This window comes from Micromonospora sp. CA-263727 (assembly GCF_050942455.1).
In the GTDB taxonomy this organism is placed as follows: Bacteria; Actinomycetota; Actinomycetes; order Mycobacteriales; family Micromonosporaceae; genus Micromonospora.
In genome coordinates, this window is sequence record NZ_CP192031.1 from 3669157 (window position 1) to 3784499 (window position 115343).

Consider the following 115343-nt stretch of genomic DNA (forward strand, 5'->3'; position numbering starts at 1 on the left):
AAGCGGGCCAGCGCGGCCGGGTCGGGCGTGTCCAGGTTGACCGTGGTCAGCCTCAGCCCGGTCGGTACGGTCATCGCGTCCTCCTGGTGGCGCCCGGCCCCGACGTGCCGTCCGCCGCGAACGTCGGTGGGTTGTGTCAGGCTGTCGGGCGTGGCACAGCAGACCCCGATCATGCTCGTCGACGCGCCCAGTCTCTACTTCCGGGCATATTTCGGCATCCCCGAGTCCGCCGCGAAGACCGCCGACGGTCAGCCGGTCAACGCGGTGCGTGGCTTCCTCGACATGCTCGCCCACCTGGTCCGGACCCGCCGGCCGGGGCGGATGGTGTGCGCGATGGACCACGATTGGCGGCCGGAGTGGCGGGTGGCGCTGCTGCCGTCGTACAAGGCGCACCGGGTGGCGCCCGAGGGCGGCGAGGTGGTGCCGGACACCCTCACCCCGCAGGTGCCGATGATCCTCGACATGCTCGACGCGCTCGGCATCACCGTCGTCGGCGCGGCCGGCTACGAGGCCGATGACGTGCTCGGCACCCTCTCGGTCAGCCAACCCGGGCCGGTCGAGGTGGTCTCCGGCGACCGCGACCTGTTCCAACTGGTCGATGACGCGCGTGGGGTGCGGCTGCTCTACATCGGGCGGGGCGTGGCCAAACTGGACGACTGCGACGACGCCGCGATCCGGGCCCGCTACGGCGTGCCCGCCGACCGGTACGCCGAGTTCGCGGCCCTGCGCGGCGACCCCAGTGACGGGCTGCCCGGGGTGCCCGGCGTCGGCGAGAAGACCGCCGCCCGGCTGATCGACCGGTACGGCGACATCGCCGGCATCCTCGCCGCCCTGGACGACCCGGCCGCCGGCTTCGCGCCCGGGCTGCGGGCCAAGCTCGTCGCCGCGCGGGACTACCTCGCGGTGGCGCCGAAGGTGGTCCGGGTCGCCCTCGACGTGCCGCTGCCGCCGCTGCCCACCGAGCTGCCGGTCGCGCCGGCCGACCCGGACCGGCTCATCGAGCTGGCCGAACGCTGGAACCTCGCCGGCTCCACCCGCCGCCTGGTCGAAGCCCTGACCACCCCCACCCCGTCTGGTCAATCAAGAAGTTCGCGTCACGGATCGACTGTTCGATGACGCAGGCCGCTTGATCAACAGGGGTAGGGTGGGTGGTCAGGCCACTTCGTGGAGGTAGCCGCGGATGGCGGCGGCGAGGGTCTGTTCGCCGGGGCGGGCCCACACGTCGGCGTTGAAGACCTCCACCTCGATCGGGCCGGTGTAGCCGGCCGCGTCGACCGCCTCGCGCAGGCGGCGCAGCTCGATGCAGCCGTCGCCGGGCAGCGCCCGGCCGAGCAGCACCCCCTCCGGTAGCGGGGTGACCCAGTCGCAGACCTGGAAGGCGGCGATCCACTCCCCCGCCCGGGCGATCTGGGTGTAGACCGTGTCGTCCCACCACACGTGGTACGCGTCCACCACCACCCCGACCACGCCCGGGTCGAACCGCTCGGCGATGTCCAGCGCCTGACCGAGGGTGGCGATGACGCACCGGTCGGCGCTGAACATCGGGTGCAGCGGCTCGATGGCGAGGGTCACCCCGGCGGCGTCGGCGTGCGGGGCCAGCTCGGCGATGGCGTCGGCCACCCGGGCCCGGGCGCCGTCGATGTCCTTGCTGCCGGCCGGCAGGCCGCCGGAGACCAGCACCAGCACCGGGGCGTTGAGGGCGGCCGCCTCGTCGATGGCGCGCAGGTTCTGTTCCCACCAGTCGTCGGCGGTGAAGAAGCCGCCCCGGCACAGCGTGGTCACCGCCAGCCCGGCGTCACGGACCAGTTTGGCGGCGCGGGCCAGGCCGTACTCGGCGACCGGTTCCCGCCACAGGCCGATGCCGGGCACCCCGGCGGCGGCGCAGCCGGCCACCACGTCGGGCAGGGGCCAGTGCTGGGCGGTGGCCTGGTTGAACGAGAAGCGGCGCAACGCCTCGCGGTTCGCCGGCCCGGCCGGCTGCCCCGGGGCGGTCACTGGGTCACCCCCGCGACGGTGAAGTAGGCGCGGGCGCGGGCGGCGGCCAGCTCGGCGTCGGGCAGCAGCCCGGCGGCGTCGGCGAGGGTGAGCAGGGTGGCCAGGTTGGCTGGGGAGCGGCCGGACTGAAGGCCGCCGACCATGGTGAAGTGTTCCTGGTGGCCGGCCAGCCAGGCGAGGAAGACGATGCCGGTCTTGTAGTACCAGGTGGGGGCCGCGAAGAGGTGCCGGGCCAGCGGCACGGTCGGCGCGAAGATCTCGTCGTACGCGACGAGGTCGCCCCGGTCGAGAGCGGCCAGGGCGGCCGAGGCGGCCGGCGCGATGGCCGCGAAGACACCCAGCAGAGCGTCGGAGTGGCCCGCCTCGTCGCCCCGGATCAGCTCCGGGTAGTGGAAGTCGTCGCCGGTGTAGAGGCGTACCCCGGCCGGCAGCCGGCGGCGCAACGCCACCTCGCGGCCCGCGTCGAGCAGCGACACCTTGATCCCGTCCACCCGGGACGCGTGGGTCTTGAGCAGCTCGACCACGGCGTCGGCGGCCAGGTCCAGCTCGGACGAGCCCCAGTAGCCGGTCAGCGCCGGGTCGAACATCGGACCGAGCCAGTGCAGCACCACCGGCCGGTCGGCGGCGGCCAGCAGCTCGTCGTACACCCGCAGGTAGTCCTCGGGGCCGTGGGCGGCGGCGGCCAGGTGGCGGCTGCACATCAGCACCGGCACCGCGCCCGCGGCCTGCACGTCGTCGAGCTGTTCGCGGTAGGCGGCGGTGACCTCGGTGAGGGTGGCCGGGCCGGCCGGCAGCTGGTCGGTGGCGACACCGGCGACGATCCGGCCGCCGGCCGCCCGCGCCTCGGCCGCGCTGCGCCGGATCAGGTCCCGGGTGGCCGGGTAGTCCAGGCCCATGCCGCGCTGCGCGGTGTCCATCGCCTCGGCCACCCCCAGGCCGTACGACCAGAGGTGCCGGCGGAAGGCGAGGGTGCGGTCCCAGTCGAGCACCGCCGGGGCGCCCGGGGTGTTGTCGGCGGCCGGATCGGCGACCACGTGCGCGGCGGCGTACGCGATGCGGCTGCGCGGCGGCCCGTCCGGGCGGGGATGGCCGGCGTCGCCGGCCAGGCGCAGTCGCCGGCCACCGGGCAGGGTCACCTCGACGCCGGTCACAGCGCCAGCTCCGGCACCTCGACCCGGCGGCCCTCGCGGGCCGAGAGCAGGCCCAGCTCGGCCAGCTGCACGCCCCGCGCCCCGGCCAGGAAGTCCCAGGGGAAGGCCTCGCCGGTGGCGACGTGCCGCAGGAAGGCCTCCCACTGCACCTTGAAGCCGTTGTCGAAGTCCTCGTTGTCCGGCACCTCCGTCCACTGCGACCGGAAGTCCTCGGTGGCCGGCAGATCCGGGTTCCACACCGGCTTCGGGGTGACCGCGCGGTGCTGCACCCGGCAGCGGCGCAGCCCCGCGACCGCGCTGCCCTCGGTGCCGTCGACCTGGAACTCGACCAGCTCGTCGCGGTGCACCCGGACGCACCAGGAGGAGTTGAGCTGGGCGATCACGCCGCCGGCCAGCTCGAAGACGGCGTACGCGGCGTCGTCGGCGGTGGCCGGGTACGGCCGACCGGCCTCGTCGACCCGGCGCGGGATGTGCGTGGCGATGGTCGCGGAGACCGCGCGTACCTCGCCGAAGAGCTCCGCCAGCACGTAGTGCCAGTGCGGGAACATGTCCACCACGATGCCGCCGCCGTCCGCGGCCCGGTAGTTCCACGACGGGCGCTGCGCGGGCTGCCAGTCCCCCTCGAAGACCCAGTAGCCGAACTCGCCGCGCACCGACAGCACCTGGCCGAAGAAGCCGCCGTCGAGCAGCCGCTTGAGCTTGCGCAGCCCGGGCAGGAAGAGCTTGTCCTGCACCACGCCGGTGCGTACCCCGGCGGCGCGGGCCGCGCGGGCCAGGTCGAGGGCGGCGGCGGTCTCCTCCGCCAGGGGCTTCTCCGTGTAGATGTGCTTGCCGGCCTCGATGGCCTGCCGGATGGCCTTCTCCCGCTGCTGGGTGACCTGCGCGTCGAAGTAGATCTCGACGTCGTCGCGGGCCAGGGCGGAGGTCAGGTCGGTGGTCCAGTCGTCCAGGCCGTGCCGTTCGGCGATCTCGCGCAGCTTGGTCTCGCTGCGGCCGACCAGGACGAGATGCGGCCATACGGTGGTGCCGTCGGCCAGCGGCACACCGCCGGACTCTCGGATGGCCAGCAGGGAACGCACCAGATGCTGCCGGTAGCCCATCCGGCCGGTGACGCCGTTCACGATGATGCCGATCGACCTGCGGGTCATGGATGTCCTTCCGTCACGCACATCAGGTAAGCGCTTTCCTGCCAGCCTAGGCCCCGCACCCGAACCGGGGCAAGGGCTTGCCCCGCAGCGGTCGTTCCGGCCGTCGACGGCGGTGTGCCGGCACCGGCGCACCGCCCCGGGCCTGGTCGCGGCGGCGCCGGCGACAAGGCGTGAGCTGCGCGAACCACGGAACAGGAAAGGGCCTTCACTGCGGTACGGTGACGCTGGCCGGGTGGCGCGTGGCCGGCGCAGGCGTGAGGGGGCGGTACGTGGCGACTCTGTCCGATGTGGCCCGGCGGGCCGGTGTCTCACCGGCCACGGCATCCCGCGTGATCAACGGCAGCAGCAAGCCGGTGACCGACGAGTTGCGCGAACGGGTGCTCCGGGCGGTCGCCGAGTTGCAGTACGTGCCCAACGCCCACGCCCAACTGCTCGCCCGCTCGCATCGCGGCGCCGTCGGCGTGATCGTGCACGACGTCTCCGACCCGTACTTCTCGGAGATCACCCGGGGGCTGCAACGGGTCGCCACCGACCAGGGCCGGCTGCTGATGATCTGCAACAGCTACCGCGACCCGGAGCGGGAGCTGGAGTACGTCGAGCTGCTGCGCGGCCACCAGGTCGCCGCCATCATTTTGGCCGGCTCCGGCTACCACGACGCCGACTTCACCCGGCTGCTCAACGGCAAGCTGGCCGCGTACGAGGCCACCGGCGGGCGGGTCGCGGTGATCGGCCGCCACGAGCACTCCGGCGACGCGGTCATGCCGGACAACCGCGACGGCGCCCGGCTGCTCGGGCAGGAGCTGTGCCGGCTCGGGCACGAGCGGATCGGGGTGGTGGCCGGGCCACGGGTGCTGACCACCACGACCGACCGGCTCACCGGGCTCCGCGAGGCGCTCACCGGGCACGGCCGGGAGCTACCCGAACACCGCATCCGGTACGCCGAGTTCGACCGCGACAGCGGGGCGGACGCCACCGCCGCCCTGCTCGACGCGGAGCCCGGGCTGACCGCGATCGCGGCGCTCAACGACTCGATGGCCATCGGCGCGCTGTCGCTGCTGCGCTCCCGGTCGGTGGCGGTGCCCGGCCGGGTCAGCGTGTTCGGCTTCGACGACATGCCGATGGCCCGCGACGTCACCCCGGCGCTGACCACCGTCCGACTCCCCCTGGTGGAGATGGGCGCGCGGGCGATGACGTTGGCCCTGGACGCCGGAGCCACCCGCCCGCGCGTGGAGTCGCTCGCCGCCGAACTTGTCCGCCGCGACAGCACCGGCCCCGCTAGCTGAGCCGGCGCGCCAGCCACAGCCCGGTGGTCAGCTTCTGCTCGACCACGCCGCCGCGTCCGTCGACGAGGTCGGCCAGGGCCCGGTGCAGGCGGGAGCGCTGCCGCTCGGGCAGCATCCGGTGCGGCGAGAACGTGGAGAGCAGGGTCAGATAACGGGCCGTGTCGTAGCGCACCACCGTCTCCACCTGCCGCTCCTGCACGTCGGTGAACCATGGCGAACCGCGCAGCTCCTCGGGGCGGAACGCGCCCGGATGGCGGGCGTGCACCGGCTGTCCGGGCTGATCGGCGATCTCCGGCGCGTACTCCAGGTAGACCGCGTCCATCTGCGCGCGCAGGCCGGCGTCGGCGAAGTCGTAGTCGTGCCCGAAGATCGCGAGCACCCCACCCGGCGTCAGCGCCGTGGCGGCCAGTCGGGTGCGCCGGTCGCGCTCGACCCAGTGCCAGGCCTGCGCGCTGGCCAGCAGGTCGACGCCGCCGGAGGGTGGGACCCAGTCCTCGAACCGGCTGACCACCACCGACACCAGGGCGTCGCCGTCGACGTGGCGGGCCAGCAGCGCCGCCATCGCCGGATCGGGTTCGACGCAGGTCAGCGGTACGCCGAGACCGCGCAACAGCGCCGTGCCCTTGCCCGTCCCCGCGCCCGATTCCACCACGCTCCTCGGGGCCCGCCCGGCATAGTCGAGGATCAGCTCCAGGATCTCGGCCGGATAACCCTCCCGTGCCTCGTCGTACGCCTCGGCGACCTCGCCGAACACCCGCCGCTGTTCCCGTGCCGCCGCCATGGCTGGAGCCTACTGAACCTGCCTACCTGATCAGGTGAGGTCGACCGGACCGACAACGCGGCCTCTCCCCCGACGACGCTATCTACGGTGGATCGACTGCTGTACATGGTCTCCCCCAGCCCACGCGACGCCGCAATCCGTTCCAACATTCCGCCGACAATCCGTGGCCCAGAGTTGCCATCAAGCGGATGACAAATGCGAATGTCGGCAAATTGTTGGCAGTCCGCGACAGCACTTGCCGACACGTGGAGCGACAGCGTCTGATATCCGTGTCGCTGTCCACATCGGCTCAGGTAGGCCAATCGCGAGACGACCTGTTGTCAGCGGCGAGACCAGGATGGCCTGGCGTAACCTTGGCCGCACGCTGGCCGAGTTGAGGCTGGCCGCAGGCTACACACAGCACGTATTCGCCGGGCTCGTGCAGTACGGGCGCAGTTCCGTAGCCAACACCGAGACTGGCCGCCAGCAGTCCGGCCGCTCGTTCTGGGTACGTTGTGACGCTGTCCTCCATGGCACCCGCGCCGAAGGGGAGACGTTAAGAGAACTGCGCCGGGTCGAGGCACGCTGGGCCGAGTTTGCGAGTTGGACGGCCGACAATCTCGGCGATGCCCGGGATGCCAGCTACTGGCTCCGGCACGCGCTTTCGCTCTCCCACCAAGCGGACGACGACCAGATGATCTCTTATGTGCTCATGCGTCAGGCTCAACACGCCGTCGAACGCCGCGACCCAGACAGCGCTCTAACGTACCGCCAGGACGAGGGAATGACGAGGACCTGGCTGGCGACGGCGTACGTGCTGCGTGGTCGCATCGAGGAGACAGCCGAGCAGGCCGACAAGGTCCTCACGCTCGCGGCCGAAACGGGATCGGTCCGCCTTACGCAGGCGCTGCGCCGCGTGGACGCCGAACTCGCCGCTTACCGATCCCAGCCGCCAGTACAGCGCTTCCGCGCCCGATATGCCCTCGCCGCTCAGATCAGCGGCAGAATTGGCACGTGAATCTTTGGACAACCGCTAATGCGACCGACGAGTCCCGCCGCCACGCGAGGGTCGCAGTCCTGCCCATCGGCAGCTTCGAGCAACATGGCTCGCATCTACCGCTCGCCACGGACACCATCGTCGCCAGCGCTGTCGCCTCCGCGCTGGCGGAACGCTACAGCCTGTTCCTGCTACCGCCGGTCACGATCTCATGCTCTCACGAACACGCCGCGTGGCGAGGAACGGTCAGTATCAGCGCGACGACCCTCATTGCCATCGTTGAGGATGTCGCGGCCTCCCTCCACCGCCAAGGCATCGACCATCTCGTGCTGGTCAACGGGCACGGCGGCAACTACGTGCTTTCCAACCTGGTCCAGGAGGCCAACACCGACGGGCCGCGACTCGCGCTGTTCCCCAGCCGCAGAGACTGGGAGCAGGCGCGCCACGATGCCGGATTGGAGAGCACGAGCCACGACGACATGCACGCCGGAGAGATTGAGACATCGATCCTGCTACACGTCGCGCCGGACACCGTCACGGCGGAGTTCGAGAAAGCCGACCACCTTACGGAGCGGCCACACCTCCTGATGGTCGGCATGGGTGCGTACACCGACACCGGCGTGATCGGGCAACCATCGTTGGCGACCGATACCAAGGGGAGCGACGTGCTTGCCAGTCTCGTGCGCAGCTTCGAGCACACTCTTGGTTTGCTGACCAAGGAGCAGAAGCACGCCACCTCTGGCGACTAGTAGTGCTTTGTCACATTTCGGTATAGTTCGAGGACTGTTGGTGTGGTGAGTCGTTGGCTCCGATGTGGATGTTCGGGAAGTGGAGCGTCTGGCTGGCGATCTGGCCGATTTCACCGCTGATGTGTTCGGGTCGTTGACTCGGGTCGGGTGGCAGGATCGGGCTGGGCAGTATGTGCGTGGGTTGATGGTGGATGGGCGGCGTAAGTCGATCCAGCCGATGGCGGGCCGTCTGCCGGGTGTGCATGATCAGGCGTTGAACCATTTCGTGACGAACAGTCCGTGGAATGTGGTGCCGGTGCGGCGGCGGCTGGCGGTGCGGATGGATGAGGCGATCGCACCGGCGGCGTGGGCTCTGGATGACACGGGCTGGCTCAAGTGCGGCAGGGCGTCGCCGGGTGTGGCTCGGCAGTACACCGGGACGGCGGGCAAGGTCACCAACTGCCAGATCGGGGTGAGTCTGAACCTGGTCACCGACATCGCGTCGTGTCCGGTGGACTGGCGGTTGTTTATGCCCGAGTCGTGGGATCCCGCCTCGGCCGAGGCTGCCCTCGATGTCGATGTGCGGCGGGCGCGGTCGCAGATCCCCGATGAGGTCGGGCATCGGGAGAAGTGGCGTCTCGGGTTGGACATGATCGACGAGGTGATCGGGTGGGGGCTGACACCGCCGGTGATCGTGGCGGACGCCGGATACGGAGACAGCGGCGAGTTCCGCCACGGCCTGGCCGAACGCGGCTTGTCCTTTGTGGTGCAGGTGGCCACCACGATCGGCGTTCAACGGCAGGAAGCAGCGCGGACCGCGCCACCGGCGGCGTGGACAGGCCGGCGACCGACACTCCGATACCGGGACCCCGCGACCTCGGTCAAGGATCTGGTCCTGTCCCACGGTGCCGCCGCGGCCCGCTCGGTGTCCTGGCGTGACGGCTCGCGCACCCGCGCAGGCCAGCCGGTGAAGATGCGCTCCCGGTTCGTGTTCCTGCGGATCCGGCCAGCCGGACGTGTCCTGCTCGCCGCCCACCGCGACCAGGACCTGCCCGAGGCGTGGCTGATCGCCGAATGGCCACCCGACCGCGACGAACCCACCAAGTACTGGCTGTCGAACCTGCCCGCCACCACCCCGAAACGCACCCTCATCCGATGGGCGAAACTCCGCTGGCGCATCGAACACGACTACCGCGAACTGAAAACCGGACTCGGCCTCGACCACTACGAAGGCCGCACCTGGCAAGGCTGGCACCACCACGTCACCCTCGTATCCGCCGCCCACGCCTACTGCACCCTGCAACGCCTCGACCCAAAAGCCCCCGCGCCGGCCTGACCCTCTACGCCCTACTCCGCGAACTCCAAGCCCTCCTGGCCCGGCTGGCCGGCGCATGCCCCACCTGCAAAACCCGCTTCCCCACAAGAAGAAAACCCCGAGACCGTCTCCGATCATGACAAAGCACTACTAGGCCGCATGAGCAGGTGGGTTCAGTCCCGACCACGGCTGGATGGCGCTGCCGAGTCCCACCCAGCGGCAGCTCTCCCCCGACGACGGGGTCCGCCGCCGGCTGGCGCTGTACCGGATGCACCTGCACCTGCTGATGACCGTGGAGATGCCCAGCCGTGGCATCACCCCGGCCAACGACCCCGGCCGGCACGCCCTGCTCGCCGAGCTGCTGGACCGCGACCTCGCCGGCCTGTCGGGTGGCTGACCGGTTCGGGCGGCCCGGAGGCGTGCCGGCGGTGCCGGCTAGCCGGCCGCGGGAGCGAAGCGGGCGAGCGGGTTGGCCAGCGCGCCGACGAGTTGCAGCGCCGCCGACGGGTCGGCGAGGTCGACCATCTGCTGGTTGTCGCGCAGTTGCAGCCGGTTCAGGCAGGAGAGCGCGAACTCGCGGGCGAACAGGTCGTAGCGGGCCAGCCGCTCGGTCAGGTGCGGCACCTGGTCGGCGTACTCGGTGGCGCAGTCGGCGACCGCCCGCCAGAAGGTCTCCTCGTCGACGACGCCCTGGGTGGCGAGGGTGGCGGCGAGGAAGCGGAAGAAGCAGTCGAAGACATCGGTGAATATCGACAGGAGCTTCATGTCCTCCGGGACGTCGGCCCGGATCCGCTCGACCGCGGGGGGCAGCTCCGCGTCGGCGTTCATCACCACGATCTCCTCGGCGATGTCCTTGAAGATCACCCGCTCGACCACGCCGTCCCGCAGCACCAGGATGACGTTCTCGCCGTGCGGCATGAAGGCCAGGTCGTACGCGTAGAAGGCGTGCAGCAGCGGCGTGAGGTAGGCGTTCAGGTAGCGGCGCAGCCACTGCACCGGCGCCAGCCCGGAGGCGGCGATCAGCTCGGCGACGAAGGAACGCCCGTCGACGTCGAGGTGCAGCAGCGACGCCATGGTGGCCAGCCGCCGGCCGGGCGCAAGGCCGGGCACCGGGCTCTCCCGCCAGAGCGCGGCCAACATCTTCCGGTACGGCGAGTAGCGATCGGTGGCGGCCTCGTACTGCCGGTGCCGGTAGCCGACCGCGGCCCGCTCCCGGATGATCGTCAGGCCGGTGGACCGGAACACCTCGTCGCCGGCGATCAGCTCGGCGAGCCAGTCGTTGATGGCCGGGGTGGCCGACATGTAGGCCGCCGACAGCCCCCGCATGAAGCCCATGTTCAGCACGGAGAGCGCGGTCTTGACGTAGTGCCGATCCGGCACGCTGACGTTGAAGAAGGTCCGGATGGACTGCTGGGCGAGGTAGTCGTCCGGCCCCTCGCCGAGGTGGACGAGCCGACGCAGGGCCACCTCTCCGGCGAAGGTGACCGACAGCTTGTTCCACCACTGCCAGGGGTGCACCGGGATGAGGTGGTAGTCGGCCAGGTCCAGGCCGAGCCCGGCCATGGTCTCGGCGAACCCGGCGAGGGTGGCCTCGTCCAACTCCGCGCGGACCAGCGTGTCGTAGTCGAGGTCGGCGGCGCTGGTGAACGTCGCGTGGTCGCGATGCGCGGCCAGCCAGATCAGCCGTACCGGCCGGGCGGTCTCCGGGGCGTAGCAGTGGTACTCGTCGACGCCGAAGCCGAGCCGGCCGTTGTTGGCCACGAAGCAGGGGTGACCCTCGGTCATCGACGTCTCGATGACCTGGAAGTCGGCCTCGACCAGCTTCGCCGCCGTCGGCAGCGGACGGTCCAGCTTGTACGCGATGCCGGCCAGCGTGGAGCTGATCTCCTCCAGGTAGACCGGCAGGATCCGGTCGCTGAGGCCGAGCGCGCCCCGCAGGTCGAGGCAGAGGTCGACCGCGTCCAGCGGCAGGGACTCCTCGCCCCGGCACCGGGTGATGCTCTCCGGGTCGATGTCCCAGTGCTCCAGGGTGAGCACCCGCGCGGCGAACCGGTACTCGACCGCGCCGGAGTCGCCGGAGACCGCGTACCACCGCCGGCCGTCGGCGTCGGCGGGAACGGCCGTCGGGTCGACCGGCTCGGGGGTGAGGAGCCGCTCGTGGGTGAACTCGGCCAGCGCCTTGCGCACCAGCAGCCGGTTGGCCCGCGCCCAGTTGTCGGGGCGCAGGTGGTCGACCGCCGAGCGCGAGGGATGGGGCGCAGGCAGCTCAGGCGTGGTCAAAACGGTGCTCCTTGGCTATGGTGGCGGCCACGAACCGCTGCCGGGTGCAGATGCTCAGCAACGCCGTCTTCTCCGGCTTGTCGATCGGGCCGATCACCTCGAAGCCGACCGCCGCGTTGAGCGCGTGCACGGCGGTGTTGCGCACATCCGGTTCGACCACGACCCGCGCCACCGCCGGGTCGGCGAAGAGCCAGGCCATCACGGTGGTGATCACGGCGGTGGTGAAGCCGCGCACGGGGGTGTCGGCCGGGGCGCAGAGAAAGTGCATGCCCACGTCGCCGGGTCGGGCGTCGTAGAGCCCGACCAGCTCGACCCGCGCCGGATCGTACCGCTCGGCGAGGAAGGCGGGCTCGCCGCGCCACAGCCCGAGGTAGGCGTCGTGATGCGGGTGCGCGGCGATCCGGCCGTACTCGGCGGCGACCCGCGCGACGTCGGCGTCCTGCATCATCCAGAACGCCGCCTTGGGGTGGGTGACCCACCGGTGCAGCAGCGGGGCGTCGGCGGCCACGTCGAGCGTACGCAGGGCGAACTCGCCGAGCTGCCGGTCGTGTCGGGTGTAGACGACCTCGGTCACGCGGTCACCCCGACCGGTGCACCGAATTCCTGGAACGTGATTGACTTCTCCACCGGGTACGGCTCCCGGCCGAGCATCTCGCGGATGATCCACGCGTTGCGGTAGGGGCCCATGCCGAGGTCGGGCGAGGTGATGCTGTGCGTGTGGGTGCCGCCGTTCTGCAGGAAGATGCCGCGCCCGGTGTGGTCGACGCTGTAGTTGCGGGCGACGTCGAGCCGTCCGTGGCCGTCGAAGCGCAGCCGCTCCCGGACCGGGTCCAGGAACGCCGGCACCTGGTACCGGTAACCGGTGGCGAGCACCAGCCCCTCGGTGTCCAGGGTGTAGTCCCGTTCCTGCTCGACGTGGCGCAGCCGGAGGCTGTGCAGGCCGGTGGTCTCGTCGTACGCCACGCCGGTCAGCTCGGTGTTGGTCATCAACCGGGTGTTCACCGGACCGTCCACGCTACGCGCGTAGAGCAGGTCGAAGATGTCGTTGACCAGGTCGGCGGAGATCCCCTTGAACAGCCCCTTCTGCTCGGCTTCCAGGCGGTAGCGGGTCGGCTCGGGCAGGGCGTGGAAGTAGTCCACGTAGTCCGGTGAGGTCATCTCCAGGGTGAGCTTGGTGTACTCCAGCGGGAAGAAGCGCGGTGAGCGGGTCACCCAGTTCAGCTGGTAGCCGTACGTGTCGATGTCGCCGAGCAGGTCATGGTAGATCTCGGCGGCGCTCTGCCCGCTGCCGACGATGGTGATGCTGCGTTTGGCCCGAAGCGCGTCGCGGTGCTCCAGGTAACGCGAGTTGTGCAGCGCGTCGGAGGTCAGGCCCGCGCAGGTCTCCGGCAGGTGCGGCGGGGTGCCGGTGCCGAGCACCAGGTGCCGGGCCCGGTGGGTGACGGTGTCGCCGCCGACGGTCGCGGTCACCACGTACCGGTCGTCGGTCGGGTCGTACTCCACGGCGGTCACCTGGTGGCCGAAGCGCAGGTTGGGCAGCTTCGCGGCGGCCCAGCGGCAGTAGGCGTCGAACTCGACCCGCAGCGGGAAGAAGCTCTCCCGGATGTAGAAGGGGTAGAGCCGGCCGATCTCCTTGAGATAGCTGAGGAAGGAGTACGGCGAGGTGGGGTCGGCGAGGGTGACCAGGTCGGCCAGGAACGGGGTCTGCAACCGGGACGACTCCAGCAGCATGCCGGGGTGCCAGGCGACATCGGAGCGGGCCTCCAGGAAGAGCCCGTCGAGATCCTCGATCGGCGCGGTCAGGCAGGCGAGGCCGAGGTTGTACGGGCCGAGGCCGATCCCGATGAAGTCGTGACTGGGCATCCGGGCCTCCAGGGTGGGGTTCGGGCGGGGCATGGTCAGCCGACCGGGCAGGTGAGGTCGGCGGCGGGTGCGGCGTGGGTGTGCACGTACCGGCCGGCGTGCTCGGCGATCAGGTCGAGCACGTACGCGACGTCGTCGGCGGTGGTGGCCGGGTTGAGCACGGTGAACTTGAGGTACTGCCGGCCGTCGACCTTGGTGCCGGCGACCACGCCGAGGCCGGAGGCGGCCAGCGCCTGGCGGGCGTGCAGGTTCGCCGGGTCGGCGAGCTCCCGGCCCGGCCCGGTGGGCCGCCACCGGAACACCACCGTGCTCAGCGGCGACCGGGTGAGCACCTCGAACCGGGGGTCGGCGGCGACCAGCTCCCACGCCTGGTCGGCCCGGTCGCAGACCTCGTCGAACAGCTCACCGACCGCGTCCGGGCCCATCACCCGCAGGGTCAGCCAGAGTTTGAGCGCGTCGAAGCGGCGGGTGGTCTGGAGGCTCTTGTCGACCTGGTTGGGGATGCGCTGGGCGACCATCCGGGCCGGGTTGAGGTAGTCGGCGTGCCAGGTGGCGTGCCGCAGCGTCCGCCGGTCGCGGACCACCAGCGCGCTGGAGCTGACCGGCTGGAAGAAGGACTTGTGGTAGTCGACGGTCACCGAGTCGGCCCGTTCGATGCCGTCGAGCAGGTGCCGGCGGGTCGGCGAGACCAGCAGCCCGCAGCCGTACGCGGCGTCCACATGCAGCCACACCCCGGCCGGGCCGCACACCTCGGCGATCCCGTCGAGCGGGTCGATGGTGCCGAAGTCGGTGGTGCCGGCGGTGGCGACCACGGCCATCACGGTCAGCCCGTCACGCCGGCAGCGGGCGATCTCGTGCCGGACCGCGCCGGGGCGCATCCGCCGGTCCGGTCCGGTCCCCACCAGCACGACCGCGTCCGGTGCCAGGCCGAGCAGCTTGGCCGCCTTCTGCACGCTGAAGTGGCCGGCCGCCGAGGCGATGATCCGCAGCCGGGGCAGCAGGATGCGCCGGTCGGTCGGGCTCGCGCCGGCCAGCGCCTCCTCCCGGGCCAGCAGCAGGGCGTGCAGGTTGGACTGGGTGCCGCCGCTGGTGAACACGCCGTCGGCGGCCGGACCGAGGCCGATCCGGGCGGCCGTCCAGTCGATCAGCCGCCGCTCGATGAGGGTGCCGCCGGCGCTCTGGTCCCAGGTGTCCATCGAGGAGTTGACCGCGCTGAGCACCGCCTCGCCGAGCAGCGCCGGGATGAGCACCGGGCAGTTGAGGTGCGCCAGGTAACGCGGATGGTGGAACCAGACCGCGTCGCGCAGGTAGACCTCGTCCAGTTCGTCCAGTGCCGCGGTGGTGTCGCCGAGCGGCCGGTCCAGGTCGATCGCGTCCACCAGCGGGGCCAGCTCGTCGGGGCGTACGCCGGTGAAGGGTCCGGTCACCTCGGCCACCCGCCGGGCCACCCGCTCGGTGCCGGCCGTCACCGCCTGCCGGTAGTCGTCGACTGTGCCGTCGTTGAACAGGTGGGCCCGGGCTCTGGTGGGCCCGGTCGTCGGCCGGGTCGGCGTTGCCTCGGCGGTGTGTACCGGCAGGGTCATGGACTGTCCTCCACGCTCGGCATATCGATTTTCGGGCAGCCGGAAGCCGCCGCACAACTGTTGGGCGGCGGTTGCTGTGGTTTCGGCAGGTGGAGGGGCGGCCGGTCGGGGTCGCCGTTACCGGCCGCCCAGCGGCGTCAGGTGAGCTTCTTCGCGCCCTGGATCGCCGTGGCGAGGTTCTCCAGCAACGGCGCGGAACCCGCGTACGAGAAGCGGGGCACCGCGTCCCAGCCGGTGACCTGCCCGGCCTGCACGGCGGGCAGTTGCTTCCAGGTGGGCTTGGCGGCCAGGTCGGCCGGTTGCAGGGCGGTGCTGCGGTTGTCGAGCAGGATCAGGTCGGCCGGGAACTTGCTGGCGTTCTCCCAGCTGAGCGCCTCGAAGTAGTCGCCGGCTTCGAGCTTGGTGGGCACCACGATGTCGACGCCGAGTTCGGCGAAGTACATCAGGTCGGTGCTGACCTTCGGGTTGGAGACGTAGAAGAGGTCCGGGCTGCCGGAGGCGGCCATCACCTTGATTCCCGGGTTGGCCTTGACCGCCTGGCGCACCGCCTCGGCGGCGGCCTCGAAGCGGGCCTTGGCGTCGGTGACCTTCGTCGCCGACAGGTCCGCCCCGAGGGCCTCGGCGAGCTGGGCGTACCGCTCGATGGGCTTGGTCATCGGCACCCGGGCGGTGGTGATGGTGACCACCGGGGCCAGCGGGAGGATCTTGTCCTTGCTCTCGTCCGGCACGTACCAGTAGGCGCCCGGGTCGTACATGTGGGTGACCAGCAACTCCGGGCGCAGCCCGGCGTACTTCTCGACGCTGAACTCGCCCCAAACGTTGCCCAGGATCTCCACGCTCTCCACGTCCAGCTCGCCGGCCTGCGGATCCGCGCTGCCGTCGGCCTTCTTGGTCTCGCCGAAAACGCCGACGACCTCGCGGGACAGTCCGAAATCGACCAGCGCGGCGGCGGAGCCGGTGAAGGCCACCACCCGGGCGGGGCGGGCTTCGGCGGTGACCGTCTCGGGGCGGTCGTCGGTGAACGACCACGGGCCGGAACTCTTGTCAGCGCTGGGCTCTGCGGCATCGTCCCGGCCACAGCCGGCGAGCACGGCGGCCACGGCGGCAGCGCCGCCAGCGGCGAGCAGGCCCCGGCGGGAGAGGCGGCGGGCAGAGACGGGATCAGGCATGATGTCGTCTTTCGATCAAGGTCGGGGGGACCGTGGACAGCCGGGGTTAGGCTAACCTAACCTAACTTCCTGTCAAGTCCCGCACGGCGTTTCGCTCACTGGAGTTCACACTGTCCGTCATCGAGTCGCCACCCGACGAAACGCCAACCCGGTCCACCGCACCGCCCCGGCACCGTCGCGCCGCGCTGCGGGCCAGCGGCCTCATCGCCGCCACGTTGGCCCTGCTCGCCGTCGCAGTGCTCAGCATCACCGTCGGCGCCAAGCCGATCCCACTCTCCGATGTGTGGCATGCCCTACTGGACCCCGACGCCGCCGAGTACGCCGTGGTCCGGCAGATGCGTCTGCCGCGTACGCTGCTCGGACTGCTCGCCGGCACCGCCCTCGGCGTCGCCGGCGCGGCGATGCAGGCCCTGACCCGCAACCCGCTCGCCGACCCCGGCCTGCTCGGCATCAACGCCGGCGCCGCCGCCGCGATCGCCACCGCCGCGCTGCTCCTCGGCGTCGGTGGCGGCGGCCAGGTGTGGTTCGCGCTGCTCGGCGCGGCCGTGGTCACCGTCGGCGTGTACGCGGTCGGTGGCGGGCGCGCGGCCACCCCCGCCCGGCTGGCGCTGGCCGGCGCGGCGCTCAACGCGGCCCTCTACTCCTACGTCAGCGCGGTGATGCTGCTCGACTCCGCCGGCCTGGAGCGGCTGCGCTTCTGGACGGTCGGATCGCTGGCCAGCGCCGACACCGACACCGTGCGGCAGGTGCTGCCCTTCATCGCGGTCGGGCTGCTGGCCGCCCTGGCCGCCGCCCGGCCACTCAACGCGCTGGCCCTCGGCGAGGACACCGCGCAGGCGCTGGGCGCCCGCCCGGCACTGATCCGGGCCGGTGTGATCATGGCCATCACCCTGCTCTGCGGCGCCGCCACCGCCGCCTGCGGCCCGATCGTCTTCGTCGGGCTGCTCGTACCGCACCTGGTACGTGCCCTCACCGGGCCGGACCTGCGCTGGCTGCTGCCGTACTGCGCGCTGCTCGCCCCGGTGCTGCTGCTCGGCGCGGACGTGCTCGGTCGGGTCCTCGGCCGCCCCGGCGAGCTCCAGGTCGGCATCGTCACCGCGGTGCTCGGCGGCCCACTCTTCCTCTGGCTGGTGACCCGGACGAGGACGGCCCACCCATGATCGTGATCCGCACCCCGGGCCGGCTCTCCCTCCGGCTGCACCCCCGCGCCCTCGCGGTGGGCGCCACCTGCCTGCTGTTGTCGCTCGCCGTGGGCGTGCTCGCCGTCGGCCACGGCGACTACCCGATGTCCCCGGCCGACGTGCTGCGCACGCTGGCCGGCGGCGGCAGCCCCGCCGAGGAGTTCATCGTCACCGAGCTGCGGCTGCCCCGGCTGGTCACCGGGCTGGCCGTCGGCGCCGCGCTGGCCCTGGCCGGCGCGGTCTTCCAGTCGCTGGTCCGCAACCCGCTGGGCAGCCCCGACATTCTCGGCTTCACCCAGGGCGCGGCGGCCGGCGCGCTCGTCGTGGTGGTGCTCGGCGGCAGCAGCGCCGCCCTCGCCGGGGCCGCCGCGGCCGGCGGCATCGCCACCGGCCTGCTGATCTACCTGGTCGCCTGGCGGCGCGGCGTGCACGGCTACCGGCTGGTGCTGGTCGGCATCGGCATGTCGGCCATCCTCACCGGCGTCAACGGCTACCTGCTGACCCGTGCGCCGCTGATGGAGGCGGCCCGGGCCATGCTCTGGCTCACCGGCAGCCTCGACGGCCGGGGCTGGTCCGACGCCGCCCCGCTGCTGGCCGCCCTCGCGGTGGCGGTGCCGGTGCTGCTCGCCTGCGGCCCGGCGCTGCGGATGACCGAGCTGGGCGACGACGCCGCCAGCGGACTCGGGGTGAGCGTGCACCGGCTGCGGATGCTGCTGCTCGCCGCCGCGGTGCTGCTGGTCTCCCTCTCGGCGGCCGCCGCCGGCCCGGTGGCCTTCGTCGCGCTCACCGCGCCGCACCTGGCCCGACGGCTGACCCGGGCGCCCGGCGCCAACCTGCTGCCGGCGGCGGCGGTGGGCGCGCTGCTGACGGTCACCGCCGACCAGGTGGCGCTGCGCGCCCTCCCCGGTCAGCTCCCGGTCGGCGTGGTGACCGGCGTGATCGGCGGCGGCTACCTGGTCTGGCTGCTGGCCACCGAACGCCGGGCGGGCCGGCTGTGACGACCACCAACGAGAACGGAGCAACCAGCATGCCGACCTCCCGGCTGGGCGGAAGCGGGCTGCGGCTCGCCTACGACCGGCGCGTCGTCGCCGAAGACCTGACCGTCGCCGTCCCCGACCGGTCCTTCACGGTCATCATCGGCCCGAACGCGTGCGGCAAGTCGACCCTGCTGCGGGCGCTGTCCCGGCTGCTGAAGCCGGCCGCCGGGTCGGTGCTGCTGGACGGGGAGGACATCCACCGCCGGCCGGCCCGCGCGGTGGCCCGCACGCTCGGCCTGCTGCCGCAGTCGCCGATCGCGCCGGACGGCATCGGGGTGGCCGAACTGGTCTCCCGGGGCCGCTACCCGCACCAGGGCCTGCTGCGGCAGTGGTCCCGCGACGACGAGCGGATCGTGGCCGAGTCGATGGCCGCCACCGGGGTCGCCGACCTCGCCGACCGGCTGGTCGACGAACTCTCCGGCGGCCAGCGGCAGCGGGTCTGGCTGGCCATGGCGCTGGCCCAGCAGACCCCGCTGCTGCTGCTCGACGAGCCGACCACCTACCTCGACATCGCCCACCAGATCGAGGTGCTCGACCTCTGCGCCCGGCTGCACGAGGAGCAGGGCCGCACCCTCGTCGCGGTGCTGCACGACCTCAACCACGCGGCCCGCTACGCCAGCCACCTGATCGCGATGCGCGGCGGGCGGGTGGTCGCCGCCGGCGAACCCCGCGAGATCGTCACCGCCGGCCTGGTCGAGGAGGTCTTCGGGCTGCCCTGCCGGGTCATCGACGACCCGGAGACCGGCACCCCGCTGGTGGTCCCGGCGGCCCGCATCCGCACCGGTACGGTGACGCCGTGAACAAGCACAGTGACGGTGCGGACGCACGACGCTACCGCGACGCGTGGGGCATCCCGCACCTGCGCGCCGCCGACCACGGGTCGCTGGCGTACGCGCAGGGCCGGGTCACCGCCCTCGACCGGGCCTGGCAGATCGAGGTGGAGCGGCACCGCTCGCAGGGCACCAGCGCGGCCTTCCTCGGACCGGACGCGGTGGCCTGGGACAGCTTCGCCCGCCGGGTCCGGCTGGACGACACCGCACGGCGCTGCCACGCCGCCCTCGACCCGGCCACCGCCGGATGGGTGGGCCGCTACGTCGACGGGGTCAACGCCGGGCTCGCCGCGGGCGCGGCACGGGCACCCGAGTTCGCCGCCACCGGCCTGACACCCGGCTGCTGGCAGCCGTGGACGCCGCTGGCGCTCTGGCTCACCCACCACGTGCTCTTCGCCGGCTTCCCCACCAAGCTCTGGCGCGAACACGTGGCGCGCACCCTCGGCCCGTCGGCCGCCGGGCTCTTCGCCGTCGACGGTCACGTCACCTCCGGCAGCAACGGGTGGCTGCTCGCCGGGGAGCGCACCGCCGGCGGCGCGGCGCTGATCGCCGGCGACCCGCACCGGTTCATCGAGGCCCCCGGCATCTACCAGCAGATCCGGCTGGCCTGCCCGGAGTACGACGTGCTCGGGCTCGCGGTGCCCGGGATACCCGGCATCGGGCACTTCGGCCATGCCGGCGAGGTCGCCTGGGCCATCACCAACGCCATGGCGGACTACCAGGACCTGTACGCCGAGCGGCTGCGCCGCCGGGACACGCTGGTCGAGGCGTACGGGCCGGACGGGTGGCGGCCCGCGTACCGGCGGGTCGAGACGATCGAGGTGGCCGGCGCCGAACCGGTCGAGGTCGAGGTGATCGAGACCGAGCGCGGGCCGGTGATCTCCGGCGGCCCCGACGACGACCCGGCCGTCACGGTCAGCCTGCGTCACCCGCCCCGGGTCACCGGTGAGCTCGGTTTCGCGGTGCTGCCGGCGCTGCTGCGCGCCCGTACCGTCGCCGACGTGGACGCGGCGCTGGACGGCTGGGTGGAGCCGGTCAACGTGGTGCTCGCCGCCGACACCGCCGGTGGGCTGCTGCACCGGGTCGCCGGCCGGGTCCCGGACCGCCACCCCGACAACCGCCTGCGGGTGGTCCCCGCCTGGGAGCCGGAGCACGCCTGGCGTGGCTGGCACCCCATGCCCAGCTCCCCGATCGACGGGGTGGCGGTGATGGCCAACGACCGCGGCATCGCCGCCGGGCTGGGCGTCGAGTTCGCCCCGCCGTACCGCGCCGACCGGATCCACGCGCTGCTCACCGCCGGCACCGGTTGGCTTCCCCAGCAGATGGCCACCGTGCACACCGACACCCAGCTGGCCGCGGCCGGGCCGCTGCTGGAGCTGCTCGCCGGGCTGACCGGGCTCAGCACGGAGGCCACCGACCTACGCGAGCGCCTGCTGCGCTGGGACCGCCGGATGGCCGCCGACAGCGTCGACGCGGCCACCTTCGCCGACCTGCGCGCGGCCGTGGTACGCCGGCTCGCCGCCCACCCGGCGCTGGCCGCCCTGGCCGAGCCGCCGGCCTACCCGGAGGTGTTCCGGCCCTGGCTGGCCCTGCTCCCCCGGGTCGGCTACGCCGTGCTGCCGCTGCTCGACGCCGACCTGCCCGGCCTGGACCGGGACGCGCTGGTGCGGGCCGCCGCCGAGGAGGTCGCCGCCACCGCCGACACCGGCACCTGGGGCCAGCGGCACCGGCTCACACCGTGGCGGGCGCTACCCGACCCGGCCGCACCGCCGGGACCGGAACTGGCCGGCGACCACGACTGCGTGCTGGCCACCTCCAGCGTTCCCGGGCTCACCGACCTCTGCCTGCGCGGGCCGGCCGCCCGCTACGTCTGGGACCTGGCCCGGCGTGAGGAGAGCCGGTGGGTGGTGCCGCTCGGCGCCACCGGCTCCGGGCCGCACCGCGACGACCAACTGCCCCTTTGGGTACGCGGCGAGCTGATCGCGGTGACCTGCGACTGGGACCGGCTGACCGAGGAGCACCACGATGACTGACCCGCATCACTACGAACGTCACGTGCCCGGGTTCGGAGTGGTCACCTTCCGGCCGGTGGACCCGGACGCCGACGCCGACGTGATCCACGACTGGGTCAGCCGGGAGCGGGCCCGGTTCTGGGGCATGCGCGACGCCGACCGCGACCGGGTCGCCGAGATCTACCGGTACGTGGACTCGCTGCCCACCCACCACGCGTACCTCACGCTGCGCGACGGCGACCCGGTGGCGCTGTTCCAGACCTACCAGCCGGAACACGACCCGGTCGGCGAGTGCTACCCGGTACGCCCCGGCGACCACGGCGGCCACCTGCTGATCGGTACGCCGGTGCGGCCCGAGCCGGGCTTCACCGGCACCCTGCTCGCCGAGTTCATCGCCTTCGTCTTCACCGACCCGGGTCGGCTGCGGCTGGTGATGGAGCCGGACGCGCGCAACGACAAGGCGATCGCCCGGCTGCGACGGGCCGGCTTCGTCGAGGGCCCGCTGATCGACCTGCCGCACAAGCGGGCCCGACTGATGTTCCTCGACCGCGCCGCCGGCCCGGCGGCCCGGCAGGACGCCTGATCCAGAGGATCGTCACTCGAATTCCTCGTGCCCGGCCCGCCCTGTCGGTGGGCAGTGGCCCGCGGCGCACCACGCCCCGCTCGGTGTGCCGGCGCCGCCTCTGCGCGGGCGTTAACAGGGGGCCCTTCCTCTACCCCAGGCGTTAATAGGGGGCCCTTCCTTTCATGCGGTTGCGGGTGCATACATGGGGGTCTATTTTTAAATCTGCCAATCGACAAGTCCTGTCGACTGACGTCGAAATGCCGTCGAAGCGCTTCGAATAGTTTCGACACGGTCAACGAAGGGAGTCGACAATGCTCAGAACGGCGCGCCTCGGGATACCGGCGCTCATCCTGGCCGCGATCATCGGGGTGACATCAGCCCCCGCGCATGCCGCGGTGTGGAGTTCCTCCGATCGTTGGGGCACGTGGACCAACGGCGGCTACACGCTCTACAACAACATCTGGGGCAGCGGGTACGGGCCGCAGACGATCTGGGCCAACTCGTACAGCAACTGGGGTGTCTGGGCCAACCACCCGAACACCGGTGGGGTCAAGTCCTACCCCAACTCGACCCGCGCGGTGAATCGCCGGCTCAGCTCGCTCCAGAGCGCGACCAGCAGTTTCAACGTGAGCGTGCCCAACGCCGGGGCGTACACCAGCGCTTACGACATCTGGGCCGACGGGCACACCTACGAAATCATGCTGTGGATGAACAAGTACGGCCCGGTCGGCCCGCTCGGCTCATTCCAGACCAACGCCTCCGTGGGCGGGCACAGCTGGGCCGTCTACCGCGGCTCGAACGGCTCCAACCAGGTCTTCTCGTTCATCCGCACGTCGAACACCAACTCCGGCAGCGTCGACATCCGGGCCATCATGAACTGGATCCGTGCCCGCGGGTGGTTCGGCGACGTCACCCTGAGCGAGGTGCAGTTCGGGTACGAGATCACCAGTTCGTCCGGCGGCATGAATTTCAACACGAACAGTTTCTCCGTCTCCTTCTCCTGACCGTCGTCATGGCCGGGCCGGGCGTCGGCCCGGCCATGCGTCGGCCGCGCGGCGAACTCCCACCACCGGAACGTCCAGGATGTTCCCGCCGGCGGGCGGCGAACAGGACGGAGTCGGACGCCGGTCGCGGATGACGTACGGGATGTGTCATGGTGGTCGCCGTGTCGGGGGCGATCGGGATCTGGCTGTCCGACGTCATCAGCGCCCACGACCTGGCCCGGCACGCGGCGAGCAGGCTGCTCGGCGTTGATGTCGACCGGGTCGCGCTCGGCCGGGAGCCGGGCGGCCGGCCGTACGTCGTCGGGACACCGGGGTTACATCTGACCGTCAGCCATTGCCGGGACGTGGTGGCGGTGGCTGTCACCGAGCAGGGACCGGTGGGCATCGACGTCGAGCAGGTGCGGCCGTTGCCCGCCGCCGACCTGGCCCGGCGCTGGTTCTCCGGCCCGGAGGCGGAGTGGGTCGCCGCACGCCCCGACGACTTCCTGCCGCTGTGGACCCAGAAGGAGGCGGTCGGCAAGGCGCTCGGCATCGGGCTACGCCACGGCGGGCTGCGCCGGCCCATGCCGCTGCCACCGGCCGCCGCGCTGACCGCCGCCCTCGCGGACCGACCCACCATGGCGGTGGGCGCGTGGCGTCGGGGCAGTGTCGTGATCGGTCTCGCCTGCGACTCGGTGGGGGCGCTGGGAGCCCCCACCGAGGTCAGGGTTGTTTCAGATTCGGCCAGGTGAGCGCGGCGGCTCCCCAGGTTGCCCCGGCCCCGAACGCGGGCAGGACCACCCGGTGACCGGGACGCAGCAGGCCGGTGCGCTGGCCGTGGTGCAGTGCCAGCGGGATCGAGGCCCCGGCGGTGTTGCCCACCTCCCTCAGATGCGTGATCGCTGCTTCGGCGGGCAGGCCCAGGTGTTTGGCGAGCGAGTGCAGAATGCGGGCGTTGGCCTGGTGACCGGCGATGCGGTCCACCTCGTTCACCGTCCAGCCGACCTCGGTGAGGGTGTGCCGGGTGACCTCCTCCATCCGCGTCACGGCGGTGACGAAGGTCGACCGACCCTGCATCCGGATGTACGCGGGAGTGGGGTCCCCGCCCAGCCTGGCCCGCGCGCCGCCGCCCTCGACCGTGATCAGGTCAGCCTCCGTCCCGTCGCTGTGCAGGGTGACCGCGAGGATCGCCCCCGGTTCGTCGGCCGCGCCGGCCCGCAGCACCACCGCGCCCGCGCCATCGCCGAAGATCGGCCGGGTGCCGCGGTCGGCCGGGTCGACCAGCGAGGTGAAGCTCTCCGCCCCGATCAGCAGCACCGTCTCGGCGAGGCCGGCCCCGATCAGCGCCCGGCCGCTTTGCAGCCCGTAGAGGAAGCCGGAGCAGACGGCCGAGATGTCGAACGCGGGCACCGTGCCCAGCCCGAGCCGGGCCGCCACGGTCGGGCCGGTCGCCGGGCAGAGCCGGTCCGGCGTGGTGGTGGCGACCACCACGTAGTCGACGATGTCCAGCCCGGCGCTGTCCAGCGCCTCCCGGCCGGCCGCCACGGCCAGGCCGCTCGTGCACTGCTCCGGGTCGACAACGTGACGCTGGCGGATCCCGGTCCGGGTGGTGATCCACTCGTCGGTGGTGTCCAGCTCGGCCGCGATGTCGGCGTTGGTGACGACCCGCGTGGGCAGGTAGGAACCGAGCCCGCAGAGTACGGCTGACCGGGCCATCAGAAGTCGAACTCGCTCTTGGCCTTGACCACCAGCTCGACCAGTCGTTCGCACTCCTCGGTGCTGTGCCCCGCGGTCAGCCCGACCCGGAGTCGACCCGCGTTCAGCGGCACGTGCGGGTAGACGAAGGCAGCGGTGAAGATGCCCTGCTCCATCAGCCAGTTCGCCACGTCGACGGTCTTCCGCTCGTCCCGCACCATGATCGGCACGATCTGGCTGCGGGTCGCCCCGATCTCCACCCCTGCCGCGCGTAGGCGGGTGAGCACCAGCTCCACGTTGGCTGCCAGATCGGCGCGCAGTCGAGCGCCATGCCTTTCCAGGTGGGTCAGCGACGCCAGGGTGGCGCCGGCGACGGCCGGAGCGGAGCCGCGCGAACTGGTGTACGACGGGGCCATGTAACGCAGCTCCCGTTCCAGCTCACGGCGGGTGAGCACGAACCCGCCGACACTGCCCAGCGCCTTGCTGAAGGTGGCCACCACCGCGTCGACCTGGTCCAGCACCCCGAAGTGCTCAGCGACGCCGAGGCCGTTGGGGCCGACCACGCCGAACGAGTGCGCCTCGTCCACCACGATGCGGGCGTCGTGTTTCTGCGCGAGCGCCGCGATCTCGTCCAGCGGGGCGTAGTCGCCGTCGGCGCTGTACAGGCCGTCCACGATGATGATCCGACGGCGCTTCTCCGTCGAACGCCGCAGCAGGCTCTCCAGCTTCGCCATGTTGCTGTGGGGGAAGGTACGCACCTCGGCGCCGGACAGCTGGCTGCCCATGAAGATCGAGACGTGGTCGGTGCGGTCGTTGATGATGACGTCGTCCTTGCCCGCCATCCGGGTGATGACTGCGAGGTTGGCCGCCATCCCGGACGGGAACAGGATCGCCGACGACAGTGGAGACAAAGCGCTCAACTTGGCCTCGATGTCGTGGTGGAGCCGAGTGTGCCCGCACAACAACTGCGCGCCGTAGGTGTTCGTGCCGAAGCGCTCGATCGCGTTGACCGCCGCCGCCTTCAGTGCCGGATGCTGGGACAGACCGAGGTAGTCACACGAACCGAACATCGTGAGATCCCGATGTCGATCCGTGGTGACCAGGTTGCCGTCGTTCGCCTCGATCACCGGAAAGAACGGGGAAATGCCGTCCCGTTCCCACTGCTCGTAGAATTCCTGGGACATCGCGATCTCCTAGAGCCGGTCCATGATGGCGGTGAGCAGCTTCGCGACGTCGGCCTCTCGGTCCAGCTCGAAGGTCTCGACCAGGTCCAGTTCCACGCCCAGCTTGCGTTCGAGGTTCATGAGCACCTCGGAGAAGGTCAGCGAGTCCATGTCCAGGTCGACCAGCTTGACTCCCAGAGACCCCACGGTGTTGCCGGTCTCCTCCTCGATCTCATGGATGAGGAGGGAGGCCAGCTGATCGGTGTCGAACGGGGTGACCGTCATCGGTGTTTCCTTCCTTCTGAGGGGTGCGGTGCAGCGCGGAAGGCCCCGTCGCCTTCCGAGCGGAGGTAGGAGGGGGTTTGGTCAGGGACGAGAGGCGGCGGCCGGCACGCGGGCGGCCGAGGAGGCGCGAATGACGCCCTGGCTCAGCAGAATGCCCAGCACGACGATCAGCGCGCCGACCGGCTGGTTCCAGGACAGCGTCTCGTCGAGCACGACGATGCCCAGCGCCACGCCGACCAGCGGCGACACATAGGTGACGGTGGACGCGGGGGTGGCGCCCCAGTCCTGCACGATCCGGGTGTTCCAGATGTACGCGATACCACTCGCCAGGACGCCGAGACACAGCACGCTGAGCAGGATGTTGCCGGTCACGTGCACCTCACCGGTGGCGACGAATGGCGCGACCACGACCATCATCGCGGCCGAGAGGGTCACCAGCACCGTGGCCACGGTGACCGCGTCGTACCGGTACTTCCCGGTCACATACCGGCGGAGGTGGGTGAAGGCGAGGCCGTAGCTGGCGGTGCCCAGCAGGCAGGCCAGCTGCGCGGGGCCGGTCGTGAAGCTCTCCACGAGATGCCACGGCCCGAGCACCATCACGATGCCGATCCCACCGAGCACGATCCCGGACGCGCGCAGCCCGCTCAACCGCTCCTCGGGCAGCAGCGCGAGCCCGATCACCATCGTCATCAGCGGGGTGGTCGCGTTGTAGATGCTGGACAGCCCGGACGGGATGTAGTTGGCGGCCCAGGCGAACAGCAGCAACGGCAGCACGCACAACAGGAATCCGACGATGCCCAGATGCTTGATCAAACCCCACTCCCGGGGCCAGGCGCGCCTGGTCACCAGCAGGATCAGGTTCAGGGTCGCCGCGCCGAGCACCAGCCGCCCCAACACCAACTGCTGCGGGGAAAGGCCGGCAATTGAGATCTTGATGAAGAAGAAGCTCGATCCCCAGGTCAACGACAGCGCCAGGTAGGCGAACAGGGTCGACCCCCGCGGTCTGGACATCAGCACTCCTAGAAGGTGCGGAGCCCCCGTCCGCCCGGCTCGACCTTTCCAGTCGCGCAAACCTTGACGCAAATGAATGTTGATTATGAGGTCATAAGTCGTTGTTATGATGACCTATTCGTCCGAATACACAAGGGAGAAGCGATGTCGGGGGTCGCAGATTCCGGCAGCAAAGACGACCGTTCGGTCAAGTCGTCCCGCATCACCATTGCCCAACTGCGCGCCTTCGTCGGCGTGGTCGAGCGGGGCGGTTTCGGCAAGGCCGCAGCGGCGCTCGGCACCACCCAGCCCGCCATCTCCCACGCCATCGCCAGCCTGGAACGCGCGCTCGGGGCCGACCTGCTCAACCGTCAACGCCGCCCGCTGCTCACCCAGTACGGGCAGGACCTGCTGCCACACGCCCGCTCCGCCATCGCGTCGGTCGACGCCTTCGCGATGGCCGCCGAGCACCGCCGCAGCCAGCTCTCCGGCCAGGTCCGCCTCGCCGCGCCGTCCACCGCCTATTACGGGCTCCTCCCGCGCTGGCTGAGCCGATGGAAAGACAGCGCCCCACGCATCGACGTCAAGGTTTTCGAGGCCGACGACGAGGAACTGCTGGAATGGCTGGCCAACGGCACCGTCGACGCGATCGTGCTGGTCGACCCGGACCAGGAGTGGCCGGGTAGCCTGCTGGTGGCGCAGGACGCCTTCGAGGCCGTGCTGCGCAAGGATCACCCGCTGGCCGCAGAGCCCCGCGTCGAACTGGCCGACCTGCTGGACGACCCGCTGATCGTCCGCACCGGCGGCTGCGCCGGACCGGTGACCGAGATGTGCCTGCGCGTCAAGAGCGACTTCTCGCCGACGTACGAGGTGCGTGAATTCGGCGCCCTGATCGCGATGGTGGCCAACCATCTCGGCGTGACCATCATTCCGTCGCTGGGTCGCAGCCTGCTCACCGACGAGTTGACGATGGTGCCGCTGCGGCCACAGGTGCAGCGATCGCTCTACTTCACCGGCCCCACGGACCGGCCGTGGAGCCCGCTGGTGACCACCCTCGCCGACGTGTTGAAGCAGGACTCTCCATCGGCCGGCGCGGCTCCGCCGGCTGACGAATCTCCGGACGGCGTCCCGGGTGCGGCATCACGGCGGTGACGAGGTCGGGGCGCTGGAGTAGCCCCACTCGCCGAGCGGCTTCTCCAGCACGCGCTCGACCGCGGCGAGCTGTGCCGCGGTCAACTCGTCGCGGTAGGCCGCCTCCCGGCCACCGTGGAACTGGTAGCGGCCGAACCCCTTCTCGTACCCGGGCGACCATTCCAGACCGAGGAAGTCCAGCATCCGGCCGACCTGCTCGCGCGGCGCGGCGATCACGTCCTCGTAGCGCACGTCGAGCCACTGGGCGGCGGGGTGCGCGGCACGCGCGTCGGCATAGGCCGCCATCAGCATCTTCCAGCCGAGCGCGGCGAGCACCGGAAAGGACCGGTCGTGCTCGGCCCATTCCTGCCGCAGGGCCGGTGGCAGCGGGCCGTACAGCCAGCCGTCCGGCCCTCGCCAGCCATCCCACCAGCCCATTTGTAGCCAGGAGTTGGCGACCGCCCGGCCGTCCCGGACCACGTTGATCACCCGCAGGTCGGGGTAGGCGGCATGCAGGAAACCGGTGCGCGGCCAACCGGTCAGGTGGTGCGAGAGCAGCCGGCAGCCCTGCCGGGCGATCCGCGTGTCGAAGAAGCCGCGCAGCCGGCCGGCGATGTACGGGGTGAGGTCCTCCGCCACCAGGTCCCGGCAGGGCCGGGAGAACCCGGCGAACACCTGCCGGTCGAGCAGGTGGTACGCCTCGGACGGGGCCACCCGCAACCGGCCCCGTTCGACCAGCCGACGGCTGTGCCGCAGCGAGGTCATGCCGACCGGGCGGGGCATCGAGCGCCGGTAGAGCGGGCCGTTGAAGCGGCCGGCGAGGTTGAGCCGGGACAGCTTGTCGTCCAGCCCGGAGACGAAGCCGACGTCGGGATGCCGCGACAGCAACTCCTGCACCAGCGTCGACCCGCACCGTCCGGTGCCCACCACCACTGACAGCACGACTCAGCCCTCCTGGGACTCTGCGGCCGGCGCGGCGGGCTCGGCCGGGCGGCGCAGCGGGTAGCGGAACCGGCGCAGCGCCGGGACGGTCAGCGTGGTCACCACGGCGTACGCCGCCGGGGAGAGCCCGGCGACCCACTCGCTGTCGCCGGTCACCGGCACCGCGCCCACCCGGTGCCGGGACGGGTTGCCGGCCACCGAGTGGGTCGGCGCGAGCCGGACCGCGCCGGCGCTGGTGAACGGCAGGTCGGCCGGCTCCACCCCGGCGAAGCGGGCGATCGTCCGGATCGATTCCTGCGGGGCGGCGACGAAGTCCTCGTACCGCATCCGCAGGTAGCGGTCGGGGCGGCGGTGCGCCCACAGCCGTGCCGTGGCGGTGTTCCAGGCCAGCCAGAGCAGCGCCGCCTTCCAGACCGGCGGGCGGCTCATCAGCCGCGCGTCGTCGGCGCCGTCCAGGCCCCGCCGACGCCGCCAGGAGAAGGCGGTGGCCCGGGGGTCGCGCACCAGGTGCAGCACGCGCAGGTCGATTCCGGGTAGCGCGCCGAGCAGCGCGCCGTACGGCGGCAGCTTCGAGGAATCCACGATCAGCGGCGGGCTCTGCGCTCCGGCGCGGCCGACGTGCGCGGCGATCGCCGGGTACAGGGCGGCGACGGCGGCGTCATCGGGATGCCCGGCGACCGGCGGCCGGCCCTGCCGGTCTCGGCCCAGCAGGCCCGGCAGGCCACGCAGGCGCAACCGCCGGCGCAGCCCGTCGGCGATCCGCGCCGGGTCGGCGGGCGGCAGCGACGCCATCACCGCGCTCCAGAGCGGACAGTCCCGGAACGGCAGCCCGCAGCCGCACGGCCGGTTCTCCACCGCGCCGCGCTGCCACAGATAGCGAAGCTCGCCGGCGGCGAAGACCCCGTCGAGCTGGCCGAGGATGGTGGTGACCAGGGTGCTGCCGCTGCGGCCGCTGCCCGCCAGGTAGAGCACCCGCACCCCGCTCACCGGGCCACCGTGGCGGCGGCGAGGGCGTAGGCATCACGCAGCCGGGACAGGTGCGCCGCCGGGGTGAAGTCCCGCTCCACCTTGGCCCGGCCGGCACGGCCCATCGCCCGCGACCGGGCCGGGTCGGCCAGCAGCCGGCCGAGCGCCGCGGCGAGCGCCGGCGGGTCCTCGGCGGGCACGATCTCGCCGTCCACTCCGGCGTCGATCAGCTCCGGCAGGCCGCCCAGGTCGGTGCCGACCACCGGCACCCCGCACCCGAACGCCTCCAGCACCGCCATCGGCTGGTTCTCGTGCCACCGCGACGGTACGGCGACCACCGCGCACGCCCGGACCAGCCCGTGCAACTCGGTCTTGCCCAGCCGGCCGTGGAAGCGGATCCGCCCCGGCGCTCGCCGCCGGGCCAGCTCCTCCAGCGCCGGCCGGGCCGGGCCGTCTCCGGCGATGTGCACGGGCACCCCGTCCGGCAGGGCCGCGACCGCTTCGATCAGCACGTCGACGCCCTTCTCGGTGGCGAGCCGGCCGGCGTAGAGCACGCCGCCGCCGGGGGCGTCCTTGACCGGCAGGCCGGCGACGTCGACGAAGTGGTTCACCACGTGCAGCCGCTCCGGATAGACACCGGCCCGGCGCATCACGTCGGCCAGGAACCGGCTCGGGCTCACGAACACCTGCACCGGGTCGTACGCCCGCAGGGTCCGGTGCAGCCACGACTCGACGGCGAGCAGCGCGCTCGCCGCCAGCGAGCCGTCCTTGCAGCGCCGCCGGGCCGCCGCCAGCGGCCCGGCGGCGACGCAGACCTGGCAGAGCGCACCGCGGTCGAGCAGTTGGTAGCTGGGGCAGGCGAGCTTGTAGTCGTGCAGGGTCAACACGCAGGGCACCCCGACCGCCCGCGCCGCGGCGAGCACCGACGGCGACAGCTGGTGGTAGATGTTGTGCAGGTGCACGATGTCGGGCCGGAAGTCGTCGATGACCCGGGCCAGTCCCCGCCGGCTCTGCGGTGACCAGATCATGCGGGCCGCGGTCGCGACGCGCGGGCGAAGACCGCGCGCCACCGGCTCCAGCTCCACCTGGGACGGAAAGAACCGGGCGTACGCCAGTGGCGACGCGTTGTCGGGATGGTCCATGCCGAAGTACTCGACCCGGTCCCCCGCCGCCCGCTGTAGCTCGGCGAGGTCGAGCAGGTAGCCCTCGGCGCCGCCCCGGCGGTAGAGGAACTTGTTCACATGCAGCACACGCATCGGTTCGGCCTGCTCACGTCGACTTTGCCGGGTCGCCGATCCCGGATGTGGTGACACGGGCGGTTCGGGGCACCGCCAGCGCCACACGCTATGCAGGGCCCGTGCGGCCCGTCCAGTTCACGATTGTCCATCTGGCTGAACGGATGATCTCCGTTTGCCCGTACGGTCCGCGGTCTGGTCTTCGGCCGTGGCCTGCGTATAGCCTGGCTCGGGCCCGCCTCGCCCAGCCCGGCCGACGCAGCGGCTGGTGGCCCTGACCCGAGGAGGACCGGTGCCCCACCCGGACGACGAACCCTCCGCGCTGGTCTACACCGCGCGGCGCGTCGCGCGGCACCTGCGCTGGGCCCGCACCGAGGGGCTGCGGCGACTGGTCGAGGAGGACCGGCTCAACCCGGTCGAGCGGGCCGGCACCGCGCTGGCCAAGGCCCGGTGGCGGCGACGCCACGGTGTTCCGGCCGGGCAGGCACGGCCGGTCTACCTGGTCGGGTTGCAACGATCCGGGACCAACATGCTGGTGCGGGGTCTGGCCGCCGCGCCCGAGTTCGAGGTGCGCAACGAGAACGACCGGCGGTTGTTCCACCGCTTCCAGCTGCGCCCGGACGCCGTGTTGACCGCCACGATCCGGCGTAGCCGGCACGCGTACATACTGGTCAAGCCGCTCTGCGAGAGTCACCGGGTGGACGAGCTGCTGGCCCTGCCCGGCGTCCGGTCCGGTCGGGCGCTGTGGGCCTGGCGCGATGTGGACGACCGGGCCCGCTCCGAGGTCGCCAAGTTCGGCGACGCCAACCTGCGGGCGTTACGCGCGATCGCCGACGGCAGCATCGGTGGCCGCTGGCAGGGGCAGCGCCTCGACGCCGAGGCGTACGAGCTGATCCACGGCTTCGACTACGACCGGATGGATCCGCACACCGCGGCGGCCCTGTTCTGGTACGTGCGCAACAGCCTGTACTTCCGGCTCGGCCTGGACCGCCGCGACGACGTGCTGCTCTGCTCCTATCAGGCGCTGACCGCCGACCCACGGCGGCACCTGGGCCGGGTCTGCGGGTTCCTCGACTTCCCGTACCATCCACGGCTGGCCGCCCACATCGCGCCACGCGCCCCGCGACGGCGGCCGCTCGCGCTCGACGCGCGGGTGCGGGCGCTCTGCGACTCGTTGACCGCGCGGCTGACCGCGGCGGGCGGCGACGCGCCCCCTCCCCGGCCCGCCCGGATCGCGCCGGGGCAGGACCATGGCTGACCCCACCTCGCCGGCCGCGCCGGGCCACGGGCCGATCTTCCTGGTCGGCTGCCAGCGTTCCGGCACCACCATGCTGCGTCTCGTGCTCGACTCCCACTCGCGCATCAGCTGCGGGCCGGAGACCCGTTTCCTGCCCGACCTACGCCGGATCGTCGGGCGCGACTGGGAGCGGCTGGCCCGCTTCGGCTTTCCCCGCGAGGACTGGCTGCGGCGCATCGCCGGCTTCTTCGGCGGTATCCATACCGACTACGCGGCGGCGCGGGGTAAGACCCGCTGGGCCGACAAGACCCCGCTGTACGCGTTGTCGATCGACTTCGTGACCGAGGTCTTCCCGGACGCGCAGATCGTGCACGTCATCCGCGACGGCCGGGACGTGGTGGTCTCGCACCGCAAGCGCTTCGGCTACTGGTCGGCGGTCAAGTGCGTGGTGAAGTGGCCGCGCTACATCCGCGCCGCCCGCGCCGCCGGCCGGGCGCTGCCCGCCGACCGCTACTACGAGCTGCGGTACGAGGACACCGTCGCCGACCCGGAGAAGGCGATGCGGGGGCTGTTCGAGTTTCTCGGCGAGCCGTGGGAGGAGGGCGTCCTGGACTACGGCGACAAGCAGCACGACGTGGCCCAGAAGTACACCACCGAGGCGCGGCGGCGGCGGGTCGCGGCGGGCACCGACAGTTCGATCTACGCCTCGCGGGTGGGCACGTACCGCCGGGAGCTGGATCCGTTCCTCCGCCTGCTGTGCTGGGTCTTCTCCGGCCGTACGCTGCGGGAGCTGGGCTACCGGTGAGGCGGGCGTGGCGGGTGGTGGCGCTGGCCACGGTGCTGCTGGTGGCGGGCTGCACCGGCGGCGGTGACCGCACGCCGGCGCGGACCCCACCCACCGGCTCCGCCGCGCCGCCGGTCTCCTCCGCCCCGCCGGCCGCCGGCACCGGCAACCCGTTCGGCGCGCACTGGGACTGGTCCCGCTACGACCAGTTCCGCCCCTATCTGCGTCAGCTCGGCGGATCGGCCACCTACCACGAGCTGAGCTGGTGCCACGTCGAGCGGGTCGCGGGACGGCCGGACTGGTCCCCGGTGGACCGGATCGCGCGGCGCACCCGGGATCTCGGCATCACGCTGAACCTCAAGATCCGCATTGGCACCTGCTGGGCGACCGGTGGCACCGCCGCGCACACCCGGGGCGCGGTCGGCAAGACCGAGTCGAGGATGCCCCTGGACCTGGCGGCCTACCAGACGTTCGTCCGGTCCGTGGTGACCCGGTACGCCCCGTACGGGGTGCGGCAGTACGCCATCGAGAACGAGGTCAACGCGCCGCAGTACTGGGCGGGCAGCCCGGAGGAGTACGCCCGCCTGGTGCGCGCCGCCGCCACCGCCGTGCACGAGGCCGACCCGGCGGCCCGGGTGGTCGACTCCGGCATCAGCAGCGTCGCGTACGGCTTCGGCATCGTCGACCGGCTGCTGCGGGAGGGGCGGGCCGACGACGCGGTCGCCGCCTACCGGGCGTACTTCCAGCGCCGGATCGGCACCCGGGGGCAGAAGATCCCGGCGGTGGGCGACGCGACGCGACTGCGGGCGGCGCTGGCCAACGCGGCGAACGTGCGCAACGTGGCGTTCCTCGCCGCCACCGAGGGGCTGATCGCCGAAGGCGTGGTCCAGCTCCGGCAGGTGCACTTCTACGAGCACGTCGACGGCGTGCCCGCGCTGCTGGACTATCTCCGGGCGCGCACCCCCGCCGGGGTGCCGGTCGAGGCGTGGGAGGTCGGCCAGTTCTGGCGCGACGGCGACGGCGACCCCGCCGGCCGGGCCGCCGAGATGGTCAAGGTGGTCTGCCAGCTGGTGGCCGGCGGCGTGCGGCAGGTGATGTGGCTGCCGCTGGCCTACCACCCCGACAACCGGGCGGGCGGCGAGGTGCGGTACGGCCTGCTCGACCCGGACGGGACCGAGCGGGACGCCGGCCGGATGATGGCGGCGCTGGTGGCCGCCGCCCGAGGGGCCACCGTCACGGCGGTCGCCGTGGGCGGGCTGACCGGGGTGGCCTTCGCCCGGCCGGGCGAGACGGACCTGGTGCTCTGGTCGACCTCCGGCGCGGAGGTGGCCGTCACCGGCGGGCCGGAGCTGCGCGGCGGGCCGGTCGGCGCGACGCCGCACGCCGCCGGGCAGGTGCGGGTCGGCGCGACGCCGGTGCTGCTGCGGTCGGGTCAGCCGCTCGACGACGTTCTCGCCGCGCTGCGCTGATCGCCGGCGGTTCCGACCGGAGTAGAACGGCGGCGGCGCAACGTCCGACACCTGTAGGTATCCCCGCGGCACGGGCGGCCCATAGCCTACGCACCACTCGACAACCGAAGGAGTGTGCATGCGTCGCAATGCGAGGCTCTGGCGGATAGCCGTCGCGGTGCTACCGGTCGCGGCGGTCGCCGTGCTGGGACCGGCGCCGTCGGCCCTGGCCCAGCAGCAGACGGCACCGTCGATCGTGGTCAGCGACGGGGTGACCCAGCCCGTCTTCGGGTACGCCGACGCGATCCGCGAGCGGGTCTTCGTCGAATCCACCTTCGACAGCGACGGCGACGGCCTGCGGGACGTGATCGCCTTCGACATCATGCGACCGAAGGCCACCGAGAACGGCCTGAAGGCGCCCGTCGTGATGGACGCCAGCCCCTACTACTCCACCGTCTGCCGCGGCAACGACTCACAGTGCAAGCAGGACTTCGACGGCGACGGGCTGCTCGACCTCTGGCCGCTGTTCTACGACAACTACTTCGTGCCGCGCGGCTACGCGGTGATCCTGCTGGACATGGCGGGCACCAACAAGTCGACCGGGTGCCCGACCACCGGCGGCGCCGCGGACAACCTGAGCGCCAAGATGGCGATCAACTGGCTCAACGGCCGGGCGGTCGGGCGTGACGCGGCCGGGCGGACCGTGAAGGCGAGCTGGCACAACGGCAAGACCGGCATGATCGGCAAGTCGTACGACGGCGCGCTCGCCATGGCGACGGCGGCGACCGGCGTCAGCGGCCTCTCCACCATCGTGCCGATCGGCGGCGTCGCCGAGTGGTATGACTACACCCGCAGCAACGGCCTGGTCACCCGCGGCAACCACTACCAGTCGTCGCTCTCCAACACGGTGACCGACCCGGACCGCCGGGCGTACTGCAAGCCGGTGCGGGACGCGCTGGCCGCCGACGACGGCGACGCGACCGGCGACTACTCGTCCTTCTGGAACGAGCGCAGCTACGTCAAGAAGGCGGACAAGGTCAAGGCCAGCGTCTTCATGATCCACGGCCTGAACGACAACAACGTCAAGCCGGACCACATGAGCAAGTTCTGGTACGCGATCGCCGAGCACAACGTGCCACGCAAGCTGTGGCTGCCGCAGGTGGGGCATGTCGACCCGTTCGACTTCCGCCGCGCCGAGTGGGTGCGGACGCTGCACCGCTGGTTCGACTTCTGGCTCCAGGACGTGCCGAACGGCATCATGGACGAGGACCAGGTCGACATCGAGCGGGCCGCCGACGTCTGGGAGACCCACACCAGCTGGCCGGTCCCCGGCACCGCCGACACCGAGGTCTTCCTCAAGACCGGCCCGAACGCGGGCTCGCTCGGCCTGGTGCCGGTCGCCAGGCCGGCCACCGGCACGTTCCAGGACACCCCGAGCCAGAGCCAGACCACGATGGTCACCAACCCGACCACGGTGAGCGCCAACCGGCTCGTCTTCCTCTCCGAGCCGCTCAGCGCGCCGCTGCACATCTCCGGCACGCCCACCGTGCGGCTGCGCGCCTCGGCTGACCAGGCCGACACCAACTTCGGCGTCATCCTGGTCGACTACGGGCGGGCCGAGCGGGTCGCCCACACCCAGAGCGGTGAGGGCATCACCACCCTGACCACGAAGGACTGCTGGGGCGGGAGCAGCCCGACCGACGACGGCTGCTTCCGGCAGACCACCAAGCGGGTGGCGACCACCGACTACGAGGTGGTCACCAAGGGCGTGCTGGACGCGCTGAACCGCCAGTCGGTGCGCAACACGGTGCCGCTGGCGCCGGGTGCGACGTACAACTTCGACTTCCCGCTGCTGCCGGAGGACTACGTCTTCGAGGCCGGGCACCAGATCGGGGTCATCGTGGTGGGCAGCTACTCCGGTTACCCCAGCCAGGTCGTCCAGACCCGGGCCAACATCGAGGTGGCGCTGAAGAGCAGCAAGGTCACCCTGCCGGTCGTGGGCGGGGCCGCCGCCGCGCACGCCGCCGGGCTCTGATCCGATCCGTGACGCACCACGACGGGCGCCCCCGGTGTTGCCGGGGGCGCCCGTCCGGTTCCGCCCGCCGACCGGCGAGCCGGGCTCGGGCGGCCGGGCTCAGGGGGCGAGGACCAGGGTTTTCAGCGAGCTGTCCAGCGTCGCCGCGTCCACCCCACCCGGCCAGCCGCGCAGCAGCCGGCCGCCCCTGCTCACCAGCACGACGCCGGGGGGCTCGCGCATCGCGTACGCCCGCCAGACCTCCATCGCCGGATCCGTCGCGACCGGATAGTCGACCCGGTGGGCGCGGAGGAAGTCGACGAGCGCCGCCGGCTTGTCGTCGCTGGCGACGCCGACGAAGACCACCCGGTCCCGGTAGGCGCCGGCCAGGTCGCTGAGCGCGTCCTGCCGCTCCGCGCAGGTGGCGCACCACGAGGCAAAGAAGACCAGCACGACGGGGCGGTCCGCCCAGAGCCGCGCGACCTCCAGCGAGCTGCCGTCGGTGAGGGTGGCGGTGAACTTCGGCGCGGTCGGCGCCGAGGCCGGCGGGTCGCGCAGCGCCAGCCCGGTCGGCGCCGGGCCCGGCAGCGCCGCCGCACCGCCGGGCACGACGGCGGGCGGCTCGGCATCGGCGTCCGAGCAGCCGCCGAGGGCCAGCGCCACCACCAGCGGGACGGACAGCCACCTCGACACGTGCCCACGGCCACGGTCCGGGTGGCGGGCGGGACGCCTCACGGGACCACCGCCACCAGCGACGGGCCCTCGGCGTTGTCCCGGTCGATGGTCAGCTCGATCGGCGGCCGGTCGTCGACCGCCAGCCGGTAAGCGGTGCGCTCCGGGACACGCACCGGGATGGCGAACGCACAGTACGTGGGGACCCGCTCGACTCCGAGGTCCTCCTCGAAGGCCGCCACCGCGGTGCCGGCGGGCAACTCGCCGCTGACCAGCGTCCCGCCGTCGGCGTCGGTCAGCCGGTACTGCGCCGTCCGGTGCAGGAACACGTACGGGCCGGTGCCGGCGCAGTCCACGCCGGCCGCCCGGATGTTGATGTCCCGTACCAGCACCCGGACGGTGACCGGCGAGGCCGCCTCGGCCGCGCCGCCCCGGTCGCATCCGACGGCGGCCAGCAACACCGACACCATGATCAGCAGTTTCCGGCCCACTGAAGGCACGCGCCACCTCCTCTCTCTCCTCGATTGCCTCCGCCCGGCCACGGTGACCGTGGCCGGGCGGATCGTCTCGGCGAACCACCCGGGGTCTCCCCGGAGTCGGCGTCTCCGCCGGAGACCCCAGGTGCTCCACCACCCGGTCAGCGGGGTGGGGTCACCTGCTGACCTGGCACATCTTGGTGACGGTCTTGCTCGGGTCGCTCTCGGAGGTGGCGGTCAGGCGCACGTGGCCGGTGGCCGCCGCCGTCTTCGTCGCCCCCACGGAGACCTTCACCGTGGTCGACTTGCCGAACTTCGCCGTCGCCAGCTCGTTCGGCAGCCAGACGCGCCACCCCTCACCGACCGCCTCCGCCGACAGGCGGTACACGTCCGACTTGAGGTAGGCGTTGACGTTCTCCGGGTGCGCCTGGCCGCCGGCCGAGAAGGAGCCGGTGTTGGTCAGCTCGAAGGAGCAGTTGACGCCCTTGTTGGTGGGCTTGGTGGCCGGGGTGCTGACCCAGCCCTCGGAGAGCTCGACACCGCGCCGGCTCGAACCGCCGTTGCCGTCCAGCGACTTCACCGCGACCGTGTACGTCAGGATCCCGTCAGCGGTGCGCTTGAGGTCGATGACGTAGAAGTGCAGCCGGTTGGCCTCGTCGGTGTACTCGTACTGGCTGCCCGAGTCCGCACCGGCGTGGAACAGGGCGTCGGACAACTGCCGGTAGTCCCCCATGGTGATCTTCTGTGGGGTGCCGTCCGGCCGGTAGAAGTCGATCATGTCGATGTCCTGCGGGTTCGCGTCGATCACCCACTGGAACGGCGCGCTGTCCGCGTTCTTGGTCTTGCTGACCAGCACGCCGGAGTCCGGAGTGAACGAGTCCGCGCCCATCCGGTCGACGACCTCGACGGTGTAGTTGTTGAAGTTGCCGCCGTCACAGAGCGGGTCGGCGGTGACGCTACAGGACGGCGACAGGTCCTTGTTCATGGCGATGTTGATGCCGGTCAGGCCGCCCGGGCCGGCGTCGACGGCCCGCGCGGTCACCTGCGCGACCACCATTCCCGAGGAGGACAGCGCCTCGCGGGAGAGCCGCAGCAGGTGCTCCTCGCCGAGCAGGCCAATCTTGATCTTGTCGCGCACGGTGTGCAGCGAGCCCATCGAGCCGCCGTTGGTCGGCGGAATCTGCCACCGGGTGTGCGGGCCGCCCGGCCCGTTGAACGTGCCGCGCGACATCATGCTCCAGATGCCGGTGTACGCGCGGCGCAACGGAACGCCGTAGGGGTTGTTGTAGTTGTCCCCGATGGTGAGCAGGTGGGTCAGCTCGTGGGCGTACACGCCCATGCCCGAACTCTCCGCCTGGGTCGAGGAGTTGCCGCTGGCGTTCGGCCAGATGGTGGCGGCGGCCTTCCACGACGTCCACTCGACGTAGCGGGTCTTCGCCCAGTTCGGCAGGGTGGGGTCCGGTGGGCCCCACGCGGCCGGGATGTCCTCCTTGTTCTGGAAGAGCATCTGGCCGAACTCCTGCCAGGTCGAGGATTCGTCCTGCCCGGCGGAGAGGATGAAGATCAGCTCGAACTGGTTGGCGACATCGTTGCCGACGGCGGCCCGCCAGGCGCCCAGGCCGTCGGTGCGGATGTTCCGGTTGCAGGTCTCACCGGTCGGGCAGGCGCCCGGGTTGAAGCTGTTGTCGATGCCGTACTGGTAGGACTTCGACGGCATCGTGTACGGCCCGAAGCCGGTGAGGTCGACGCCGTACCGGCCGTTGGAGTCCTGCATCCAGTATTCGTGCAGGGTGTGCCCCTTGTTGAGGGCGTTGGGGGTGTTGAGGAAGTCCTGGTAGAACGTGGCCACCTGGTCGCGCGGGATGTTCGACGCGGTCGACTGGGGGTTGCCGAAGACCGTCGAACGTGCCCGCTGGGTGATGACGAACGGCTGGTCCGAGTAGTCGAGCGTGACCAGTGCGATCTTGAAGTTGCGAATCGACCCCTTGACGCTCGGGTCGGCCCAGTTCTTGTTCGGCACGGCCCGGTAGTCGCTCCAGGTCATGTCGTCCGGGCTCTGCCAGGTCTGCGGATCGTACACCTCGAACGGGCCGGTGCCGCCGGCCGGGTTGCCCGGTGCGGCGGAAGCCGGCACGGTCGCGGCCGACACGACCAGGGCGGTCGCGATGGTGGCGACCAGCACCGAGCGTCGCGCCCGCGAGCCTCTCCTGCTGAGCAGGTGCATCCAAGTCACCCTTCGTTGATGGTGAGGGTGGCGCGCGGACGCCCTCGATCGAGAGAGGACCGCCCGTGGCGCGCCGTGCTGGCGAATCTAGAGTTCGAGGCAGCCGCCGGTCACCATGCAGATGTCGGCAGGTCGTCGCCGCTCTTGCGACAGATGCCGGAAGACGATCACTTCCGCGCGGGCCAGCTCTGCGACCAGCCGAGCAGCGCGGCGAGCCGGGCGTTGTGCGGGGCGAACCCGGCGGCCAGCTCGCCGCGCAGCGGGTCGGTGAGTTCCGACGGTCCACGGTCGACGCGGCGGGTGTGCCGGGCGAACCCGGGCGGCCGGAACGGCGCCAGGTCGAGGAAATTCAGCACCTTCGCGTAGACGGTGGCCGGATCGGCGTACAGATCCTCGCTGCGCAGCACCAGCAGCCGGCTCTCCGGCACGTACGCCAACCACCGTTCCAGCTGCTCGGCGTAGCGCCCGCGCGCCAGATAGGAGTGGTGCCGCAGGGCGGTGTGCGCCGACCGGGTGTCCGGGCCACGGCGCAGGGCCACGGCGAGGCGCTCCGGCTCGGCGCGCAGCGCATCGGCGAACGACAGCGGCTCCGCGCCGTACGAGCGGGTGTGCAGGTAATGGGAGTAGGCCCGCTCGACCGGGTCGCGCAGCAGCGCGACGAACCGCGCCCGGGGCAGGGTGGCCGCCACCCGCTGCGGCACGCTCGGGTGGAAGAGGTAGTACGGGCTCGCTTCGAAGCTGCGAAGGCCGGGGACCGCCGCCGGGAAGTGCGCCCGGTACCAGCGTTCGCCGCGGCCGTGGTGGAGGCTGAAGAACTGCAACTCCTTGCCGGTCGCGACGCGCACCTCGGGATGGCCGGCAAGGTAGTGGTAGAGCGAGGTGGTGCCGCACCGCTGCCCGCCGATGACCAGGAAGTCGGGCAGCGCGCCGGGCGTCAGCATCCGTCCCCAGGCCCGGGCGCTGCGCACGGTGCGGCGCAGCCGGTCGACCGCGCCACGGCGACCGGCCCCGGTCATCGCCCCACCGCCGCCGCGCCGGAGGGGCTGGCGACCTCGCCGTCGTCACCCCGGCCCGGCCGCCGGCGCGCCAGCGTACGCAGCACCAGCACGTCCTCCCGGCTCAGTCCCAGGGCGAGCACCCCGCCGAGGTAGACCGCGACGATGACGACCAGGCCCACCGCGGTCTGCGCCGGCCAACCCGGCACCAGCCAGCGCGCTCCCAACCCGGCGAGCAGGGCGATCGCCCCGGCCGCGAGCCCCTTGAGCATGCCGGCGCTGACCGGCAGGGCCCGGATCAGCGCCCGGACCTGTAGCACCCGGGCCAGGTTGACCGCGGCCAGCGACACCGCCCACGCGACGGCCGCTCCGACGATGCCGTACGCCGGGATCAGCCAGAGGTTGAGCAGCACGTTGAGCAGCAGCACGGCGAGATTGTCGTACATGTTGAGGGCCACCCGGCCGGACATGTTCAGCACCGTGCCGCAGGGCCCGGTGGCCGCGTTCACCAGCTGGCCGGCGGCGAGGATCACGGTGACCGTCGCGCCGGCGGCGAAGGTCCCGCCGAAGAGCCGCAGCAGGTCGTCGGGGAAGACCAGCAGCGCCACGAACGCGGGCAGGGACAGTCGCACCACCCAGCCGGTCGCGGCGCGGTAGATGCGCCGTACCTCGGTCATCCGCTCCTGGTGGTAGAGATAGGCGAGATGCGGACCGAGCGCCGCGTTGATCGGGGCCAGCACGAAGATGGCGACGGTGACCAGGCGGGTGGCCACGTTGTAGACCCCGACGTCCTCGCCGCTGCCGAGCGCGCCGAGCAGCAGCGTGTCCATCCAGATGAGCCCGGTCGCCGACAGCGACGACACCCAGCTCACCGTCGAGAAGCTGAACAACTGGCGGGGCCGGTATGCCGCCGGGGCCGGCGGGACCGTGCGCAGCAGCCGACGGAGCGCGCCGAGCGCCAGCGCGGCGGCCGACCAGGCGGCACCGACGAGCGCCCAGTACGCGCCGGTCAGGCCCGCCCCGGTGACCAGCGCCAGGGCGGTGAGCGCGAGCCGGGTCGCCGGCTCGTAGACCTGTCCCACGAGGGTGAAATACCGCTGGGTGCGCCAGCCCCGGGTGGCCGCCAGCGCCGCCTCGCACAGGGTCGAGGCGGGCAGGGTCAACGCCACGAGCCGCAGGCCGGTGGTGAGCTGCGGGTCGTGCAGGAGCGCGGCGAGCCACGGTGCGGCCACGGCGAGCCCGGCCCCGATCACGGTGGCCGACCCGGCGGAGATCAGCAGCCCGAGCCGGACCGTGCCCCGGATGGCGGCCGGGTCGTCGTCGGCGAGGTGCACCGCCACGAAGCGGGTCAGCCCGGCCCGGAAGCCGGAGAGCGAGAGCAACCCGAGCAGCGCCAGCACGGCGTAGCACTGGGCGTACCGACCGACCTGCGTGATGCCCAGCCCCCGGGCCAGCAGCAGCATGACCACGAAGACCGCCGCCTGGCTGAGGATCGCCCCGGCCAGGTTGAGTCCACCGCCCCGCGCGATGCCGCGCAGGTGCTCCTCGCCGGCATCGGCGGTGGAGCGCGCCGAGGTCACCTCACCGATCCGCTCGGCCCGTCCGACTCGCCGCTGGACCCGGCGGCCGCGGGGTCGCTGGTCCCACCGTCGGCTTCCGCCCGTGGGCCGGGAATGGCCGGGCCGGCCGGTGCCACGGAGGTGCCGCGGGCCCGCGACAGCAGTTCGAGGAACGCGACCAGCACCACCGCGATCAGCAGGCCGGCACCGGCCACCGGCAGGGCGGTGCGCAGCAGGGCGGTGCGCCGCGACACCGGTTCGGTCGCTCCGACACTGGTGACCTGCGCCGGGTCGGCCGCCTGGATCTGCGCGCGAGCCGCCTGCAGGCTCTGGCGCGCCTGGCCGAGGGTGCTCGTCGCCGCGTCCCGCTGCGCGAGCAGCGCCTGGTAGTCGGGGAGCTTGGGGCCGATCCCGTCGAGGCGTCGCTGCGCGGCGTCGATGGCCCGGGTGACCGCGGTCAGGCCCCGGCCGTTGCCGACCGCCTCCATGGTCAACTGCTGCTGCCGCAGGCTGGCCAGTTCGTTGAGGGTGGCCTGATAGAGCCGGTCCGGCTGGGACACCTTGTGCGTCTTCTCCCAGTCACCGATGGCCCTGGTGGCCGCGGTCACATCGGCGCTGGCCGCCGCCACCTCCTGGGTGGCGATGTCCAGCTGGGAGGAGAACAGGAAGGTCAGCGCCTGGGCCGAGGCCGCCGAGAGCACCGGGGTCACGGTGTCCCGCCGCGTCGCGGTGTAGCTGATCTCGATCTGGCTGCTCGCGCCGACCTGGGTCACCCTCAACCCGTCGCGCAGCGCACCCGCGGCGACCCCGGTGTCCGCGGCGACCTGGTCGATCACCTTCGGTGACCGCACCGCGGCGCTGAACGCCGCGACGAACTGGTTCGCCGCCTGCTGCCCGGTGTACTGCTGGGCGGCGGCGCCGCCGACAAGCGCCGGGGCCGCCACGTACGCGGTGCCCGTGTACTGCTGCGGTGCGAGCAGCACGACGGTGGCGGCGATACCGGTCGCCAGGACCGGCACCCCCGCCAGCACCCACAGCCGCCGCCGCGCGACCCGCAGGTAGTCGACGATTTCCACCCTTGTGCTCCCCACTTCTTTCATGTCAGTGACCGGACGCCAGCGGTGGCGACAGGGGCGGCGACCCGGGCGGGGCCGCCGCGCCGGGACCGCCGCCGCCCGGACGACGGGCGACCGCGCTGGCCGCCGCCGCGAAGGCGAACAGATACCACAGCGTCACCACATTGGAAATCACGTTGGAGGCCGCGCTGACCGCGACGAACGCTACCGCGCAGCCGAGGAAGCCGACCGCGACGCCACGCTCGAAGCTGTCGGGCGGCGCGCGGCGCAGGGCCAGCCGCCCGGTGCGCAGGACCATCACCATCATCGCGAGGTACGCGAGCAGGCCGACCAGCCCGGTCTCCACGTACGCCCGCAGGAAGTCGTTGTGCGGCTTCTTCGCCTCGCCGGTCTCCCGCTGCGTCATGTTGGGGCCGATGCCGGTGACCGGGTTCCGGTTAGCCAGCGGGACGATCTGTGCCCAGTAGTCCAGCCGCCAGGCGAGTGTGTTGCCCGTCGGGCCGCCGCCGACGGCTCGGACGTCGGCGAGCGCCACGAACCGGTCGGCGACGGCCGGCAGCAACACCACTCCGCCCACCGCCACCGCGCAGAGCATGGCGACCATCCGCTTGCTGCGGTGCAGCACCGCGACCACGACCAGGCCCAGGGCGGTGCCGATGATCGCGCTACGGGTGTTGGTCAGCAGCAGGAAGACCACCGAGAGCACGAGCAGCACGCCGAGAGCGCCGCGCAGCCGCCGGGCGAGGTACCGGTGGACGCCACAGCCGAAGATCACCATGAACATCAGGTAGCGCCCGAACGTGGTGGACTGGCTGAACGGGCCGCTGATCCGGGTGAAGCTGCCCTTGACCTCCGAGGGCGGGGCGCCGAGCAGCGACATGACCAGGGTGTAGCCGAGCGCCAACGCCAGCGAGACATAGCAGGCGAGCAGGATCTGCCGCATCCGCCGGGTGTCGGGCATCAGCTGTTCCAGCACCACGAACATCACCACCACCGTGACGATCCGCAGCGCCTCCAGCAGGCTTGTCGTCGGGCTGCCCGCACCCAGCGCGCTGACCAGGCAGGTCGCGCCCACGAGCAGCAGCGCCCAGCCCAGCGGCGAGCCGCGCAGCCGTCCGTCGCGGCGCAGCTGCGCGGCGAGCCAGAGGCCGGCGGCCAGCAGGAAGAGCACGGCCAACAGGGTCGACGGGTCCAGCGCCCGGCTCGCCGCGGTGACGTCACCGCGACCGGCGGAGGGAGCGCTCAGCTTGAACAGGTCGACACAGGACCGTACGGCGAGCATCAGCATCACGTACGCGGCGAACCGGGTCATGGCGAGCGCGCCCACCGCGACGCCGCCGAGCACGGCGAGCGGCAGCACCACGGACGCCTTGCCGCCGGAACCCGTCGAGACGCCGATGACGACGGCCGTGGCGGCGCAGGCCAGCGCGGCGAGCCCGGTCAGGATCCGGCCGGGCGGTGCGGCGGGCACGGCCGCGCCGTCGGCAGGCCGCGCTGGGCGCGGGTACGGATTGTCGAGAGTCACTGGTCCCACTGGGTTCGGTTCGCCTGCTGCCGGTCGTGATCGCCCCTCCGAACCGTCCACCGGTCGAAGATCGGATCAATCTAGTCCGGCCGGTGAGCGGGACAGAATAGGCTGTTACGGGGAACCGCCACTCAGCCGGCCTTCGCGGCCCGCTCGGCCCTCCTGCGGCTGGCGGGACCGACCACGTCGAGGTAGAGCCGCTCCAGCTCGCCCGCGGCGGCGTCCCAGGTGTATTCGCCCCGGACCCGGTCACGCAGCGCCCGGGCACCGGCGCGCTGGGCGGGCAGGTCGGCGAGGACCTCGCTCAGCACCCGGGCCAGATCCTCCGCCGACCCGTCGCGGAACAGCCGCCGCCCGGGGCCGTCACGCTCCAACACCTCCACGTGCGGCGAGATGTCGCTGGCCACCACGGGCAGCCCGTACGAGGCCGCCTCCAGCAGGGTCAGCGGCAACCCCTCCAACCGGGACGGTTGCACGAACCCGGCCGCGTGCGAGTACAGCTCGGCGAGCAGGTCACCGTACGCGAACCCGGTGAACACGATCCGCGGGTCGCCCTGCGCGATCTCGCGCAGCCGCGCCACGAACCCGTCGGTGAACGACGAGCCGCCGACGACGGCCAGCCTCATCTCGGTCGGCACCCGTCGAAACGCTCGGATCAGTAGGTCCGCGGCCTTTTCCGGCACCAGCCGGCCGACCAGCAACAGGTAGTTGCCGGCGGTCAACCCGAACCGCGCGGCGAGGTGCCGGGCCGCCACATGCTTCGGATCGGCCACCCCGTTCGGGATGTACCGGACGGAGCTGCCGAACTCGCTGTCGTAGTGCGCGGCGAGGCCCCGCGACACGGCCACCCGCTCGTCGGGCACCCGGCCGCTCATCCAGTAGGCCGTGTCCAGCACCGTCCGCGCCGCCCACCCCCATTTCGCCCGCTGGTTGTCCAGGCCGTGCACGGTCAGCACCACCTTCGCCCGGGACAGGTGGCGCGGCAGCGGTGCGACCAGGCCCGGCCCCAGCCCGTGGTAGTGCAGGACGTCGGGGCGCTGGCGGAGCGCGGCGAGCGTCGAGGTCGTCGAGTGCACGATCGCGTCCAGGTGCTTGCTCGGCACCGTCCGCACCTGCCGTAGCCGTACCCCGCGGTACTCGTCCAGTGGTGCCGCGCCGTAACTCTGCCGGCAGTACACCGTGACCTCGTGGCCGCGCGCGGCCAACCGGCTGGACAACTCCTCGACGTGCCGCTCGATCCCGCCGTAGGTGGCCGGCATGCCCTTCTGGCCGATCATGGCGATCCGCAGCGGACGCCACTCGCTGCTCCGACCGCCGCGCCGCCGGAGGGCCGGGTCGGTGCGCCCCCCGGCGGGCCCGTCGGGGCGGACGCCCGCAACCGTCTGGTCGGGACGACTCGCTGTCGCGGCGGTACGCGCGGCGCGGATAACCACTTCTGTCTCCTCGAACGGTCGACGCCACCGATGCTCGGGGTGGCGGTGGCCACCTCTGCGCTCGGCGTCCAGATCATGCCCCGGTGAGTCTTCGGCGAACAGCAGCCCGCGACGGCTGCCCGGTCAGCGCAGGCCAGGCGGACAGGGCGTGGAGAGGCAGGGTCGGGCGGGTGGCGCGCACCCGCCCGACCGGTCGTTCGTTACGGGCCCGCCTTACCGAACTCCACCCAGTTGAGGTTGAAGAAGTTGCTGGTCGGCCCACCGGTGGCCGGCTTGAAGACCAGGTACAACGTGTGTTCACCCGCCGCCCGGCTCAGCGGCACCGTCTGGCTCTGCCAGGTGTTGGTGCTTCCGGTGGCGTTGACGGTCGCGGTGGTCACCAGCTCACCGGTTGGCGAGTCCAGCCGGACCTCGACCGTGCCCTGTGGCTGCCCGATCCGGTTGGCCGCGCCACCGGCGACCCGGAAGGTGAGCGAGGCGACCTGACCGAGGTCGATCGGGCGGAACCCGAGGTGCGCGTTGTTCTGGATCTGGGTCACGTGCAGCACCCCGTCCACGTCGTTGGTCGTCGCCGTGGCAACGCCCCCGACCTCCTGCGCGTTCTCCGCCTCCTGGCGCCAGGTCTGCATGGTGATCTGGTTGGTGTCGGAGAGGGCCGGCTGGCCGTTCGCGCCCAGGTCGGTGTAGGTGGCGCTCAGGCCGAGGAAGAGGTAACCACCCGCATGGTCGGCCTCCTCCGCCCGGGTCTGGAACGTGCCCGAGCAGCCGGTGGTGGTTTCCAGCCCGTGGCCGTGCGAGTCGTGCCCGAGCACGGAGGAGACCTGCACCCGGCCGCAGTCGACCTGGCCGTCCTCCGGGTCGGTGACCTCGACGGTCCAGGAGATCCGGTCGCCCCAGTTGAAGAAGGATCCGTTGGTCGGCGAGGTGATCCGCACCGTCGGCGCGGTGTTGCCGACGACGATCTCCCGCAGCGTCACCGACGACTTGCCGGTGGAGTCGGTCACCGTCAATCTCACCTGGTGGACGCCGTTCTCGGTGAAGGTGAAGGTCGGGTTCGCCTCGGTCGAGGTGGCCGTGCCGTCGCCGAGGAAGTCCCAGGCGTACGAGATCGTGTCGCCCGGATCCGAGTCGTACGAGCCCTCGGCGCTGAACCGCACGGTCAGCGGCGCCTGGCCGGAGGACGGGGTGGAGGTGGCCTTGGCGACCGGCGCGCGACCGTTCTTCACGTACCGCACCACGGAGAGCTTCGCCTCCGGGTTGGCCCGGAAGAAGCCGTTGCCGTACTCCAGGACGTAGAGATGCCCGTCCGGGCCGAACTCCATGTCCATCGGGTTGTCCCACCGGAAACCGGAGAGCAGCGGCTCGATGCCCTGGAGCTTGCCGCTGCCGTTGGTCTGGAAGCTGAACAGCCGGTTGCGGGTGAACTCGCCGAAGACCACCGTGTTGTCGAAGTACGCGGGGAACTTCGAGTCCGACTCCAGGTTCGGGTCGTACTTGTAGATCGGCCCGCCCATCGGACCGACGCCACCGGTGCCCAGCACCGGCCAGTCGTTGCCGCACGGCACGGTCGGGGTGGACAGGTAGTCGGTCGGGCACGGGGTGAACGCGCTGAAGGTGTAACCGAGCTGCGCCTGCTGCACCGGCGGCAGGTTCCGCAGGCCGGTGTTGCGCGGGGAGTCGTTGACCGGTGCGGCGCAGTTGTACGGACCGTGCGAGGTTCTGGTCGCGTAGTCGAACTTGATGTATGGCAGGTTCGGCGCGTAGCAGTACGGCCAGCCGTAGTTGCCGGCCTTGTTGGTGGCGATCCACCGGCCGGTGCCCGCCGGGCCACGGTCCGGGTTCGACACCCGCGAGTCCGGCGAGTAGTCACCGATGTAGGCGAAGCCCTTGGCGTCCACGTCGAAGCGGAACGGGTTGCGCAGGCCCATCAGGAAGATCTCCGGGCGGGTCTTGCCGTCCCGGTACTCCGCCGGCGGGAAAAGGTTGCCGGCCGGGATGCTGTAGGTGCCGTCCGCCTTGACCTTGATGCGCAGCAGCTTGCCCCGCAGGTCGTTGGTGTTGGCGGCGGAGCGCTGCGCATCGTAGGCCGGACCCCGGGTCGGCATCTCGTTGACCGGGGCGAAGTTGTCCGAGCCACTGGCATTGGTGTTGTCGCCGGTGACCAGATAGAGCAGCCCCTTGCCGTCGAACTTGATCTCGCCGCCCACGTGGCAGCAGGTGCCGCGGTCGGCGTCGACCCGCAGGATCTTCTGCTCGGTCGACATGTCCAGGTGCGGGGTCGGCGTCTCGACCAGCTTGGCCCGGGAGAGCTGGTTGTACCCCTTCCAGTTGTCCCAGACGCTCGGATCGTCGCTGTCCGCCGGCGCGGAGCCCATCGGCGTGTTCAGCCGCGGCGCGTAGTAGAAGTACACCCACCTGTTGGTGGTGAAGTCCGGGTCGATCGCGACCGACTGCAGACCGTCCTCGGAGTTGGTGTAGACCGGGATCTCCGCGATGACGTCGTTCAGACCGGTCGCCGGGTCGTACATCCGCACCGCACCGGTCCGGGAGTTGTGCAGCACCCGACCATCCGGCAGCACGGCCAGGGTCATCGGCTCACCCGGCCGGTCGTTGAGCACGACCTTCTCGTAGTTGCTCTGCACGGTGGCTCCACAGTCGCCGGCGGCCTGGCCCGCGGCCCACTGGATGCCCCCGACCAGGTGCTTGCGGAACGCACCCACGCCGTAGATGTCGGAGGAGTCACCAAGACCGGTGTAGAAGGAACGGCCGCCCTGGAAGTCCTGGCACCAGGCGATCGGGTGGTCGTACCCCATGGTGCCGCCGGTGTAGGTCTTCTCGCTGACGGTGGCCAGCACGTGCGCCGTGCCGCGCACGTTGGTGTCGAAGTTGTACCACTTGTCGACGAGAGACACCTCGCGCGGCAGCGTCGCGGTGGCCGGGTGCACCCGGTCGGCCGCGGTCACCCACCCCGCCGCGGCCGGCGCCACGCTGGTCGCCTTGGCGCCCACCAGCTGCTGGTAGAAGGGCCAGTTCGGCTCGGTCTCGGCGGCGGCGTGCACGCCGACGAAGCCGCCGCCGGCCCGGATGTAGCCCTCGAACGCGGTCTTCTGCGCGGTGTTGAGCACCTCGCCGGTGGTGTTGAGGAAGATGACCGCGTCGTAGCTGGCCAGGTTCTCGGCCGTGAACGCCGTGGCGGCCTGCGTCACGTCGACGGTGAAGTCGTTGTTCGACCCGAGGGTGCGGATGGCGCTGATGCCCTTGTTGATGGAGTCCCGCCGTTCACCGGCGGTCTTGTGGAACACCAGCACGCTGGTGTCGTCGTGCTCGTGTCCGGGATGCGCCGTGGCCGGCACGGCGGTGAGCAGCGGGGCGGTCAGCACCGCGCCCGCGAAGAGAGCCAACCATCGTCTTACCGATCTTGCCATGTCTGATCCTCCGGGGGTTCGGAAGGCCGAATGCACGGTCGCCCGCGTGGAGCCCAGGGCTACCGGGATGCGGGGATGCGCCCGGCCGCGCGCGCGGCGGCCGGGTCGCCGTTTCCGTGGGTCTGGTATCCCGACGCCGCTGCGCCGGGGATCCGATCAGTCGCCGTTGCGGTAGATGGTCAGCTCGGACATGTTGTCGTAGCTGAGCTTGGCGTAGTCCAGCGACTGTCCAGGGTTGGCCGTGCCACCCGGTGCCGTGTCCATCTCCCAGTTGGCGTGGTGGAAGTCCTGCTCGCCGATGGTCTGGAAGAACTGCTGGAAGTTGATGTCACCCTTGCCCAGCGGGGTCATCTCGTACCCGTTGGCCTGCTCGGGGTTCTTGCTGCCGTCCTTCGCGTGGAACAGCGGGAACCGCTTGGTCCGCCGGGCGACCGTCAGGATCGGGTCGAACAGGCTGGTCCTCTCCCTACCCGCCGAGTTGACGTACGTGGTGTGCTTGTAGCGCGCCACGTACGCCCAGTAGATGTCCATCTCGAAGAAGACGTACTTCGCCTCGGTCTTGGCGAAGAAGTACTCCAGCTTCCGGACACCGGAGGAACGGGTCGGCCGGTTGTTGCCGTCCAACGGACCACTGTCGAGCAGGAAGCTGTACGCCGCGTCGTGGTTGTGGGTGTACAGCCGCATCTTGCGCGCCCTCGCCTGCTCGCCCAACTCGTTCCACAGGTCGGCGGCGGCGTCCCAGTCGGACTGGTAGTTGCTGTTCGTCGGGTCGCTGCCGGTGCCGATGTTCTTCATGCCGAGTTCCTCGGCGATGTCGAGCTGTTGCTGGAACGTGGCCCTGTTGATCGAGGTGTGGGTGCCGTTGGCGACCAGGCCGTTGTCGTCCAGGATCTTGCGGATCTCCCTCGGCGTGATCTGCCGGCCGAGGATCGAGGTGTGCTGGTTGTAGCCGGCGAACTCGATCTCCTTGTAACCCAGCTCCGCCAGGCGGGCGAGCACCCGCTCGAAGCCGTACGGCACACCGCTGGTGTCGGGCGCGGCCGTGATCCGGTCACGGACGCTGTACAGGATGATGCCGCGGTTCTGCTGCGGTATCAGGGGTTCGACGCTCCAGCCGCCCTTCGCGATGGCGGGCGCGCCGGTCTGCAGAATCGGCAGACCCGCGGCGCCGAGGGCGGCAGCGGCGCCCGCCGAGGCGCCGAGGATCCTGCGTCGGGTCAGCTTCGGGTTCGGGCCAGCTGCGCCACCGGCACGGCGTTGCACCTCGTCCATTGTCTTCCACCTTTCCGCGGTGGCTTCTGGGTCCACCGGACAACAAGTAGAGGAACTGGGGTAGGTCGTCACAGAGCCGCCGCGCCGCCGAAACGCGCCGGTCTGGGGGCCCAGGGGCCCGGGTGAGTCTTGGACGTTACGACAATGTCACGCTTGTTACGTCTGGGCAGACGGTATCGCTGCTGATGAGGGAAAGAAAGGGCCTGCTGCGTCGAACTTTTGCTGGACTGACGATGGCTTTCTCATCAACCATCAGGAAGTGTGGACACTCGTCGTCCGGCCAGCGGCCACAGAGGAGCACGCGCCCCGGCGACGCTGCGAGCACCGGACCCGTTGCGCGGGCAGTCAGCCGGCGGTGCGGCCCGCCGCGATGCGCCACCCGGCCGCCGACTCCTGCTGCTGCCAGAACCGGGCGAACCGGCCCCCCGCAGCGAGCAGCTCCTCGACGGGTCCGTCCTCGACGACGCGCCCCTCCTCGATCAGGACGACCCGGTCGGCGTGGCGGATACTGCCGGGCCGGTGGGTGACGATGATCCGGGTGCGCGACACCGGATCGTCGGTGAGCGCCCGGACGACAGCGGTCTCGTTCTCGGTGTCCAGGGCGCTGGTGGCCTCGTCCAGCAGGAGCACCGGCGCGGGCTTGAGCAGCGCGCGTGCGATGCTCACCCGTTGCCGTTCGCCGCCGGACAGGGCGGTGCCGGCCTCGCCGACGACAGTCCCCTCCCCGTCGGGCAGGCGGGCGGTCAACTCGTCGACACGGGCCAACGCGGCGGCCCGGGCGACCCGGTCAGCGTCGGCCGTGGTGTCGCCGGCGAGGATGTTCTCCCGGACCGTGCCCCCGAACAGATACGGGTGTTGGAAGACCACGCTGACCAACCGACGCCTGGCGTCCGGATCCAGGGTGGCGACGTCGGTGTCGCCGATGCGGATGACACCGGTCGACGGTGTGTGCAGCCCCGCGAGCAGCGCCAGGATGGTGCTCTTGCCCGATCCGGAGGGGCCGACGATCGCGGTGGTGCTGCCCGGTTCAAAGGTCAGGTCCAGGCCGTCGAGGACGGGCGGGCCGTCCGGGTCGTAGCGGAACCCCACGCCGTCCAGCCGGATCCGGGGCGCCCCGGCCGGCACCGGCCCGCCCGCCGCGCCCTCGGCCGGCACCGGCGCGTTCAGAACGGCGTGCATCCGCCGTAGGGTCGCCGTGGCACTCTCCAGGGCGGGGGTGAGCTCACCGAGCGCGACGAACGGCTCCAGGTAACGTGCGATGACGACGATCAGCGCGATCGCCTCCGGGATGCCGAGGTCGCCCCGCACCGCGAGCACCGTCGTGGTGCCGGCCAGCAGCACCAGGGCGATCTGACTGGCGAGGCTGAACAACAACTGCCCCGGGATCTGCATGAGCACCACCCGCACGGCCGCGCCGTGCTGGGACGCCAGCGTCGCGCCGACCACACTGCGGGCCGGCTCGGCACGCCGGGCCGCCCGCAGGGCCTGCTGGTTGCGGGCGAACTCGACGATCCGCTCGGTCAGCGCGCTGTTGCGCTCGTCTGCGGTGCGGTCCGCGGCCCGGGAGATCCGCCCGGCCGCCCAGAACGCGCCGAGCAGCACCGGCACCCCGGCCAGCGCGGCGAGCCCGAGCGGCACGGAGACCGCGAGCAGCGCCAGCCCGACGATGACGGGCAGGGTGATCGCGCCGATCAGCGGGGTGACCAGGTAGACGATGATGCCGAACAGGTCCGGGCCGGTCGCCGCGATCGCCTGCCGGGCGGTGGCGGTGTTGTCGGCGGTGAACCAGGTCAGCCGGATTCGGGTCAGCCGGTCAGCGATGGCGTGCTGGGCATTGTTGAGCAGCCCGTACCCGAGGTCGAAGCCGATCCGGGCGACGCCCGCGTCGACCATCCATCCCACGACGGTGACCGCGGCCAGGGCACCCACCCACGGCCACGCCTGTGCGGGGTCGGGCCCGAACAGGGCGGCGACGAGCGGCACCAGCAGCACCGCGCCGGCCGCCCGCAGGATGACGCCGACGACGGTCAGGGCGGTGTGGCCGACAGCCCGGCCACGCTGGTCGGGAGGGAGCAGACGCAGCAGGGTGCGGATCATCGGGCCGCCCCCTCGGTCTCGAACGACTGACCGGCCGGATGCGGCTGCCCGTCCGGGTCGGTCGCGGCGTCGTCGGCACGGCGGCCCTGTCCGGCGTCCCAGAGCCGCCGGTACCGGCCACCGGCCGCGAGAAGCTCGTCGTGGGTGCCGGTCTCGACGATGCGTCCCTCGTCGAGCACCACGATCCGGTCGACGCCGGTGACGGTGTGCAGCCGGTGGGCGATGACGAGCACGGTGCGCTCGGCGGTGAGCCGGTTGAGGGCCTGTTGCACGAGGTACTCCGATTCGGGGTCGGCATAGGCGGTCGCCTCGTCGAGGACGAGGACCGGGGTGTCGGCGAGGATCGCGCGGGCGATGGTGAGGCGTTGGCGCTCCCCGCCGGAGAGTGCCGAGTCGGGTCCGAGGAGGGTGTCGTACCCGTCGGCCATGCGCTGGACGCGGTCGTGGATGTGCGCCGCTCGGGCCGCGTCGGCGACCTGCTCGCGGGTCGCTTCCGGCACGGCGAGGGCGATGTTGTCGTGCACGGTGCCGTGCACGAGTTGCGTCTGCTGGAACACGAAGCCGACCCGTTCGTACAGCTCATCCACGCCGAGGTCGCGTACGTCGCGACCGCCGACCCGGATCGCGCCGGAGTCGACGTCATAGAACCGGGCGAGCAGCCCGGCCAGCGTCGACTTGCCCGATCCGGACGGGCCGACGAGCGCGGTGACGGTGCCGGGAGTGAGGGTGAGCGAGACGTCGGAGATCACCGGCACGCCGGGCCGGTAGGAGAAGCTCACCCGGTCGAAGACGACGGTCCCGGCGCGGTGGCCGGTGAAGACGCCGTCGACCTCCTCCGGGCCGGGGTGGACGGCCTCCGCGGCGGGCCGCAGTTCGGGCCCGTCGAGGGTGTTCTGCACGCGGCGGGCGGCCAGCAGCCCGCCGCGCAGCCCGCTCAGCCCGTAGCCGATCCCGAGCAGCCGGGCGCCGAAGGTGGTTCCCAACAGCAGGAACGGCAGCAGCGTCACCGGCTCCATCGAGCCGGCGGCGACGAAGGCGGTGCCGGCGGCGGCGATGACGAGCAGGAACGTCCCCGGCCGGGTGGCGAGGTCCATCAACGTCTTCTTGTTGGTGAACGGCCGCTGCCAGTCGTTGAGGAACTGGATGTACTCGCCGAGCCGGGCGCGGAACGTCGACGCGGCGACCCCGCCGAAGACCCGGATCACCGGCTGTCCCTCCAGGTAGGCGCCGGCCTCGCCGGACATCCGCTCCGCCCACCGCTGGGACTGGCGGATCCTCGACCCGGACTGGATGATCATCACCCACATGGTGAGCACGTAGACCAGCACCGGCACGAACAGCAGCAGCGCCATCCGCCAGTCGACCACGAAGAGGTAACCGAGCACGGCCAGCGGCGCCACGATCGCGGCGACGGCGTCGGAGACGGCATGTGTCACCAGGTAGTGCACGGCGAGGGTGTCGTCCTGCACCACCTGCTTGACGTGGCCGGAGCCACGGACGGTGAACCAGCCCAGCGGCAGCCGGGCCAGCTTGCCGAGCAGCCGCTGCCGCACGCCGCGCGCGAAGCGGGCGTCGACGAGGTGCAGCCACAGGGTGAGCGCGCCGCTGAGCAGGGTTCCCGCGCCGAGCAAGGCGACCGCCCAGAGCCCGACCGCCCACAGCGCGTCCTCCGGAGCGCCGGCCAGCATCCGCCGGGCCAACTCGACCAGCAGCACGAACGGGGCGAACTCCACCAGGGTCACCACCGCCTGCAACACCCCCGACAGGACGAGGGTGCGCTTGAGCGGCGCCAGCAGCCGCCCAGCGCCCTGGGCCTGCCAGGCACCCCGTACCTCCGAGCCGGGCGCGCCCGGGCGCACGGCTCCGGCCGGGCTCACGGGCTCGGCCGGGCTCACGGGCTCGGCCGATGCCGTCAGGGCCGTCGTCGCGGCAACGTTATCCAGGGCAGGTGCGGACGGCACCTCCGACGACGCCCGATCCGCCGGCACGCCGGTGGGTGCGGTGGCCTCCGCCGCGGCCCGGACAGCCGCCCGTTCCTCTTTGCTGGCGCGCCACTTGCCCATCGAACGGCCGTAGATCCAGTACGACTGCCCGTACACCGCGGCCTTCGGGAAGCCGAACTCGTCCTTGAGTCGGGTCCGCAGGTGCTTGAGGGAGACGTGTTCGGTGCCGAGCCAGGCATACCAGTCCGACCAGTCGCGTGCCTCGACCGCCCCGGCCAGCGAGGTCCCTCCGGCACGTGGCACCCAGTGGACCCGTGCCCGCGGATGGGTGGCGAGCGGGATGAGCAGATCGGCCTCGTCGTGCTGTTCGAGGTACACCTCGACCGGCACGTCCGCGGGGACCGCGCCGAGAATGCCGTTGATCGCCGGGATCGACGCCGAGTCGCCGATCAGCAGATAGCCGGTCGGCAGTTCCTCCGGCACCTCGAACCGGGACGAGCCGAGCGAGGTCGCCATGACGCGCCACCCCGGCTGGGCGTTCTGCGCCCAGACGGACGCGGCGCCGGCCGGCTCGTGCAGCACCATGTCGATGGCGAACTCGCCGGTCGACGCGTCGGCCTCGGCGATCGTGTAGGCGCGCTGATGCTCGGCCTCGCCGCCGCCCGGGTCGGGAAACCAGAACCGCAGCCAGGCCGTGGGGGCGATCTCGACCTCGTCGAAGAGCGTCGGTGAGGTCAGCCGGATGCGCACGAAGTTCGGCGCGCGCTGCTCCCGTCCGACCACGGTCGCCTCATGGTCGCGGGCGCCGAAGCTGCGCATGACCGCGCCCTGGAATCCGCGTCTGCCCATCAAAGTTCCTCTCCGGTCGCGGCGAGGTCCGCGACGATCTCATGGACCGGCCGGCCGGGCGGCGCGACGTGGACCAGGCCACGGATCGCGCCAATGGGCAGCAGCCGTACGTACTCGGGCAGTGCGAGGTATGCCGGGCCTAGGCGGTCGTCGACGGCATCGAGGCGACCGCCCCGCAGACGACGATCGCCTTGTAGGGGGTAACTAAGGGCACCCTAAATTAGGGTTCGCAGGAAGACAAGATCGGCTTCAGCGGTGACGGGCCGGGCGGCGTGCGGGCCGCCGATCGTCCGTCCGTGATCGTCGCCGGTGGGCCGGGCGCGGCTGACCGCCCGGCGTTCCGGATAACACCGGCATCCGGGCGAGACCGCGCCTTGCCGGACCGCCGCCCTGGACTCCGCCTCGGCACGACCGCCCTTATGAAACCCGCCCTAGCCGGCTTCGAGGTCCCGCCAGCGATAGCGCACCGTCGACACGGCGACGAGAAGGATGGCGACAGCGGTCATGGTGAGGGCCGCGGGCCGGTGCCAGGCGTCGCGGGGCACGGCACCGATCCAGTGCACCGGGGAGAGCTGGCGCGCCCACGACGGGAGTTCCAGCAGGTCGGCGCGGAGGCAGACGACAATGCCCCAGCCGACGGGGAGCCAGGCGACGGGGACCGCCCGGGGACTCAGCGAGTGCACGGCCACGGCGCCGCCGATCAGCAGGACGACGGCGGCGGTGTAGGACAGCGTGGCGGTCAGTCCCTTTCCGAAGTAGTGACCTTCGCCGAAGCCCGCCACCAGGCCCAGACCGGTGGAGAGACCACCGCAGAGCAGAACCAGCAACGACCACACCGTCACCAGCAGCGTGGCGGATGTCCACCACCGCCACCGGCTGACCACGGTGGACAGGCTGTACCCCACCCGGCCGGACGTCTCCTCGGCAGCCAGCCATTGCGCGATCTGAATCCCGGCGGCGGCGGCGAGCAGCGCGTTGAGCTGGACGAAGATGGCCAGAGTGGCGTTGACCGTGGCGTCGTGGTCGACCTGCGTGGCGGCGTCGAGGTGGTTGATCTGGGGGGTCAGGTATCCGAACGCGAAGGCGAACAACGCGCTGGCGCCGACCCAACCCACACCGATACCGGCGGTGAGCCGCAGGAGGAGGGTGAGGGGGGAACGGACCCAGCCCGGCGCCGTGGCCGGACCCGGCCGCGGGGCGATGATGCCGGCGCCCTGGTCACGCCGGGCGGCGACCGCGGCGGTGGCGGCGAGCAAGCCGACGGCCAGCGCACCGGAGGCGATCCAGGGCCACAACGGTGGATCCGCGGCGAACGGCCGGATCTCGGCCAGCCACGACTGCGGATTCCAGCCCGCCGCATCCCACTGCTGCGCGTCCACCGCCGCTCGGGCCAGGTAGCTGATCAGCCAGATACCGGTCGCGAGAAGGTAGGCGGTCCGGGCGGTCCGGCAGCATTGGGCGACCAGGGTGCCGATGCCGATGAACACGACCATGAACATCGCGAGCCCGCCGGCATAGCGCCCCGACCCGCCGAGGGGGAAACCCAGCGCCGTCAGCCCGGTCGCGGTGATCAGCGCGGTCAGCGCCGCCGTGAACGCGGCGGCGGTGACCCCGGCCGCGGCCGGTGCCAGCCGGTGGACCGGGTAGGACGTCAGGATGTCGAGGCGTCCGGTGTCCTCGACGCTGCGCGTGAACCGGATCGCCAGGTGCACGCCGATCAGGGGGATCATGATCAGGGTCAGGTAGCCCATCTCGTTGACCAGGATGCCGCCCAGGGTGTTCAGGTCGTATCCACGGCCCTGCAGCGCGGCACTGCCGTCAAGCAGTTCGTAGGCGCCGGCGTACCGGTCGCGGCTGGCCCGATCGGGGTACGTCCCGTTGATGGTGGCCGCGCTCGCGACCACGAGGGCGGCCACCATCAACGGCCAACCGAGCACCTGGGGCCAGCCGGTGCGCAGGCTCAACGACAGGCAGCGCCAGTATCCGGTCATCGCACCGCGCCCTCGGCCACGGTGCTCGGGACGTCGCCGCGGTAGTTGGCGAGGAAGAGTTCGTCGAGACTGGGTGGCTGCACCGTCAGGGAGGCCGGTTCGGCGGCGGCGACGCAGCCGACCGCTGCGGCCAGCGCCGCGGGGCCGGCGCGGAAGCTGACGTGGGTGCCGTCCGGTCGCGTCGTCACGGCCAGGTCGACGAGATCGTCGAGCCGGTCCAGGCCGGTGAGCGGGTGCCTCGTCACCGCAGCCACCCGGGTGAGGGTATGGCTGCGCAGGTCGGCCAGCGTGCCGGTCCGGATCACCGCGCCACGTCTGATGATGCTGACGCGGTCACACAGGACCTCCACCTCGGAGAGGATGTGGCTGCTCAGCAGCACCGTGCGACCGTCGTCCTTCAGCTCCCGGACACACTGCTGGAAGACCTCCTCCATGAGCGGGTCCAGCCCTGAGGTGGGTTCGTCGAAGAGGAAGAGGTCGGCGTTCGTGGCGAGCGCCGCGATCAGCGCCACCTTCTGCCGGTTGCCCTTCGAGTAGGTACGCGTCCGCTTGGTCGGGTCCAGCTCGAACCGATCGATGAGCTCCCGCCTGCGGTGCGGGTCGGCGCCGCCGTGCAGCCGGCCGAGGACGTCGATGCTGGCTCCGCCCGTCAGACCCGGCCACAGCGCCACATCGCCCGGCACGTACGCCAGGCGCCGGTGGGCCGCCACCGACTGGGTCCAACAGTCCAGACCGAAGATCGCCGCTTTGCCGGCGTCCACCCGCAGTTGGCCGAGCAGGGCCCGGATGGTGGTGCTCTTGCCGGCCCCGTTCGGTCCGAGGAAGCCGTGCACCTCTCCCTGGGCGACCGTGAGGTCCAAGTCGTTCAACGCGACCGTGCTGCCGAACACCTTGCGTACGCCTCGCACCGTGATCGCGTCCATACCGACATCCTGACACAGAATGGAAGCTGCTGCCATCTTGAAAGTTGCTTCCGTCATGAGTAAGAATTTCACATCGTTACACTCAACGGCATGCCGCTCAGCCTGCGTCAGCGCAATCGAATGGCCGCGATCCGCGCAATCCAGGACACGGCCATGGAGCTCTTCGACTCCCGCGGATTCCACAACGTCACCATCGACGACATCGCGCGGGAAGCGGCGGTGTCGCCGTCCACCTTCTACCGCTACTTCGGCGCCAAGGAGGGGCTGTTCACCATCGATCCGTTCGCCGCCGTCGGGGCGGACGGCTTCGACGAGGTCCTGGACCTCGACGACCTTCCCGGCACCATGACACGCCTCGCGGCCAGCGCCGGTGACGGGGGCCCGTGGCGCGGCATGCGCTACGTGCTGGAGGAGCCCACGATCCGGGCCGCCGTCTACGCCACGATGGACGCCATGGTCGAGCGCGTCGCCGCCGCCCTGGCCGACCGCGGGCACGGGCCGACCCCGGCCAAGGTCCTGGCCCGCACCTACCTCTTCGGCGTCTACTTCGGCGCCCTCGAACAGTGGCACCATGACGGCCGCACCCGGCCCATCGGCGATTACGTGCGCGAAGCGCTGGAAGCGATCCCGGCCAGACAGGAGGCAGCCGGGCAGCTCGCCGACGATGGCGGCGCGTGACACCGCCCCGGTGGCAGCGGCCGGTGGTCGGATGTCGCGCAGGCCGCCCGACGACCTGCTACCAGCCCGGATAACGGGCCGGGGTGACCCGGGCGGTGATCAACCGGATCAGCTCCGGCGCCAGCTCGTCGATGAAGAAGTGGTCACCAGGCAGCATCCGGAGGTCCACGGTGGTCGCATGGTCACGCCATCCGGCCAGCTCAGCCGGGCGGACGGTGCGGTCGGCGGTGCCGCCGAAGACGGTGAGCGGGGTGTCCAGCGGCGGCTCGTCGATGAACTCGTAGGTCTCCAGCACGGCAAAGTCGGCGCGGATGATCGGCAGCGCCAACGCCATCAGCTCCTCGTTCTCCAGCACCTCGGGCGGCGTGCCGTTGAGCGCGCGCAGATGTGCCTTCACCTCGGCGTCGGAGGCGTCGTGCACCGTGGGCTCGTGACGCCGGTCCGGGGCCGGTGCGGCGGAGACGAACAGGTGCGACGGTCCGGGCCGGCCGCGGCGGCGGAGCAACCGGGCGAGCTCGAAGGCGAGCAGGCCGCCCATGCTGTGGCCGAACAGCGCGTAGGGCCGGTCGAGCAGCGGTTCGAGCGCGTCGGCCAGTGCCCGGACCAGCGGTGTGAGCCGGCGGTACGGCTCCTCCCCCATCCGCACGCCGCGGCCGGGCAGCTCGACCGGGCACACCTCGACGTGACTCGGCGCCAGCTGCCCCCAGGCACGGTAGACCGCCGCGGCACCGCCGGCGTACGGAAGGCACACCAGGCGGGTCGCCGCCGCCGGGCGCGGGCGGCGGGCCCAGAACCACTGCTCGCTCACGCCGGCTGTCCCGCGGCGTCCGTGCGGAGGACCCGTGCCAGCTCCTCGATCCGGCGGCCGGGGTCGGCCACCACCAGCTCCAGGAGCTGGCCCCACTGGCGACGCAGGCGGCCCACCAGGCGCGGATCGACGCGGTCGGCGGCATGCAGCCACAGGCCCCGAAGGATACCGGCGTCCTCCATGACGATCAGGCCGAGATCCACCTCGGCCGGTCGCAGGCCGGCGGGCACATGCACGAAAACCCCGTCGGCGGAAACCGGTTCCAGGCGTACGCCGCGCAGCACGGCCGGCGGCAGCGGCGCGTTGAGCAGGTTGAACCCCAGGCGCACCCGGTCACGGGCGGCCGGCATCTCGCGCCGCAGCGGCTGCATCGGGACGGCATGATGAGCGTGCGCCTCCAGGGTCCGTTCCCGCACCCGCGCGATGACGTCGCGGAAGGTCGGGTCGCCGCCCAGGTCGACGCGGAGCACCAGGGAGTTGACCAGGTAGCCGATCAGGTTCTCGGCCTCCGGCCGCTCGCGCCCGGCGGTCGGGAAGCCGACGGCCAGGTCCCGGCTCCCGGTGTACGCCGCGAGCAGCGCGTCGTACGCGGCGAGCAGCACCATGAAAAGCGTGGCGTTCTCCCGGTTGGCCAGCGCGCGAAGTCCCGCGGTGAGATCCGGACCGAGCACGAAGTCGTTGCCCGAACCGGACGCCGCCTCGTCGGCCCCCAACTCCTCCACGACGAACGACGGTGCCGGTGGGAGGTCGGCGAGGCGGTCCCGCCAGTACCGGGCGTGCCGATCCAGCGCACCGGACTCGTACTCCCGGCGCTGCCAGGCCGCGAAGTCGGCGAACTGGACGGGCAAGGGCGGCAACCGGGGGTCGCGCCCGTCGGCGAACGCGTCGTACGCCACCGCCAGCTCGCGCAGCAGCACTCCGTACGACCAGTTGTCGGTGACGGCGTGATGGATGGAGAGCACGAGGATCCGGTCCCGGTCGTCCACGGTGATCAGCCGAGCCCGGACCAGGGGGCCGTCGGCCAGTGGGAACGAACGGCCCGCCTCCTCGTCCAGCACGCGGCGGATCGCCGGCAGCGGGTTCGCGGCGTCGGCCGCGTCGAGCCGGGACCGGACCAGCGGCCAGGCTCCCTCGTCGTCGATCACCTGCACCAGCCCGGCCGGCCGGGTGACCAGCCGGGTCCGGAGTGTCTCGTGCCGCTGCACCAGGTGGTCAAGGGCCCGGCCCAGGGCGTCCTCGTCCAGGGCGCCGCGCAGGCGGGCGGCGGTCACCACCGTGTGGAAGGCGTCCTGCGGCGGGACCGGGAAGTCGACGCAGAGCTGCTCCTGGGCGAACGACAGCGGAAGGTCACCGCCGCGGGTCACCGGTTCGACGGCCGTGGGCGCCGGATCGGCGGGCCCGGGGCCACGGGCGGTCAACCAGCCGGCCAACGTCGCGACGGTCGGCTGCTCGAACAGGTCGCGCAGCGACACGTCGACGCCGAGGCGGGCCCGCATCCGGGAGATGACCTGGGTGGCCAGCAACGAGTGGCCGCCCAGCTCGAAGAAGTCGTCGTGGACGCTGACCCCGTCCACCCGGAGCAGTTCGCCCCAGATCTCGGCGAGCGCGCGTTGCAGGTCGTCGCGGGGCGGCTCGTACGGCGTACGCAGGCTGGGACGCAGCAGGTCCGGTGCGGGCAGCGCCTTGCGGTCCACCTTGTCGTTGGGCGTCAGCGGCAAGGCGTCCAGGAACACGAACGCCGACGGGATCATGTACTCCGGCAGCCGTTCGGCGAGGGCGGCGCGCAGCTGCGGCTGTAGTTTCCGCGCCCGGCGCGCCGTGCTGCCGTTGACCCAGGCCGACAGCGGTCCGTCCGCGGGCGGCGGCTGCGCCGCGGCAACCGGGTGCTCCGCTGTGCCGAACCGGCGCAGCACCACGTGGTACGCGCCGTCCGGGCCGTGGTCGGACCAGTCCAGTTCGGCCCGGTAGCCGGCCGCCTCGGCGAACCGGACCAGCTCCTCCGGGTCGACCCCGCCGCCCGCCAGCACCCGGGCGTTCGGCACGTCGCGGACGGCGAGGACGTCGCCGTCCAACTGCCCGCGCAACGCCTCCATGGATGTCCACTCCTGCCAGGGGTACGTGGCCGGAGGAACGGCGGCGCCGGCGGTGAGGACCACGTCGTACCGGAACCGGGTGAGCTCGTTGTCGAACCGGCCGCGCTTGGGCCGCACCCGGACATCGGCGATGCCGGGGAGCCGGCTCTGGAGAGCCCGGAAGTAGCGCGGATCGATCACCAGCTCCTCCTCCTCGGCCACCCGGCGGCGGACCCGCGTGCGCAGCGTGTCGTCGGAGTCGCCGGGCTCGGCCCGGTACCGCTCGACCGAGGTGTGGAAGGCCCCGAGCAACGGGAGGCTGCGGACATCGCCGACCACCACGGCACCGCCCGGGGCGAGCCGGGCCAGTGCCCCTTCGATCACCCGTGCCAGGTACTCCTCGTCCGGGAAGTACTGCACCACCGAGTTCAGCAGGACGACGTCGAAGAGCTGGTCCGGCAACCGGTCGAGCTGATCGGCGGCGCACTCGTGCAGCTGGACGTCGCCGGGGTACCGGGCCGAGTCACGTACCCGGTCCAGGACGACCGTGGAGAAGTCGGTGCCCCAGTACCGCCGGCAGCGCGGGGCCACGGCGTGCAGGATGAGGCCGGTGCCGCAGCCCACGTCGAGCACCGACTGCGGCGCGCGCGACAGCACCAGGTCGGCGGTCCGGTCCACCCAGTCACGCATCTCCACCGCAGGAATGGGCTCGCCGGTGTAGCTGCTGTTCCAACCGCTGATGTCGAACGTCGGGTCGACCTCCGGAGCCGAACCGTCGTACGCGGAATCCCAGATGCTGCGCCACTGGTCCAGTTCGTCCGGCTGGGCCGGGAGCCCGTCGGTCACCACGTACGCCACCAGGCGCTGGTCCCCGGGCGTGTCCTCGCGCACCAGGACCACTGCCTGCCGGACCGCCGGCTGCTGCGCTAGCAGCGCCTCGATCTCACCCAGCTCGATCCGGAAGCCGCGCAGCTTCACCTGGTGGTCCATCCGGCCGAGGAACTCCAGGCCACCGTCGGCGCGGCGCCGCACCAGGTCGCCGGTGCGGTAGAGCCGGTGGCCCAGCCCGATCGGGAACGGGTGCGGCACGAACCGCTCGGCGGTGAGCTCGGTCCGGCCGAGATAGCCGCGGGCCAGGCCGGCGCCGCCGATGTGCAGTTCACCGGGGACACCCGGGGGCACCAGCGCGCCGTACGCGTCGAGGACGTGCAGTTCGGTGTTGGCGATCGGCTCGCCCAGCCGGATCTCCCCCGTCACCCGCGACACCGCCGACCAGATGGTGGTCTCGGTGGGTCCGTACATGTTCCACAGCTCCCCGCCGGACCCGACCAGCCGCTGAGCCAGATCCTCGGGGAGCGCCTCGCCGCCGCAGAGCATCCGGAACCCGGCGGGCGGCGTCCATCCGGCGTCCAGCAGCAGTCGCCAGGTGGACGGCGTGGCCTGCATCAGCGTGGCCCCGGAGGCGGCCAGCGCCGCGCCGAGCCGGACGCCGTCGGCGGCCACCTCCCGGCTGGCCAGGTGCACCCGCGCGCCGGTGGTGAGCGGCAGGAGCAGCTCCAGCATGGAGATGTCGAAACTGAGCGTGGTGACGGCGAGCAGGGTGTCCGCCGGGGTGATCCCCGGCAGCTCGCGCATCGAACGCAGGAAGTTGGCCAGTGCCCGGTGCGGAATCTGCACGCCCTTGGGTTGCCCCGTCGAGCCGGAGGTGTAGATCACGTAGGCCAGATCGTCGCCGGCGACCCCGACCTGCGGCGGCGTCGTGCTCTCGGCCGCGAGCGCCTCCGCGTCCCGGTCGAGACAGACGACCACGGCCGGCGGCTCCGGCAGCCGATCCGCGAGGTCACCTTCGGTGAGCAGCATCTTCAGTCCCGAGTCGGCCATCATGAACGCGAGGCGCTCGACCGGGTAGGCCGGATCGAGCGGGACGTAGGCGCCGCCGGCCTTGAGCGTGCCGAGCATCGCCACCACCATTTCCGGGGTGCGCTCGGTGCAGATTCCGACCAGGTCCCCGTGCCCGGTGCCGAGTCGGTGCAGGTGATGCGCGAGCTGGTTGGCCCGGCGGTCGAGGTCGGCGTAGGTCAGGGTCCGGTCGCCGCAGCGCAGCGCCTCGGCGGCGGGGTCCGCCCGCGCGCGGGTGGCGACGTCGAGGTGCGCCCAGGGCAGGTCGTCCCAGACGCGCCGGGTGTCGTTGGGCTCGTGCGCCAGCCGCCGGCGTTCGTCCTCGTCCAGCAGGTGGAGCTTGGCGACCGGGCGATCCGGCGCGTCGATGATCTGCTCGACCAGCCGGTGCAGCGCCCTGGACATCTGCGCGACGGTGGCGGCGTCGAACAGGTCGGCGTTGTACTCGAACCAGCCGCCCAGCCCGTCGGGCCGGTCGAAGACCTGCAACTCCAGGTCGAAGCGCGCGGTCGCGCTCGCGACGGTGTACGGGGTGACCCGCAGCCCGCCCAGGTCGAGCTCCGGCACCTCGATGTTCTGGAACACGAACGACACCTGGAACAGCGGCGACCGGGACAGGTCCCGTCGCGGGTGCAGCTCCTCGACCAGCCGCTCGAACGGCAGGTCCTGATGCGCGTAGGCACCAAGGCACGCGGCCCGGACCCGGGACAGCAACTCCCGGAAGGTGGGGTCGCCGGTGAGGTCCATCCGCAGCGTCAGCGTGTTGACGAAGAAGCCGACCAGCCGCTCGATCTCCGGCCGGGTCCGGTTGGCGATCGGCGCGCCGATCACGAGGTCGTCCTGACCGCTGTAGCGCCGCAGCAGCACGGCGAACGCGGCGAGCACCGTCATGAACGGCGTGGCGCCCTCCTGGCGGCTCAGCGCGCGCAGCCGCTCGGTCAGCGGGCCGGGCAGCCGGAACTCGGTGGAGCCGCCGCGCGAGCTCTGCACCGGCGGTCGCGGCCGGTCGGTGGGCAGATCGAGCACCGGCGGCGCACCGTCCAGCGCCGCCGTCCAGTAGGCGAGGTCTTCGGCGAGACCGGGGCCTTCGAGCTGCCGGCGCTGCCAGGCGGCGAAGTCGGCGTACTGGATGGGCAGCGCCGGCAGCGGGGACGGCCTGCCGTCCCGCAGCGCCGGATAGAGTGTGATCAGCTCCTGCACGGCCACCGCCACCGACCAGAGGTCGGCGACGATGTGGTGCATGGTGAGCAGCAGGACGTGCTCCTGCGGCGCCACCCGGAAGAACCGTACCCGCAGCAGTGGGCCGGTCCCGAGGTCGAACGGCCGCTGCACCTCCTCCTGGAGCAGCCGCCGCACGTCGTTGCCGTCACAGTCGACCACCGCGAGGTCGGCCTCTCCGGTGGCCGCGACCCGCTGTACCGGCTCCCCCTCCACCTCGGCGAACGTGGTACGCAACGCGTCGTGCCGGCGCACGATCTCGTCGCAGCAGCGCCGCCACACCGCCAGGTCCAGCGGCCCGGCCAGCCGTACCGCGATCGGCACGTTGTACGCGGCGCCGCCCGGCACGAGCTGCTCCAGGAACCAGAGCCGCTGCTGCGGGAAGGAGAGCGGGAACTCGCGCACCCGCGCGCGGAGCCGTTCGGCCAGCAGGCGCCGCTTGTCATCCGTCGACAGGCGGTCCAGGTCCGGCGTGCTCATGTCTCGCTTCCTCCTTCGGCAGCCAGCAGCTCGCGCAGCATGGCGTCCACCTCGTCGTCGGAGAGCTCTGCCACCCCGTCGGCGATCGGCTCGATCGGGGCCGGGGCCGGCACCTCCGCGGCGCCCGCCATGAGCCGGGACGTGTTCGCCACGGTGGGCTGGTCGAAGAAGTCGCGCAGGGTCAGCTCCACACCGAACCGGGCGCGCAGCTTCGTGCCGATCTGGACCGCGGCCAGGGAGTGGCCGCCCAACGCGAAGAAGTCGTCGTTGCGGCCGATCCGGTCGATGCCGAGCACGTCCCGCCAGATGGCCGCGATGTCCGCCTCGGCGCCGGGGGCCGGCTCCTCGTACGGGATGTCGAGATCAGGGCGCGGGTGCAGCGTGGACGGTGCGGGTGCCTCGGCCAGCTCGGCGGCCAGCCGGGCCGGGTCGATGGCCGCGGCCGACCGCTGCGCCGCGGCCAGGTCGCGGGCGGAGACGACCAGCTGGGCGGGGAGCGGGTCGGTCGCCAGGATCCGGTCGAACAGGTCGCCGCCCTCGGCCACGGTCAGCCCGCCGGCCGGGTCGTGCAGGGCGGCCAGGCCGGCCGGCGAGGGCTCCGGCGGGGCCGATGCGGCGCGCTCGATCTCGTCGCGCATCGACGCCGGTTCGTGGACCCGCTTCATGGTGAAGTCGCGCATCTGCACCAGCAGCCGGCCCTGTTCGTCGTGGACGTCGGCGTCGCAGGTGAGCGTCTCGCCGGACGAGTCGCCGCCCTCCCTGATCCGGATGTGACACACCATCCGGCTGGTCAGGCCCCGGACGAACCGCAGGCTGCCGTACCAGAACGGCAGATAGTAGCCCTCGGCGGCGTACACCCGTGACGCGCCGCCGACCACGTCGAGCAGGGCCGGGTGCAGCAGGTAGGTGTCCAGGTCCGCGGCGTACCGCTCGGGCAGGTCCAGGGTGGCGACCATTCCGGTGGTACCGACGTGGATGCGGGTGAGGCAACGCCACCGGCCGTGCACGGCGAACCGGATGAGTCCGCCCTCGGCGGCGAAGTCCAGGCGCAGCCGGCGCCGGAGCGCATCCTCCCCCTCGATCACCTCGTGGACGTCGCAGGCGTCGAGCAGTTCGCCGACCGCGCGCCGGGGACGCTCGACCGGGTCGTGCAGCACCACCGTGCCGGCGCAGTGCTCCTGCCGGCCGGCGGCCCCCCGGCTGTGCACGCGGAACCCCGTCGCCCCGCCGTCGCCCCGCTCGACCGTGGTGAACATCTCGCGCTCCTGGCCGTCCGGGACGATCACCGGCGAGGTGAAGAGCACGTCCCGGAACTCGATCTCTTTACCGCCGGCGTGCGGCGCCACCGCGGCCCGGACCATCTCCAGGTAGGTGGTGCCCGGGACCAGACCGTGCCCCTGCATCCGGTGCTCGTCGACGATCCAGCTCTCCGCCGTGGTGATGGTGGTGCGGAACGTCTCCGCCGTCGCGGTGCGTCGCAGGCGGCGTTGCAGCAGCGGGTGGCCGATGTCGGTCCCGCCGCCCGGGTCGGCCGCCATTCCGGTGCCACGCCAGGTGTCCCAGGCGACGGCCGTCACGCCGTCCCGCCCGGCGGCGAAGGTGTCCAGGAAGGCGTTGGCGGCGCAGTAGTCCAGCTGGCCCGGCCCCCCGAGGATCGCGGTGCGCGACGAACACAGCAGGAAGAAGTCGAGCGAATCCCGGCCACACACCGCATCCAGGACCAGGGTGCCGCGGGTCTTGGCGGCGAGGACCGCGTCGGCGTCGGCCCGTGACGTTCCGGCGAGCAGACCGCTCGCGGGCAGCCCGGCCGCGTGGACGACGCCGGACAGCGCGCCGAAGCGGGCCCGCAGCTCGTCGACCGCCCGGGTGGTCTGCGCGAGGTCCGTGACGTCGGCGTGCAGCACCATCGGCCGGGCGCCCAGGTCGTGGAGCGCCTTCAGGCGTCGGATCCGCGCGCTGGTCGGGTCGTCGGTGCCGTGCTCGGCGAGCCACTGCGACCAGGTCTCCTCGGGCGGGACGGGGGTACGCCCGAGAAGGCCGATCGCCGGGGCCCGCACGGAGCGGGCCAGGTGTTCGGCGAGCGCCAGGCCGATGCCGCCCAGGCCGCCGGTGATGAGGTAGACGCCGTCGTCACGCAGCCGGCCGGCGGACGGGCCGGGGTCGAGCTCGACAGCGTCGAAGGTCCGGGCCCACCAGTGGCTGCCCCGCCGGGCCAGCACCGGCTCGTCCGGCACCGACCGCAGGGCGCGGGTCACCGATTCGACGCTCGCTCCGGTGAGGTCGAGCAGCCGGCAGGTGACACCGGGGACCTCCTGCGGGACGACCGTGCACGGGCCGACCAGGGTGGCGTTCTCCGGTTGCAGGCGCTCGTCGCCGGTCACGCTGAACACGCCCCGGGTCAGCACGTCCAGGATCAGTGGCGGGTGCTCCGCCCGGCCGGCCAGCGCCTGAGCGAACGCCAGGAGGCTGTGGAATCCGACGGCCTCGGCACGGTCCAGGTCGGCACCGGGTTCCACGGCCAGGCTCCACAGGTGGACGACCCGCGCCGGCCGGCGATCGCCGAGCGCGTCGAGCAGGCGCCGGTAGTCGCCCCGGTCGGCCGGATCGACGGTGAAGGCGTCCGGGCCGGCCTGGGCGAACCCGGTTCCCGCGCTGACGCGCACGACGGCGGGGAGGGCCTCGGACAGGGCCCGGCCCGCGGGAAGATCCGCGCCCAGCACCAGCCAGGGGCCCTCGTCGGCGCGGGGCCGCACCGGCTGCATCCGTCGCCAACCGGGGCGGTAGGTCGGCGACGAGGCCGGTCCAGCTGTCTCCGAGCGATCAGGCGCCACCCAGAAGCGGCGGCGCTGGAACGGGTACGAGGGGAGGCGCACCCGACGGCGGCGGTCAGCCTCGCAGACGGCGGCCCAGTCGAGCGTGGCACCCGCGGCCCAGATCGTGCCCAGCCCCTCCAGCAGGGCCTGCCGGCCGGCCCGCTTCCCGTCGTGCCGGCCCATGGTGCCGGCCGCGACCCGGTCCGCCGTCCAGGACCGGTGTCGCCGGGCGAAGGTGGACAGCGAGTCACCCGGGCCGACCTCCAGCAGGATCAGGTCGGGATCGGCGAGCAGGGCGCTCAGGTTGTCGGCGAAGCGCACGGTGGAGCGCAGGTGTGCGCCCCAGTACTCCGGGTCGGTGGCCTGACCGTCCTCCAGCCACGTTCCGGTCAGGTTGGAGCAGACCGGCGTCCGCGGGGGGCGCATCGCGATCCCGCGGACCTCCGCGACGAACGGTCGCACCGCCTCCTCGACCAGCGCCGAGTGGAACGCATGCGAGGTGTGCAGTCGCCGGCAGCCGACGCCCCGCTCCACGAGCTGCCGCGCCACGTCGTCCACGGCATCAGCCGGACCCGAGACGACGCAGAGATCGGTGCCGTTGACGGCGGCGAGGCTGAGCCGGTCGGAGAGAAGCTCCGCGGTCTCGGCCTCGGGCAGGAAGACGGCCAGCATCGCACCGGGCGGCGTGGCCTGCATCAGCCGGCCGCGCGCGGTGACCAGGGCGGCGGCATCCTCAAGGCGGAACACCCCGGCGAGGCAGGCGGCGACGTACTCGCCGATGCTGTGGCCGGCCAGCGCGTGCGGTTCGACGCCCGCCGCGATCACGGTGCGGGCCAGGGCGTACTCGACGGCGAACAGGGCCGGCTGGGCCAGCTCGGTCTCCGTCAGGTTCGCCTGCGGCTCGCCGGCCGGGAAGAGCGCCGCGCGTACCGTCGCGGGGAACAGGTCGAGGCAGCGGTCCAGCTCGGCGCGGAACACCGGGTCCTCGCCGTACAGGTCGCGCGCCATGCCGGCGTACTGGGTGCCCTGGCCGGGGAAGAGGAAGGCCACCTTCGCGGGTCGGCCGGCGACGCCCGACGCACCGGCGCTGGCGGCCCGGCGCAGTCGTCGCACCGCGTCGGCGCGGTCGACGGCCACCACCGCCCGCCGCTGCTCGAAGGCCCGTCGCCGGGTGGCCAGGGTGAAGGCCACGTCGGCCAGCTCGTCGTCCGGATGCGCATCGAGGTGGTCGGCGAGCCGCTCGGCGGCCTGCGCGAGGGCGGCCGCGGTGCGCGCCGACAGCGGCAGCAGCTGCCAGGGACGGCCGGGCTCCGCCGGTAGGATCGCCGGTCCCTCCTCCAGCACCACGTGGGCGTTGGTCCCGCCGATGCCGAACGAGCTCACCCCGGCCCGGCGAGGCTGGTCGGTGCGGGGCCACGGCCGGTGCGCGGCGTTCACGAAGAACGGGCTGGTCTCCAGCGCCAGTTCCGGGTTGGGCCGCTCGAAGTGCAGGCTGGCCGGGATGGCCTCGTGCTTGAGGGCCAGCGTCGCCTTGATCAGCGCAGCCGCGCCGGCGGCCGCGTCCAGGTGGCCGATGTTGCCCTTCACCGAGCCGATCGCGCAGAAGCCACGCGACGCGGTGCCCTCCCGGTAGGCGCGAGTGAGGCCGGCGATCTCGATCGGGTCACCGAGCGCGGTGCCCGTGCCGTGGGTCTCCACGTAGCCGACCGTCTCCGGCGCGACACCGGCGATGCCGAGCGCCTCGGCGATGACCTCGGCCTGGCCCTCCACGGCGGGCGCGGTGTAGCCCACCTTGAGCGCACCGTCGTTGTTCACCGCCGAGCCGCGGATCACCGCGTCGATGATGTCGCCGTGCCTCCGCGCGTCCGCGAGCCGGCGCAGCACCACCAGGGCGACGCCGTTGCCGATCACGGTGCCGCCGGCGGCCGTGTCGAACGGCCGGCAGTGGCCGTCCGCGGACAGGATGCCACCCGGCTCGTACTGGTAGCCGTTGCGCAGCGGCATGTTCACCGAGACCCCGCCGGCCAGGACGATGTCGGACTCCCCGGACAACAGGCTCTGGCAGGCCAGGTGGACCGCCACCAGCGAGGTGGAGCAGGCGGTCTGCACGGTGACGGCGGGCCCGCGCAGCCCGAGCTTGTACGCGGCCCGGGTGGCCAGGAAGTCCTTGTCGTTGGCGAGCTGGGTCTGATACGGGCCGAGCGCCTCGATCACGCCGCGGTTGGCCATCAGGTTGTAGAGGAGGTAGGTGTTCAGGCTGGCACCGGCGAAGACCCCGATCCGGCCGGGGAACGCCTGCGGGTCGTAGCCGGCCGACTCCAGCGCCTCCCAGGCGCATTCCAGCAGGACGCGGTGCTGGGGATCCATCAGCTCCGCCTCGCGCGGGCTGAAACCGAAGAAGGCCGCGTCGAAGGTGTCAGCGCCGTCGAGGACGCCCTTGGCCCGTACGTAACCGGGCCGGCTCACCAGCGCGGGGCTGACCCCGGCCGCGCGCAGCTCGTCCGGCGAGAAGGAGGAGATGCTCTCCTGGCCGGTCGCCAGGTTCGCCCAGAAGGCGTCCACGTCGGCGGCCTGCGGAAAGCGTCCCGCCATGCCGATGACGGCCACCTGAGACAGGTCGTCGGTCGAGTCGCTCACTGGTTCACTCCCCTGTGAAGTCGGTACGGCTCTTCGCCCGGCGGGTGGCGGCCCGGTGGCGTTGCGCCACCGCCGCACGCCGGCCGGCCACCCGCTCCCGGGCAGCGGCCAACGGATCGGCGGCCGGGCCGGCGGCCAGGTGCTCGGCCAGTGCGCGCACGGTCGGGTACTGGAACAGCTCGACGAGCGTGACCGGCCGGCCGAGGGCGTCCCGCAGCGCAGCACGCAGCTCGGCCATCAGCAGCGAATGGCCGCCCAACTCGAAGAAGTTGTCCTGCACACCCACCCGCTCGATGCCGAGCAACCGGCTCCATGCCGCGGCGATGCTCCGCTCCAGGTCGTCGCGCGGGGCCTCGTATGGATTGGCCAGGTCGGGCCGGGACAGCTCCGGCTCGGGCAGCGCCGCGCGGTCCACCTTGCCGTTCGGCAGCAACGGGAAGGACGGCAGCGGGACGAAGACGGCCGGCACCATGTAGTCGGGCAGCCGCTGCCGCAGGTGGGCGATGAGCTTGCCCGCGGCGGGCAGTTCGTCGCCGGACAGATAGGCCACCAGCCGTTGGTCACCGCCGTGCGGCCGGGCGGTGACGATGGCCTCGCGGACGGCCGGATAGTCGGTGAGGACCTGCTCGATCTCGCCGAGCTCGATCCGGTGACCGCGGAGCTTCACCTGGTGGTCGAGCCGGCCCAGGTACTCGATGGCGCCGTCGTCGCGGAACCGCGCCAGGTCACCGGTCCGGTAGAGCCGGGTGCCGGGGGCCGGGTCGAACGGGTGCGCGACGAACCGTTCCGCGGTCAGCTCCGGCCGGTTGAGGTAGCCCCGGGCCAGGTTCCGTCCGCCGATGCAGAGTTCGCCGGCCACCCCGGCCGGCACCGGCTGCCGCAGGCGGTCGAGCACGTACATCCGGGTGTTGGCGATGGCGTGGCCGATCGGCACCGGTCTCGGATCGCCGTCACGGCGGCACGCCCAGGCGGTGACGTCGACGGCCGCCTCGGTCGGGCCGTAGAGGTTGTGTAGCTCGGCCGGTACCGCGGCGAAGAACTGTTCCTGGAGCTCACGCGGCAGGGCCTCGCCGCTGCAGATCACCCGGCGCAGGCTGGGGCACTCCGCCGCCCCCTCCTCGGCCACGAAGACCCGCAGCATCGACGGGACGAAGTGCACCGTGGTGATGCGCTCGCGGCGGATGGTCTCCACCAGGTAGCGGGCGTCGCGGTGCCCGCCCGGTACGGCCACCACCAGGCAGGCGCCGGTCATCAGCGGCCAGAAGAACTCCCAGACCGACACGTCGAAGGAGAACGGCGTCTTCTGTAGCACCCGGTCGGAAGCGTCGAGCCGATACTCGTCCTGCATCCACAACAGGCGGTTGCGGATGCCGGCGTGGACGTTCATCACCCCCTTGGGCCGCCCGGTGGAGCCGGAGGTGTAGATCACGTAGGCCAGGTCCGCGCCGTCCACCTCGACGCCGGGCGACGAGGCCGCTTCGCGGGCGAGGTCCTCGGCCGACTCGTCCACGCAGAGCACGTCCGCGTCGGGTCCCGGCAGCGAGGACGCCAGGCGGCGCTGGGTGAGCAGCACCGGCACCCGGGCGTCGGCCAGCATGAACGCGATGCGGGACTGCGGGAGACCGGGATCCAGCGGCAAATAGGCACCGCCGGCCTTGAGCGTGGCGAGCAGCGACACCACCATCTCGACGGAGCGCTCCATGCACACGCCCACCAGCACGTCGCGGCCCACGCCGAGCCGGCGCAGGCGGTGCGCGAGCTGGTTGGCGCGGCGGTCCAGTTCGGCGTAGCTGAGCCGCTCGTCCTGGAAGCGCACCGCCTCGGCGTCCGGTGTCGCCCTGGCCTGTGCCTCGAACTGCTCGTGGATCAGGCCGGCGCCGGGCCATTCACGGTGTCCGCCGTCGCCGAGCGCCAGGACCTCCCGCTGTTCGGGCTCGTCGAGCAGCGGGAGCCGGCCGATGGACCGGTCCGGGTCGGCGGCGATCCCGGCCAGCACCACCTGGAGGTAGTGGACGATGCGGCGGGCGGTGGCCTCGTCGAAGAGGTCGAGGCTGTACTCAAGCCGGCCGTGGACGCTGTCGCCGTCCTCGGCGAGCAGGAGTTCGAGGTCGAACTTTGCCGTGCCGGCGTCGACCGGCAGCGGTTCGACCCGCAGGCCGCCGCCGGTCCACGCCGGGAACGGGACGTTCTGCAGGGCGAACCCGACCTGGAAGATCGGCGTACGGGCCAGAGTGCGGTCCGGCCGCAGCGCCTCCACCAGCCGCTCGAACGCGACGTCCTGGTGCTCGTACGCGTCCAGGCAGACCTGCCGGACCCGCCGCAGCAGCTCGCGGAAGGTGGGGTCACCGGAGAGGTCGGTGCGCAGCGCCAGGGTGTTGACGAAGAGGCCGATCAGGGATTCCAGCTCGGGCAGCCGCCGGTTGGCCACCGGCGTGCCGACCACCACGTCCTCGGCGCCGCTGAGCCGGCCGAGAAGCACCTGGAAGGCGCCGGCCAGCACCATGAAGAGGGTGGCCCCCTCGGCGCGGCCGAAGGCGCGCAGGTCCCGTACCACCCCGGCGGGTACGGTCAGGTGGAGCGCGGCGCCCCGATAGCTCTTCGTCGGCGGCCGGGGCCGGGCCAGGGACAGGTTGAGTTCCGCGGGCGCCCCGCGCAGCTGTCGGACCCAGTAGTCCAGGCCGGCCGGGTCGGCGGGCCGCTCCTGCTGCCAGCGGGCGACGTCCGGGTACTGGACGTCGAGGGCGGGCAGCGGGCTCTGCGCGTCGGCGGCGTACGCGGCGTAGAGCGCCAGGACCTCGCCCAGCAGCACGCCCAACGACCACTGGTCGGAGACGATGTGGTGCATGGCGAGCAGCACCACCGCCTCGTCGTCGGTGCGGCGCAGCACCTCCCAGCGCAGCAGCGGCCCGTCGGCGAGGACGAACGGCCGGTCGAAGAAGCGTTCGGCGAGTTCGGCCTCCACACCGTCCGTGTTCTCGCGCACCACCAGCGCGGCCGGCGCCTCCGGACGCACCACGAGCCAGGGCCGGCCGTCGATCTCCGGGAACACCGCGCGCAGCGCCTCGTGCCGCCGCATCACCTCGTCGCAGGCGCGACGGAAGGCGGCGACGTCCAGGCGGCCACGCACCAACAGGGCGGCCGGCAGCAGGTAGGCACGACTGTCCGGGGCGAGCTGCGCCAGGAGCCACAGTCGCCGCTGGGCGGCCGCCAGCGGCACGGGCGCGGCCGGATCGGCGCGGCGCGGCACGACCGGTGCGCCGACGACCGGACCGGCCGCCGCCGGCCGGGCGCCGCGATCGCGCAGCTGGGCGGCGAGGGCGGCCACGGTCGGGTGCTCGAAGACCGCGCGCAGCGGCAGCTCTACGCCGACGACCGGCCGGAGCCGGGTCACGACCCGGGTAGCGAGCAGGGAATGTCCGCCCAGCGCGAAGAAGTCGTCGTCCAGACCGAGCCGCTCGACCCCGAGCAGCCGGGCGAAGACGTCGGCGACCACGTGTTCCAGAGCGTCGCCCGGGGCCCGGAAGGGGGTCTCCGAGCCGGAGCGGCCGTACTCCGGCTCGGGCAGCGCCGCCCGGTCGATCTTGCCGTTCGGGGTGAGCGGGAAGGCCGGCAGGTGGACGAAGGCCGCGGGCACCATGTACTCCGGCAGCCGCTCGCGCAGGAACGCCACGAGTTGGGCGGCCGGCACGTCGGCGGCGGCCAGATAGGCCACCAGCCGGGTGTCGCCGGCGTGCTCGCGGGCGGTGACCACTGCCCCGCCGACCGCCGGATGGGCGGACAGCGCCGCCTCGATCTCGCCGAGCTCGATGCGGAATCCGCGGACCTTCACCTGGTGGTCGATCCGGCCCAGGAACTCCAGGCTGCCGTCGGCTCGGCGGCGCGCCAGGTCGCCGGTGCGGTAGAACCGGCCGGCCGGGGCGGCGAGTTCGACGAACCGGTCGGCGGTGAGGTCGGGCCGGTTCAGATAGCCCCGCGCCAGCCCGGCGCCGCCGATGTACAGCTCGCCGGGGACGCCGGGCGGCACCAGCTGCCCCCGCCGGTCGAGGACGTGCAGGCCGGTGTTGGCAACCGGCTCGCCGAGCAGGATCGGACCGGGGAGGACCCGCCAGACCGCCGACCAGACGGTGGTCTCGGTCGGGCCGTACAGGTTCCACAGCTCCGCACCTCGCGGGCGCAGCTGGGCGGCGAGGCCCGGTGGCAGCGCCTCGCCGCCGCAGAGCATGCGCAGCCGCGGCGCGCCCGCCCAGCCGGAGTCGACCAGCATCCGCCAGGTCGACGGCGTGGCCTGCATGATCGTGACGCCGGCCCGGTCCAGCGCCCGCGCCAGCTCACGACCGTCGGCGGCCACGGTCCGCGACACCAGCACCACACGGGCGCCGGTCACCAGTGGCAGCAGTAGTTCGAGCACCGAGATGTCGAAGGAGAGGCTGGTGACGGCGAGCAGCACGTCGTCCCGGCCGAGCCCCGGACGATCCTGCATGGAACGCAGGAAGTTGTTCAGCGCGCGGTGCGGGATCTGCACGCCCTTGGGCCGGCCGGTCGACCCGGAGGTGTAGATCACGTAGGCGAGATCCTCGGCGGCGACCGCACCGGCCGGCGGATGCGCCGGCTGCCCGGCCAGCTCGCTCTCGATCGCGTCCAGGCACGCCACGACGGCGGTCCCGGCCGGAACCCTGTCGCGCGCCCCGGACCGGGTGAGCACCAACGGTGCCCGCGAGTCGTCGAGCATGAACTCCAGCCGCGCCCGCGGATAGTCCGGGTCCAACGGCAGGTAGGCGCCGCCGGCCTTGTGCACGGCCAGGATGGCGATCACGGTCTCCGGCGAACGCCGCAGGCAGAGGCCGACCAGCACGTCCCGGCCGACGCCCCGCCCGCGTAGCCAGTGCGCGAGCTGGTTGGCGCGCCGGTCCACCTCGGCGTAGGTGAGCGTGCGGTCCTCGAAACGGATGGCCTCGGCGTCGGGCGTCTCTCGCGCCCGGCGGGCGACCCGCCGGTGTGCCAGGTCGTCGACGGGCCAGTCGCACCGGCTCTCCGCGCCCAGGGCCAGCAGCGCCGCCCGTTCCTCGTCGCCGAGCAGTGCGAGCGCCCCGATCGGCGCGTCCGGGTCGGCCGCCGCGGCGGTCGCGAGCCGGCTCAGGTGGGCGGCCATCCGCTCGATGGTCGCGGCCTCGAACAGGTCGCTGTTGTACTCGATCAGCCCGCTCAGGCCGCCGTCGCCGTCGTCGACGAGTTGCAGCTCCAGATCGAATCGGGCCGTGTGGCTGCGCAGCGGAAGCCGGGCCATCTCCAGCCCGGCCACCTCGACGGTCGGCAGAGGTTGTGCCTGGTAGGCGAAGCTGACCTGGACCAGTGGGGGCCGGCCGAGGTCGCGTGCCGGCTTCAACTCCTCCACCAGCCGGTCGAAGGGAACCTCCTGGTGGGCGTACGCCCCCAGGCAGGCGTCCCGGACCCGGTCGAGCAGCTCGGCGAAGCTCGGGTCACCGGCGAGGTCGGTGCGGATCGGCAGGGTGTTGACGAAGAAGCCGATGAGTCCTTCCAGCCCGGCCCGGTCCCGGTTGGCGACCGGCACACCGACGACCACGTCGTCCTGCCCGGCGTAGCGGTGCACGAGGACCTGGAACAGGGCGAGCAGCACCATGAACGGGGTGGCCTCGCGTGCCTGCCCGACGGCGACGAGGTCCCGGACCGGACCGGCCGGGAGGTCGAAGTGCCAGGAGTCGCCGCGCGACGACGCCACCGGCGGGCGCGGATGGTCCAGCGGCAGCTCAAGCACCTGTGGGGCCCCGGCCAGGCGGGCGGTCCAGTAACGCAGGTCGTCGTCCCAGTTGTCCCGCTCGCGCCGCGCGACCTCGCCGTACTGGAACGGCAGTGGTGGCAATCCGGGCGGACGGCCCGCGCGGTGCGCGGCGTAGAGCGTGGCGAACTCCGCGAACAGCACGCTCACCGACCAGCCGTCGGCCACGATGTGGTGCAGGACGACGATCAGGCGGTGCTCCTCGTCGGCGACCCGCAGCAGCCGCAGCCGCAGCAGCGGCCCGGCCGCCAGGTCGAACGGGGTGCTGACGGCGACCGCCACCCGGTCCGCGAGGGCGTCGCCGGGCGCGGACCGCAGATCCTCCTCGCCGATGTCGACCGCCACGCCCGACGCCACCACCTGGACCAGTTCGCCGTCCCGTTCGACCACCGTGGTGCGCAGCGACTCGTGCCGGGCGACCAGGTCCGCGACGACGGCGCGCAGCGCCGCCCGATCGAGCGGACCGCGCAGCCGGACCGCCGCGGGCACCAGGTAGGCGGTGGTGCCGGGGGTGAGTCGTTCGAGGAACCAGAGGCGGCGCTGCATGGCCGAGAGCGGATAGGTCTTCTCCCGGTCGGCGAGACGCCTCGTGAGGCGTGCGCGCTGTTCCGGCGAGAGGCCGGCCAGCCGATCGCGCAGGCTCATCGCTCGTCCGCCTCGGCCAGCAGGGCCTGCCGCTCGTCGGCGGGCAGCCGCTCCAGCTCGGCGAGCAGCGCGTCCGTCGGGTCGTCGGTGGCTCGATCCTCCGCGGGAGGATCTTCCGCGTCGGCCAGCTGGGTCAGGATCTGCTCCGCCACCCGGCGGACCGACGCGCCCTTCAGCAGGCCGGCGATGGGCAGCGTGACGCCGAGCTGCGTCCGGATCTGGTTCCGCAGCACCATCGCCATCAGCGAGTCCAGGCCCAGCTCCAGGAAGGGCTGGTCGAGTCCGACCTGGACGGCGGAAACGGCGGCCTTGCGGCGGGGACCGGCGCCTGAGCCCAGAGCCACGCCGACCCCGCGGGCGAGGTGTCCGGCGAGAACGTCGAAACGCTCGGCCGGTGGCAACGCCAGCAGCGCCGCACGGGTGAGCAGCGGCTCCCCCGCCGGTACGGGCGCGGATGCGGGCGTCGGCGCGGGCAGGTCGGTCGCCGACGGCGATTCGTACCAGTGCCGGGTCCGCACGAACGGTGAGGTCGGCACCGGCACCCGGCTGCGCCGGTAGCCGCGGTCGAACCCGAGCCAGTCCACGTCGGTGCCGTGCCGGTACAGCTCGGCGAGCGTGCTCAGCAGGGTCTCCCAGTCGTCCACGCCCGCCCGCAGGCTCGGCAGGCGCAGCAGGTCGCCGCCCGGGCCGAGGTCGTCGAGCAGGGTGGCGTCCGGGCCGATCTCGACGAATCGGTGGTGCCCGAGACCTCGCAGCGTCGCCACGCCGTCGGCGAACCGCACCGGTCCACCTGCCTGCGCACTCCAGTGCTCGGCTCCCGGTGCCCGGTCCCAGGGCTTTAGCGCCCCGGTCAGGCTGGACACGAACGGGATACGCGGCGGCGCCTGGGCGATCTCGGCGACGGCCCGGCGGAAGGCGTCGAGCCCGGGTGCGCCGGCCTCGGCGAGCCGCGCCCGCTCGGTCACCAGCCGCAGCCCGCCCTCCAATTTGATCACTCCGGCGGCACAGGCTGCCGCCACCTCGCCCACGCCATGGCCGAGCACCGCGGCCGGCTCCACCCCCCAGGAGCGCCACAGCTGGGCGAGCGCGTACTCCACCGCGAACAGCGCCGGCTGCGCCCGGGTCGGACGGCGCAGGTCTGTCGCGTCCGGGCGCGCCGGGAACAACACCGGCAGCAGCGGATCGGAGAGCAGCTCGTGGCACCGCTCGATGGCCTCCCGGAACACCGGGGCGGTTTCGTAGAGGGTGCGCGCCATGCCGGCGCGCCCGGCGCGCTCGCCGCTGAACAGGAACGCGACCTCGGGGTCGCGGACCGAGGCGGGCGCGGGGTGCGCCATCGCCCCGGCGAGCGCCGCGTGCAGCTCCGCCGCCGTACCGCCCACCACCGCGAGCCGGTGGGCGAAGTGCATGCGTCCCGTGTTGGTCGACCAGCAGTGGTCCGCCACCCGCACGGACGCGGTCGCCCCGAGCAGCTCGCGGTGCCGGGCGAGGAGCGCGCGCAGGCCCTCCTCGCTGCGCGCGGACAGGGCGAGAACGGAGCGCGGCCGACGGTCGTCCGCCGCCACCGGCTGCCGCCGCGGGCCCTCCTCGACGAGCAGGTGGACGTTGGTGCCGCTCAGCCCGAAGCTGCTCACACCGGCGATCCGGCGGCCGTCTCGGGGTGCCCACTCGGTGAGCCGGGTCGGCACGGTGAACGGCGGGCGCTCCAGGCCGATGAGGGGATTCAGGCGCTCGAAGTGCAGGTGGGCGGGGATCGCCCGATGACGCAACGCCAGGATCACCTTGATCAGACCGGCCACCCCCGCGGCTGCCTCCAGGTGGCCGAAGTTGGTCTTCACCGAGCCGAGGTGCCACTCCGCGCCTGGTTCCGCCGGGTAGACCTCGGCCAGCGCCTCGGCCTCGATGGGGTCGCCGAGGGTCGTCGCGGTGCCGTGTGCCTCGATGTAGGAGACCTGGCTCGCCCTGACCCCGCTGGCGTCCAGGGCGCGGCGCAGCAGGTCGCGCTGGGAGAGCACGTTGGGTGCGGTGAGGCCGGTGCTGCGGCCGTCCTGGTTCATCGCCCCACCGCGGATCACGGCGAGCACGTCGTCGTCGGTGGCGAGCGCGTCGGAGAGGCGCTTGAGCACCACCATCCCGCAGCCTTCGCCGCGTACGAACCCGTTCGCCGCCGCGTCGAACGTCCGGCACCGGCCGTCCGGCGCCATCATCCCGAACTGGGAGAAGCCGATCGTGGCAAGCGGCGAGAGCATCACGTTGACTCCGCCGGCCAGGGCCAGGTCGCACTCGCCGGACCGAAGGCTCTGGCAGGCCAGGTGTACCGAGACCAGCGAGGAGGAGCACGCGGTGTCGACGGACACCGCGGGGCCGCGCAGGTCGAGGAGGTAGGCGAGCCGACCGGAAACGATGCTGTGCGCGTTTCCGGTCACCACGTACGGCGTGACCTCGTCGGGCCGGCGGAAGTTGCGAAGCGCGTAGTCGTTGCCGATCACGCCGACGAAGACGCCGGTGCGGCTGCCGGCCAGCCGGGCGTGCCCGGCGTGCTCCAGCGCCTCCCAGGCCACTTCAAGCACCAGCCGCTGGTTGGGATCCATCGCTTCGGCCTCACGCGGCGAGATGCCGAAGAACGCCGCGTCGAACTCGTCGATCCGGTCCAGGAAGCCGCCCCAGCGGGTGGTCATCGTCCCCGGCTGGCCCACCTCGCCGCGGTAGAAGGCGTCGACGTTCCAGCGGTCCGGTGGGACCTCCTGGATCGCGTCCACGCCGTCGGCGAGCAGGCGCCAGCACGAGTCGGCGTCCACCACGCCACCCGGGAAGCGGCAACCGAGGCCCACCACGGCGATCGGCTCGTTTCGCTGTTCGCGGGCCGCGGCCAGGTCGCGTTGCAGCTGGTCGATCGCCAGGAGAGCGCGTTTCAACGTGGCGGCAGAGGTGTCCGGAGCGGTCATCTCAGGCTCTTTCGTCGGCGGTGTCATGGCGGGTCCCCTCGATGGCCTGGAGGCGTTCCAGGAGTAGCGCCTCGACGTCGCTGTCGCTCAGCGCCGCGACGTCGAGGACGGGCTCGGACGCTGCGGGCGGCACTGGCGGTGCGGGCGGCGTGGCGTCGTCGACGAGCGCCGCCTCCAGGGGTATCCCCATCTGCTCGGCGAGGAACGGCGCGAGCGCGTCCACGGTGGGGTATCGCCAGGCGAGCGTGGCCGGCAGCGGCGCGCCGACGAGAGTCTCCAGTCGTCTCCGCAATTCCAGCGAGAGCAGTGAGTCGAAGCCCATGCCGGCGAGTGGGACGGTGGTGTCCACCCGCTCGGGGTCCAGCTTCAGCACGCGGCCGACCTCTTCACGGCAACGGCTGACGAGCAGATCGCGGCGGCGGCGGCCCGGCTGCACCGCGAGCAGCGCCCGGTGCAGGTCGTCGCGCCGCTTTCCTTCCGCGACCGGCGCCGGCCCGGCCGGCGGCAGATCCTGCTGCGCCTCGGGCAGCTCGCGCAGCAGGGGCCGGGGCCGCGCGGCGGCGTACGCGGGGGTGAACAGCGACCAGTCCACGTCAGCCACCACGGTGGTGGGCCGGTCCGTACCGAGCGCGCGGTCCAGCTCGGCCAGGGCCGGCTCGACCGGCATCAGCCGCAGGCCGCGGCGGGCCAGCTCGTCTTCGTGCGCGTCATGGGCCTGCCCGGCCGCCCATGGGCCCCATTGCACCGACAGCGCCGGCAGTCCCCGAGCGTGACGGTGTTCGGCGAGCGCGTCGAGGTAGGCGTTCGCGGCGGAGTAGGCACCTTGGTGCCCGCTGCCCCACACCCCGGTGATCGAGGAGAACAGGACGAAGGCGTCGAGCGGGCCGGCCAGCAGCTCGTGCAGGTGCAGCGCGCCGACGTCCTTTCCCGCGACGACGTGTCGCAGGTCGGCCGCGGTGGTCTCGGTGAGCGGCCGGACCAGCGAGACGTCGCCCGCGACGTGGAACACGGAGCGGACCGGGTCGCCGCCGGTGGACAACCGGTCGAGCAGCGCGGCGAGTGCCGCCCGGTCGGCCAGGTCGCAGGCGGCCACGGTGACCCGGGCACCGAGCGCGGCCAGCTCGGTCTCCAGGTCCGCGACGCCGGGCGCGGCCGGGCCGCGCCGGCTGGTGAGCACCAGGTGTTCGGCGCCGGCGCGGGCGAGCCAACGGGCCAGCTCGGCGCCGAGCGTGCCGGTACCACCGGTGATGAGCACCGTCCCACGGGGTCGGTGGGCCGGCGGGGCCGGCTCGCCGGTGGCCGAGCGCACCAGCCGGCGGGCGAAGAGCCCGGCCGGCCGCACCGCGAGCTGGTCCTCGTCCGCCGGGCCGCCCAACGCCACGGCCAGTCGCTCCACGGCGGTCCCGTCGAGCGTGCCGCCGACGTCGATCAGCCCGCCCCACCGCTGCGGGTGTTCCAGGCCGATCACCCGGCCCAGTCCCCAGGCGAGCGCCTGCGCCGGGTGCTCGACCGGGTCGGCCGGACCGGTGGACACGCCGCCCCGCGTGATCAGCCACAGCGGAGCGGTCACCGCGGCGTCGACCAGGGCCTGTGCCAGGGCGAGGGTCCGGGCGGCGCTGTCGGGCAACGGCGCGTCCGTGACGGCCAGCAGGGACACCACGCCGCGGGGCGGCTCGGGCGAACGCCGCAGTGCCGCGGCGAGCGACGCCCGCTCCGCGCCCGCGACCGGCACCTCGACGACGACCCCGCCCTGCCCGGCGAGCGCCGCGCGAACCGCGTCGGCGAGGTCGGCGCCGGCCGGGGTGCCCGGGGTGACCAGCAGCCAGGTGCCGGACAGCGGCGTCGCCCCGGTCACCGGCAGCGGCGTCCAGGTGACGCGGTAGCGCCAGGACCGGGCGTCGGCACGGTCGCGCGCCGCCCGACGCCAGGCGGCCAGGGCGGGAAGCACGGTGGCGAGGGCGGCGCGCTGGGCCGTGTCGGCAAGTCCCAGCACCCCGTGCAGCGTGTCCAGGTCACCGTCCTCCACCGCCTGCCAGAGCGTGTGGTCGGCCGGCGGGACGGCGGCCTCGTGCTCCACCCAGCAGCGTTCCCGTTGCCACGGGTAGGGCGGCAGGGACACCACCGGTGGAACCGCGCCGTACAGACGGGTCCAGTCGACCGGCAGGCCGGCGCAGTAGAGCCCGGCGAGCTCGCCGAGCAGCGCGGCGCGGCCCGGCTGGTCGCGGTGCAGTGAGGCGACCACCGTGCCGGGCTGCTCGCGGAGGTCGAGCTTCTCGGCGAGTGCGCCGACGAGCATCGGGTGGCCGGAGATCTCGACGAAGGTGTCGTGCCCGGTCGCCAGCAGGTTGTCCACGGCACGGTCGAACAGCACCGGCTGACGCAGGTTCGTCGCCCAGTAGCCGGCGTCCATGGCGGACCCGTCGACCGGCTCGCCGGTGACGGTGGAGACCAGGGTACGGGTGGCCGGCCCCGGGGCGAGGCCGGCCAGCGCGTCGCGCAGCACGGTCTGCAACGGCTCCATCTGCGGGCTGTGTGAGGCGTAGTCGACGGATTCCAGGACCCGGCAGAAGACGCCCTCCGCGTCCAGGAGGTTGGCCAGTCGCTCCACCGCCGCGGTCTCGCCGGAGATGACCGTCGAGGTGGGGCCGTTCCCGGCGGCCGCCGAGACGAGACCGTCGTCGAGCCGGGCCAGGATGTTCCGGGTCTCGTCGTAGGACGCCCCGACGACGGCCATCTTGCCGCGTCCGATCACCGTGCGGATCACCCGGCCGCGGTGCACGGCGACCCGAAGGGCGTCGTCCAGGCCGAGGGCACCGGCGACGTGCGCCGCGGCGATCTCGCCGACGCTGTGCCCGACCACCGCGGCCGGCTCGACGCCCCAGGACCGCCACAGGGTGGCGAGCGCGATCTGGAGCGCGCAGGTGGCCGGCTGCACCACACCCGGGTCGGCGAGCCGGGACCGCTCCGGCGCGACGGTGAGCTGCTCGACCAGCGACCAGTCGACGTGCCGGCGCAGCGCGGCGTCGCAGCGGCGCAGCGCCTCCCGGAAGACCGGTTCGGTGTCCAGCAGATCGGCGGCCAGCGGCCACCAGCGCGGGCCCTGTCCGGCGAAGACGAACACCGGCCGGGGCCGGCGGCCGGCCCATCGGACGCCGGCGATCAGACCGGGGTGGTCGGCGCCGCGGGCGAAGGCGGCGAGCGCCTCGCCCAGCTCGGCCGCCGACCCGCCCACACAGGCCAGTCGCGCTGCGTGGTGGGTACGCCGGACCGCGGCGGCCGCGCAGTACGCCGCGACGGCGGATTCGGCTCCGGGCTCGGTCAGCCGGGCCGCATGCCGGGCGGCGAGTTCGCGCAGCGCCGCGTCGGTGGACGCCGAGACGGTGAGCAGGAGGGTACGGCCGGCGACGGCCCGTTCGGCCGGGGCGGCCGGCGGGGCCTCCTGGAGCACCAGGTGACAGTTGGTGCCGCCGAAGCCGAACGAGCTCACACCGGCCAGCGCCGGACCGTCGCCGGTCGGCCACGGCCGCGCGGTGTCCGCGACCCGCAGCGCCAGTTGTTCGAAGGGGACGTGCGGGTTCGGCTCGCGGAAGTGCAGGCTGGCCGGGATGCGGCGATGACGCAGCATCAGGGCCACCTTGATCAGGCCGGCGATGCCCGCCGCGGCCTCCAGGTGCCCGAGGTTCGACTTCACCGACCCGATCAGGCAGGGTCGCGCGGGGTCGCGGCGCGCGGAGACGACGGCGGCGAGCGCCTTCGCCTCGATCGGGTCGCCGAGCAGCGTGCCGGTGCCGTGCGCCTCGACGTAGTGCACGTCGCCGGGCGCGACGCCGGACCGGGCGTACGCGGCGCGGATGACCGCTTCCTGGGCGTGCGGGTTCGGCGCCATCAGCCCGTTGGTCCGGCCGTCCTGGTTGACCGCGCCGCCGCGGATGACGGCGTAGATCGCGTCGCCGTCGCGCACCGCCTGGGCGAGCGGCTTCAGCACCACGATGCCGGCGCCCTCGGCGCGGACATAGCCGTCGGCGCGCGAGTCGAAGGGCTTGCACCGCCCGTCGCCGGCCATCGCGCCGGCCCGGGTGAAGTTGATGGCCAGCGCCGGGGAGAGGATGAGATTCACCCCGCCGGCAAGGGCGAGGGTGCAGTCGCCCTGCGCGATGCTGGCGCAGGCCTGCTGCACGGCGACCAGCGAGGACGAGCAGGCCGTGTCGACGGCGAGGCTCGGCCCGTGCAGGTCGAAGAGGTAGGAGAGGCGGTTTGCGGCGATGCTGAGGGCGTTGCCCGTGCCTGTGTGCGCGTCGATCCGGTCGAGTCGCTGGAACTGTAGGTGCGCGTAGTCGTTGGTGGCGATGCCGACGAAGACCCCGGTGGCCGAGCCGGCGAGCTGTTCCGGCACGATGCCCGCGTCCTCCAGCGCCTCCCAGGCGACCTCGGCGAGCAGGCGCTGCTGGGGATCCATCCGGGCGGCCTCGCGCGGGGAGATGCCGAAGAAGGCGGGGTCGAAGCCCTCGACGCCGCCGGGCAGGAACCCACCCCATCGGCTGGCGTCGAAGTCCTCGGCCCGCCAGCGGCCGGCGGGCACCTCGGTCACGGCGTCCCGGCCCTCGGTGAGCAGTCGCCAGTACTCCTGCGGTGTGTCGGCGCCACCGGGGAAGCGGCAGCCGATGCCGATCACCGCGATCGGCTCCGGACCTCGCGTGCGCGGTGGTGCGGGCGTCGGCTCGGCAGCCGCGGCCCGGTCGCCGGCCAGGAACGCGGCCAGGGCTTCGACCGTCGGGTACTCCCAGGCGAGGGTGGCCGGCAGCGCCCGGCCGGACCACTGCTCCATCTCGCCGACCAGTCCGATCAGGTCCACCGACTGGAGGCCGTAGGTCGCTATCGGACGCTTCGGGTCGAGTGACCCGGGATCGAGGCGCAGCCGCGTGCCGAGTTCCCGCAGGATCCGCTCCTCCAGCTGTTCCCGGCTCAGGCGTACGGCCGCCCCGGTCGACCGCGCCACGACGGTCAGCGAGCCGTCCAGGTATGCCTGCCTACCGGCGAACCGCTGTAGCTTGCCGCTCGATGTCTTCGGGATGCTGCCCGCCTTGACCAGCACGATGTCGTGGACCTGTAGCCCGTGCTCCGTGGCGACCGCGGCCCGGACGGCGGCGAAGACCTCGCCGGCGTCGAGGCGGGCGGCGCTGACGTTGACCGCCTGCACCACGACGAGCCGCTCCTCGTCGCCGGAGTCCACCGAGAAGGCGATCCCGGCGCTGCGGCGCAGTGCCGGATGGGCCTCCTCCACGGTGCGCTCGATGTCCTGCGGGTAGTGGTTCCGGCCGGCGATGATCACGAGGTCCTTGATCCGGCCGGTCACGTAGAGCTGGCCGTCGTCGAGGAAACCGAGATCGCCGGTGCGCAGGAACGGGCCGCCGCCGTCGGCGAGCTGGGCGCCGAGCCGTTCGGCAGTCTCTTCGGGGCGGCCCCAGAAGCCGCGCGCGACGCTCGGTCCGGCCACCCAGATCTCGCCCACCCGGCGTTCCGGCAGTGGTGTCCGTTCGTCGGGGGCGGTCACCACGAGCCGGTGCCCGGCGATGACCGGACCGCAGCCGACGAGGGTCCGGGCGGCGGCGCCGGCCTCGGCCAGTTCGATCCGGTTCCGTTGCAGCGCGTCGGCCCGGACCCGCAGCAGCGACGGCTCGGAGGCGCGCGTCCCACCGGTGACCAGCAGCGACGCCTCGGCCATCCCGTAGCAGGGGTAGAACGCGGCGCGGCGGAAGCCGCTGGGGGCGAAGGCGTGGGCGAATCGGTCCAGCGTCGCGGCCCGGACCGGCTCCGCGCCGGAGAAGGCGACCTGCCAGTTGCTGAGGTCGAGCTCGGCACGCTCAGACTCAGGGATCTTCGCGACGCACAGGTCGTAGGCGAAGTTGGGTCCGCCGGCATGCGTGGCCCGCAGGTCGGCGACCGCGCGCAGCCACCGGGCGGGCCGTTTCAGGAAGGCCAGGGGCGACATGAAGGTCACCGGAAGCCCTCGGTAGGCCGGTTCCAGCAGCCCGCCGATGAGGCCCATGTCGTGGTACGGCGGTAGCCAGATCACGCAGCTCGGGTCCCGATCGTCGGCGTCGAAGAACCGGTCGTCGATGGCGGCCAGGTTGGCGAGCAGATTGGCGTGACTGAGCATGACGCCCTTGGGGCTTCCGGTGGAACCGGACGTGTACTGGAGCAGGGCCAGGTCGTCGCCGCGCACCCCCGGATGTCGCCACTGCCCCGCCATGGCGTCGTCCACTTCGTCCACCGCGATCCACGGCAGCCTGCCCGCCTCCGGGACGAGGGCGACAAGGTGCTCACTGATCCCGGCGTCCGCGGCCGGGGCGAGAACGGCCGCCGGAGCGGCGTCGCGGAGCACACCGGCCAGACGGGGCAGCATCCGGGCGAGCAGGCCCGGGTCCGGTGGGTAGGCCGGGACCGGCACGACGCCCGCGTAGAGGCAGCCGAAGAACGCCGCCACGTAGTCGAGCCCGGGCGGGCAGAGGATCAGCGTCCGGTCGCCCTTCGTCGTACGCTCGCGCAACGCGACCGCGATGGCGCGGGCCCGGCGGTCGAGGGCGGCGCCGGTGAGGACCTGCGCCGGGCCCTCGCCGTCGACCAGGAACCGGTAGCAGGGCAGGTCGGAACGGCGGCGCAGGACGGTACGGAAGCGATCGACGAGCGTCTCGTCCGAGGACGCTGCTGCCATCACACACTCCACTTCTCGCGGGGTCCACCGGGCCGCCGCGGTCAGGCCAGGGCGGCGCCCCACAGTTCGGCGCGGTCCAGTTCGCCGTCGGCCAGCGGGCCTTCGGTCGCCGTGACGACGAAACTCTCCCGGGCGACCACGTCCACCCGGTGGCGGCGGAGCCGCTTCTGGATGCCCTTGGCGGCGGAGCCGGCGAAGAACCCCGTCCCGGTGACGGTGTCGAAGGTGGCGGCGCGGCCGCTGAACCCGGTGGGCAGCCGGTCCAGCCACTCCGCCACGCCGGTGGCGGCCGGGTTGCCACCTCTCGTCGCGGCCTGCCTGCGCGACGCCGGCCCGGGAAGGCCCATGTTGTGCGTGGGCGCGCCGACCAGCAGCAGGTCCACGCCGTCGAGCGTGGGCGCGGAGGCGGCCTCGGCGACGATCACCTCGGCACCCGTGGACCGGAGTCCGGCGGCCACCGCGTCGGCGACCCGGGACGTGTTGCCGAAGCACGACTCGGTGACGATCAGGACGTTCATCTCGACTCCTCGCTGCGGGACATCGGGTGCCGGGCCTGCGACGAACGCCGCCGGAGCAGCTCGGCCGCGCCGACGGCGACGAGCGTGCCGAACACGACCAACGGCAGATGCAGGATCCAGCTGTTCCAGGCGTGCGCGTGCCGGAAAACATCGTCAAGCGTGTCCATCGCACCTTCTGCGAGCGAGGGGTGATCAGCGACAGGAGCGACGGCAGGCGCTCACGACCAACGACCGCGAGTCCGAGACGCCCCAACCCCCAGTCCACTCAGGACCGGCGTCCTCGGATGCCAGTTGCATCCCCGTTGATGTGACTGTCGACCGCGCGAAAGGCGGTGTCAACGCATCGGGAGCGACACCGACGCCGCTACGGGCTGTAGTCGACCGCATGCGGAACGTCCATTCCCGCTGCTCGTACGCATTGTCACTGTCGCGTCACGAAGCGCGTGTGCAACATGCGCAACAAGATCATCTCCTGTCGGAATCCACCCGCTCAGCGGATATTGAACTGACCGACAGCCGATCCGGGCCATCCGAACGTCCGAGGCACCCACCACTAAAGACGATCCGGCCACGCGACCCGATCATGCGGGGCGACCGGCCGAAGGACCCTCGACAGTGGACCGATGGGCCCTGCGGCCACAGCGCGCCGGGGGAAATCATGGAGACGCATCCATCGAGCCGACTCTTGAGGAAGGTCACCATGACACGCTCGGCCCACCGCTTCACTCGGCCACGAGCGTCCACCACTCAGATCGGGCGGTCGTTATGAGCGGTTCGTCCACCCCGACCCCGGAGAACGCCGTCGCCCTGGCCGCCGCCCGGCAGGCCGACTCGATCCGCCGCCGGCAACGCGTTCTCGATGCCCTCCAGCACGTTGCGACCCACGGCGGTGACACCACCATCAGCCGTGTCGCGCGCATCGCCCGGGTGCACCGCACCTTCATCTACCGTCACCCCGATCTGCTGGCCCAGGTGCGGTCGCTGGATCGAGACGAGCGCCTGCCAGGTCAGTCCCCCGGAAGGGAAGTTCGATCGCATGGCAACGGATAACAACTGCGCCGTCATCGGAAGCGGCATCTTCGGCATCCAGGCGGTCCGCGAACTCACGCGCCGGGGGACCTTTGTAGACTGGTACTCGTCGGATCCGGAACCGGGTGGAATCTGGCAGCCCATGCCGTGGGGCAAGACCCGCGAAAGCACCGAGCTGGTGAATCCGGGGTGGTGCATCGCCCCCGAACTCAGAATGAAGCCAACCGTGACGGTTCAGGAGTTTCGCGCCCTCCTGAGGTCCTGGTCCGACGAGCGTGCCGACCTCCAGCAGAGACGTTTCCTCACCCGCGTCGACAGTGTCGTGGAGCACGACTCACACGTGTGCGTGTCGACCTCTCACGGCGAGACAGCGTACGCATTCGTCGTCGTTGCGACGGGTCACTACGGGGCCCCGCACATCCCAATCGATCGGACGGGGGACAACTGCTACCACGCCGCCACCCTGCATGACCTGTCGCGCATCGAACCCGACCAGTCGGTCCTCGTGGTCGGCGGCGGACAGAGCGGGGTGGAGATCTGCGAGGAGATCATCGAGGATCGGCCCGACATCCGACTCTCGTGGTGCACCGGGCGCAGGGTGCGACTGATATCCCGGCACTCCCCCCTCGCCATGCTGGGGACGTGCGTGCGATATTCCACGAGAGGTGAACCGCCGCGCGGATTCGTGATCACCAAGAGCCCTGCCACGGTCTCGACCCACTGCACGATCATGCCGATCCGTGCCCTCCAGGTCGATGGAGATCGAGTTGAGTTCTCCGACGGGAGTGTTCAGAAATTCGACCACATCATCGCTGCGACCGGGTACGCGTCACCGGTCGGCCTCGACTTCCCCGCCCCGGATCGGGCCGGGACCAAGGGCATGCGTCTCTCCCCACGCCATCGGATCGCCGCCCTGAACTACGACGGCGACGGCTGCGGGGGCGCCTCGATGCGTTGTGCCCGCAAGCAGGCAACTGCGGTTGCCCGCCTCTTCGCGCACGTGCAGGGAGCGAAGGAGTCGCCGGCGTGATCGCAAGTTGCCCCAGCCCACGCCTCCGGGCTCGGATCCCTCCCGACACATGATTGTGCTCGGGGACGTGAACCGCACGGTCGGCCCGCGCGTCAAGGAGGCATGCCAGAACAAGAGTGGGAGTTGCCGAGCGGGATCTCCAACAGCACGCTGCGCCGTGTCCAGCAGGCGCTGGACAGGGACTTCCGTGTCGCCATAGACAACAATCGCGCGGATCGCCGGGCCGGTCGCGGGCTGGCCGGCGGGCTGAAGGCGCCGAACACCAGGGCCCAGACGAGGCAGATCCGCGCCGGCACGGCCGCCCTGGTCAACGACCGCCTGAAGGAGGGCTGGTTCGGGCCGGCGCGCGTCGCGTTGAACTGGCTCTTGCGGCGGTTCCGCAGGAGCGAGGGCCGTGAGGCGGCGCCGACGGCCGATCACCGTGGAGATTACCCGGCGCCCGATCACCGCGGGCAGTACGGGGCAGCCGATCACCGCGGGCAATACTCGGCGCCCGACAACCGTGGGGAGTATTCGGCGGCCAGCGAGCACCGGCGGCGCTCGCTCACCTCTGAACAGGTGGAGAGGTGGAAGGAGGTGCTCGCCACCGCAGAACCGGACGCGTATGAGAAGCGTGTCGTCGAAAGCGCCATCGCCGCCGCGTACCTCGTCGCCCACAACCGGGACCTGCAACAGCTCTACCAGAAAGACCCCCGGGAGATGCAGAGTCTCGCAGAGATCATCGTGGCGGCTGACCGGATCGCCGACCAGTACCCGCCTCGACCCACCAACCAGTCGTTTGGTCCGCCCCCGCAGCCCGCGTTCGGCGGCGAGTTCATGGGGCACCGTCCCGTCGCCTCGGCGACGCCGTCTCCGCAGCAGAACGGCCCCGGAGAATGGCAGGCGCGCGAACCGGCAGTCAACCTCAGGTCAACGGCGCGCGCCGCAGCCATGACGACAGTCACGCGGTCCATCTCAGCGGCGTCAGACACCAGCCGGGACTCGTCGCCGACGCGTCGGGACACGCCGAGGAAATCCCGCCGCAGGTGACACCGATGCCGCTCTCCCGTCACACATATCATGACGCCCGGCCGGTGGCAGGTGCGGTCACCGCGGCTGGAGCAGCCCACGTTCGGCCATGAAGGCTCGCAACGTCTCGGCGTCCTCAGCCGACATCAGGCGACGTGGGATCACGGTTGCCGGCATCCGGCCGACGTACACGATCCAGAACTCCGGGGTGTCCCTGACCTGGGCGACCCCGTCCCAGGCGATGCCGCCGGACTCCGAGCCGCTACGCATCATGATGTTGTCGTCGGTGATGTCGTAGGCGCCCTCGACCGCGTAGCGACCGGAGCGGCGTCGGGCGCGCAGCCGTACCCACGGCCAGTACAGCATCGCCAGCAGGCCACCCACGACCATCGCCATCCACAGCGGCGAGATCTGCTCGCCCCACGCGTGGCGTCGGGAGACGGCGAAACCGATCGCCCCGACCGCCGTCAGCACCGCGCCGACAAGTCCGTACCTGCGCAGCTGACCGCTGCTGAGCGCAGCGGCCACCCGGCCCGGGTAGGCGGGATCGGCTGGTACGGCAAAACGGATGTGCACGCCAGAACGATAGTCCCACCCGTCTCCGGGCAGCGCCTGACTCGCGCCCCGCTGGCCGGAACAGCGCATAGAATCTGGCGGACAAGCGCCCCCGGACAAGAGGGATCCGTCGTGACGCGTTCGACGACGTTCCTGCTGGAGAGCCTGCTCCGGGCCGGGATGCGGGATGTCGTCGCAGTGGAGCCGGCCACGGGTGGGGTCGCGGCGCTCGCGGGCATCGCCACCCGCCGGGACGCGCCATCGGTGTTCGTCAAGGCCCTCGTCGACGCGCCGGCCGACGAGGTCTTCGTCGCGGAGGCCGAGGGGCTGGCCGCCCTGCGCGAGTTCGGCGGCGTGACGACACCCGAGGTGATCCTGGCGGACCGGGAACTGCTCGTGTTGTCGCTGCTGCGGCCGAGACCGCGCTGCGAGACCTTCTGGGAGCAGTTCGCGCATGCGCTGGCCCGCCTGCACACCAGCACGACCCACCCGCGCTTCGGTTGGCACCGCGACAACTGGCTGGGCCGCCGCCGGCAGACCAATACCTGGGAGGACGACGGCTTTGCCTTCTTCACAGAGCACCGGCTGCTTCGATGGCTCGGGGAGCCCCGCGTCGAGGCGGCACTCGACCCGGCAGACCGGGCGGCGTTGGAGCGCCTGTGCCAACGCCTGCCCGACCTGCTGCCGGACCGACCGGCCTGTCTGACGCACGGCGACCTGTGGGCACAGAACATCCTGGCCACCCCGGACGGGCAGCCCGCGGTGATCGACCCGGCCGTGTCCTACATGTGGGCCGAGGTCGACCTCGCCCACGTGTGGTCCACCTCGCCACCGCCCGAGGCGCACCGGTTCTTCGAGGTCTACGCGGAGCTGACCGCCCTCGACGACGACTGGCGGGCCCGCGTGCCGATTGTTCAACTGCGACAGCATCTCGCCGTGCTGGCCCAGTTCGACGACGACTGGGGCGCGGCCGACCGGATCCGTGCCACCCTTGCCCCGTTCCGGACGCGGGCCCGAGCAGAGGCCGGAGGGCTGACCACCGGAACCTCGCGCATGGTGCCTTCGGAGGCCGGGTTGCGCGCGGACTGTGCGCGGTGCTTCGGGCTCTGCTGCGTCGCCCCCGCCTTCGCCGCGTCGGCCGACTTCGCGCTCGACAAGCCCGCCGGGCAGCCGTGCCGCAACCTGCTTCCCGACTTCGGCTGCGGCATCCACGCCGAACTCCGCGACCGGGGCTTTCCGGGCTGTACCGTCTTCGACTGCTTCGGCGCGGGACAGCGGGTCGCCCAGCAGACCTTCGGCGGGCGGGACTGGCGGGCCGCGCCGCAGACCGCCCGGCAGATGTTCGACGTCTTCGCGGCGATGCGTCCACTGCACGAGCTGCTCTGGTATCTGACCGAGGCGCTCGCCCTGCGCCCGCCGGTCGAGCTGCGTGAAGAACTGTCCGCCGCGCTCGCCGAGACCGATCGGCTGGCCTCCGGCAGCGCCCGGACACTGCTCTCACTCGACGTCGACGCGCACCGTGGCAGAGTCAACGCGCTGCTGTCGCGTACCGGTGACCTGGCCCGGGCGCGCGACGGCGGCGCCGGGGCCGACCACCGTGGGGCCGCCCTGGTCGGCCGCGACCTGCGCCGCATCGACCTGCGCGGGGCGAACCTGCGCGGCGCCCTGCTGATCGGGGCCGACCTGCGCGGCGTGGAGCTGACCCGGGCCGACCTCACCGGCGCCGACCTGCGGGCCGCCGACCTGCGCGGCGCCGACCTGTCCGGTGCCCTGTTCCTGCACCAGTCACAGGTCGACGCCGCCCGTGGCGACCGCCGCACCCGACTGCCGGCCCGGCTCCGCCGCCCGGCCCACTGGTCGGCGCTGCCGCTCGCTGCGCACCGGCCGTCGCGGCGACCGCCGCCGGGCCGGCACGTTGCCCGCCACCCCCCGTCGTAGCGGCGGGCGATCGTCAGCCGGGGTACGGCGCCACGGCGCGTGCCGTGCGGAGCGCCGTCGCCCACCAGCGCAGCCCGGCGAGGAGGGTGCCGAGCGCCTGTTCGGCCCGCTGCGGGTCACGCGGACCGCCACCTGCGCCGTCGAAGTGCTCCCACACATTGGCGAAGGCGACCGTGTGCCGCAGCGTGACGGCGTGCAGTTCGGCGAAGACCAGGCGCAACTGTTCGACCGCGCGCAGCCCACCGGAGGAGCCGCCATAGCAGACGAAACCCACCGGCTTGGCCCACCACTGCTGGTTCGCGCCGTCGATCGCGGTCTTCAACGGCCCCGGGTACCCGTGGTTGTACTCGGGGGTGAGCACCAGGTAGGCGTCGGCCTGGCGGACGCGGTCGGCGAAGGCGGGCGCGTCGCCGCTGCCGTCCTGGCTCGGCGGCAGCGCCAACCCAGCCAGGTCGATCAGGTCGAGGTCGAGGTCGGTGTGGCATTTCAGGTGGGCGAGCAGCCAGTCGGCGACCTGCGGCGCCACCCGCTCGGCGCGGACGCTACCGATGATCACCGCCAGCCGGATCGGGACGTCGGACACGTGGATCACCTCTCGGTACGGGATGCGATGGTCGGTGCCGCGGCCGGCGGGGACAACGCCGCGAGGTCCGCCGGGCAGAGGTGGACGCCCAGCGCGGCGAGCACCTCGCCCAGCGCGACGTCGGCGACGGTACGGGTGACGCTGGCGCCCTCGGCCGGCTCGACGGTGTAATCCCGACCGATCAGCCGCCGGACCTGGTCGTCGTCCTTGCGCACCACGACGAGCCGACCGACGAACGGGGAGCCGGGACTGGTCGCGGTGAGATGGTTGGCGCCTGCCACGTCGACCGGGTACGTCACCTCGTCGACCAGCGTGTAGAGGGTCTCCCAGCCGTCGGGCCGGTGCTGCTGGAGCCGCCAGCCGCCGTCGTCGCCGCGCCACGTGCGCAACCGCCACCGCCCCTGCCGGTGCACCTGCGCGTGGGTCAACGGCACCGGTTCGAGCAGCCCGGCACCGAACCCCGGGTCGGCCAGCCACACGGCGTCGCCGAACTGGACCCGCACCACCAGATGCGAGCGGGGACGGGGGTGCACGGCCGGGTCGCCGGTACGGGTGAGGGTGCGGGTGACGGCGAAGCCGAGGCGTTCCAGCACCGCCGCGAAGAGCAGACCGTGCTCGAAGCAGTAGCCGCCGCGCCGCTGCCCGACCAGCTTGGCCCCGATCGCGGCCAGGTCGACGCTGACGCCCCGGCCCAGCGGGATGTCGAGGTTCTCGAACGGGATCGCCGCCACGTGTGCCCGGTGCAGCGCGGTCAGGGTCGGCACGGTCACCTCGGTGCCCGCCCGGTAGCCGATCCGGGTCAGGTATCCGGGCAGGTCGAGCGGTTCCCGCTGCCACCCGTCGTCCGGCCCGCCGGCCGCGATCCCCACCGGCTCGCCGATCGTGCTCTGCATGTCGGGACCGTACGATGTGGAAACGCTTACACCGCAAGACCCGGGCCGGGCCGGATTCAGGCGCTCTGCCGGTGCACCAGCGTGGAGGGGTGCAGGACCGCCTGGTCGGCGGTGGCGGTACCACCGAGCAGGCACCGCACGGCGCTGACCGCGATCCGCTCCACCGGATGGGTCGCCGTGGTCAACGGTGGCTGCCCCAGCGCGGCCAGCGGCACGTCGTCGAAACCGACCACGGCCACGTCCTCGGGCACCCGCCGCCCGGCCTCCGCCAGCGCCCGCAACGCGCCCAGCGCGGTGGCGTCGGTGATCGCCACGATCGCGTCGGTGTCGGGCCAGTCGCGCAGCACCCGCCGCGCGCCGGCCGCACCGGTGTCCAGGCTCAGCCCCCGATCGCGGTACGCGCCGGCAGCCCGTGCTCCCGCAGGCACGCCCGGTACGCCGCCAGCGGCTGCCGCATGCTCGGCACCCAGGTCGGCCCGGTCAGCATGGCGATCCGCCGGCGACCGGCGGCGATCAGGTGACGCAGGCTGGCGGCCATCGCCGTCCGGGTGTCCACGTCGTGCGAGGCGACCCGGCCGAAACCGGGGCCGATCGCGGCGACCCGGCCGCGCAGCGCCTCGGGCACGGCGTCGAGCAGTTCGGCGTCGTGGTTGACCAGCACCACACCGTGTATGCCACGGTCGCGGGCGGCCTCGACGACCGGTGCCGGCTCACCGGGGCGGATCCACCGCACCGACACCCCGAGGCCGTGCTCGTCGGCCTCCCGGGCCGCGGCGCTGACCAGCCGGGTGGCGTACTGGTCGGTGAGCATCTCGGCCCGAACCGCGACCATGCCGATCAGCACCCGGTGCCCGCGCCGGCTGGCCAGGGAGACGGCCAGCGGATTCGGCACGTACGAGAGTTCGGCGGCGGCCCGCCGCACGTCCGCGAGCGCCTGGGCGGAGACGGGACCGTTCCCGTTGAGCGCCCGCGAGGCGGTGGCGATCGAGACGCGCGCCGCGCGGGCCACGTCGGCGAGGGTCGGCTGGGAGGGCCGCGATCGCGCCACTGGTTGCTCCGGTTCTGCCGGTGTCGGTCGCTCCATCGTGCCCGATGCGCGCCTGTCGCATCGGGCACGAGCTCAGCGGCGGGCCGTGGCCGCCCGCGCCTCGGTCATCCCCTGGTTGGCCAGCGCGTCGGCGCGCTCGTTCTCCGGATGACCGTTGTGCCCCTTCACCCACAGCCAGGTGACCCGGTGCTGGGCGCAGGCCGCCTCCAGCCGCTGCCACAGGTCGGCGTTCTTCACCGGCTGCTTCGCCGCGGTCCGCCAGCCGTTGCGTTTCCAGGAGGCCAGCCAGCTGGTGATGCCGTTGCGCACGTACGTGCTGTCGGTGTGCAGCTCGACCGTGACCGGGCGGGTCAGGCTCTCCAGCGCCTCGATGGCGGCGGTCAGCTCCATCCGGTTGTTGGTGGTCGGGGTCGCCTCACCACCGCGCAGTTCCCGCTCGTGGCTGCCGTAGCGCAGCACCGCGCCCCAACCCCCCGGCCCGGGATTGCCGCTGCACGCGCCGTCGGTCCAGATCTGCACCACCCGGCCGGCCGCCTCGTCCACCATGCGACAAACCTACCGAAGCCTCCCCCGCTTGCGGGAAACTGGGCACCCGCCCGGCCCGGCGCGCGGCTATGGTTGGCCGGATGAGCGGGCCCGTCGCCGAGGGACAGCTGGTGATCCGCCCGGCGGAGCCGGGCGACGTCGAGGTGCTGCACCGGTTCATCGTGGAGCTGACCGAGGCCGAGGAGTTCCCCGGCGAGGTGACCGCAGAACCTGCGGACGTGGCGCAGGCACTGTTCGGGGCGCGACCGGTCGCCGAGGCGGCGGTGGCCACGATCGACGGCGAGCCGGTCGGCTTCGCGCTGTACTACTCGACCTACAGCAGCGTGGTCGGTCGGCCCGGCATCCACCTGGACGACCTCTACGTCCGGCCGGAGCACCGCGGCGACGGGGTCGGCCGGGCCCTGCTGACCCACCTGGCCGAGCTGGCGGTGCGGCGCGGCTGCGGTCGCCTGGAGTGGTGGGTGCTGCGCACCAACGACCCGGCCCTGCGCTTCTACCGGCGGCTACACGCCCGCACCCTCGACGAACTCGACGTGCTACGGCTGGACGGGGAGCGGCTGCACGCGCTGGCCGCGCAGGCCCGCGACCGATCCGGCGCCCCGCGCCCGGCCGACACCCGCCGCTGACCCCTCCGCGCCGGAGGCCACGCCGCCCAGATCGGCAACGGGTCGACACGGCGACGGGTCGACACGGCGACGGGTCGACACGGCGACGGGTCGCACGGCCCTGGGCCGGCACGGCGGCGGTCCACGGCGGCGCGGGTCAACGGCTGGAGTGGTCGGCCGCCGGATGGTCGGGACCGACGACCGGCGGCGGGACCGCCCAGATCGGGCGGCGCGACGGCCGAAGGCGGTCGCGGAGGCGACCGGCGGCGTCGGCCACGGTGGCGGTCACCATCGGCCGCAGCCGGGTGGAGCGCATCACGGCCAACTCCTCGGCCAGGGTCGTCGCCCCGTCGAGGAAGCGCAGCACCCGTTGCGCCGGGTTGCGGTCGAAGAGCCGGCCGAAGAACTCCGGACCGTCGACCAGGTCGCGGTCCAGGGCCCGCAGCGCGACCGCGTCCATCCACCGGTGCCGACCGGGGTACGCGGGCCTCGGCACCGGCGGCCGTCCGGCGGCGAGCGCCCGGGCCACCTGTTCGGCCTGGCGATGCATCGCGGAGAAGGTGAAACCGGTCGACGGGCGGGTGGCGCCGCCGGCGCTGCCCAGGCGTACCACCCGGGGCGAGGGGCGGACCGCGAACGGCCCGTCGGTCATCGGGATGACGCCGTTCTCGACCTCCCGGACGGTGAGCCGGGCCGGGTCCAGGCCGAGCAGGTCCCGGTAGCCGGCCAGCGCCCGGTCGTACGCCGCACCGGTCAGCAGGTCGGGCGAGAACTCGGTGTACTCGACCAGCGCGTACCGGCTGTCCACCGGAAGCAGGTAACCGAACGAGACGCCCCGGGCCGGCTGCGGGGTGCGAAAATCCATCAGCACGGCGCGGGCCGGGTCGAAGAGCGGCCGGTCCGCCGCCAGCCACCAGCCGCGGAAGTGCTGCAACCAGTTCGTACGCCCCGGGCGACGCGGTGGTCGCGGCCGGGAGTCCAGCACCCAACCGGCCCGCAACGCCGGACGGTCACCGCCGGTGCCCACCAGCACCCGGCCGCCGTCGTCGTGGAGGGTCTCCACACCGGCGACGATCCGGGTCACGCCGAGGCGTCGCTCGGCCTCGGCAGCCCGGTCGTAGATCGGGCCGGAGCGCAGCATCGCGTACCGCAGGGGGGCGAGTTCCAGCGTGCGGTGCGCGCCGGGTGTGACCACCTCGACCTGCGACCAGCTCGCGCTGAGCAGGTCGTCCAGGTCGTTGCCGGGCCGGTCCCAGAACGCCCACGTCCGGTCCTGGCCGCGTCGGTGCACCGGATCGACGACCGCGATCCGGAGACCGTGCACGCCGTGCCGGGCCAGCGCGGCCAGCACGAGCGAGGCGGCGCCACCCCCGCCCACCAGGGCGAGATCCACGTCGACCGGCACCATCCCCACCCCAACCACGCTGCCACACCCCCTGCATGTAAGGAGGGGTCCCTTCTTAACGCCTGGTGTAGAGCAGGGGCCCCCTATTAACAACGGGGGGGGTGTGTGGTTGGGCGGCGCCGGGTGTGGGTGCGTTGTTGGCTGGCGCCTCTTGGTGGTCGGGAGGCGGGTGCGCGGCTGGCCGGCACCCCAACCCGGGGTGCCGGCCAGTCGGTTATGCGTGTGTCAGCTGTTCCAGTGCTGGGTGACGAGGTCGGCGGCCTGCTGTTCCCACTGGGCGTAGTGGTCCGGGTAGGCCGAGACCTGCACCTTCTGCGCGGCCACGGTCAGGGGCAGGTTCTGCCATCCGTCGATTTGCTTCAGGCCGTTGAGGAAGGCGGTGGTGGCGTATTCGGGGTTGGTGATCTGTTCGACTGTGCCCCAGCCGGAGGAGGGGCGCTGTTGGAACAGGCCCTGTGAGTCGTGGTCGTTGCGGTCGCCGAGGTGGCCCAGGTTTTCCAGCTTGGATTCCTGCAACGCGGTGGCGATGGAGACGACTGCGGCCCGTTCGTCCATGCCGGTCTTCTTCGTGGCGGCGATGATGGCCTTGGCGTTGCTGGTCTGCTCGGCGTTGAGGTCGATGCGTGACTGCGCGCCCTGCACGCCGTGCGGGGTGAGGGCGCCGGTGTCGGGCTTGTCGGCCTGGACAGCGGCGGGGGTGGTGGTGCCGGTGGTGGTGTCGTGGTTCAGCGGGCCCGCGGCGAGGCCACCGGCGACGGCGAGACCAGCGATACCGAGAACACTCTTACGCAGCATCGAGTTCATGATCAAAACTCCATCCGGGGGTAGACATCCACGCGCGGCAAGGGGGGGGTTCGGCACGTGGGTGAGCGCCGTGTGGCGCTGAGTGAAAGTCAGGGGGAATTGGTTCGGCGGGCTCGCGGGCCGAGGGGCCTTCGCGGCGCCGGGACCATGTTCAACGACCGACCGGCGCGGATCATTCCGCGGATCCGCCGGCCATGCTCACGCCCTTGCGGCGGCGTGGCCCCTACTCGATCGTCCGGAGCCTGTAACGCTCAACGGCCGGCGGCGATTCCCAGGCGCCGACCGGAAACCGGACATCGGGTGCGATCGGCCCGAGACCTCGCCGACCTCGTCATCCGCCCAGCCGGGACAGCACGATCATCGGCACATGGGTGCCGCAGTCGCCCGGGGCCTTAAGTGCCGCTTCCGCTGACCGGGCGGACGGCATCGGGGATTTCTCGTTCTGACTCGATCGGATGCCGGGCCCACCTAGTGTTGGGCACGCCGGTAGCAGGACGTGCGGTTGACCACCTGAACGACGTCCCACGCAGTCAGTGGACGACAAGTGAGGGAAGACGCGCATGAAGGCGACCAGAGGTCTCGTACCGGCGTTGGGCAGCGTTGTCCTCGGGGCGTTGCTGCTGCCCGGCGCCGCGCTGGCCGACACCACCGTGTCACCGTCCACCACTCCGGTCGGGGGGACCGTCGTGCTCACCGCGACGCACTGCGACCCGAACTCCGGCGACGCGGTCTTCCACGTCACCGGGCCGGACCGGGACCAGAATGTCCGCTCCACCAGCGTCGGGGCAAGCGGCGGGTTGAGCGCCGAGCTGTTCACCGCCGGGTTCACCCTTGGCACGTACACAGTGGCGACCATCTGCGGCGACGGTGCTCGCGACGGCGGCGAGACGCTCACCGTCGCGCCGGTCGGCGGTGCTCAGGCCGGGGGGCGCGGCGGCGGTGACGGCACCGGAACGCTGGCGGCCGGCGCGACCCTGCTCGCCACCTCGCTCGGCGGCGCCGTCATCCTGGCCCGTCGCCGTCGCCACGCGGCCAACGCAGCGACACTGTGACCGGCGGCCCCACTCGATCCAGCCGTCGGGGCCGTGACCGACGGCGTGGGCATCCGCGGCGGCTCGACGCGGACTGCCGGGAGCGCCCCGAACCGGCGGCTGCTTCGACCAGTGTCGCGGCGCGTGCGTCGACAACGTGCTCGGACTTCGCTACCCGGGTCGCGTGACCCGGGCCGGCCGGTCGTGGGGCGTTTGACCGCCCGGGCGCCGGGAAGACCGTGCGCCACGGCAGATCCCGAGGAGCGACGATGGCGCAGGCAGGACGGGCCAGGAAGCACACCGGGGCGGGCAAGGCCCCGATGCCGCGCAAGGCGGCGGCGAAGAAGGTGGCCACGGCGGCGAAGCGGGCCACCGGTGCGACAGCCGCCAAGACGCCCGGCGAGAAGCCCGCGCCGACGAGCGCGCGCACCGCCCGGAAGAAGGCCGTCTCCGCGACGGCCTCCCCGACCCGCCGCCCCACCGCGAAGGCCACCGCGGCGAAGAAGACGACCGCGCCGAAGAAGACGACCGGCGCGAAGTCGGCGCCGGCGGTCAAGAAGGCCGCAGCGGTCACCAGGAAGGCCACAGCGAAGAAGACGCCGGCAAAGAAGGCCGCGGCGAGGAAGACAGCGGCCACGAAGGCACCGGCGAAGAGGGCCACGACGAAAAAGGCGGCGACCAGGAAGACGTCGGCCAGCCAGGCTGCGGCGTCCCGGTCCCGCGCGGCCAGCACGGCGCCGGCGAGGAAGGCTACGACGATGGAGTCGTTCGGCAGCCGGCGCGGCGCCCGGACCGGATCCCGCTGAGTGGCGGAGTCTCCCTCGGAACAGCTCGTCATGTCCCTAGCCCCGTCGCGGCGTGCGGGACCCCGCCGGGCCCGGCCGGCGCCGGGGCGGAGAGGATGGCGGGGTGGCCAAGCGAGACAGGCGGCCGGCACGACGGGCCGAGATGACCGGAGCATGCCCGTGCGGGCAGGGACTGCCCTACCCGGACTGTTGCGGGCGGATGCACCGCGGCGAGGCGGACGCGCCGACGGCCGAGGCGCTGATGCGGTCCCGGTACGCGGCCTTCGCCGTCGGTGACCCGGACTACCTGCTGCGCAGCTGGCACACCCGCACCCGACCGGCCCGGCTGCTCCTCGATCCGGCCCAGCGCTGGACCCGCCTGGAGATCGTCGACACCGACCAGGGCGGATTGTTCGACAACACTGGCGCTGTGGCGTTCCGCGCCCACTACCGTGAGGCCGGCCGCCCGGGCACGCTGACCGAGCGCAGTCGCTTCGTCCGCGAGGACGGCCGCTGGGTCTACCTCGACGCCAGCTGATCGCGCCCCGCGCCGACCTGCTCCGGGCCGGCGCGCTGCGGAGCCGCAGGCGGCGGGGCGACACGGTGGTGGGCGGCCGGCGGCTCGACCGGTACGCCCCGGCCGCGGTCGTCAGGCGTCGCTCCGCACCGATGGCGGCGGGTCCGTCGCCGGCTCCGGCGGGATCCGGTCGCCGGCCGCTCGGATCACCAGGATCGCCGCGACCAGCAGGTACGGCACCGCGGCGACCGCGAACGCCACCGCGTTGCCGGCCCCGGTGGCGATCAGCCCGAACCCGGCGTACACCGTGATGGTGGTCAGGTCGGTCGCCATCCCGGCCAGCGAGGTGACGGTGGCCCGGGAAGGCCCGCTGATCCGGGCCTGCAACCGCGCGTCGGCCAGCACCGAGGCGAGCTGGAAACCACAGAACGCCAGCGCCAGCAGCAGGAACCCGGACGGCCTGCGGAGCAGCGCTCCCCCGGCCAGGGCCAGCGCCGAGCCGGCCAGCAGGAGCGCGTGCCCGGGGGCACGCAGCCGCTGGCCGGCCGGGGCGAGCAGGCCACCGGCGATCTGCCCGAGCGTGACGATCAGGAGCAGCAGCGGCACCGTGGTCAGGGCGACGCCGGTGTCCCGGGCCAGCAGCGGGGTGTACTCCTCCAGCGCGCCCCAGACCGCGGTGACCACCGCGACCAGCAGCACGGCTGCGCGTACCGTCCGGTCGCCGCGCACCTCGACGATCCCCGCCCGCAGGCCCGGCCCCCAGCCGGGCTCGGCGGCGCCGGCCGGCTGCCCGGCGGCAGCGGACCGGCGGTGTTCGGGGAAACGGGCGGCGACCGCGGCGGCGAGCAGGCAGGCCGCCACACTGGCCGCACCGACGGCCGGGTAGCCGCCGAGCCCGAGCACCGGCCCGGCCAACAAGATCGACCCGAGTACGCCGATGGTGCCGGCGGTACGGGCCCGGCCGATGGTGCGGGCGTACCGGGCGGGCGCGCCGAGGTGGTCGAGTTCGTCGAAGACCAGGGCCTCCAGCGCACCGGAGGCGAGCGCGCCGCCGGCTCCCCAGAGGACGAACCCGACGGCAAACGCGGGGTAAGACGGCACGAGCGTCCACAGGGCGAAACCGGCGGCGGTGCAGAGCGGCGCGAGGCAGAGCAGCCGACGCCGCGAGGTCGCGTCGGCCCAGGCGCCGGAGGGCACTTCCAGCACGATGCCGGCCACCGACCAGATCACGAACAGCGAGGAGATCTGCCCGACCGACAGGCCGGTGTCGGCGAACAGCAGCACGTACACCGGGTACAGCAGGATCAGGTCGGTGAGGAACGCGTACGCGTAGAGGGTGGCCGCCAGGCGGCGGGCACCCGTCGAGGTGAGGCTCATGAGGCCTTTTCGGGTGGGACGGGTCACGGACGCCGGTGCTACGGCGACCGCGGGCGGCCCACGGCCTCGGATGACACATCAATGTCGCCAGGTCATGGCGGTGATGCTAGCCGGCCGCGCGGTGCTCTGCCACGGCGTAGCCGGGACGCGGCGCGGGACGGGACGCAGGTGGTCCCGTCCCGCGCCGCGCTCAACGGGGCGACTGGTCGTCGGTCCTCGGTAGGACCATGGTCGAGTCGCCGTCGTCGGTGGTGCGCTGCCCCGGCACGTCCGGGGCCGGCGAGGTGACCTGGGTGGCGTCCGGGTCGTCATGGCCCGGCAGCGGTGCGTCGGGCGTCGGCCGTGGCAGCGGCGTCGTCGCGTCCGGATCGGCGGCGGGGGCGCTGACCACCTGGGTGGCCTCCGGGTCGTCGTCGACCAGCGGGGTTCCGGCGGGTCCGGCGGTCGCAGGCGGGGCGGTGCCAGGCGGGGCGGTGCCGGCCGCGCCGAAGGTCGGCGCGCTGGAGGTCGATGCGCTGGAGGTCGATGCGCTGGAGGTCGGCGTGGTGGGCGCGGTCGCCGGCTCGGCGGGGTGCTCCGCGCTGTCGCGGCGGCCGGCGGAGTAGGCGCGGGCGTGCTCCGCGATGGTCCGCGACTCCTCCTCGGCCCGGGACAGCCAGGACTCCCAGCGGCTCTGCATCGGCCGGACCAGCCCACCGCCGACGCCGACGACCAGGATGCCGCCGATGGTGGCCAGCACGGCGATCAGCACCGGGGTGGTCACGGCGGTGGCGACCCCGATCTGGTTGAGCGCGGCGATGACACCGAGACCGAGGATGAAGGCGGAGGCGATGGTGGCCAACAGCCGGCCGTACGACAGTCCGCCGAGCGCGCCGGAGATGATGTCCTTGACCGCGCTGGCGATGGCGGCGGCAACGACCACGATGACGATCGCGACGAAGGCACGCGGCAGCCAGGCGATGATGCCGGCGATCAGGTCGGATATCGGGTTCGGCCCCCAGATGCCGAAGGCCAGGTAGAGGGTGAGCAGCAGGACGCCGTAGTAGGCGAGCCGGACGACGATGTCGCTGGCGTCGTAGCGGGACCGGGCCAGGGCACGCCGGATTCCGCCGCGCTCGACGGCGCGGTCGAAGCCGATCCGGTCGAGCAGCCGGTCGACGAGCTTCAGGACCGCCTTGGCGACCAGCCAACCGGCCACCAGGATCGCCACGAAGGCGACGGCCTTAGGTAGGAAGAGAAGTATCGAACGGAGGGTGTCCCCCACCGCGTCACCGAAGTTGTCTCGCATCGGATGGTCCTCCACAGGGGCGGGTGGTTCGTCCGGCCCGACCTACCCGGGTGGCCTGTGGGGGAAACGTCCGCGGTTCCCGGGCTCAGCCCGGGCAGGAGTAGACGACCTCGGTGCTCGCCTGCGCCGGCGCCGGGGAGACGATGTTCACGGTGGCGGTCTCGGTGGTGCTGCCGACGCCGCTGAACGACCAGCGCAGGGTCAGCTCGACGGTGCGCTGGCCCCAACCGACCCGCTCATCGAGCAGGGCCCCCGGGGCAGCGCCGGAGCGCAGCCACTGGTACTCGATGACGCCGGCGCGGCCGTTGGTCTGCACCGTGGCGACCACGTCGACGGTCACGTCGCACTGCTCGCCCGCCGGCCGGGGCACGGCGACGCTCAGCTCGGCGATCTCCAGTGGGCTGAGCCGCTGCCAGATCCACAGCCCGACCGCGGCGAGCAGGGCGAGGGTGAGCAGGGTGGAGAGCACCGAGACGAGCCGACGCCAGGCCGACCTGCGCCGTGGTGGCGGCGCGGGTGCCGGCCAGGCGGGCGCCGGCGGCGGGGTGGCCGGCACACCGGGCCCGAACCGCAGCTCGCCGCCGGGTCCGGCGGTCGGGGCCGCGAGCGCTTCGGCAGCGGTACGCGCCCCGGCCGGGCCCGCGGTGACGGACGTACCCGAGCTGACGGTGAGGTCCCCGCCGGTGGCGGCAGGCTCGGTCACCGCCTGCCGCACCGTCTGGTCCAGCGACACCGTCTCCTGGTCCGGTCCCAGGTGGACGGTCGCGTCGCCGGTCGGCACCCGCGACGTCGCCCCCAGGTCGACCGTCGGCGCCGCGCCGCCGAGATACACAGTCGGCGTCCCGCCGGTGAGCGGCGCCGTCGGCGTCCCGCCGGTCAGGTGCTCGGTCGGCTCCCCGCTGGTGAGTTGCCCGGTCGGCGCCGCGCCGCCCAGGCGCACCGTGGGTTCCTCCGGCGGCACGGGGCGGGGCGGGGTGTGGTCGGGGTGGCCGCCGGTCGCCGGGCTGGGCAGCGCCCGATCGGTGGGCAGGGCCTCGGTCACGTCGTCCGGGTGGGTCACGGCTGCGTCTCCCGCTCGTCGTCGGCCTGGTAGGTGGGGCGCGCCCGGTCAGCCCGGCGTGCAGTAGGGGTAGAGCGTCACGTACACCGTCGGTTCGCCGGTGGTGGTGTTGCCGGCGGCGTCGGTGGCGAGGACCGTCACCGGGATGCGGATGGTGGATCCGGGTCGCGGCAGGTCGCCGAACACGCCCCGGAACAGGCCGCTCCTGAGCAGCGTCATGCTCTGCTCGTACGGCTGCTTCTCGATGGTGTAGCGGAAGCGGACCCGCAGGTCGCCGACCACCGTGCGGTCGTCGGCGACCAGCGCGGTGACGGTGCTGGTCGTGGGCCCGTACGGACAGCCGGCCGGATCCAGCTCGGTCGGGCTGACCGCGACCCGGTCGACCGTGGGCCCGGTGGTGTCCGGCGGCGGTGGCGGGCTGGTGCTGGTCGACGGGGACGGCGACGGGCTGTCGCTCGGCGGAACAGTCGGGGTGGTCCCGCTGCTCGGGGTGGCACCGCCGGTCGGGGTGACGGGCACCGCGGCGGTCGGCGTGGTGGACCCTTCCGGGGTGGGCGTGGTGGAGCCATCGGGGGTGGGCGGGGCGAGGACCTCGCCGGTGGGCACCGGGCCGCCGGTCAGGTCCGTCCTCGCCTCGGGCCGCACCGCGCCGGCCGGGGTCGCCGGCTCGTCCCGGGCGGCGTAGCTGAGCCCGGCGCCGCCGACCAGCAGGGCCGCCACCAGCCCGCCGCCGGCAAGCGCCGCCCGGGCGCGGCCCCGTCGTGGCACGGCGGGGCCGCTGTCGTCGCCGGCCGACGGAGTGGGGCCGACCGTGGCGGCGCCGAGCGCGGTGCTGGCCACGGCGGTGGCACCGCCGGCGCCGTCCGGGAACGGAAAGAAGGCAGCCAGCAGTGCGGCCCGCTGGGCCAGCTCCCGCAGCCCGCGCTCCTCCCAGTCCGCCCCGTACGCCCCGGCGGCCACCTCCTCCAAGGTGGCGAGGAAGACCTGCGCGGGCTGCGGCCGGTCGGCGGGGCGTTTGGCCATGCCGTGGCGCAGCAGGCCGTGCACCGGTCGCGGGGCCGGGTCGGTGGGAATCGGCGCGCGGGCGTGCTGCTGGCGCAGGGTGGCCAGGTCCCGCCCATCGTACGGGGGATGGCCGGTGAGGCACTCGAAGAAGGTCGCGGTGGCGGCGTAGATGTCGCAGGCCGGGCTGACCGGCGCGCCGGTCCACTGTTCGGGGGCCATGTAGCGCGGCGTGCCGGTGACGCTGGCACCGGAGCTGACGCCCACCGGCAGGGCGATGCCGAAGTCGGCGAGTTTGCTCGTGCCCTCGGCGGTGACGAGCACGTTCTCCGGCTTGTAGTCGCGGTGCACCACGCCACGGGCGTGTGCCGCGCCCAGCCCGGCCAGCGAACCCTTGAGCACGCAGAGCGCCGACTCCGGCGTGGTCGGGCCCTGGGCGCGCAACATCTGCCGCAGCGAGACGCCGTTGACCAGTTCCATCACGATCGCCGCGCCGCCCGGTGCCTCGACGTACTCGTAGAGGCGGCAGACGTACGGGTCGTCGATGTCGGCCAGCAGTCGGGCCTCGTCGCGGAACGCGGCCCGGAAGAGGTCGTCGTCGTGCCGGCCGGTCAGATACTTGATTGCCACGGGTGTGCCGGTGGCATCGTGGACGGCGAGGTCGACGCTGCCGGACGCGCCGGCGCCAAGCCGGCGGACCGGGGTGTAGCCGGAAAGTCGCCATTCGGTCATGTCGCCACTCTCCGCGCTCCGCGCCGCTGGCCGGTGCTCCTGGGCACGCCGGTCATTATCGCCCGCGGGGCCGGCGCGGCCATAGGCCCGACAGGTGCTGTCATCGGCCGGGCGGCCGCCCGGGGGCAGGCGGTCCGGGCGGCTGCCGGGTGGCAGGCGGTCGGCCCGGGGGCCGCCGAAGCGGGCGCGGGACGGTCGGTCGCGGACACAACGCCACTGGTATCACCACCGGTCAACGCCCGGCAGACACGGACCGCCGCCGGAACGGGAACCTGGACCGGATCATCGGCTGCGCCCTACCCTCGACGGCGTGTCGATCACCGACGCGGAGCTTGCCGTCGCCGCGGCCGAGGCCGGGGCGACGGTGTTGCGCGCCCGGTACGGGGCGGCGCTGGCCCGGGTGGACAAGGGCGCGGGTGACTTCACCACCGTCGCCGATCTCGAAGCCGAGCGGGCCGTCCTCGACGTGCTCCGGGCCGCCCGTCCGCGGGACGAGGTGCTGGCCGAGGAGAGCGGCCGCACCGGGCCCGGCGACAGCGATCGGGTATGGCTGGTCGATCCGCTGTGCGGGACGCTGAACTACGCCGCGCGCACCATGCTCGCCTCGGTCAACGTCGCCCTGCGGATCGGCGGCACGACCACGGTGGCCGCCTGTGCCGACCCGTTCGCCGACGAGGTGTTCTGGACCGAGGGCAGCCGGGTCCGGGTACGCCGTGGCGGGAACGACGCGCAGGTCGAGCCATCGGCGCACTCGCGCCTGGTCGAAGTCAACCTCGACCCGCCGTTCCCGAACGGGGCCGCCTTCCGGGCGGTCCGGTTGCTCGCCGACCCGGACTTCGGGGCGCGGTTCCGGCCCCGGGTGGTCTCCACCACCCTCGCGGTGGCCTGGGTCGCCGCCGGCCGACGGGCCGCCTACCTGACCGACGGCCACCTGCCGGACAGCGTGCACTTCGCCAGCGGTGTCGCCCTCTGCCGGGCCAGCGGCTGCGTGGTCACCGGCCTGCGGGGAGAGCCGTTGCACACCGGGGTGGGCGGGCTGCTGGTGGCGGCCGACCAGGAGACCCATGCCGCGTTGTCGGAGCTGGTCGACCGGCAGTTCGCGGCAGGTCACACCCAGACTTAGAACATGTGTGCGAAGATGGCCCCGTGTCGGGCGAGGCCACCATCCTGCATGCCGACCTGGACGCGTTCTACGCCTCGGTCGAGCAGCGCGACGATCCACGGCTGCGCGGCCGTCCGGTGGTCGTCGGCGGCGGCGTGGTGCTGGCCGCCAGCTACCAGGCCAAGGCCTGCGGTGTGCACAGCGGCATGGGCGGTGCGCAGGCCCGCCGACTCTGCCCGGACGCGCTCGTCGTGCCGCCCCGGATGGCCGCCTACAGCGCGGCCAGCCGAGCGGTGTTCGAGATCTTCCGGCAGACCACGCCGCTGGTCGAGGGGCTCTCCATCGACGAGGCGTTCCTCGACGTCGGTGGTCTGCGCCGGCTGGTCGGGCCGCCGACCGGGATCGCCGCCGGGCTGCGCCGGGCGGTACGCGACGGCGTCGGCCTGCCGATCACCGTCGGCGTGGCCCGCACGAAGTTCCTGGCCAAGGTCGCCAGTGGCGTCGCCAAGCCGGACGGCCTGCTGGTCGTGCCGCCGGGCGGCGAACTGGCCTTCCTGCACCCGCTGCCCGTCGAACGGCTCTGGGGAGTCGGCCCGGTCACCGCCGCGAAGCTACGGCAGCACCGGATCCGTACGGTCGGTGACGTCGCCCGGCTCGGCGAGGCGACCCTGGTCTCGCTGCTCGGCGGCGGTGCCGGCCACCACCTGCACGCCCTGGCCCACAACCGGGATCCGCGACCGGTGCAGGTAGGCCGGCGACGCGGGTCGATGGGCGCCCAGCACGCGCTGGGTCGATCCGGGCACCGGCCCGCCGAGTTGGACGCGATCCTCGCCGGCCTGGTCGACCGGGTGACCCGGCGGCTGCGGTCGTCCGCCCGGACCGGCCGGACGATCACCCTGCGGCTGCGCTTCGCCGACTACACCCGGGCGACCCGGTCGCGCACCCTGCCGAAGGCGACCGCCGACACCGGCCCGGTGCTGGACGCCGCACGCAAGCTGCTGCGGGCCACGCTGCCCGAGATCGAGCGACGCGGCGTCACCCTGATCGGCGTCGCGGTCGGCAACCTCGGCGACGGACACGTCCAGCTGCCGCTGCCCTGGCACACCGAGCCGGCGGCGGAGCTGGACGCGGCGGTCGACGCGGTCCGCGAGCGCTTCGGTTCGGCGGCCCTGACCCGCGCGGTGCTGCTCGGCCACGACACCGGCCCGGAGATGCCGCTGCTGCCCGACCCCTGAGCACCGGGCCGAGATGCCCGCCATCCGGTGCGGGTGAGGCCGCCGCGGGCAGCCCACCCGCACCGGAAGAGTCCGGGCCGCCGCTCACCCGCCGACCGGCGCTCCCCCGGCGGGATCGACGACCGCAGCCAGCGCGCGCACCGGTTGCCGCCCGACCCGACCCGCCAGTGGCTCGGTGCCACGATCGAGCCGGGTCTCCGGCAGGGGCCGCCAGAGGAGGTCGACCGGGATGCCGTCGGGCCGCGACAGGTCGGGCCGATCGCGGTAGCCGAGCCGACGGAAAAGGCGACGGTCGGTGCTGCTGTGCACCTCGGCGTACATCGGCAGACCGAGGGTGTCCATCCACCGGTGGCTGCCGGCGAGGACCGCCGCGGCCTGCCCGGCCCGGCCGGCGTCCGGCGGCGCGGCGAGGAAGGCCATGTGGTTGTGGGCCTCGTCGGGGCGCCGCGCGGCGAGGACGTGATCGAGCCGGCGGAAGCGTGCGGCGTGCTCACCGCCGGCGTGTTCGAGGCGCTCGTCGTACCGGGACGGGGGTGGGATCGGGCGGTAGCGGTGGAACCAGACCGTGGCGGCGGCCCCGTCCTTGAGCAGGAACGCGTCACCGAACAGCAGCGCGTGCTCGACCCAGATACGGGCCACGGCGGCGACCACGGCGGGCCGCCGCCGCTCGTCCGGCACCAGCCAGAGCCCGAGCGGGGTAGGGGCGACGGTGGCGGTCACAAGGTCGACGATCCAGTCGATGTCGCGCCACCGGGCACGGTTGACCGGCAGGTTGATCTGCATGGGGAACTCCTGGTCAGGTGAAAGTCCGAGGTGAAAGATCTGGCCTGGCCAGCGACCCGCGGACGACCGCGGGCAGCCGGCAGGACCGGTGACACACGACCGCGTACGGCGGCCGTCGGGTGTCGCACCGGCCGGCCGTCGCGATCGCGACGGCGTGATGCCCGGCGTCGGCCCCGGCGGTCAGGCCGGTCTACTCCGCGGGCGGGGCGAGCGGGACGGGCGGCGGCGGGTGCCGGCGGGCCGGGTCACCTGGCCTCGGATCGCGGGCGGCGTCCAGCCGATCGGGGCGGCGTCGGCGGTTCCGCTGTGGCTGATCAGGGTCGAGTCGACGCCGCTCTTGCCGGGCACCGGCGAGACCGGAAACGGCCTCGGGGGTCGATCGACCCGGCGGTCGTCGGGGTGCTGCGCATCGCCGCCGGGAGCCACGCCCGCACGCTGCTTGGGCGCGCCCGAGTGCCCGGCCCGGTACGACACGGTGTCGGCGGCGACCGGCTTTCCCGACGACGGCGAACAGCAGATCGGCACGTCGACCGGAGCTGGCACGGTCAACGGCGGCGAGGTGGGCAGTGGCTCCGGTTGTGGCGCGGCGTCGGGTTCGGTGGGCGACGGGATGGCCGGCGGCGGCTCCGGACCAGGCTGGGCGACGACCGGATCCAGGATGTCGAACACCGGGTCGAGCACGCCGAGAATCGGTTCGAGTTCGTGCAGGAGCGGATCGAGATTGGCGAGGATCGAGTCGAGCAGCGGCGACATCGGGCCCAGGAGTTGGCTCAGGAGTTCGACGATCGGGTCGTTCACCGGGCGCGCCGGGGCGGCGACCGGGGCGGCGGCCTGGTCGCGGGCGATCTCGGCCAGCAGCGCAGCCACCCGGGCCGCGGCGTCCACCAGCACCGGGCCGGGCGGATCCGATCCGGGGCGCGCTGCCGGTGGATCAGCCGGTGGCCGGTGGCCGGCAGGCGGTGGGGCCACGTCCGACGGTGCCGGCAGTGGCACCCTGTCGGACGGCAGGCCAGGACCGCCCGGCAGGGGCGGCTCGGCCGGTCTGGCCGGTGGCCCGGTGGCCGGGGGCGGAGCCGGCGCGACCGGCGGAGGCACGACAAGCGGCGGCGCGGCAACCGGCGGCGCGACCGGCGGAGGCACGACAAGCGGCGGCGCGGCAACCGGCGGGGCGGCGGCCGGGGGCACGACGATCGGCGGCGCGGCAACCGGCGGCGGCGCGGCAACGGGCGGGGCGGCGGCCGGGGGCGGAGCCGGCTCGGCCGGGGGCGGGGCGTTGGCGGGTGGATCGGGTTCGGCCGAGGGCTTGCCGGCGAGCGGCGGCGCCGGCGCCGACGGGTCGGGCGACTGCGGGTGTTCGTCGACAGCGCCGTCAGGCGACGGGGGCGCATCGGCCGCCGGTCGGCCGGGCGCGACCGCGGTGACCACCGGGGCGAGAACGGCCTGGATCAGGTCGGCCGCCGGGGGGACCGCTCCGTCCGGTGTGGTCACCGGCGATGGCTCGGCGGCGTGGGCGGGCTCGGCGGCGACGTCATAGGCGACCCAGGCGACACCGGTGACCACGGTCAGGAAGCCGAGCCGCAGCGCGACGCGGATCAGCCGGCCAGGCCGCGGACTCGTCACCTGTGCCTCCCCCGTACCGACTGCCACCAGATGCGATCGCACCTTAACGCGCCGCAACTTGCCGATCACAGACTGCACGGCGTGTCGGGGCGGAAAGACCGGTGTCACCCCGCCTGGACGCCGGCCGTCGCCGAGCTTCCAGCCGCACTGGTCGGGCACCTGGCGGCGGGGCGGCTCAGCCGGGCGGCGGCATCAACCCGCCCTGGTAGGCGGCGGCGACGGCCTGGGCCCGGTCGCGCAGCCCGAGTTTCATCAGCACCCGCCCGACGTGGGTCTTCACCGTCGCGTCACCGATGTGCAGCCGGGCGGCGATCTCCGCGTTCGACAGCCCGTACGCCATCTGCACCAGCACCTGCCGCTCGCGGTCGGTGAGCCGGCCCAGCTCGCCGGCCGTGGGTACCCGGTGTTCGCCGAGCGCGGCGAACTCGGTCAGCAGCGACCGGGTCACCGCCGGGTCCAGCCAAGCCTCGCCGGCCGCCACGGCCCGCACCGCCATGGTCAGCTCGTCGGGTACGGCGTCCTTGAGCAGGAACCCGGAGGCGCCCGCCCGCAACGCCGCCCGGACCGCGTCGTCCACGTGGTACGTGGTGAGGACCAGCACCCGCACCCCGGCCCCCTCGGCGGTGATGGCCCGGGTGGCGGCGACCCCGTCGACGCCCGGCATCCGCACGTCCATCAGCACCACGTCGGGCCGCTCCCTGCGGGCCAGCTCGACGGCGGCGGCACCGTCGGCGCACTCGCCGATCACCTCGATGTCCGCCTCCGCGGCGAGCAGCATGGCGATGCCGGAGCGCACCAGCGGCTGGTCGTCGGCGAGCACGACCCGGATCACGACGCCACCCCCACCTCGACGGGCGGCAGCGGCAGCCGGGCGTACACCCGGAAGCCCTCGCCCGGCACCGGCCCGGTGGTCAGCTCGCCGCCGGCGACCGCGACCCGTTCGCGCAGGCCGACCAGGCCGCGCCCGGTCGACAGCGCGCCGCCGACGGGGGTCCCGTCGCCACCGGTGTCCCGCACCTCCACCTCCAGCTGGTCGGCCCAGTTGAGCCGGACGGTGGCGGTGGCCTGCGGGCCGGCATACCGGACGACGTTGGTCAGCGCCTCCTGGACCGTCCGGTAGGCGGCCAGGCCCACGCTCGGATCCACCGGTCGGGACGGCCCGTCGACGGCGAGGTCCACCCGCAGCCCGCTGGCGCGCATCCCGGCCACCAGCTCCTCGACGTCGCCGGGACCCGGATGCCGGGGATCGGCCGGCGCCGTGGTGTCGCCGGGCGCGATGACGTTGAGCATCCGACGCAGCTCCTCGACCGCCTGACGGCCGGCCTGCTCGATGTGGGTCAACGCCTGCCCGGCCCGGTCCGGGTCGGTGGCCAGGACGCGACGCGCGCCACCGGCCTGCAACAGCATCACCGTCACCGTGTGCGCGACGATGTCGTGCAGCTCCCGGGAGATGCGGGCCCGCTCGTCGGCCACCGCGCGTTCCGCCTCGACTGCCCGCAGGCGCTCGGCGGCGGCGAGTCGTCGGCGGTTGCTGCCCGCCCACCACCCCAACGCCCAGGTGCCACCGACGACCAGGGCGTAGACCAGGGCGAGGCCGACGAAGACGGCGGTCCGCCGGCCGGCATCCTCCCGGCCGGCGAGCCACGCCTCGTTGGCGGCGATGACCAGGTACGGCGCCAGGGCCGGGACGGTGACCCAGGCGCGGGCCGCCGACGCGTGCGCGCCCACGGCGTAGAGGGCGACCAGCACGCCGAGCACCGGCTGGTAGCCGGGCACCAGGGCGGTGCCGACCAGACCGAGGACCCAGACCACCGCGAAGACGGCGACCGGTGCCCGGCGCCGCCACAGCAGGGCGACCGGGCCGAGCGCGGCGAACGCCAGCAGCAGTACGGTGGACCCGCCCAGACCACCGGCGCGGGCCAGGTCGGTGCCGGCGGTGGAGAACAGCGCCAGGTCGAGCAGCCACACCGCCACGGCGACCAGGACGTCCCGGCGCGCCGGGGCGGCGGCCAGGACGGCGTGGCGGGCCGGCGGCGGTACGGCGGTGGCGGTCATCGTGGGCCGTGCGGCTGGCAGAAGCAGAACAGGATGCAGAAGCCGCCGGTCATCTCGCGCAGCGAACCGAACCGGTGCTCGGCGCGGCGCGGTTCCCGTTGGGCCTGCTCCAGCTCGCCGGCCCGGCGCAGCAGGTCGTCGTCGACCAGGTGGATGTCGCGGGCGATGACCTCCTGCCGGCGCAACGCCTCCCACAGGTCGCCGCCGGCGCCCTCGATCGCCTTGGCCAGCGCGACGGAGTCGGCATGGCCGACCTGGGCGCGATAGCCGGAGGTACGGCCGAGGGACGCGACGAGGGCCAGCGGCGCCTGGTCGGTGAGGGCGAACCGGCGCCACTTCCACACCGGCGCCGCCTCGACGGGCAGCCGTTCCTCCAGACCGGCCGGGAAGATGACCACCTCGAGGTCGGCATGCGGGTCGAGCAGCTGCTTGGGCGGGTTGGGCACCAGCACCTGGTCGCCGTCGACCAGCACACCGACGGCGAGGTGGCCGGCGAGGCGGTCGGGCGCGCGGCGGTCCTGGATGGAAACTCTGATATCGGCGAGGATCGCCGTGTCGACGCACATGGGGGTCCTCCGGGGGCAACGGGTGCGTGCACGTTAGGCCGACCACGATCAGGTCAGCTGTCGGGCAACCGTAGCCCCTCCGTCCACCTACCGGTTGACAACCACCCCGATGTAAGGAAGGGCCCCTTCTTAACGCCTCATGTAGAGGAAGGGCCCCCTCTTAACGGCCCCGGCGGGCGGCTCAGTGGCCGCGATAGAGCGCCGCGATGTCGTCGGCGAAGTGGTCCTGCACCGTCTCCCGTTTGATCTTGAGGGTGGGGGTGAGTTCCCCGTCGGCCTCGGTGAGGTCCCGGGCCA

The 115343-nt window shown here is 72.8% G+C and carries 85 protein-coding genes and 2 pseudogenes (2 of these 87 only partly in view); 28 read left to right on the top strand and 59 right to left on the bottom strand.

The genetic code is table 11. The annotated features are described in order from the left end of the window. A protein-coding gene (locus tag ACQPYA_RS16210; protein WP_433527917.1) for a VOC family protein crosses the window boundary here: on the bottom strand, positions 1 to 74 show its beginning. The gene continues 307 nt to the left of window position 1, outside the view; 74 of the gene's 381 nt are visible here — the first part of the coding sequence; the start codon lies at positions 72 to 74; its stop codon lies off the left edge, out of view. A 97-nt stretch (positions 75 to 171) separates the two neighbouring features. Between ACQPYA_RS16210 and ACQPYA_RS16215 the strand changes: the two genes are divergently transcribed. Then, on the top strand, positions 172 to 1116 hold the full coding sequence (locus tag ACQPYA_RS16215) for a 5'-3' exonuclease (protein ID WP_433533515.1): 945 nt from the start codon (positions 172 to 174) through the stop codon (positions 1114 to 1116). A gap of 36 nt (positions 1117 to 1152) precedes the next feature. Here ACQPYA_RS16215 and ACQPYA_RS16220 read toward each other — a convergent pair whose 3' ends face one another. The 3 genes from ACQPYA_RS16220 to ACQPYA_RS16230 are packed head-to-tail and all read right to left on the bottom strand — an operon-like array spanning position 1153 to position 4294. Then, the gene (locus tag ACQPYA_RS16220) at positions 1153 to 1995 is read right to left on the bottom strand and encodes a sugar phosphate isomerase/epimerase family protein (protein WP_433527918.1); all 843 of its coding nucleotides are present in this window, start codon (positions 1993 to 1995) and stop codon (positions 1153 to 1155) included. Further along, positions 1992 to 3146, bottom strand: a complete 1155-nt coding sequence (locus tag ACQPYA_RS16225; protein ID WP_433527919.1) for a dihydrodipicolinate synthase family protein — start codon at positions 3144 to 3146, stop codon at positions 1992 to 1994. Before ACQPYA_RS16225 ends, ACQPYA_RS16220 begins: the two co-directional genes overlap by 4 nt. Continuing rightward, the gene (locus ACQPYA_RS16230) at positions 3143 to 4294 is read right to left on the bottom strand and encodes a Gfo/Idh/MocA family protein (RefSeq protein ID WP_433527920.1); all 1152 of its coding nucleotides are present in this window, start codon (positions 4292 to 4294) and stop codon (positions 3143 to 3145) included. The genes ACQPYA_RS16225 and ACQPYA_RS16230 overlap by 4 nt, the downstream gene beginning before the upstream one ends. A 269-nt stretch (positions 4295 to 4563) precedes the next feature. Between ACQPYA_RS16230 and ACQPYA_RS16235 the strand changes: the two genes are divergently transcribed. Then, positions 4564 to 5577, top strand: a complete 1014-nt coding sequence (locus ACQPYA_RS16235; protein WP_433527921.1) for a LacI family DNA-binding transcriptional regulator — start codon at positions 4564 to 4566, stop codon at positions 5575 to 5577. Here ACQPYA_RS16235 and ACQPYA_RS16240 read toward each other — a convergent pair. Beyond that, entirely contained in the window at positions 5570 to 6358 is a 789-nt protein-coding gene (locus ACQPYA_RS16240; RefSeq protein WP_433527922.1) for a class I SAM-dependent methyltransferase, read from the bottom strand. The two genes, ACQPYA_RS16235 and ACQPYA_RS16240, sit on opposite strands and share 8 nt — an antisense overlap. Positions 6359 to 6695: 337 nt before the next feature. Here ACQPYA_RS16240 and ACQPYA_RS16245 point away from each other — a divergent pair, with 337 nt between their 5' ends. From ACQPYA_RS16245 to ACQPYA_RS16260, 4 genes are all read left to right on the top strand, one after another. Beyond that, on the top strand, positions 6696 to 7355 hold the full coding sequence (locus ACQPYA_RS16245; protein WP_433527923.1) for a helix-turn-helix domain-containing protein: 660 nt from the start codon (positions 6696 to 6698) through the stop codon (positions 7353 to 7355). Beyond that, positions 7352 to 8083 carry a creatininase family protein gene (locus tag ACQPYA_RS16250; protein WP_433527924.1) on the top strand — a complete coding sequence of 244 codons (732 nt, stop codon included), beginning with the start codon at positions 7352 to 7354 and terminating at the stop codon, positions 8081 to 8083. The genes ACQPYA_RS16245 and ACQPYA_RS16250 overlap by 4 nt, the downstream gene beginning before the upstream one ends. 64 nt (positions 8084 to 8147) lie before the next feature. Next, a complete protein-coding gene (locus ACQPYA_RS16255) occupies positions 8148 to 9398 on the top strand; it encodes an IS701 family transposase (RefSeq protein ID WP_433527925.1) in 1251 nt (416 codons plus the stop codon). A 172-nt stretch (positions 9399 to 9570) separates the two neighbouring features. Further along, a complete protein-coding gene (locus tag ACQPYA_RS16260; RefSeq protein ID WP_433527926.1) occupies positions 9571 to 9774 on the top strand; it encodes a hypothetical protein in 204 nt (67 codons plus the stop codon). 38 nt (positions 9775 to 9812) lie between these two features. On the opposite strand, the gene ACQPYA_RS16265 is transcribed toward ACQPYA_RS16260, so the two are convergent. From ACQPYA_RS16265 to ACQPYA_RS16285, 5 genes are all read right to left on the bottom strand, one after another. Beyond that, on the bottom strand, positions 9813 to 11657 hold the full coding sequence (locus ACQPYA_RS16265) for an IucA/IucC family protein (protein ID WP_433527927.1): 1845 nt from the start codon (positions 11655 to 11657) through the stop codon (positions 9813 to 9815). Further along, positions 11644 to 12231 carry a GNAT family N-acetyltransferase gene (locus ACQPYA_RS16270; protein ID WP_433527928.1) on the bottom strand — a complete coding sequence of 196 codons (588 nt, stop codon included), beginning with the start codon at positions 12229 to 12231 and terminating at the stop codon, positions 11644 to 11646. Before ACQPYA_RS16270 ends, ACQPYA_RS16265 begins: the two co-directional genes overlap by 14 nt. Further along, positions 12228 to 13520: a lysine N(6)-hydroxylase/L-ornithine N(5)-oxygenase family protein gene (locus tag ACQPYA_RS16275; protein WP_433527929.1), complete on the bottom strand. Its 1293-nt coding sequence runs from the start codon at positions 13518 to 13520 to the stop codon at positions 12228 to 12230. The genes ACQPYA_RS16270 and ACQPYA_RS16275 overlap by 4 nt, the downstream gene beginning before the upstream one ends. A gap of 35 nt (positions 13521 to 13555) precedes the next feature. After that, positions 13556 to 15103 (bottom strand): pyridoxal phosphate-dependent decarboxylase family protein, encoded by a 1548-nt coding sequence (locus ACQPYA_RS16280; RefSeq protein ID WP_433527930.1) that lies wholly within the window; start codon positions 15101 to 15103, stop codon positions 13556 to 13558. A 137-nt stretch (positions 15104 to 15240) separates the two neighbouring features. Continuing rightward, positions 15241 to 16272: an ABC transporter substrate-binding protein gene (locus ACQPYA_RS16285; RefSeq protein ID WP_433527931.1), complete on the bottom strand. Its 1032-nt coding sequence runs from the start codon at positions 16270 to 16272 to the stop codon at positions 15241 to 15243. A gap of 215 nt (positions 16273 to 16487) precedes the next feature. Here ACQPYA_RS16285 and ACQPYA_RS16290 point away from each other — a divergent pair, with 215 nt between their 5' ends. The 7 genes from ACQPYA_RS16290 to ACQPYA_RS16320 all read left to right on the top strand — a co-directional run bounded on the left by ACQPYA_RS16290 (position 16488) and on the right by ACQPYA_RS16320 (position 23632). Further along, complete coding sequence (locus ACQPYA_RS16290) at positions 16488 to 17432, top strand: FecCD family ABC transporter permease (RefSeq protein ID WP_433527932.1); 945 nt, start codon at positions 16488 to 16490, stop codon at positions 17430 to 17432. Next, complete coding sequence (locus ACQPYA_RS16295) at positions 17429 to 18451, top strand: FecCD family ABC transporter permease (RefSeq protein ID WP_433527933.1); 1023 nt, start codon at positions 17429 to 17431, stop codon at positions 18449 to 18451. The genes ACQPYA_RS16290 and ACQPYA_RS16295 overlap by 4 nt, the downstream gene beginning before the upstream one ends. Positions 18452 to 18480: 29 nt before the next feature. Then, on the top strand, positions 18481 to 19290 hold the full coding sequence (locus tag ACQPYA_RS16300; RefSeq protein ID WP_433527934.1) for an ABC transporter ATP-binding protein: 810 nt from the start codon (positions 18481 to 18483) through the stop codon (positions 19288 to 19290). Then, positions 19287 to 21353, top strand: coding sequence for a penicillin acylase family protein (locus ACQPYA_RS16305; RefSeq protein WP_433527935.1), 2067 nt, complete (start codon positions 19287 to 19289; stop codon positions 21351 to 21353). The genes ACQPYA_RS16300 and ACQPYA_RS16305 overlap by 4 nt, the downstream gene beginning before the upstream one ends. Continuing rightward, positions 21346 to 21915, top strand: a complete 570-nt coding sequence (locus tag ACQPYA_RS16310; protein ID WP_433527936.1) for a GNAT family N-acetyltransferase — start codon at positions 21346 to 21348, stop codon at positions 21913 to 21915. The genes ACQPYA_RS16305 and ACQPYA_RS16310 overlap by 8 nt, the downstream gene beginning before the upstream one ends. Before the next feature lie 293 nt (positions 21916 to 22208). Next, positions 22209 to 22901 carry a glycoside hydrolase family 12 protein gene (locus ACQPYA_RS16315; RefSeq protein WP_433527937.1) on the top strand — a complete coding sequence of 231 codons (693 nt, stop codon included), beginning with the start codon at positions 22209 to 22211 and terminating at the stop codon, positions 22899 to 22901. Between the two features lie 149 nt (positions 22902 to 23050). Continuing rightward, complete coding sequence (locus ACQPYA_RS16320) at positions 23051 to 23632, top strand: 4'-phosphopantetheinyl transferase family protein (protein ID WP_433527938.1); 582 nt, start codon at positions 23051 to 23053, stop codon at positions 23630 to 23632. Here ACQPYA_RS16320 and ACQPYA_RS16325 read toward each other — a convergent pair. The 4 genes from ACQPYA_RS16325 to ACQPYA_RS16340 all read right to left on the bottom strand — a co-directional run bounded on the left by ACQPYA_RS16325 (position 23604) and on the right by ACQPYA_RS16340 (position 27034). Then, on the bottom strand, positions 23604 to 24596 hold the full coding sequence (locus ACQPYA_RS16325; RefSeq protein WP_433527939.1) for a beta-ketoacyl-ACP synthase III: 993 nt from the start codon (positions 24594 to 24596) through the stop codon (positions 23604 to 23606). The two genes, ACQPYA_RS16320 and ACQPYA_RS16325, sit on opposite strands and share 29 nt — an antisense overlap. Further along, complete coding sequence (locus tag ACQPYA_RS16330; protein WP_433527940.1) at positions 24596 to 25759, bottom strand: aminotransferase class I/II-fold pyridoxal phosphate-dependent enzyme; 1164 nt, start codon at positions 25757 to 25759, stop codon at positions 24596 to 24598. The genes ACQPYA_RS16325 and ACQPYA_RS16330 overlap by 1 nt, the downstream gene beginning before the upstream one ends. Before the next feature lie 9 nt (positions 25760 to 25768). Next, a complete protein-coding gene (locus ACQPYA_RS16335) occupies positions 25769 to 26023 on the bottom strand; it encodes a phosphopantetheine-binding protein (RefSeq protein ID WP_433527941.1) in 255 nt (84 codons plus the stop codon). 81 nt (positions 26024 to 26104) lie between these two features. Continuing rightward, positions 26105 to 27034, bottom strand: coding sequence for a DMT family transporter (locus ACQPYA_RS16340; protein ID WP_433527942.1), 930 nt, complete (start codon positions 27032 to 27034; stop codon positions 26105 to 26107). Positions 27035 to 27178: 144 nt separating this feature from the next. Here ACQPYA_RS16340 and ACQPYA_RS16345 point away from each other — a divergent pair, with 144 nt between their 5' ends. Next, entirely contained in the window at positions 27179 to 28165 is a 987-nt protein-coding gene (locus ACQPYA_RS16345; RefSeq protein ID WP_433527943.1) for a LysR family transcriptional regulator, read from the top strand. On the opposite strand, the gene ACQPYA_RS16350 is transcribed toward ACQPYA_RS16345, so the two are convergent. The 3 genes from ACQPYA_RS16350 to ACQPYA_RS16360 are packed head-to-tail and all read right to left on the bottom strand — an operon-like array spanning position 28154 to position 31308. Then, positions 28154 to 29086, bottom strand: a complete 933-nt coding sequence (locus ACQPYA_RS16350; RefSeq protein WP_433527944.1) for a sulfotransferase family protein — start codon at positions 29084 to 29086, stop codon at positions 28154 to 28156. The genes ACQPYA_RS16345 and ACQPYA_RS16350 overlap by 12 nt on opposite strands. Before the next feature lie 3 nt (positions 29087 to 29089). After that, positions 29090 to 30073, bottom strand: coding sequence for a sulfotransferase family protein (locus tag ACQPYA_RS16355; protein WP_433527945.1), 984 nt, complete (start codon positions 30071 to 30073; stop codon positions 29090 to 29092). Then, the gene (locus tag ACQPYA_RS16360; protein WP_433527946.1) at positions 30070 to 31308 is read right to left on the bottom strand and encodes a glycosyltransferase; all 1239 of its coding nucleotides are present in this window, start codon (positions 31306 to 31308) and stop codon (positions 30070 to 30072) included. The genes ACQPYA_RS16355 and ACQPYA_RS16360 overlap by 4 nt, the downstream gene beginning before the upstream one ends. Positions 31309 to 31579: 271 nt before the next feature. Here ACQPYA_RS16360 and ACQPYA_RS16365 point away from each other — a divergent pair, with 271 nt between their 5' ends. The 4 genes from ACQPYA_RS16365 (at position 31580) to ACQPYA_RS16380 (ending at position 36791) form a co-directional block, all read left to right on the top strand. Next, positions 31580 to 32545: a hypothetical protein gene (locus tag ACQPYA_RS16365; protein WP_433527947.1), complete on the top strand. Its 966-nt coding sequence runs from the start codon at positions 31580 to 31582 to the stop codon at positions 32543 to 32545. Then, entirely contained in the window at positions 32538 to 33329 is a 792-nt protein-coding gene (locus ACQPYA_RS16370; RefSeq protein WP_433527948.1) for a sulfotransferase family protein, read from the top strand. The genes ACQPYA_RS16365 and ACQPYA_RS16370 overlap by 8 nt, the downstream gene beginning before the upstream one ends. Continuing rightward, positions 33326 to 34777 carry a hypothetical protein gene (locus tag ACQPYA_RS16375; protein WP_433527949.1) on the top strand — a complete coding sequence of 484 codons (1452 nt, stop codon included), beginning with the start codon at positions 33326 to 33328 and terminating at the stop codon, positions 34775 to 34777. Before ACQPYA_RS16370 ends, ACQPYA_RS16375 begins: the two co-directional genes overlap by 4 nt. 118 nt (positions 34778 to 34895) lie before the next feature. Next, positions 34896 to 36791 (top strand): Xaa-Pro dipeptidyl-peptidase, encoded by a 1896-nt coding sequence (locus ACQPYA_RS16380; protein WP_433527950.1) that lies wholly within the window; start codon positions 34896 to 34898, stop codon positions 36789 to 36791. Positions 36792 to 36890: 99 nt separating this feature from the next. Here the strand turns inward: ACQPYA_RS16380 and ACQPYA_RS16385 are convergent, their stop codons facing one another. From ACQPYA_RS16385 to ACQPYA_RS16450, 14 genes are all read right to left on the bottom strand, one after another. Then, on the bottom strand, positions 36891 to 37505 hold the full coding sequence (locus ACQPYA_RS16385; protein WP_433527951.1) for a TlpA family protein disulfide reductase: 615 nt from the start codon (positions 37503 to 37505) through the stop codon (positions 36891 to 36893). Further along, positions 37502 to 37942, bottom strand: a complete 441-nt coding sequence (locus ACQPYA_RS16390; protein ID WP_433527952.1) for a hypothetical protein — start codon at positions 37940 to 37942, stop codon at positions 37502 to 37504. Before ACQPYA_RS16390 ends, ACQPYA_RS16385 begins: the two co-directional genes overlap by 4 nt. Before the next feature lie 151 nt (positions 37943 to 38093). Continuing rightward, positions 38094 to 40142 (bottom strand): M6 family metalloprotease domain-containing protein, encoded by a 2049-nt coding sequence (locus tag ACQPYA_RS16395; protein ID WP_433527953.1) that lies wholly within the window; start codon positions 40140 to 40142, stop codon positions 38094 to 38096. Between the two features lie 167 nt (positions 40143 to 40309). Continuing rightward, on the bottom strand, positions 40310 to 41158 hold the full coding sequence (locus ACQPYA_RS16400; RefSeq protein ID WP_433527954.1) for a sulfotransferase family protein: 849 nt from the start codon (positions 41156 to 41158) through the stop codon (positions 40310 to 40312). After that, the gene (locus tag ACQPYA_RS16405) at positions 41155 to 42717 is read right to left on the bottom strand and encodes a flippase (protein WP_433527955.1); all 1563 of its coding nucleotides are present in this window, start codon (positions 42715 to 42717) and stop codon (positions 41155 to 41157) included. The genes ACQPYA_RS16400 and ACQPYA_RS16405 overlap by 4 nt, the downstream gene beginning before the upstream one ends. Continuing rightward, the gene (locus ACQPYA_RS16410) at positions 42714 to 43772 is read right to left on the bottom strand and encodes a Wzz/FepE/Etk N-terminal domain-containing protein (protein ID WP_433527956.1); all 1059 of its coding nucleotides are present in this window, start codon (positions 43770 to 43772) and stop codon (positions 42714 to 42716) included. The genes ACQPYA_RS16405 and ACQPYA_RS16410 overlap by 4 nt, the downstream gene beginning before the upstream one ends. A gap of 25 nt (positions 43773 to 43797) precedes the next feature. Continuing rightward, positions 43798 to 45297, bottom strand: a complete 1500-nt coding sequence (locus ACQPYA_RS16415; protein ID WP_433527957.1) for an O-antigen ligase family protein — start codon at positions 45295 to 45297, stop codon at positions 43798 to 43800. A gap of 131 nt (positions 45298 to 45428) precedes the next feature. Beyond that, positions 45429 to 46730, bottom strand: a complete 1302-nt coding sequence (locus tag ACQPYA_RS16420; protein WP_433527958.1) for a glycosyltransferase family 4 protein — start codon at positions 46728 to 46730, stop codon at positions 45429 to 45431. A gap of 200 nt (positions 46731 to 46930) precedes the next feature. Further along, positions 46931 to 50155, bottom strand: a complete 3225-nt coding sequence (locus ACQPYA_RS16425; RefSeq protein ID WP_433527959.1) for a ThuA domain-containing protein — start codon at positions 50153 to 50155, stop codon at positions 46931 to 46933. Between the two features lie 156 nt (positions 50156 to 50311). Further along, entirely contained in the window at positions 50312 to 51427 is a 1116-nt protein-coding gene (locus ACQPYA_RS16430) for a sugar phosphate isomerase/epimerase family protein (protein WP_433527960.1), read from the bottom strand. A 345-nt stretch (positions 51428 to 51772) separates the two neighbouring features. Continuing rightward, on the bottom strand, positions 51773 to 53524 hold the full coding sequence (locus ACQPYA_RS16435; RefSeq protein ID WP_433527961.1) for an ABC transporter ATP-binding protein: 1752 nt from the start codon (positions 53522 to 53524) through the stop codon (positions 51773 to 51775). After that, positions 53521 to 56316, bottom strand: coding sequence for an ABC transporter ATP-binding protein/permease (locus ACQPYA_RS16440; RefSeq protein ID WP_433527962.1), 2796 nt, complete (start codon positions 56314 to 56316; stop codon positions 53521 to 53523). The genes ACQPYA_RS16435 and ACQPYA_RS16440 overlap by 4 nt, the downstream gene beginning before the upstream one ends. Positions 56317 to 56747: 431 nt before the next feature. Beyond that, positions 56748 to 58307 carry an ABC transporter permease gene (locus ACQPYA_RS16445; RefSeq protein ID WP_433527963.1) on the bottom strand — a complete coding sequence of 520 codons (1560 nt, stop codon included), beginning with the start codon at positions 58305 to 58307 and terminating at the stop codon, positions 56748 to 56750. Continuing rightward, positions 58304 to 59230: an ABC transporter ATP-binding protein gene (locus ACQPYA_RS16450; RefSeq protein ID WP_433527964.1), complete on the bottom strand. Its 927-nt coding sequence runs from the start codon at positions 59228 to 59230 to the stop codon at positions 58304 to 58306. Before ACQPYA_RS16450 ends, ACQPYA_RS16445 begins: the two co-directional genes overlap by 4 nt. A 90-nt stretch (positions 59231 to 59320) precedes the next feature. On the opposite strand from ACQPYA_RS16450, the gene ACQPYA_RS16455 reads away from it, so the two are divergent. Continuing rightward, a complete protein-coding gene (locus ACQPYA_RS16455) occupies positions 59321 to 59908 on the top strand; it encodes a TetR/AcrR family transcriptional regulator (RefSeq protein ID WP_433527965.1) in 588 nt (195 codons plus the stop codon). A 58-nt stretch (positions 59909 to 59966) separates the two neighbouring features. Here ACQPYA_RS16455 and ACQPYA_RS16460 read toward each other — a convergent pair whose 3' ends face one another. The 9 genes from ACQPYA_RS16460 to ACQPYA_RS16500 form a co-directional block, all read right to left on the bottom strand. Continuing rightward, positions 59967 to 60716, bottom strand: a complete 750-nt coding sequence (locus tag ACQPYA_RS16460; protein ID WP_433527966.1) for a thioesterase II family protein — start codon at positions 60714 to 60716, stop codon at positions 59967 to 59969. Then, positions 60713 to 66385: an amino acid adenylation domain-containing protein gene (locus ACQPYA_RS16465; RefSeq protein ID WP_433527967.1), complete on the bottom strand. Its 5673-nt coding sequence runs from the start codon at positions 66383 to 66385 to the stop codon at positions 60713 to 60715. Before ACQPYA_RS16465 ends, ACQPYA_RS16460 begins: the two co-directional genes overlap by 4 nt. Then, positions 66382 to 71835 carry an SDR family oxidoreductase gene (locus tag ACQPYA_RS16470; protein ID WP_433527968.1) on the bottom strand — a complete coding sequence of 1818 codons (5454 nt, stop codon included), beginning with the start codon at positions 71833 to 71835 and terminating at the stop codon, positions 66382 to 66384. Before ACQPYA_RS16470 ends, ACQPYA_RS16465 begins: the two co-directional genes overlap by 4 nt. A gap of 4 nt (positions 71836 to 71839) precedes the next feature. Further along, positions 71840 to 78274 carry an amino acid adenylation domain-containing protein gene (locus ACQPYA_RS16475; RefSeq protein ID WP_433527969.1) on the bottom strand — a complete coding sequence of 2145 codons (6435 nt, stop codon included), beginning with the start codon at positions 78272 to 78274 and terminating at the stop codon, positions 71840 to 71842. Next, positions 78271 to 81219 carry a type I polyketide synthase gene (locus tag ACQPYA_RS16480; RefSeq protein ID WP_433527970.1) on the bottom strand — a complete coding sequence of 983 codons (2949 nt, stop codon included), beginning with the start codon at positions 81217 to 81219 and terminating at the stop codon, positions 78271 to 78273. The genes ACQPYA_RS16475 and ACQPYA_RS16480 overlap by 4 nt, the downstream gene beginning before the upstream one ends. 1 nt (position 81220) lies before the next feature. Next, entirely contained in the window at positions 81221 to 87931 is a 6711-nt protein-coding gene (locus ACQPYA_RS16485) for an SDR family NAD(P)-dependent oxidoreductase (RefSeq protein WP_433527971.1), read from the bottom strand. A gap of 41 nt (positions 87932 to 87972) precedes the next feature. Further along, positions 87973 to 88449 carry a flavodoxin family protein gene (locus tag ACQPYA_RS16490; protein WP_433527972.1) on the bottom strand — a complete coding sequence of 159 codons (477 nt, stop codon included), beginning with the start codon at positions 88447 to 88449 and terminating at the stop codon, positions 87973 to 87975. Then, positions 88446 to 88616, bottom strand: a complete 171-nt coding sequence (locus ACQPYA_RS16495) for a hypothetical protein (protein ID WP_433527973.1) — start codon at positions 88614 to 88616, stop codon at positions 88446 to 88448. Before ACQPYA_RS16495 ends, ACQPYA_RS16490 begins: the two co-directional genes overlap by 4 nt. 580 nt (positions 88617 to 89196) lie before the next feature. Further along, positions 89197 to 89514, bottom strand: coding sequence for a hypothetical protein (locus ACQPYA_RS16500; protein ID WP_433527974.1), 318 nt, complete (start codon positions 89512 to 89514; stop codon positions 89197 to 89199). Between ACQPYA_RS16500 and ACQPYA_RS16505 the strand changes: the two genes are divergently transcribed. Both ACQPYA_RS16505 and ACQPYA_RS16510 read left to right on the top strand, forming a co-directional pair. After that, positions 89486 to 90508, top strand: coding sequence for an NAD(P)-binding domain-containing protein (locus ACQPYA_RS16505; RefSeq protein ID WP_433527975.1), 1023 nt, complete (start codon positions 89486 to 89488; stop codon positions 90506 to 90508). The genes ACQPYA_RS16500 and ACQPYA_RS16505 overlap by 29 nt on opposite strands. 102 nt (positions 90509 to 90610) lie before the next feature. Then, a complete protein-coding gene (locus ACQPYA_RS16510) occupies positions 90611 to 91537 on the top strand; it encodes a hypothetical protein (RefSeq protein ID WP_433527976.1) in 927 nt (308 codons plus the stop codon). Positions 91538 to 91594: 57 nt separating this feature from the next. Here ACQPYA_RS16510 and ACQPYA_RS16515 read toward each other — a convergent pair whose 3' ends face one another. Continuing rightward, entirely contained in the window at positions 91595 to 92092 is a 498-nt protein-coding gene (locus tag ACQPYA_RS16515) for a YcxB family protein (protein ID WP_433527977.1), read from the bottom strand. A 159-nt stretch (positions 92093 to 92251) separates the two neighbouring features. Here ACQPYA_RS16515 and ACQPYA_RS16520 point away from each other — a divergent pair. Beyond that, positions 92252 to 92977 (top strand): annotated as a pseudogene (locus tag ACQPYA_RS16520) (fructosamine kinase family protein); the annotation flags it as partial. Between the two features lie 147 nt (positions 92978 to 93124). Next, entirely contained in the window at positions 93125 to 94009 is an 885-nt protein-coding gene (locus tag ACQPYA_RS16525; RefSeq protein WP_433533516.1) for a pentapeptide repeat-containing protein, read from the top strand. 13 nt (positions 94010 to 94022) lie between these two features. On the opposite strand, the gene ACQPYA_RS16530 is transcribed toward ACQPYA_RS16525, so the two are convergent. The 5 genes from ACQPYA_RS16530 to rnhA all read right to left on the bottom strand — a co-directional run bounded on the left by ACQPYA_RS16530 (position 94023) and on the right by rnhA (position 97079). Further along, complete coding sequence (locus ACQPYA_RS16530) at positions 94023 to 94592, bottom strand: NADPH-dependent FMN reductase (RefSeq protein WP_433527978.1); 570 nt, start codon at positions 94590 to 94592, stop codon at positions 94023 to 94025. Between the two features lie 5 nt (positions 94593 to 94597). Continuing rightward, positions 94598 to 95485, bottom strand: coding sequence for an arylamine N-acetyltransferase family protein (locus ACQPYA_RS16535; RefSeq protein WP_433527979.1), 888 nt, complete (start codon positions 95483 to 95485; stop codon positions 94598 to 94600). A gap of 56 nt (positions 95486 to 95541) precedes the next feature. Next, complete coding sequence (locus ACQPYA_RS16540) at positions 95542 to 95955, bottom strand: substrate-binding domain-containing protein (protein WP_433533517.1); 414 nt, start codon at positions 95953 to 95955, stop codon at positions 95542 to 95544. Then, complete coding sequence (locus ACQPYA_RS16545; RefSeq protein ID WP_433527980.1) at positions 95865 to 96533, bottom strand: LacI family DNA-binding transcriptional regulator; 669 nt, start codon at positions 96531 to 96533, stop codon at positions 95865 to 95867. Before ACQPYA_RS16545 ends, ACQPYA_RS16540 begins: the two co-directional genes overlap by 91 nt. A gap of 72 nt (positions 96534 to 96605) precedes the next feature. After that, the gene (rnhA, locus tag ACQPYA_RS16550) at positions 96606 to 97079 is read right to left on the bottom strand and encodes a ribonuclease HI (RefSeq protein ID WP_433527981.1); all 474 of its coding nucleotides are present in this window, start codon (positions 97077 to 97079) and stop codon (positions 96606 to 96608) included. Positions 97080 to 97159: 80 nt separating this feature from the next. Here rnhA and ACQPYA_RS16555 point away from each other — a divergent pair, with 80 nt between their 5' ends. Continuing rightward, entirely contained in the window at positions 97160 to 97705 is a 546-nt protein-coding gene (locus tag ACQPYA_RS16555; RefSeq protein WP_433527982.1) for an N-acetyltransferase family protein, read from the top strand. Positions 97706 to 97841: 136 nt separating this feature from the next. Here ACQPYA_RS16555 and ACQPYA_RS16560 read toward each other — a convergent pair whose 3' ends face one another. Together ACQPYA_RS16560 and ACQPYA_RS16565 are read right to left on the bottom strand one after the other, a co-directional pair. Beyond that, positions 97842 to 99092 carry a lycopene cyclase family protein gene (locus ACQPYA_RS16560; RefSeq protein ID WP_433533518.1) on the bottom strand — a complete coding sequence of 417 codons (1251 nt, stop codon included), beginning with the start codon at positions 99090 to 99092 and terminating at the stop codon, positions 97842 to 97844. 222 nt (positions 99093 to 99314) lie between these two features. Next, positions 99315 to 99893 (bottom strand): hypothetical protein, encoded by a 579-nt coding sequence (locus tag ACQPYA_RS16565; RefSeq protein WP_433527983.1) that lies wholly within the window; start codon positions 99891 to 99893, stop codon positions 99315 to 99317. A gap of 560 nt (positions 99894 to 100453) precedes the next feature. Here ACQPYA_RS16565 and ACQPYA_RS16570 point away from each other — a divergent pair. Next, on the top strand, positions 100454 to 100945 hold the full coding sequence (locus ACQPYA_RS16570) for a hypothetical protein (protein ID WP_433527984.1): 492 nt from the start codon (positions 100454 to 100456) through the stop codon (positions 100943 to 100945). On the opposite strand, the gene ACQPYA_RS16575 is transcribed toward ACQPYA_RS16570, so the two are convergent. Beyond that, entirely contained in the window at positions 100896 to 101762 is an 867-nt protein-coding gene (locus ACQPYA_RS16575) for a hypothetical protein (protein ID WP_433527985.1), read from the bottom strand. The two genes, ACQPYA_RS16570 and ACQPYA_RS16575, sit on opposite strands and share 50 nt — an antisense overlap. Before the next feature lie 110 nt (positions 101763 to 101872). Between ACQPYA_RS16575 and ACQPYA_RS16580 the strand changes: the two genes are divergently transcribed. Beyond that, positions 101873 to 102247, top strand: coding sequence for a YchJ family protein (locus ACQPYA_RS16580; RefSeq protein WP_433527986.1), 375 nt, complete (start codon positions 101873 to 101875; stop codon positions 102245 to 102247). A gap of 111 nt (positions 102248 to 102358) precedes the next feature. Here the strand turns inward: ACQPYA_RS16580 and ACQPYA_RS16585 are convergent, their stop codons facing one another. From ACQPYA_RS16585 to ACQPYA_RS16600, 4 genes and pseudogenes are all read right to left on the bottom strand, one after another. Beyond that, the gene (locus ACQPYA_RS16585; RefSeq protein ID WP_433527987.1) at positions 102359 to 103603 is read right to left on the bottom strand and encodes an MFS transporter; all 1245 of its coding nucleotides are present in this window, start codon (positions 103601 to 103603) and stop codon (positions 102359 to 102361) included. Between the two features lie 579 nt (positions 103604 to 104182). After that, positions 104183 to 104891, bottom strand: a pseudogene (locus tag ACQPYA_RS16590) (mechanosensitive ion channel family protein); the annotation flags it as partial. 85 nt (positions 104892 to 104976) lie between these two features. Continuing rightward, on the bottom strand, positions 104977 to 105951 hold the full coding sequence (locus tag ACQPYA_RS16595) for a hypothetical protein (protein WP_433527988.1): 975 nt from the start codon (positions 105949 to 105951) through the stop codon (positions 104977 to 104979). 48 nt (positions 105952 to 105999) lie between these two features. Continuing rightward, positions 106000 to 107685 (bottom strand): protein kinase domain-containing protein, encoded by a 1686-nt coding sequence (locus ACQPYA_RS16600; RefSeq protein ID WP_433527989.1) that lies wholly within the window; start codon positions 107683 to 107685, stop codon positions 106000 to 106002. A 310-nt stretch (positions 107686 to 107995) separates the two neighbouring features. On the opposite strand from ACQPYA_RS16600, the gene ACQPYA_RS16605 reads away from it, so the two are divergent. After that, on the top strand, positions 107996 to 108808 hold the full coding sequence (locus ACQPYA_RS16605; protein ID WP_433527990.1) for an inositol monophosphatase family protein: 813 nt from the start codon (positions 107996 to 107998) through the stop codon (positions 108806 to 108808). Between the two features lie 23 nt (positions 108809 to 108831). Next, complete coding sequence (gene dinB, locus ACQPYA_RS16610) at positions 108832 to 110022, top strand: DNA polymerase IV (RefSeq protein WP_433527991.1); 1191 nt, start codon at positions 108832 to 108834, stop codon at positions 110020 to 110022. 84 nt (positions 110023 to 110106) lie between these two features. Here dinB and ACQPYA_RS16615 read toward each other — a convergent pair whose 3' ends face one another. From ACQPYA_RS16615 to ACQPYA_RS16640, 6 genes are all read right to left on the bottom strand, one after another. Further along, entirely contained in the window at positions 110107 to 110805 is a 699-nt protein-coding gene (locus ACQPYA_RS16615; protein ID WP_433527992.1) for a hypothetical protein, read from the bottom strand. Positions 110806 to 110985: 180 nt separating this feature from the next. Further along, positions 110986 to 112425, bottom strand: a complete 1440-nt coding sequence (locus ACQPYA_RS16620) for a hypothetical protein (protein ID WP_433527993.1) — start codon at positions 112423 to 112425, stop codon at positions 110986 to 110988. 175 nt (positions 112426 to 112600) lie between these two features. Further along, positions 112601 to 113257 carry a response regulator gene (locus tag ACQPYA_RS16625; protein WP_433527994.1) on the bottom strand — a complete coding sequence of 219 codons (657 nt, stop codon included), beginning with the start codon at positions 113255 to 113257 and terminating at the stop codon, positions 112601 to 112603. Then, positions 113254 to 114480, bottom strand: coding sequence for a sensor histidine kinase (locus ACQPYA_RS16630; protein ID WP_433527995.1), 1227 nt, complete (start codon positions 114478 to 114480; stop codon positions 113254 to 113256). The genes ACQPYA_RS16625 and ACQPYA_RS16630 overlap by 4 nt, the downstream gene beginning before the upstream one ends. Continuing rightward, positions 114477 to 115046 carry a hypothetical protein gene (locus ACQPYA_RS16635; protein ID WP_433527996.1) on the bottom strand — a complete coding sequence of 190 codons (570 nt, stop codon included), beginning with the start codon at positions 115044 to 115046 and terminating at the stop codon, positions 114477 to 114479. Before ACQPYA_RS16635 ends, ACQPYA_RS16630 begins: the two co-directional genes overlap by 4 nt. A 181-nt stretch (positions 115047 to 115227) precedes the next feature. Beyond that, positions 115228 to 115343, bottom strand: the 3' portion of a protein-coding gene (locus ACQPYA_RS16640; RefSeq protein ID WP_433527997.1) for an AMP-dependent synthetase/ligase. The gene runs 1714 nt beyond the window's last position; only the last 116 of its 1830 coding nucleotides appear in the window; its start codon lies off the right edge, out of view — the gene reads right to left on this strand; its stop codon occupies positions 115228 to 115230.

Coding starts and splice junctions, on each gene's coding strand:
- ACQPYA_RS16215 (WP_433533515.1), top strand. CDS start 172: ATGCTCGTCGACGCGCCCAGTCTCTACTTCCGGGCATATTTCGGCATC.
- ACQPYA_RS16230 (WP_433527920.1), bottom strand. CDS start 4,294: ATGACCCGCAGGTCGATCGGCATCATCGTGAACGGCGTCACCGGCCGG.
- ACQPYA_RS16240 (WP_433527922.1), bottom strand. CDS start 6,358: ATGGCGGCGGCACGGGAACAGCGGCGGGTGTTCGGCGAGGTCGCCGAG.
- ACQPYA_RS16245 (WP_433527923.1), top strand. CDS start 6,696: ATGGCCTGGCGTAACCTTGGCCGCACGCTGGCCGAGTTGAGGCTGGCC.
- ACQPYA_RS16260 (WP_433527926.1), top strand. CDS start 9,571: ATGGCGCTGCCGAGTCCCACCCAGCGGCAGCTCTCCCCCGACGACGGG.
- ACQPYA_RS16275 (WP_433527929.1), bottom strand. CDS start 13,520: ATGCCCAGTCACGACTTCATCGGGATCGGCCTCGGCCCGTACAACCTC.
- ACQPYA_RS16280 (WP_433527930.1), bottom strand. CDS start 15,103: ATGACCCTGCCGGTACACACCGCCGAGGCAACGCCGACCCGGCCGACG.
- ACQPYA_RS16285 (WP_433527931.1), bottom strand. CDS start 16,272: ATGCCTGATCCCGTCTCTGCCCGCCGCCTCTCCCGCCGGGGCCTGCTC.
- ACQPYA_RS16295 (WP_433527933.1), top strand. CDS start 17,429: ATGATCGTGATCCGCACCCCGGGCCGGCTCTCCCTCCGGCTGCACCCC.
- ACQPYA_RS16300 (WP_433527934.1), top strand. CDS start 18,481: ATGCCGACCTCCCGGCTGGGCGGAAGCGGGCTGCGGCTCGCCTACGAC.
- ACQPYA_RS16310 (WP_433527936.1), top strand. CDS start 21,346: ATGACTGACCCGCATCACTACGAACGTCACGTGCCCGGGTTCGGAGTG.
- ACQPYA_RS16315 (WP_433527937.1), top strand. CDS start 22,209: ATGCTCAGAACGGCGCGCCTCGGGATACCGGCGCTCATCCTGGCCGCG.
- ACQPYA_RS16320 (WP_433527938.1), top strand. CDS start 23,051: ATGGTGGTCGCCGTGTCGGGGGCGATCGGGATCTGGCTGTCCGACGTC.
- ACQPYA_RS16325 (WP_433527939.1), bottom strand. CDS start 24,596: ATGGCCCGGTCAGCCGTACTCTGCGGGCTCGGTTCCTACCTGCCCACG.
- ACQPYA_RS16330 (WP_433527940.1), bottom strand. CDS start 25,759: ATGTCCCAGGAATTCTACGAGCAGTGGGAACGGGACGGCATTTCCCCG.
- ACQPYA_RS16335 (WP_433527941.1), bottom strand. CDS start 26,023: ATGACGGTCACCCCGTTCGACACCGATCAGCTGGCCTCCCTCCTCATC.
- ACQPYA_RS16340 (WP_433527942.1), bottom strand. CDS start 27,034: ATGTCCAGACCGCGGGGGTCGACCCTGTTCGCCTACCTGGCGCTGTCG.
- ACQPYA_RS16345 (WP_433527943.1), top strand. CDS start 27,179: ATGTCGGGGGTCGCAGATTCCGGCAGCAAAGACGACCGTTCGGTCAAG.
- ACQPYA_RS16360 (WP_433527946.1), bottom strand. CDS start 31,308: ATGCGTGTGCTGCATGTGAACAAGTTCCTCTACCGCCGGGGCGGCGCC.
- ACQPYA_RS16370 (WP_433527948.1), top strand. CDS start 32,538: ATGGCTGACCCCACCTCGCCGGCCGCGCCGGGCCACGGGCCGATCTTC.
- ACQPYA_RS16380 (WP_433527950.1), top strand. CDS start 34,896: ATGCGTCGCAATGCGAGGCTCTGGCGGATAGCCGTCGCGGTGCTACCG.
- ACQPYA_RS16395 (WP_433527953.1), bottom strand. CDS start 40,142: ATGCACCTGCTCAGCAGGAGAGGCTCGCGGGCGCGACGCTCGGTGCTG.
- ACQPYA_RS16400 (WP_433527954.1), bottom strand. CDS start 41,158: ATGACCGGGGCCGGTCGCCGTGGCGCGGTCGACCGGCTGCGCCGCACC.
- ACQPYA_RS16425 (WP_433527959.1), bottom strand. CDS start 50,155: ATGGCAAGATCGGTAAGACGATGGTTGGCTCTCTTCGCGGGCGCGGTG.
- ACQPYA_RS16430 (WP_433527960.1), bottom strand. CDS start 51,427: ATGGACGAGGTGCAACGCCGTGCCGGTGGCGCAGCTGGCCCGAACCCG.
- ACQPYA_RS16435 (WP_433527961.1), bottom strand. CDS start 53,524: ATGATCCGCACCCTGCTGCGTCTGCTCCCTCCCGACCAGCGTGGCCGG.
- ACQPYA_RS16440 (WP_433527962.1), bottom strand. CDS start 56,316: ATGGGCAGACGCGGATTCCAGGGCGCGGTCATGCGCAGCTTCGGCGCC.
- ACQPYA_RS16445 (WP_433527963.1), bottom strand. CDS start 58,307: ATGACCGGATACTGGCGCTGCCTGTCGTTGAGCCTGCGCACCGGCTGG.
- ACQPYA_RS16450 (WP_433527964.1), bottom strand. CDS start 59,230: ATGGACGCGATCACGGTGCGAGGCGTACGCAAGGTGTTCGGCAGCACG.
- ACQPYA_RS16455 (WP_433527965.1), top strand. CDS start 59,321: ATGCCGCTCAGCCTGCGTCAGCGCAATCGAATGGCCGCGATCCGCGCA.
- ACQPYA_RS16465 (WP_433527967.1), bottom strand. CDS start 66,385: ATGAGCACGCCGGACCTGGACCGCCTGTCGACGGATGACAAGCGGCGC.
- ACQPYA_RS16475 (WP_433527969.1), bottom strand. CDS start 78,274: ATGAGCCTGCGCGATCGGCTGGCCGGCCTCTCGCCGGAACAGCGCGCA.
- ACQPYA_RS16480 (WP_433527970.1), bottom strand. CDS start 81,219: ATGACCGCTCCGGACACCTCTGCCGCCACGTTGAAACGCGCTCTCCTG.
- ACQPYA_RS16485 (WP_433527971.1), bottom strand. CDS start 87,931: ATGGCAGCAGCGTCCTCGGACGAGACGCTCGTCGATCGCTTCCGTACC.
- ACQPYA_RS16490 (WP_433527972.1), bottom strand. CDS start 88,449: ATGAACGTCCTGATCGTCACCGAGTCGTGCTTCGGCAACACGTCCCGG.
- ACQPYA_RS16495 (WP_433527973.1), bottom strand. CDS start 88,616: ATGGACACGCTTGACGATGTTTTCCGGCACGCGCACGCCTGGAACAGC.
- ACQPYA_RS16505 (WP_433527975.1), top strand. CDS start 89,486: ATGGCAACGGATAACAACTGCGCCGTCATCGGAAGCGGCATCTTCGGC.
- ACQPYA_RS16500 (WP_433527974.1), bottom strand. CDS start 89,514: ATGACGGCGCAGTTGTTATCCGTTGCCATGCGATCGAACTTCCCTTCC.
- ACQPYA_RS16510 (WP_433527976.1), top strand. CDS start 90,611: ATGCCAGAACAAGAGTGGGAGTTGCCGAGCGGGATCTCCAACAGCACG.
- ACQPYA_RS16525 (WP_433533516.1), top strand. CDS start 93,125: ATGGTGCCTTCGGAGGCCGGGTTGCGCGCGGACTGTGCGCGGTGCTTC.
- ACQPYA_RS16535 (WP_433527979.1), bottom strand. CDS start 95,485: ATGCAGAGCACGATCGGCGAGCCGGTGGGGATCGCGGCCGGCGGGCCG.
- rnhA (WP_433527981.1), bottom strand. CDS start 97,079: ATGGTGGACGAGGCGGCCGGCCGGGTGGTGCAGATCTGGACCGACGGC.
- ACQPYA_RS16555 (WP_433527982.1), top strand. CDS start 97,160: ATGAGCGGGCCCGTCGCCGAGGGACAGCTGGTGATCCGCCCGGCGGAG.
- ACQPYA_RS16560 (WP_433533518.1), bottom strand. CDS start 99,092: ATGGTGCCGGTCGACGTGGATCTCGCCCTGGTGGGCGGGGGTGGCGCC.
- ACQPYA_RS16565 (WP_433527983.1), bottom strand. CDS start 99,893: ATGAACTCGATGCTGCGTAAGAGTGTTCTCGGTATCGCTGGTCTCGCC.
- ACQPYA_RS16570 (WP_433527984.1), top strand. CDS start 100,454: ATGAAGGCGACCAGAGGTCTCGTACCGGCGTTGGGCAGCGTTGTCCTC.
- ACQPYA_RS16575 (WP_433527985.1), bottom strand. CDS start 101,762: ATGACGAGCTGTTCCGAGGGAGACTCCGCCACTCAGCGGGATCCGGTC.
- ACQPYA_RS16580 (WP_433527986.1), top strand. CDS start 101,873: ATGACCGGAGCATGCCCGTGCGGGCAGGGACTGCCCTACCCGGACTGT.
- ACQPYA_RS16585 (WP_433527987.1), bottom strand. CDS start 103,603: ATGAGCCTCACCTCGACGGGTGCCCGCCGCCTGGCGGCCACCCTCTAC.
- ACQPYA_RS16600 (WP_433527989.1), bottom strand. CDS start 107,685: ATGACCGAATGGCGACTTTCCGGCTACACCCCGGTCCGCCGGCTTGGC.
- ACQPYA_RS16615 (WP_433527992.1), bottom strand. CDS start 110,805: ATGCAGATCAACCTGCCGGTCAACCGTGCCCGGTGGCGCGACATCGAC.
- ACQPYA_RS16630 (WP_433527995.1), bottom strand. CDS start 114,480: ATGACCGCCACCGCCGTACCGCCGCCGGCCCGCCACGCCGTCCTGGCC.
- ACQPYA_RS16635 (WP_433527996.1), bottom strand. CDS start 115,046: ATGTGCGTCGACACGGCGATCCTCGCCGATATCAGAGTTTCCATCCAG.